We start from the raw sequence: 115,343 nt of genomic DNA, 5'->3' as shown, positions 1-115,343 counted from the left end.
ATTCTGATTCTCTATTATGCTCTCTTTCTGTTGAGGGTGCTATTTACTTTCTTAGGACAGTATTCTTTTGCCCGTGTGGCATATAGCATTGTTCGCGATCTGCGTCAGGAGAGTTTTGAAAATATTGAGCGGTTACGTATGGCTTATTTTGATCAAACGGCTGCAGGAGCGATTGTCTCCCGTTTGACGAATGATACACAAGCGGTAGCAGATATGTTTAGTAGCATCTTCTCAAGCTTTATAAGTTCCATTTTTATTCTTGTTGTAACAGTAGTGACGATGTGCACCTTGAATTGGCGCTTGACAGGACTTATTGTACTCTTTTTACCAGTCATGCTGGGCTCCATTTTACTTTATCAACGCTTATCTAATCGTCTCCTCAAACTTGTCCGAAGCAAACTGAGCGATTTGAATGTCAAACTTTCTGAAAGTATTGAGGGGATGCGAATTATTCAGGCGTTTGGTCAGGAAAAACGCCTAATAAATGAATTTGAAACGATTAACGGCGAGCATTTGGAGTATACAGTTCGCTATCTCAATATCAATAGCCTTTTTCTGCGTCCAGCTATGTCTTTGCTGAAAATTTTAGCTTATGCGGTTATTTTAGCCTACTTTGGCTTTACTTGGCAGGTTGCAGGAGTGACAGCAGGTGTCATGTATGCTTTTATCCAATATGTCAATCAACTTTTCAATCCTCTGATTGATTTGATGCAAAATTACTCTGTTTTGCAGACATCTATGGTGGCTGCAGACCGTGTTTTTGCAATCATAGACCGTAGAGACTATGAGCCCAATCAAGCTAATCTTCCATTGGAAATTACAGCTGGGAATATTGAATTTCGTCATGTTTCCTTTTCATACGACGGCAAGCGTGATGTTCTGAAAAATATTTCATTTTCAGTCAAGCAGGGGGAAACAATCGCCTTTGTCGGTTCGACTGGCTCAGGCAAGTCTTCAATCATCAATCTTTTTCTGCGATTTTATGAATTTGAAAGAGGAGAAATTTTAATTGATGATAAAAATATTAAGAATTACAGCCAAGCTGAACTGCGCCGGAATATTGGTTTAGTTCTTCAAGATCCTTTCCTCTATCACGGTACCATTGCTTCTAATATCCAAATGTATCAGGAAAATATGAGTCGAGAGGATATTGTAGAAGCTGCGAAGTTTGTGGATGCTCACGATTTTATTAGTCAGCTTCCTACAGGATATGACAGTCCAGTAACCGAGCGAGGAGCGACTTTTTCAAGTGGACAAAGGCAATTGCTAGCTTTTGCTCGAACAATCGCTACCAAGCCTAAAATCTTGATTTTGGACGAAGCAACTGCTAATATCGACTCAGAGACCGAAGAACTTATCCAAACTTCGCTGAAAAAAATGCGCCAAGGACGAACAACGATTGCCATTGCTCACCGGCTGTCCACCATTCAGGACGCTAACTGCATTTATGTCATGGAGCAGGGGCGTATTGTCGAATCCGGCACACACGAAGAGCTTCTAGCGCTTAAGGGTACTTATTATAAAATGTATCAGTTGCAGGCTGGAATGATGGAAAAAGCGTAAAGTCTTAAAAAAGGAGTTTCGGCTCCTTTTTATAAATATTCATTTAAGTGTTCTAAGGTTTTTTCTAGATCCCCGTATTTAATTTTTGCATATTGATAAGGACAATCCTGTATATAGCTTGCTTCAAAAAAATCCAATGGCAGATTGCTATGTTTGAGGGAACTGATAGATTTAAGTCCACGTAGATCTAGTAAGATACCATCTCTATTGAGAAAGTAGGAAAGTTTGAGCTGATTTTGGCTTAAAAGTTTTCTAGCTCTCGTCAATTCTTTTTCTTGTTGATTGAGCAGAGAAAGACGATTTTTTTCAAACATGAGATTGTCAATATAAAGGGATAGAGCTTTCTGCATGATGAGATTGCTGTCGTAATCTACTGCTTTTTTGTAGGTAATAAAAGTAGATTGAATAGCTGGAGGAAATAGCAGAGCTGTTATCCGAAGGGCGGGGAAGAGACTAGTAGAAAATGACTTGATATAGATGACATGCTGGCTGTCGTCCAAGTAATGAAAGGTCAGTTCGCGTTTGCTGTCAAAGTCAGCCAAATAATCATCTTCTATGATATAAACATCATAAAGCCGAGCGAGACGAATGATTTCTTCCTTCTCCTTTCGACTGTAAGAATGCCCCAAGGGATAATGAAAACGCGGGATAGTATAGAAGAATTTGATACGACCAGATTGAAAAATCCGCTCCAATTCTTCTAAATCAATCCCTTCTGGAGTTCGCTCAATTGTTTGATAAGGAAGTTGTTGCGCAGTTAGCAAATCATTTATCCGATGATAGGTCGGCTGCTCAACTAGAATTTCATATTTTTTATTTGGAAAGGCAATTTGCGAAAGAATATAAAGAGCTTGCTGGGTACCAGATGTCAGAACGAGCCTGTCAGCAGAGGTGTAGATAGCTGAATCCAGAAGCAGCTGCTGGACAGATTGTCGTAAGTCTTCCAGCCCTTCTTGCTGAGAATAGTAGTTAAAAAGATAATTCTCTCGTCCAATCAGCGTTTCATTAAGACAAAGTCGAAAGTCTTCATAAATTTGGTAGTGGTCATCTCTGACGGTTAATTCTATGTCCTGCTGGTCTTCCAGACTATTTTCCAGCACATAGTAGCCACTTTTAGGAACTGCATAGATATACTTCTGATATTTCAACTCTATCAGTGCCTTCTGGGCTGTGTCTTTGCTACAGCGATAGTCGTCTGCCAGCTGACGGACAGAAGGAATCTTTTGTCCCTTGGACAATTTCCCACTTTTAATATCTTGGCTAATCTGATCTATGATACATTGATACTTAGGTTTTATCATCTTAACTGTCCCCATACAGAAGAATTTTTTCTCTATTGTAACGTATTTTGAAATCTTTTACAATCAGGAAATGATAAGTTGTATTGTGTAGGATTCCCCCATAGATTTCTCCCTACCAATAATTGATGTAAAAGAATTGTAATCTAATAGTTATCTGAGTAATACATTAGCGGAATTGTAATTTAGGCTGAAATGGTTTATAATGAAAAGTAGCAAGTATATTAGGAGGCCGTCTAATGGAGAGAAAAATTAAAAAATCGGTAGTTGCGACCGGTTTAGCTGCAACCACTATTATTTCAGGCAGTTTATCACATCAAGTAAATGCCGAAGAAGTAAAAACACAATCTACTGAGCCAAAGACATCTGAAAAAATCACCAAACCAGTTACAGAAACAGATGTTCAATCAGCAAAGATGCAAGCCGATGCTGCAAAGGTTCAGACAGATGCTCAGCAAAAAGTTGTAGAGCAAGTTAAAGGGGATGTAAATACTTCAAAGGACGCGGTAGCAGATAGCGAAAAAGCTGTTGCAAATGCTGAGGCAGAAAAGAAAGAAGCAACTCCAGAAGTTATTGAAACCGCAAAAGAAGAAGTGGCGACATCAGAGAAGGCGGTTACAACAGAGGAAAATAAGGTTCAAGAAGCAGAACAGTCTGAAACAAAGGCAAAAGAAGCTGTTAAAAATCAAGAAAATGTTGTTGCAGGGCAACAATCACTTGTTGATGTAGCACAACGTGAATTAGATACAGCAAAAGCTCCGGTTGCAAATGAGCAGCAAGAGCTCAACCAAGCACAAGATGCAGAAAAACAAGCAGAAAAAGATTTAGCAGAAAAGCAAAAAGAGCTTGCTAAGGTGAAAGAAGAAATCGCTAATCTTCCTAAAGAAATCAATTCAGCGACTGAGCAAGTCAAGCAAAGTGAGCAAAAAGTTGCAGAAAATCAAGCAGCTATTGATCAAAAAGCCAGTGAAGTAGCTCGTGCCGAACAGTCAGCTGCTAATAGAAGAAACGTTGATTTAAGCAAAGCAACCTACGGTGAATTTTTACAACACGCTAAAACAAATGGAGCCAACCAAGCGATTCGTAATGCAGCTGCTGAAGCTCTAACAACTTATGAAAGAGCTAAACGTGAAGACGGTATTACAGTTGGTTCTGACGCAACAAGCCCAGCAACTTTAGAAAATAATTTAAAAGCAATTGAGTTAGTTAGAGCGATCAATGCTTATCGTAGACAAGCTGGATTAAAAGAATTATTGATTGATCCTTACAAAAATCCAGCCAGCCAAGTCCAAACTCTTTATTTTGAAAGAGCAGATTGGCATATGGGTAAATATTTGAGAAATGAAAATGTGGCGATTAGTTTTACTCCAAAAGGAGCCGTTGACTTCTGGCATAAGGAAAAATCTATCTATATGGCTGAGGCAGCTAAGTATGGCTTAACAACCAATGAGCGAGACATTGATTCCAATCAAATTTATACCACCTTACGTAATCGTGGTCAACTTGCTTTCTTCTATAGAGTTGGTCACTATCTTCAAATGATGGATAAAAACTTTAATACCATTTCAGCTGCATATGATCAAGTTCCAAATCAATACAGCAATATATATGGAACGTCTGAAGTTGGATTCTATAACGATCATAATTTTAATGCGCGTGTTAATAATGGCACTCTTCTTAGCGCAGACGCGTATGAGCAAGCAATCCGTAATTTTGCTGGTGCTGCAAAAGCTGCAAATGCACAAGCAACAGTAGCCAAGAATCAATTAGCTATGTTGCGAGCTCAAAGAACAGGCTATGTATCTACTTTAAATATCCAAAAGGCAAAATTAGCAGACCTTCAAAAATTGGCCGCAAATCGTTCAGGAGCCCTTGCTACTGCAAACGCTGAGTTGATTACAGCAGAAGCAGCTTTGAAAAAAGCAAAGCAAAATGTTGTGACAAAAGAAGCTGCTTTGAAGCGCGCAACTGCAACTATTGCATCCAAGTTGGCGCCAAAACAAGCAGCATTAGCAAAAGAACAAGGATTACTAGAAACTGCTAAAAATAAATTAGCAGAACTCAAGAAAGTCTTAATTACAGCAGAATTAAATGTTGCCAAGGCAAAAGACGCTTTGCAAACTAGTAAAGCCAAGCTAAAAGAAGCACAAGATAACTTGGAAAAATTACAAAATGCACCACAAGCACTTGAAGCAGCTCAAAAGGCTCTTCAAGCTGCACAAGCTGACTATGCCTCTAAGGTTAAAACGTTAAAAGATGAAGAAGCAAAACTAGAGATTTCTCGTTCAATTTATACCAAGTTACAAGAAAACTATGAGCAATTGAGAAGTCAACTTCCTCCGAAGGCTCAAAAAGAACCAGATGGAGAAGTACAAAAGTTACACTTATCCAGAACTTACCAACCAAAACCATTGTTAGTTAGACAACAAAATACTGACCAAAAAGCTTTGCCTGCTACAGGTACTAAAGCAGATCAGGTTGCTACATTAGGATTGCTACTTGGTTTAGGAACTCTAGCTAGTGCTCGCCGTCGTAAAAGAAATAACGAAGATTAAATAATTGAAGATTTTAGAAAAAATCTAATCTTTCTTCCCAAAGGCAAACAACTCTGTTTTCGAGTGTTTGTCTTTTTGATTGAGATAATTAAAATCAACAGTGAAGAAATGATAATAAAATAGAATTTAAATAAAATGCAACTTCTACCTGATAGATATTTAAAGTATCTATCATTTTGAGAATCAGCACAAAAATAGTATAATAAACTGTATTCTCTTAACGAAACGAATAAAACTAAAGGAGTTTTCTATGCAAGTCATCAAACGTAATGGAGAAATTACTGATTTTAATCCAGATAAAATTTATCAAGCTATTTTGAAAGCAGCACAAACGGTTTATGTCTTGACAGACGATCTACGTCAAAATTTAGCGCTTGTAACTAAAAAAGTAGTGTTAGATCTGGAGGAGGCTGGTGTTGAACGAGCTACTATCAGTATGATTCAATCTATGGTAGAAAATCGTCTGCTAGGTGCTGGTTATATCACTATTGCCGAGCATTATATTTCCTACCGCTTGCAACGAGATTTGGAGCGCAATGGTTATGGCGATCATATTGCAGTCCATTTGCATTTTGAACAAATTCGATAAATTTGCAGTCTAGATTACAGGATGAAGTATAGCTGTCAGATTTTTTGAAAAATTTGCTAAAAATCAACTTCCTTTTAAGTTAATAATAATGCTTGTTCTAGAAAAGTTTACACATTCCCTTAATTTCTGGGACTTGACAAGTGTATTTTAATATGATAAAATTTAAAAGATTTTAAGCTTGAAGGGAGTGAAAAAAATGTCAAAAACAGTAGTACGTAAAAATGAATCCCTTGACGATGCTCTTCGTCGTTTCAAACGTGCGGTTACTAAAGCTGGTACTCTTCAAGAAACACGCAAACGTGAATTCTATGAAAAACCTTCTGTAAAACGGAAACGTAAATCAGAAGCAGCTCGTAAACGTAAAAAATTCTAATTGAGCAAAATGACAGACTTAGGTCTGTTTTTTGTTTCTATTTAGATAAAATTGAACTCGTACTCAATAAAAATCATTAGTTTTAGCAGGTTTACCGTATGGACGTTATCTGCCATCTCAAAACTCCACCGCAAGTTTAATAGAAGTAGCAGCTAGAGGGGCAGGTTAAGGCAAACAGATTATCAAGAAACCGTGAGAGTAAACAAAAACACTGATTTTCATCAGTGAATTTTTTTCATAATTATTTGCTTTCGAGCAATGCTTTGATTTCTTGAAGAACTTCTAATTCAGTTGGTCCTGCAGCTTCTTCAGCAGTGTCTTCTTCTTTTTTAGTAAGACTTTGCGCTTTTTCAACAGACTTGACGATGAAGAAGAGAACTGTTCCGATGACGAGGAAATTGATAACAGCGCTTAAGAAACTACCGTATGCAATCCCATTCCATTTTAAACCAGCAATTTGTTCTACACCAGCAGCTTTTAAAGCTGGATTGAGAAAGAGTGGAGTAATAACATCTCCAATAAGCGAAGTCACAATAGCTCCAAAAGCATTGGCAATGATAACACCGACTGCTAAATCAATTACATTGCCGCGAAGCAAAAACTCTTTAAGCTCCTTTAACATTTTCTTTTTCCTTTCAAAATACTAAAACATATTATATCTTAAAAAAGGGAAAAGTTCAATAAAATGTCTAAAAAGCATAGTGAATATTTTACTTTTTGACAAATTTGTTATAAAATGTAAGTTGTTATTCTATGATAAATTGGGGGTATTGTCTATTGATTGATAAAGAAATCATTTCTGATATTAAAAATAGCGTCAATATCATCGAAATCATAGGAGAAGTCGTTGCTTTAACGAAAGCTGGAAGGAATTATCTAGGGCTTTGTCCTTTTCATGGTGAAAAAACTCCGTCATTCAACGTGGTAGAAGAAAAGCAATTTTATCACTGTTTTGGCTGTGGAAAGTCAGGTGATGTCTTTAAATTTATTGAAGATTATCGTGGTGTTTCTTTTATGGACGCTGTACAAATTGTTGCAGATCGTGCAGGGATTCCATTAGAAATAGAGCATAGTAGAAAAGATCAGTCAATACATACACATCGTCATCAGGCACTTTATGACATTCATGCGGAAGCTGCAAGGTTTTACCATGCAGTATTGATGACAACAAAGATAGGAGAAGAAGCACGTTCTTATCTTTATGAACGTGGTTTAACAGATGAGGTTATCAAGCATTTTCAAATTGGTTTAGCGCCCAATGAAAATAACTATCTTTATAAAAGTGTTAGTGGAAAGTTTGATGAGCAAGTCATTATAAATTCTGGTTTGTTTAACTTAGCTGATAACAATCTGGTTTATGATGCCTTTCAAAATCGGATTATGTTTCCATTGACAAATGATAAAGGACAAATCATTGCTTTTTCAGGTCGTATTTGGCAAGCAAGCGATATAGATCAGAAAGTTGCTAAGTATAAGAATAGCCGAGGTACACCGATTTTCAATAAAAGTTATGAGTTGTATCATCTGGACAAAGCCAAACCGACTATTAAGAAAAGTCACGAAATTTACTTAATGGAAGGCTTTATGGATGTTATAGCCGCTTATCGTGCTGGAATTGAAAATGCTGTGGCCTCTATGGGGACTGCTTTGACGCATGAGCATGTGGAGCATCTTCGTAAATTCGCAAAGAAAGTCATTTTAACGTACGATGGTGACAAAGCAGGACAAGCAGCGACAGCAAAAGCTCTGAATGAATTGCACAATTTGTCAGTTGAAATTGTCAGGATTCCTGATAATATGGATCCAGATGAATTTATCAAAAAGAATTCTGCTGATGATTTACAAAATTTACTGACTAAAACACGAATTAGTGATATAGAGTTTCTTTTGAACTATTTGAAACCAGATAATATCGAAAACTTGCAAGCTCAAATTGAATTTGTTGAACAAATGTCTCAGCTGATTGCGCAGGTTCAATCAATCACTGCACAAAATTCCTATATTTATATGTTAGCTGAATTGTTACCTGATTTTGACTACCAGCAAGTGGAGCAAGCTGTTAATAATCATCGTTTAGTAAATAGAAGAGAGCAACAACAGCAATCTCATCAACAAGTGTCAAGACTTGACATTCCGGTAACACAGCAAGTATCGCGGCTAATTAAGGCAGAGAGTCATCTTCTGCAGCGGATGATTGATAATCCTGTGATTTTAAATGATTATCGTTTGAGGAAAGATTTTCATTTCGCAACAGTAGAATTGCAGACTTTGTACGATATTTTAAAAACAAATGGCGAGGTAACGCCACAAGATTTGTCTGAGCAAAATGATTCGGTACAGCAAGCTTGGTATCGGGTCTTAGAAGAAAATCTACCAGAGGAAGTTTCTGAGCAGGAACTGATTGAAGTGGAGCAAACGCGAGATAAGGAATTGCTTCGCAAAGAAAATCAATTGATTGGTAAAAAAGTCCGTGAAGCATCTCATAGTGGAGATGCAGATACGGCATTAGAAGAGCTAGAGCGATTTATTGCTCAAAAAAGGAGAATGGAGTAGGAATGGCTACAAAACAAAAAGAAGTAACAACTTTTGATGTTCAAGTTGCAGAATTTATTCGCAACCATAAAAAAACTGGTACAGCAACCGATGATGAGATCAATGATCAATTAGTCATTCCATTTACTTTGGAAGCTGATGGTATTGAAGATCTTCTTCAACGGATTCAGGACGCAGGGATTGCTATTACGGATAAAGAGGGCAACCCAAGTGAACGGGTTTTAAATACAGAGGAAGAAGAAGCTGAATTAACAGATGAGGAGTTGCTTGGTAGCAATTCTGCTAAAGTGAACGACCCTGTCCGTATGTATTTAAAGGAAATTGGTGTTGTTCCGTTATTGACCAATGAAGAAGAGCAAGAATTAGCTGTTCTTGTGGAGCAAGGCGACTTAGAAGCGAAACAACGTTTGGCAGAAGCTAATTTGCGGTTGGTTGTCTCTATTGCTAAGCGCTATGTTGGACGCGGCATGCAGTTTCTTGACTTGATTCAAGAAGGCAATATGGGATTGATGAAAGCCGTTGACAAGTTTGACTATACCAAAGGTTTCAAATTTTCAACCTATGCTACTTGGTGGATTCGTCAAGCAATTACTCGTGCGATTGCTGACCAAGCTCGTACGATTCGGATTCCGGTTCACATGGTTGAGACAATCAATAAATTAGTGCGGGAACAACGAAATCTTTTGCAAGAATTGGGGCAAGATCCAACGCCAGAGCAAATTGCGGAGCGCATGGATATGACACCAGACAAAGTTCGTGAAATTTTGAAGATTGCTCAAGAGCCGGTCTCTCTTGAAACACCAATTGGAGAAGAAGATGATAGTCATCTTGGCGATTTCATTGAGGATGAAGTGATTGAAAATCCAGTTGATTATACAACACGTATCGTTCTGCGTGAGCAATTAGACGAGGTTCTTGACACATTAACAGACCGTGAAGAAAATGTACTACGTCTGCGTTTCGGTCTAGATGATGGGAAAATGCGTACGCTGGAAGATGTTGGAAAAGTCTTTAACGTAACTCGTGAACGGATTCGACAAATTGAGGCCAAAGCCCTACGCAAATTGCGTCATCCAAGTCGTAGCAAGCCACTTCGTGACTTTATTGAGGATTAGTAGACAAAAGGAGGCACCATGGCATACACAAATGAACAAATTGATGATATTAAAAATCGTATCTTGGAAAGTTTGGAACAAGTTATTGACCCTGAATTAGGAATTGATATTGTAAATCTTGGTTTGATTTATGAAATTCGGTTCAATGGTGAAAATGGTGAGACACAAATTGATATGACTTTAACAACAATGGGCTGTCCACTGGCTGACTTATTAACTGATCAGATTCATGATGCAATGACAGATGTGCCCGAAGTGAGCAAAGTGGAAGTGAGATTGGTGTGGTATCCTGCCTGGACTGTTGATAAAATGAGTCGCTACGCTCGTATTGCTCTAGGGATTAAATAAGAATATAGCAGCATGACTTGATTATGCTGCTTTTGTTTTGCTCAAACATTCAGAATTTGTGCAATATTTTAACTTTATACTTTATATCACTTGAAGTATTGTAAGAATCTGTTATAATGGTTGAACATACTGAATTTTAGAAAAGGGAGAGAAGATGATTAAAAAAGGAGCACTGACAGGATTACTCTTGTTTGGAATATTTTTCGGCGCAGGGAATTTAATCTTTCCGCCAACTTTAGGAGCTTTGTCTGGCGAACACTTCTGGTCAGCGATTGCAGGATTCGTACTTTCAGGAGTTGGAATTGCTATTTTAACATTGATTATCGGTACTTTAAATCCCAAAGGCTATGTTTACGAAATTTCTAAAAAGGTTTCTCCTTGGTTTGCGACCAGTTACTTGGTAGTTCTATATCTAGCGATTGGTCCATTTTTTGCCATTCCTCGGACGGCAACGACTTCTTATGAAGTTGGGATTGCACCATTGCTTTCGAGTAATATGACAGGATTAGGACTTATTATTTTTACAATCTTGTATTTTGTGGCTGCTTACTTGATTTCATTAAATCCTTCCAAAATTTTGGATCGGATTGGTCGGATTTTGACTCCTGTGTTTGCCATTTTGATTGTCATTCTAGTCATTTTAGGGGCGATAAAATATGGAGCAGCTGCACCGCAAGCTGCTAGCACGGAATACGCAAAAGCAGCTTTTGGAACTGGCTTTCTTGAAGGGTATAATACGCTTGATGCACTTGCCTCTGTTGCTTTTAGCGTTATCGCTGTGCAAACATTGAACCAACTCGGCTTTGCTAATAAAAAAGAATATATCTCAACGATTTGGATTGTTGGAATTGTTGTTGCATTGGGATTTAGTGCGCTTTATATCGGATTGGGATTTCTTGGAAATCATTTCCCAATTCCGGCTGATGTAATGGCTTCTGATGCCAATAAAGGAGTTTATGTCTTATCTCAAGCTACACAAGCTATTTTTGGTCCGACAGCACAGATTTTCCTTACAGCCATGGTAACAGTGACCTGCTTTACGACTACGGTTGGTTTGATTGTTTCAACATCAGAATTTTTCAATAAAACCTTTCCTAAAATCAGCTACAAAATTTATGCAACAGTCTTTACATTGATTGGATTTGCAATTGCAAATCTTGGTTTGGGAGCGATCATTCAGTATTCAGTTCCTGTCTTGCAAATTTTGTACCCGATTACCATTGCGATTGTAATGATTGTGATTGTTAATAAGTTTGTTGCCTTATCTAAGATTGGAATGCAACTAACGGTCGCAGTTGTAACAATTATTGCCTTTGCGAATATCATTGGCTCGCAATTTAAATTGACTAGTGTGAGCAATTTAATCAATGCTTTGCCATTTACGCAAGCTTCAATTCCTTGGCTGGTACCAACGATTGTCGGGATTGTGTTGTCATTGTTTTTGCCAAATAAACAAAAGAGTGACACATTTGAAATGGAATAATTAAAAACATCTATCACGAAAAGTGATAGTTTTTTTATGACCATATCAAATTCAAGTTTTTACAAATCGTATCCTCTATTTTTAGATAGTGAACCAGTGTATACTTTTCTTAGAAAGAAAATGAGGAGGAAAAGATAATGATATCTATTGTGTTTTTGATTTCTGTATTTCTAGCGGGAATTTTATCATTTTTCTCGCCTTGTATATTGCCATTGCTTCCTGTATATGTTGGTATTTTATTGGATACAGATGAACCAAGAACAATCACTATTTTTGGAAAGAAGATTGCTTGGTACGGAATTATAAAAACACTATTTTTCATTGCAGGATTGTCCGTAGTCTTTTTAATTCTTGGATATGGCGCTGGCTTTTTGGGAAAAGTTCTCTATACAGAGTGGTTCCGCTATGTATTAGGAGCAATTGTTATTTTGCTCGGTGTTCATCAAATGGAACTGATCAATTTTAAGCTACTACAACGACAGAAAAGTGTTCAATTAAAAAAAGATAAAAATAGAAATGATTTTTACAATGCTTTCTTGCTAGGTGTGACCTTTAGCTTTGGTTGGACACCTTGTGTAGGTCCTGTTTTGAGTTCTGTTCTCGCAATTGCAGCTTCTGGTGGTAATGGAGCAGTACAAGGTGGCTTCCTCATGTTAGTTTATACCCTTGGTCTTGCTATCCCATTTCTCATTTTGGCGCTTGCCTCTTCTATTGTTTTACGCCATTTTGGGAAAATAAAACCTTATATGGGACTACTAAAGAAAATTGGCGGGTTACTTATCATCTTGATGGGAATTTTACTTATGCTGGGAAATCTTAATGTTCTAGCTTCAATATTTGGTGGATAAAAGGAGGAATCTCATGAAAAAAACAATGTTAGTCATCACAGGTCTTGTTTGTGTTGCTCTGTTGGGTGCCTGTGGAAATCAAAAATCAGCTAGTGGAACTAAGTCTGGACACGGACAATTTACAAATAAAACGACAGCTACAAAGTTGAATCAAGGCGAAGCAGCTCCTGATTTTGAACTAAAAGGAGTTGACGGGAAAACTTATAAATTGTCAGATTTCAAAGGAAAGAAAGTTTATCTCAAATTTTGGGCATCTTGGTGTTCTATCTGCTTATCTACATTAAAGGATACTGATGAGTTAGCTAAAAATGCTGGGAAAGACTATGTAGTTTTGACGGTTGTTTCACCTGGGCATGTTGGTGAAAAATCTGAAGCAGATTTTAAAAACTGGTATGAGAAATTAAATTATAAACATTTACCTGTTTTACTAGATCCTAGTGGTAAACTATTGGAACAATATGGTGTTCGTTCCTATCCGACAGCTGCATTTATTGGAAGCGATGGAAAATTGGTAAAAACTCGTCCTGGACTTATTAAAAAAGCAGAAATTGAATCAACTCTTAAAAGCATTAAATAGGAGGGGAGGATGATGGATCATAAAATGAAATGGTTATTATTTGGTGGAGCAGTCCTGCTGGTTTTAGGTTTATTTGTGCTGGGAAGTCGCATGATGCCAACCCTTAAAAATCAATCTGCTATTAATCAGATTAAAGAAGCAGCTGTTAGCCAGGCTGAACCGGTCAAGCAAAAGAAAGCGGACTTGAAAAATGCAAATTTAAAGCATATCTATTTGGCAGGAGGTTGCTTCTGGGGGGTAGAAGAATATTTCTCACGAGTAGATGGGGTGGTTGATGCAGTCTCTGGTTATGCTAATGGCACTAGCGAAACCACGAAATACGAACTAATCTCGCAGACAAAACATGCAGAAACGGTTCATGTAACCTATGATGCCAATAAAATCTCTTTAAGAGAAGTCTTGCTACATTATTTTAGAATCATTGATCCACTCAGCAAAAATAAGCAAGGCAATGATCATGGAGTGCAATATCGTACAGGTGTGTATTATAAAGATCAGGCTGATGTAGAAACAATTAACAAAGTCTTTGACGAGCAGAAAGAAAAATTTAAAGAGTCGTTGGCGGTTGAAAAACAACCATTAAAACATTTTATTAAGGCTGAAGAGTACCACCAAGATTATTTAAAGAAAAATCCAAATGGCTATTGCCATATCAATGTTAAGCAGGCTTCTTATCCAGTTATTGATGCTTCCAAATATAAAAAGCCTAGTGATGCAGAGATTAAAAAGAAACTATCCGATGAAGAATATGCTGTAACACAAAAAAATGATACTGAGCGTGCTTTTTCTAATCGCTATTGGGATAAGTTTGATGCAGGTATTTATGTAGATGTTGTAACAGGTGAGCCACTTTTCTCTTCCAAAGATAAATTTGAGTCTGGTTGTGGTTGGCCTAGCTTCACACGTCCAATCAGTCCAGATGTAGCGACTTATAAAGAAGATAAGAGCTTTAATATGACACGGACGGAAGTTAGAAGCCGTATTGGAAATTCACATCTTGGTCATGTCTTTACGGACGGACCAAAAGATAAGGGCGGACTTCGCTACTGTATTAACAGTTTAGCCATTCGTTTTATTCCGAAAGACCAAATGGAAAGTAAAGGTTATGGATATTTATTAGACTATGTGTAACAGCAATTTTCACAGAAATTTGCTATAATGAGTTTAGTAAATAGTAGGAGTGCGCTAGTGTATTCAATTATGATTGTAGAAGATGAATACCTTGTTCGGCAAGGTATTTCGTCTTTAGTAGATTTTGAAACATTTGATATGGAAGTCATGGGCGAGGCTGAAAACGGCTTGGATGCTTGGGAAAAGATACAGCTTGCACAGCCTGATATTGTCTTGACAGACATCAATATGCCACATATAAACGGGATTAAACTAGCTCAATTAGTCAAGGAACAATATCCTTCTGTTCATATTATCTTTTTAACGGGTTATGACGACTTCGACTATGCTTTGTCAGCAGTTAAATTAGGTGCTGACGATTATTTACTAAAGCCGTTTTCGCGGGAAGATGTGGAAACGATGTTGTTTAAAGTCAAAGAGAAATTGGACAAGGAGCGAAAGCAGCAGCAAGTTCATGAACTGGTTGAACAAGCAGAATTTTCTGATTTAGAACAAGCAATTCATGATCGTTTAACCGATACAGAATTATCTCTTAAATCACTCGCTTTTCAACTCGGGTTTAGTTCGTCTTATTTGAGTGTTCTCATCAAAAAAGAGCTGGGCTTGCCATTTCAGGATTACTTAATTCAAGAACGGATGAAGAAAGCAAAATTACTACTTTTGACAACTGACTTGAAGGTTTATGAAATTGCAGAGCAGGTCGGCTTTGAAGATATGAACTATTTTTCTCAACGCTTCAAACAAGTCGTTGGAGTGACACCGCGGCAATTTAAACGAGGAGAAGGGAAATGAAACGTTATTCGCTTCTGATTCAGTTAGTGATTTATGTTTTTATCATGATATTAGCTCTTTTGGGAATTGTCGGTGGGATTTATTATCAGACTAGTTCGGTTGCTATTCGCCAGACAACTGAGCAAAATACACGCAAGACCATTCAGCAAAGTGGTCAGTTTATCACTTCTTATTTACAAAAAGTTAAACAGACAACGAGTAGTTTGGCTGAAAATGAGAAAATAAAGACATACGCACAAACACCAAGCCAAGAAAACGCTGAACAACTTCGGCAATTATTCGCAACGATTTTAAAAACAGATTCGGATTTGGTATCTGCTATTTTGGTAACAAAAGACGGAAATCTCATATCAACGGATCCTGAATTAACCATGAAGACATCCGCTGATATGATGAAAGAAAAATGGTATCAGGATGCTATCCATAAAGGTGCTATGCCCGTACTGACACCAGCACGAAAAACCGTCAGCCATACAATTGGTGAAAAATGGGTTATTTCTATTACACAAGAAGTAGTAGATAAAGACGGGAAGAATTTGGGCGTTATTCGGCTTGACATTGGTTATAAGACATTGGAAGCTTACCTGGACCGATTACAATTAGGAAAAGAGGGGTTTACCTTCATTGTGAATGACAAACATGATTTTGTCTATCACCCAAAGAAAACAGTTTATTCATCCGCCACTGAAATGAAAGCGATGGCGCCCTATCTTTCTGTCAAAAATGGCTATGTCAAATCAAAACAAGCTTATGTATCTCAATATCAAATTCCAAATAGTGGTTGGACATTGATTGGGGTTTCTTCAATGGAACAATTGCATGCAGTTCAAACGCAGATTTTGTGGTCTTTTATTGGAACAGGTCTGTTTGCTTTGGGTGTTTGTCTAATAGGGATCTGGTTTGTGCTTCGGCTTTGGATTAAGCCATTGCGAGATTTGCAAGCGACCATTTTAAAGGTTGGAAGTGGGCATTCAGATTTGAGGGCTAATGAAACCGGCTCTCCTGAATTAGTTGATTTGGCAAGACAATTTAATATTATGTTAGACCGGATTGATCAATTGATGATTGCAGTCAAAGAAGAGGAACAGAATGTCAGAAAATATGAATTGCAGGCGCTTTCCAGCCAAATCAACCCGCATTTTTTGTACAATACGTTGGATACAATTGTATGGATGGCAGAATTTAATGACAGCAAGCGTGTGGTAGAAGTAACAAAATCACTAGCTAAGTATTTCCGTTTAGCTTTGAACCAAGGACATGAACAAATTTCTCTTAAAGATGAAATTGACCACGTGCGTCAGTATCTCTTTATTCAAAAACAGCGCTATGGTGAGAAATTGCAATATGAGATTAAAGAGTTGAAGCAATATGATGACTACAAAATTCCAAAATTAATTTTGCAGCCTTTGGTTGAGAACGCCATTTACCATGGTATCAAAGAAATGAATCGTCAAGGGAGGATTCGAGTTAGCGTTTCTGAAAATGACACGCAGCTCATCGTTTCAATTTATGACAATGGTCGTGGCTTTGTCGCCAGCGAAACTACAAATGCTACACTCGTTCGCTTGGGTGGTGTAGGTCTGAAAAATGTTGACCAACGTTTGCAATTACAATTTGGTAAATCCTATCACATGGAAATTAAATCTGAAGAAAATACTTATACGGAGATTCGTCTCTATTTTCCAAGGGCAAATAAAACCAACTGATGAAAGATTTCAGTTGGTTTTTAATATTTAATTCCCAACACTGGAGAATTTTTTCATGCCGTATTTGAATAGAGCGTAGTTGATAGTAAAAATAACAAGTAGGACTAAAGGAAGTAGCAAACCAATCCAGCTTAGATTTAAAAAATAAAGAGCTGGAAAAAAAGAAGTAAAAGCATAAGGAAATACAAAAATTAGTATCAATTGGATAAAGGTTGGGTAAATTTTGATAGGGTATTGTGCCATTTGATTGAGGGAGAAAATCCCCATTGTGATAGGGAAAGATTCGACAATCCAAAAAGCAAGAGCAGTAGGTCCTAATTGAATAGCGGCATAGAGTAAACCAATACAAATACAGATAAAGACAAAGAGAAGTAGATGAAAAATATTCCAATGCAGTCCGAGTAAATGATAGGATTGATAAGTTGCAATAGCTCCCATCAGTGTTGTGCCAAAGCCTTGTAGCTGCACGCGTTCACAAATTAGCTGAAAAAGAGGATTGATGGGCATGATAAGCAGGCGTTCAAACTCACCTTTGCGAATATAGCGGCTTCCAAACATCCAAAGATTGTCAAAGAAAATCAGGTGAACTGAACGTCCGATAGTTGCCATTCCATAAATAAATAGCATTTGTCCATAGTTGAATCCGGCAATTTCCTTGATATTTGCAAATAATACATTTAAAAAGATTAAATAAACAATCTGTTCAATCAAAGAAGAAATAAGTCCAATAAAGAAGTCCAACCTATAAGACATACTAGCAATCAAGTAAGCTTTTAAATTATAAAAATAAATATTGATGTATTTCATCTTCAACCTCCTAAAATGACTAAACGACGTTTAGCTTGATACCAAAGAAAAGCAATGAAAGCTGAAAGTATCGGAATCCAAGCCAACTGAATCCAGAAGAGTTCAGTATTAACAGGTCTTTTCAAAAGGATATTGACTGGAAAATTAACAGCAAAGCTGTAAGGTAACAGTTTCAAAATATTTGCGATATTTTCTGGATAAAAACTCAGTGGCAAAAGCGATCCAGACGCAAGTGAAAAAAGCCCATTTCTGAGAATCAAAATTCCCCATGTATTCGTCGTGAAAAAGGCTGTTAAGCTAAACCCTAAATCTAGCAAGAGGACAATAAATATTCCTAATAAACTGGAAAATAGGAAAAGCAAGCCTGTTTGCCAATTTGGAAGATAGAGCTGCCCTTGAATGAAAGGAATCATCAGTAAAATTGGAATGAATTTAACAATTTCAACAATTTTGACAGCAAAGTCTTGGAAAAAGAGCGAAGTAATTAAAGAGTAAGGATAAAGTAGCTCGCCAGTAATATTCCCATCTACAATCATCAGAGATAGATCCCGTCCAATACTAAAACTATTTAGATTTCCTAGTAGATTTGCGAAGATAATATAGGTAGTGAACGTTTCTAAAGTATAACCATTAACGTGAGATTGAGTGAAAAAAATGGTTTTCCAAACAAAAATAGAGACAAGAACTTGTATGAAAGTACGAATCAGGGTTGCAACAAAGAAAGATTTATATTGAAGTTGCGTAATAAGAGCTAATCGTGTGATATGGATATATTTACTCATCAAGCCCCTCCTCATAAATTTGTTTGACGATATTTTCAATTGTCAATTCTTTGATAGCTAGGTCTTCGATTGAATAATGATCAAAAATCTGATTAATAACTTGGGCATTAGTATAAATATCTGTCTGATAATGAATATTGAAATGATAAGAGTCAATTTTCTCAAAACGAAAACCATTGATTTGGAATAGCTCTTCTATTGGCGTTTGCGTTTTGAAAGAAATGGTTTTAACTGTTGAAAACTTTTCTCTTAATTTCGTCAGACTTCCATCATAAACCTTTTTGCCCTTATCAATGATAAAAATTCGTCCACAGAGTGATTCAATATCTTGCATATCATGAGACGTAATGAGGAAAGTTGTCTGGTGTTCTTTATTCATAAAGCGAATGAAGGAGCGGATTGTTTCTTTTACGCTGGCATCAAGACCAATTGTAGGCTCATCTAAGAAAACAACGGCAGGCTGATGAATGAAAATAGCAGCAAATTCGCAGCGAACTCGTTGCCCGAGCGAAAGATTACGAACAGGCTGGTGAATAAAATCTCCTAGCTGCAACAGGTCAATTAATTGCTCCAAGCGTTCCTCAAAAACTTTATCAGGAACGTCATAGATTTTCGCATGCAAAATAAAAGATTCCAGCACAGGAATATCCCAACGTAAATGTGATTTTTGTCCGAACAAAACGCCAATTTGCTTATTGACTGCTGTGCGATGTTTCTGTGGGGTAAGTCCATTAATTTTAACACTGCCTTGATCTGGATAAAGAACACCCGTCAGCATTTTTATAGTCGTGGATTTTCCGCTTCCATTCGAACCAATATAACCAATAATTTCACCTTTTTGAACCGTTAATGAAATATTCTGTACAGCGTGAATTTGTTTTTTCTTGGGGTGAAAAAAGGCTTTGATAGAACCCTTAAGACCTAATTCTTTCTCGACAATACTATATGTCTTATATAATTGATTTGCTTCAATCATCATTATCTCCTTATGATAGAAAACGTTTGCAGACAACAATCATTATAACAGGTGCACGGTTTATATGCAAGAGGATTTTCTGAAAATACTTTTTATTTCATATAGAAAAAGACTAAGATAAAGTTCTCAATCTTTCAAAGTTCTTTTATCAATGACTGGAAGCGCCAGAAGTGGCATCTGCTTCGCCTGCGCTATTATCGCTGTGACTGCCTGCATCAGAAGCACCGGAAGTAGCATCAGCTTTAGCCTGTCCTCCTGCAGGAGCGAATGGACCGCTTCCGCCAACTAGCTGCTGACCAGTTGTTTCCAAGTACCATTCCAGCCATGGTCTGAAATTAAAGACAATTTCATTGATACCAGCGTAAGAGCCGTCTGGATAGTACATGGCCTGATAATTGTGTGTATTTAAAACTGGTGAATGCGGATTTGGAATCAGGGTGCGGACATATTCTTGATTGCCGTTACGCAAGGTTCCGACCACCCACTCTACATTTTTCATTCTGCCAGCCGGAAGTGAATTGTGAACCGTTGATAAGCGGTTTCCTGACTGAGATGGTACACGTTTTGCCAGCATGGTATCAGGGTCTTGATGTGCATTGTTGTAGTAGAGGAATTGGTTGTTGTCATCGGCGTAAGTCAGTTCAAAAGGCATGGATTTCAAGAACATATTAATCTGATCCACCGTTAAAATACCGTGGTCTAGTTTTACATAGGTATCTCCTGAGACAGCGCCCACCATGGCAGCGGCCTTTTCAACCCATTCGGGATCATCTGGGTCAATGCCTTGAATCGTTGTTGCGATAGGTTTGGTCACATCTAAATCTTCTGGTTCAATTGGTTTTGGTTTTTTCAATTTTGAAACGACCTCTACATATTTCATAAAATTATCCAAGCAGGTTTCAAGGAATTTGACGGTTCCCTCGTTGATAATATTGCCCTCATCGTCGAAGGCTTCTTTGGCTTTTCCAAGCAGAAATTCATTTCCGGGAAGAGTATAAGCATTGACACCTGGTGCGTCAAGAATTTTGCGTAAATGGACCTGTGCGCGTGAAGTTCCTTGATCGTAGTAAGAAGCGCCCACAATCATGACAGGCTTATTTTCAAATGGATGAACTTCAAATGACAGCCATTCAAGCACGCTTTTCAGAGCGGCAGTAATGGTATGGTTGTGCTCAGGTGTTGCGATAATGACGCCGTCTGCACGGGTGATTTTGTTGTATAGGAGGCAAAGTTGGAAAGATTCGTCCCATTTTTCGTCTTGATTAAACATCGGAACTTCATCAATTTCCAAGACTTCCAATTCAAATTTTAGTTTAAAATGTCTTCTGATAAATTCCAGTAATTTACGATTATACGATTGCTCTGCATTTGAGCCTACAATTCCTACAAATTTCATTGCGTCATTCTCCTTTACTTACAAGTTTTCCCAGTCAAAGTTTTCAGCTTCTTTGTGCAATAATTCCTGCGCGCTGGATAGCTTCTCGGTAATTTTCACAAAAAGGCGGAAATCATCAAAAAGTGCATCTAATTTTTGGATAATTTCAAGGTCAATAAGATTGCCATCTTTATCAAATGCTTGCAGAGAGTGTGACAGCAAAAACTCAGATCCGGGCATGACGGAAGCTTTTAACTCAGGGGCATCCAAAATCTGGCGAAGCTGTAACTGTGCACGAGACGAACCCAAGGTCCCAAAGGAAGCGCCTGTAATCATCACGGGTTTATTGAGCATTGGATAAATACCGTAAGATAACCAAGCCAGAGCACTCATGAGTGAAGCTGGGATAGAGTGGTCGTACTCGGGCGTTCCTATAATGACCCCGTCAGCGGCTTCTATTTTTTCAGCAATTTCCGTTACAATAGCTGGAAGTTTTTTGTCTGCGGGTTTATTGAAAATGGGAATGTCTTTGATTTCCACCAGTTCAATTTCTGCTTTATCCGCAAAATGTTTTTGCATATATTGTAATAGTTGGCGATTGGTGGAACGTTTTGAATTTGTACCAACTAAACCGATGAGTTTTAACATAATTATTTCCTTTCCGATATTAAAATAGCAGTTCTGGCTTTAAACCAGAAGAATAGAATAATTGACCATCTTTTGTAATCCCTAACGCTTCAATCTGTTCTTCTTTTTCAACTTGTTCTAGAATAGACGATGGGCTTTCACCAAATAATCGTGTTGTCCAAATTTCACCATCTACAGAGCGATTAGACACAATCGTTAAACTAGCGACATTTGTCTCCACAGGATAGCCTGTCTTGCTATCAAGAATATGGTGATAGGAATGTCCTTGTTTTTCAAGGGTTCGCTCATAAATTCCTGAAGTCACAACGGATTGATTCACGATAGGAAGAATGGCGAGGTTATTTCCGCGTGTTAATTTTGGATGCTGAATCCCAATCCGCCAAGGACGCTTGGAAACTTGGTTGATTCCTAGTGTTAATACATTCCCGCCTAGATTGATGAGAGCAGAAGTCACGCCTTTATTTTTTAAGAACTCCATCACTTTATCAGCAATATAGCCTTTTGCAAGTGCTCCAAGATCAATTTTCATTCCTTCTTTTGCCAAAAAAACACTAGAAGAAGTAGAATCGAGTTTAATAAAAGTAGGTTCTATTAAAGAAAGGCAATATTTGATTTCTTCCGGCTGAGGCACTTTAGCGTCTGAAAAACCAATTCGCCATGTTTGTACAAGTGGTCCGATAGTAATATTTAAGTGACTATTTTGAGCTAAACTATGCTGTTTTCCTAGCTCAATTAGCTCAAACAAATCAGGATGCACCTGAACCCATTGCTTTCCAGCTTGATGATTGATTTTCATCAACTCCGAAGCATCATCATTTGCACTAAAGCGTTTCTCATACAGAAAAAGTAGCTGAATAACTTCGTCAAGTAGCAAACCTGCTTGCGGATGCAGAATTGAAATCGTAATCGTCGTTCCCATTAAGTGAATGGAACGAGAGCTGAAGTCCACCATATCACATCCTTTCTACAAATAAAAAATACATACCTATTATAACAGATAGATAACGTTTTCACAAACTTTTTTATAATTTTCTGACAATTTCAACAAAGCTGTCTGTCTACAAGATGAGATAAAAACTACATTGATATTAGAAATGAAAGCATTCATGAAAAGTTCTCTTAAATTGATAGAAAATGTAATATTTTTCAGTTTTATGAGCAAATATATTGTAAACGCTAACACGTAATGTTATAATGTTTTAGTAAATTAAAAATTAAGGTAGGAATTGCTCTATGAGTAAAATTGTTGTTATCGGTGCCAACCATGCTGGTACAGCTTGTATCAATACGATGTTAGACAACTTCGGAAATGAAAACGAAGTTGTGGTATTTGACCAAAATTCGAACATTTCTTTTTTAGGATGTGGAATGGCGCTTTGGATTGGTAAGCAAATTGACGGTCCAGAAGGATTGTTCTATTCAGATAAGGAAAAACTTGAAGCAAAAGGTGCTAAAGTTTACATGGAAAGCCCTGTTTTATCAGTTGATTATGATAAAAAAGAAGTGACCGCACTTGTAAACGGTCAAGAACATCTTGAATCTTATGACAAATTGATTTTTGCGACTGGTTCACAACCAATCATTCCGCCGATTAAAGGTGTTGAAATTGTAGAAGGGAATCGCGAATTTAAAGCGACTCTGGAAAACGTTCAATTTGTAAAATTATATCAAAACTCGGCTGAAGTGATTGAAAAACTGAAAAACAATAAAGGAATCAATCGAGTTGCTGTTGTTGGAGCCGGCTACATTGGTGTTGAACTCGCAGAAGCTTTTGAACGCCTTGGAAAAGAAGTAATCTTGATTGACGTTGCAGATACTTGTCTTGCTGGTTACTACGATCGTGAATTATCTGACTTGATGAGTAAAAACTTAGCAGATCACGGCATTAAACTTGCCTACGGTCAAACTGTGCAAGCAGTTGAAGGCGAAGGCAAAGTTGAACGTATTGTAACAGATAAAGAAACGTTTGACGTAGATATGGTCATTATGGCTGTTGGCTTCCGACCAAACACAGCTCTCGGCGCTGGCAAGATTGAACTTTTCCGTAATGGTGCATTCCTTGTTGATAAGAAACAAGAAACAAGCATCCCAGGAGTTTATGCGGTTGGTGACTGTGCGACGATTTATGACAACGCCCTTGATGAAATGAGTTATATTGCACTTGCTTCAAATGCGGTTCGTTCAGGTATTGTTGGAGCTTACAACGCAACTGGTCATGTATTAGAAGGCATTGGTGTGCAAGGCTCAAACGGTATCAACATCTACGACCTTAAAATGGTTTCAACTGGCTTGACATTGGAAAAAGCAAAATCTGCTGGCTACAATGCGGTTGAAACTGGCTTTAACGACCTTCAAAAGCCAGAATTTATCAAACACGATAACCATGAAGTAGCCATTCGTATCGTTTTTGATAAAGATACACGTGTCATCCTTGGAGCACAACTGGCTTCACACGAAGATATTTCAATGGGCATTCATCTCTTCTCACTTGCAATCCAAGAAAAAGTGACCATTGATAAACTAGCTTTGACAGATATTTTCTTCCTGCCACACTTTAATAAACCTTATAACTACATTACAATGGCAGCATTGACGGCTGAAAAATAAAGATAAGATATTGAGTTTATAAAGCGTTTTTAGTGTAATTCGTATATAGTTGTTGACAAAACATTTTAACAGTAAAAGAGTGCAACTTTATTTGTTCACTCTTTTTTTGCGTATAACAGAAAAATTTTTGATAAATAGAATAGTATTGCTACTTATTTATCAAAAATTTACGATGATTAGACGAAAGAATACTTTGCCCCAAAAATAGCATTTAGAAATATTTAGAAGATAAATAATGTGTTGCGATGCTCCAAATGGTTAGTTTTCTGAGTGTAAGCTTGTTCTTAGGTAGGTCATCAGTCCTTTACTAAAGGTAAAGAAATGATGACTTTTAAGCCTGGCTGATTGTCTAAAAAAACAATTTCACCTTGATGTAATTTAATAATTTGTTTAGTGATAACCGTTCCCATACCATGTGATTCATAATTAGTCGATTTTTGATTTAGCTCAGTAATTTTTTGAGCTGTAATATCTCCTTGATCCGCAATGATGATGAGCACTTTATTATCAGATAATTGATAAGTCAGATCAATCTGGTTAGAACCGCTGTGTATGATACTATTAAGCAAGAGATTTCTAAAAGCTCTTTCTAGTAAAGTTACCTCTCCTTTTACCAACACTGCCTCGGTAGGCAAATCAAAATGAAGTGTAATTGTTTCATAATTATTCAATATATCGGCAATTACTGTTCGTAGGACTGCAACCAAATCAAGACTCGAAAATTCGGAGTGATGCTTTTGATTATCCAATAAGTAGCTCATATTGAGATTAGAAATCATTTCTTTCATACTTTGAATCTGATTGTCAATTTCCTCCGTCTGCTTTCCTTTACCATATTGCTGCTCTAGCTGACTGTTATAACCTGATATGAGCATAAGAGGATTGCGTAAATCATGACTGACCCCTCTAATCCATTGCTCTTTCATCGTGTTGCTTTCTTCCAAAATATGAGATGTTTCATTAAGGGCTGTCTTAATTTCTGAGAAATTTCCCTTTTCATTAAGAGCAATATTTTGACCCTGAGACAAAGAAGTGACAGCAGTAATAATCGGATCCATTTCCTTTTTAATGCGTAGCTTTGATCGGCTCAAAAGAATAAAAATAAGTAAAAGAATAATACCCAAGAAAACAAGTCCCAAACTGAGAAAATTCCTAATAAATTGTGTATTAGCATAGAAATTAAATTTTGCTAAGGAATGCTTTTTAGGATAGCCCAAAACTAAAATTTGCTGACCTCGTACATAGGAGAAAACAGGGTAATCTTCTAAATACCAACGTGAAAATTTAACCATATCAGCATTGGTATAATGTCTTTTGAGCTGTTGAGGTAAATGATAAGATTGGACAATATTGCCATCTTGATTCAGTACCATAGCCCAAGTATTTTGTTTATCCATTTCAATTTTGCTGCTTTTATCAAAATTAAAATTATTCTGTTGACTCGATTGAGCGATTTTAGTGTAAAGTAGTTCCGGTTTTTCCTTTCCATAGAAACTAAAATAGGATGAGAAAACCAAACCATAAACAAAAACAAGTCCTATGATTAAAGCCAAGAGTAATAGAACATACCTGGTTAATAACTTAGTAAAAAATTTAACGGTATCCATTTAATTCACCTTTAGTTTGTAACCCAAACCTTTAACCGTTATTAAGCTTTCTGGTTTAGATGGATTGGCTTCGATCTTTTGTCGAATCTTACGAATATGAGCCATTAGGGTATTATCATAGCCTTGGTATTGTAAGCCCCAGACTTTTTCTAAGAGTTGGTCAAAAGTAACAATGCGATTCTTATTATCATATAAGACCTTAAGAATACTGTATTCCTTAGCTGTCAGCTGAATCTCTAGTTTTCCTTTGGTAATCAAGGCTTGGCTAAAATGCACCTGGCAAGCAGGCAAAACAAGGGTATCTTCCTTTTCGGGATAGGCTCTTTTTAAGATGGAAAGAATACGCAACTCCAAATCTCTTGGGCGGAAAGGCTTGATAATATAGTCATCTGCCCCTAACTCAAAGCCCTGATATTGTTTTTCTATATCGGAGATTGCCGACAAAAACAAAACAGGAACCGTTGAAGTCTTACGGATACCTTTTAAAACTTCAAATCCTGATCCTTCAGGCAGCATAATGTCTAAAATAACTAAATCAAAAGATTTTTCTTCAAATTGCTCCAAAGCTTCTTTTTGTGATTGTACACTTGTTAGATTGCTAAAACCAGCAATGTTCAATGATTCTTGCACCATTTCTAAAATTTCTGGGTTATCGTCTAAAATTAAGATCTTCTTTTCTTTATAATTCATACTATTACCTCAATAAGACTAGTATAACACATTGCTTCCTTGGTCAAGGACTTTAAAGTAAAAATTAAGGAAGAATTAAGGTAATGAATAGGTTAAAATAAAGGAGTTTCATTATAATAAAAATAGCGAAAGGATATAACATCACTCTAAGATTTTTAAAGGAGAAAACAAATGAACAATTATATCGTTGAAACCAACCAATTAAGTAAGGATTTTTCAGGTGAAGTAGCCGTTAATCAGCTCTCTATTCATATTAGAAAAAATGAAATTTATGGTTTTTTAGGACCAAATGGTGCTGGTAAGAGCACTGCTATGAAAATGCTTTTGGGATTGTTGCAACCAACCCATGGTTCCATTAAGCTCTTTGGCAAAACCTTTAATAGCAATCAAATATCACTCCTCTCAAATGTAGGTTCCCTTATTGAGGAGCCCTCTTACTATGCTAATTTGACCGGCTATGAAAATCTTGAAATTATCCAAAAATTACTTAAATTACCAAAAAGAAATATTGATGAAGTCTTAAAGATTGTCAAACTTTTCGATCAAAAAGACAAGCTAGTTAAAAACTATTCACTAGGCATGAAACAACGTCTAGGAATTGCGCTAGCCATTGTTAAATTTCCTAAATTACTGATTCTGGATGAGCCAACTAATGGTTTAGATCCTGCTGGTATTCAAGAAATTCGTGAGCTCATCAAGTCATTACCACAAAAATACGATATGACTATCATCGTTTCTAGCCATATTCTTTCAGAAATTGAACAGATGGCTACGACTGTCGGTATTATTAATCATGGTCAATTACTTTTTGAAGGTCACCTATCTGACCTTAAAGAAGATGAAAAATATCTGTTTGAGACCAGTGATGATGTAACTGCTAAAAGAATACTAATGTTCAATGGTTTTAATTTGGATGATGACAAAAAATTGATTGTCAACGATAACGATAAAGTTAATATAGCCACTGCTATTCGACTCTTAGTTGAAAATGATGTTGATATTTATCAAGTTCGTATGATTCGTCGATCGCTGGAAGATGTTTTCCTTGATATGACAGGACGGGAAGGAAGTGTTTTGTAATGCTAAATTTACAATTAGAATTTATCAAATTAAAAAGACGTTCTTTCTTGCTATCTTTGATTGCTATTGTAGCAGTGGGCTTGATTTGGAGTGGCGTTGTTATCAAATATGAATTACCTAAAACGCATGAGGCCTATAATGCCATTTATACCATGACTTACTTGAATGATTGTATTTTGCCACTTTTCATTGCAGTTTTAGCGTCTAGACTACTGGAATTGGAACATCTAGGCAAAACTTTTAAACTCTTGCAAACCAGTAACGAAAGTCCTTGGCAACTTTTTAAGGCTAAATTGACTGTGATGGCTATTTTTGCCTTTGTTGTCAGTTTGATTCAAACGCTTTTTCTGAAATTTATTATTCAAGGCATGCAGGTCAGTGTGACACCTGTTTCATTGAGTCTCTTTTTGTTCACAACTTTTTTGGTTTGTCTCTTTCTGTCTTGTTTACATCTTTGCTTAGCTTTTATCTATCCAAAGCCAAGTGTGACAGTGGTAACAGGCTTAATTGGTTCCTTCCTGTCATTTGTAGGTATCGGTGCGTTACCATTTCCTATTCGTATTTTCATTCCTTGGCAATATTTCTCTATGATGGGAATCGCTAAACGGGTGGCTGGAACTAACACTTATCTTTTTCAATATGATAATGCTTATCCCTTTAAATTAGTCACATTATTGCTTATCATTTTTTTAAGCATCTTTGTCAGTAAAAAACTCATTGGAAAGGCGGATCTATTATGATTATTTTTGAATTTAAAAAAATCAAAAAAAGTGCTATTCCGATAACGCTAATCTTCTTTAACCTTGTTGGGTCCTTATTGGGAGCAATGATTTACGCTCTCAATCGAAAGGTGCTCCTAGATGGTACACAAGCTCGCGTCCTTTGGGGACAAACAGTTTTCTATTCCTCGCAGATATTTACTCCTATTCTGATCGGGATTATCTGTTCCATCAGTTGTCAATTCGAGGAAAGTAATAAAAACTGGCAGCGCTTATTAAGTATTCCGGTTAAAGCCAATCGTATCATTTTATCAAAAATCACCAGCTTATCACTAGTCATGGCTATTAGTCAACTGATAGTTCTTCTCTTTTATATTATCAGCGCTTTGGTTTTGAAGGTACCTTTTGCAAATTATCTACTGGACTTTTTGCTTTGGTCTATCACAGGTTGGATAGCAACCATTACTATTGTCACCATTCAAATTTTTCTTAGTATTCGCTTAAAAAATTTCGCAGTGCCTATTCTTATATCAGCTATTTTGGCTATAGCAGGGCTTATGACCCTATTTATTGGACAAGGTCTTTTTAGCATTTTCCCTTATGCTCAGATTGCTGTTGGTGATCGAGCTCGTTCTTTAGTCCCTTTTACCTTATCTGAATTTATCCTTTTCTTAGTTGTCAATGGTGCTTATATTTTTGTCTTCTATACCTTAGCAGTTAGACAGCTTAAAAAGAGATTTATTTAATCTCATTTATAGTAAAAAACAAGAAGAAAGCGAAGATTTATCGTAATTGTTATACAATTAATGATCAGCAAATAAATAGTGTAGAGATTTAATAAGGATATTATCATAAACCAGTTTCGCATGAAGCTGGTTTGATTTTTTCTCTAGACTTCATTTTCTAAAATAATTTCTATAAGCAATAAGAAAAATTATGCTAAAATAGAAGGAGAACATATTGGGAGGTAATGATGTCTGTTCAGACAGAAAAGAGAACATCAAATACCAAGAAAGAATTTGCGTTTACATCTAGCTCGATTATTCTGCAAGTTTCAAGAGGAATTTTAGTCGGGATTATCGTGGGTGCAATTGTTGGTTCTTTTCGTTTTTTGATTGAAAAGGGATTTTATATCATTCAATATTTCTATCAGCAAGGTCATGATAGTATGATTTGGTTTGCTTTTATTTTGTTATTTTATGCTTGCGTGATTTGGATTAGTGCAAAATTAACGCTTTCAGAAAAGAATATTAAAGGTTCTGGAATTCCGCAAGTGGAAGCAGAGCTGAAAGGACTGATGAGCTTGTCATGGTGGAGTGTCCTCTGGAAAAAGTATATTCTAGGTGTTTTAGCCATTGCAAGTGGCTTAATGTTAGGACGTGAAGGTCCAAGTATCCAGCTGGGAGCAATGGGTGGAAAAGGAATTGCCAAACATCTTCATTTAAGCCCTGTGGAAGAGCGTTCTTTGATTGCTAGTGGAGCGGCAGCAGGGCTGGCAGCAGCTTTTAATGCTCCGATTGCGGGTTTACTGTTTGTTATTGAGGAAGTCTATCATCATTTTTCGCGTTTCTTTTGGGTCTCGTCTTTGGCGGCAAGTTTAACGGCGAATTTTGTTTCGCTTATAATTTTTGGAATGACCCCTGTATTAAATATGCCAGATAATATTCCTCTGATGGGGCTAGGGCAATACTGGCTTTATTTGTTGTTAGGAATTTTTCTTGGTTTTTCAGGATTTTTATATGAAAAAGTTGTTCTAGCTATGCCTCGTATTTATGATATGATTGGTGAAATGTTGCATCTTTCTCCGCAATATTATCCTATTATAGCCTTTATTTTCATTTTACCAGTAGGATATTTCCTTCCACAGCTTTTAGGCGGTGGCAATCAACTGGTTCTCTCTTTAACCAGTCAACATTATCTGCTATTAACATTAGTGATGTTTTTTGTTATTCGCTTTATCTGGAGTATGATTAGTTATGGTAGTGGGCTTCCTGGTGGTGTTTTTCTCCCCATTTTAGCTCTCGGCTCTCTTTTAGGGGCAATTGCTGGTGTCGTTTGTGTGCGATTAGGCTTTGCAACTCAAGAGCAATTTCCCATTTTTATTATTTTAGGTATGAGTGGCTACTTTGGTGCCATTTCAAAGGCTCCGCTAACTGGCATCATTTTGGTGACTGAGATGGTTGGTGATATACGAAACCTCATGCCTCTTGGTCTAGTGACTTTAGTGGCATACGTTGTAATGGATTTACTGGGTGGAGCACCTGTGTATGAGGCTATGCTAGAGCGATTGCTTCCAGATAGCATGGCAGATGATAGTGAGACAACGCTTATCGAAATTCCTGTTTCTGAGAAAATAGCCGGCAAGCAAGTGCACGAATTAGAACTACCAAAAGATATTCTAATTACCATGCAACATCACAATGGAAGAAATCAAACAGTGAATGGTAGCACGCGCCTTTATCTGGGAGATATGATTTATGTAGTCTTGAAAAAATCAGATATTGGACGCATTAAAGATTTGCTATTGTAAAAGAGGGAAACCTCTTTTTTAGAACCTAAAAGAACAATCTATAATTTCCGAACGATAAAAAATATTATACGTCATTATATTGTGATTTCTGTACCTTATGTTATAATACTAAAGGAAACGTCAGGAAAGACGTAGCGATGTGAAAGCATAGGTAGGTCATTTTTGCATACAATTTACTATTTAAGGAGAGTGACATGCTGAACGAATTTCCTATTTTTGATTATGAAGACATTCAATTGATTCCTAATAAATGTATCCTCAAAAGTCGGTCAGAAGCTGATACGACAGTTACTTTTGGAAATCACACCTTCAAACTTCCTGTTGTTCCAGCTAATATGCAAACAATTCTGGATGAAGATGTAGCAGAAAAATTGGCGAAAAGTGGCTATTTCTACATCATGCACCGTTTTGACGAATCTGACCGTATTCCTTTCATCAAGCGCATGCATGAGCAAGGACTGATTGCTTCCATTTCGGTTGGTGTGAAAGATTATGAATATAATTTCGTTAGCCAGTTGAAAGAAGATGCACCAGAATATATCACGATTGATATTGCGCATGGACATTCAGATAGTGTGATTGATATGATTCAGCACATCAAAAAAGAACTCCCTGATACTTTCGTGATCGCAGGAAATGTCGGGACACCAGAAGCTGTTCGTGAGCTGGAAAACGCTGGAGCAGATGCAACAAAAGTTGGCATTGGACCAGGAAAAGTTTGTATCACAAAAGTAAAAACTGGCTTTGGTACAGGAGGTTGGCAATTAGCTGCTCTTCGTTGGTGTGCAAAAGCTGCACGCAAACCGATTATTGCGGACGGTGGCATTCGTACGCACGGCGACATTGCCAAATCCATTCGCTTTGGTGCTACTATGGTGATGATTGGTTCCCTATTTGCAGGTCATATCGAAAGCCCAGGTCAAACGGTCGAAGTAGATGGTGAACAATTTAAAGAGTATTATGGTTCAGCTTCAGAGTACCAAAAGGGTGCTTATAAGAATGTGGAAGGAAAGAAAATTCTTTTACCAGTTAAAGGACATTTAGCTGACACTTTAGTTGAAATGGAGCAGGACTTGCAAAGTGCTATTTCCTATGCCGGCGGAAGAGATTTAGCTGGTCTTAAGCACGTAGATTACGTCATTGTGAAAAATTCCATTTGGAATGGTGACGCTCATTAACAATAAAATAATTACTTATTTATATTACGAATTTGGCGTAATGTTTCTACAAGGCACCTAATGTCTAACAATAAGTAAGTCTTCAACTTTCCTGCTATGTTTTTTAGCAAGGAATTTTGTATTCAGTTGGTTAACCAATTGTTTTAGGCTTGCTTTTGGCAAGTCTTTTGTTTTTTCTAAAAGGAGATTTTATGAAATTATTAGAAGAATGCATCCTAAAAGACGGAAATGTTTTAGGAGAAAATATTTTAAAAGTGGATTCATTTCTGACTCACCAAGTCGATTTCAACTTGATGAAAGAAATTGGTAAAGTGTTTGCAACATATTTTCGCTCGGCTGGTATTACAAAAGTTGTGACAATTGAAGCATCTGGCATCGCACCTGCTATTTATACAGCAGAAGCATTGGGCGTTCCAATGATTTTTGCGAAAAAGTCAAAAAACATCACTATGACGGAAGGTATTTTAACGACCGAGGTCTATTCTTTTACCAAACAAGTGACAAGTACGGTCTCAATTGCAGGGAAATTTTTAAATCATTATGATAAAGTACTTATTGTCGATGATTTTCTAGCAAATGGGCAAGCAGCTAAAGGGCTGGTTAATATCATTGAACAATCAGGTGCCCATGTGGAAGCGATTGGCATTGTGATTGAAAAATCATTCCAAGAAGGAAGAAAGTTACTAGAAGAAGATAAGCGAAAAGTCGTTTCTTTGGCTCGTATTCAAAAATTTGAAAATGGAAAAGTTGTATTTATGGAGGCTGATGCATAATGGAACTGAAAGAAGAAAAACATTCACAGGCGGCTGTCTTAGGTTTGCAGCACTTATTAGCAATGTACTCAGGGTCAATCCTTGTACCCATTATGATTGCTGGTGCGCTAGGTTATTCGAGCCAACAGCTGACCTATCTCATCTCTACAGATATTTTTATGTGTGGTGTGGCAACATTTTTGCAATTGCAACTCAATAAATATTTCGGAATTGGCTTGCCAGTCGTACTTGGCGTTGCTTTTCAATCGGTTGCACCTCTGATTATGATTGGTCAAAAACATGGAAGTGGAGCTATGTTTGGAGCGCTCATCATTTCCGGTATCTACGTTCTTTTGATTGCAGGAATTTTTTCTAAAATTGCTAATTTCTTCCCACCGATTGTGACGGGCTCAGTCATTACAACCATTGGTTTGACACTTATTCCTGTTGCGATTGGCAATATGGGAAATAATAGTGAAAAGCCCACTGCACAAAGTTTGCTGTTAGCTACTGTCACGATTTTGATTATACTGTTAGTAAATATCTTTGCGAAAGGCTTTCTTAAATCCATTTCCATTCTGATTGGCTTAATTATTGGAACGATTATTGCTAGCTTTATGGGCTTAGTAGATTTTGCGCCAGTAACTCAAGCCCCTCTTGTACATGTTCCAACACCGTTTTATTTTGGAATACCTAAGTTTGAACTTTCATCCATCATCATGATGTGTATTATTGCAACAGTTTCTTTGGTAGAATCAACAGGTGTTTATTTTGCACTTTCAGATATTACAAACGAAAAGTTAGACAGCATTCGTCTGCGAAATGGTTATCGTGCAGAAGGACTTGCAGTGCTTCTTGGCGGTATTTTTAACACTTTCCCTTATACAGGATTTTCACAAAATGTTGGTTTAGTCAAACTTTCTGGAATTAAAACACGTCTACCAATCTATTATGCAGCAGGATTCTTAGTCTTGTTAGGATTATTACCAAAATTCGGAGCTTTGGCACAAATTATTCCAAGTCCTGTACTCGGTGGTGCCATGCTTGTCATGTTTGGTTTTGTTTCTGTTCAGGGAATGCAAATGCTAGCACGAGTTGATTTTGAACACAATGAGCACCATTTCTTGATTGCCGCTGTATCTATTTCCGCAGGAGTCGGCCTAAATGGAAGCAATCTTTTTAACAGCCTACCAACTGGCTTGCAAATGTTTTTCTCAAACGGGATTGTTATGGCGAGTGTCATTGCGATTGTATTGAATCTTATTTTAAATCGTGAGAAGAAATAGAGTTTGAAAAGAGGCTGGGAGGATTTCCTCCTAGCTTTTTTGACTATTCTGAGTGCTTATAGTATAGTTAAGAGAGAAGGAATAATTTTAGGAGATTTTATGTACCAAGCTCGCAATTTAAAAGAACGAATGACCCTATTTATCTCGATTTTTTTGCCAATTTTGATTTATCAACTGGCTAATTTTTCGGCCTCTTTTGTGGACACAACCATGACAGGGCAATACCATACTTTGCATTTAGCGGGAGTGTCAATGGCGACTAGCTTATGGAGTCCGTTTTTTACTTTTTTGACTGGTATTGTCTCAGCCTTGGTTCCGATTATTGGACACCATCTGGGACGAAAACAAGAAGAAAAAATCGCTTCTGATTTTTATCAGTTTATTTATTTATCTCTCGTTTTGTCTCTTCTCTTGTTTGGACTCGTTTTTTTAGGTGCACCGCTTGTTTTGTCCAATATTGGCTTAGAACCACTAGTAGCAGAAGTCTCTATACATTATCTCTGGTATTTGGCACTTGGAATTATCCCCTTGCTTTTATTTAGTGTTGTACGCTCTTTATTAGACGCATTAGGATTGACAAGATTATCCATGTACCTTATGTTGCTCTTACTACCGTTGAATGCCAGCTTTAATTACATTTTAATTTATGGGGCATTTAGTTTCCCAGAAATGGGCGGAGCAGGAGCGGGGCTGGGGACTTCGTTGGCTTACTGGGTGCTGTTAATCCTTTCGGTAGTAGTTGCCAAAAGACATCCTAGAATTAAAAAATATCAATTATGGAAAATTCGACCTTTGGACAAAGAAGGATTGCAGGAAGGGATTCGTCTCGGTTTTCCTATTGGTGGGACTGTCTTTGCAGAAGTTGTGATATTTTCAGTCGTAGGTTTGCTCATGGCTAAGTTTTCTTCGTTAATCATTGCCAGTCACCAGTCGGCTATCAGCTTTTCCAATCTTATGTATGCTTTTCCTATGAGCATTTCTAATGCTATGGCGATTATCGTTTCTTACGAAATTGGCGCAAAGCGTCTAGACTATGTCAGAAAATATTGTGTTTTGGGAAGATTAACTGCGCTTGGGTTCGCTGTTTTCACGCTGACATTTTTATATCTTTTCCGTTATCAAGTCGCTTCATTATATGGAACGAACAAAGAATTCATTCGTCTGACATCGGTTTTCTTAACTTACAGTTTATTTTTTCAATTAGCAGATACTTTCGCAGCACCACTTCAAGGGATTTTACGCGGATACAAGGATACAAAAGTTCCATTTTATTTAGGCTTGATTGGCTATTGGGGGGTGTCGCTACCAGTTGGATTACTATTGGATCACACGACAAATTTAGGCCCCTTCGCTTATTGGATTGGTTTAATTTCTAGTCTGGTTGTTAGTGGCATTTTATACCAACTTCGTCTTAATCATATTCAAAAAAAGAAATTAGCTTAAATGTTGCATCTACATCATTTATCATTCTGAATTAAAAAAGAATCTCAGATTTTTATCCAAGATTCTTTTTTTGTTATTTTGTACGCATTTCACCTTGTGGGAAATAAGTCCCTTCTGGCATGTCGTTGATGATGACATGAACAGCAGATTGTGGCGCGCCAGTATTTTTTACGACAGCGGCAGTAACTTCTTTTGCAAGAGCTTTCTTTTGTTCTAACGTGCGTCCTTCAAATAAATCAATTCTGACAAATGGCATAGTGTTTCTCCTTTTTATCTTTGATATTTTTATTTTATCATAAATTAGGTTTTAAAGCGTGTCAGAATATGGTAAAATAAGAAGTATTAAAAATTGGAGAATTTGGAACGAATTAAAGAAAATGGCTCAGTTGTATTATAAATATGGCACGATGAATTCGGGCAAAACAATCGAAATTTTAAAAGTAGCACACAACTACGAAGAACAGGGCAAAGGTGTTGTCATTATGACGAGCGCCCTTGATACACGTGACGGTTTCGGCGTTGTTTCTAGTCGTATCGGAATGAAGCGAAAAGCAATTGCAATAGCAGAAGATACTGATATTTTCCGCTTTATTCAAGAAATGCCCGAAAAACCTTATTGTGTATTGATTGATGAAGCGCAGTTTCTATCTCGTCATCATGTCTATGATTTGGCAAGAGTAGTTGATGAATTAAATGTACCAGTTATGGCTTTTGGTTTGAAAAATGATTTTCGCAATGAGTTATTTGAAGGCTCGAAATATCTCCTGCTTCTAGCAGATAAAATTGATGAGATTAAAACGATTTGTCAATTTTGCTCCAAAAAAGCAACCATGGTATTAAGAACAACGAATGGTAAGCCGGTCTATGAAGGGGAGCAGATTCAAATCGGTGGGAATGAAACCTATATTCCTGTCTGTCGGAAGCATTATTTTAAGCCAGAAATTGACGAAATGAAGAGTTAAGGAGAAGTGTAGCAAACGATGAATATTTATGAACAACTACAAGCCGTTGAAGATCGTTACGAAGAGCTGGGGGAACTTCTGAGTGACCCAGATGTTGTTAGTGACACCAAGCGTTTTATGGAATTGTCCAAAGAAGAAGCAAGTACACGCGATATGGTAGCAACTTATCGTGAATATAAAAGGGTGCTCCAAAACATCACAGACGCTGAAGAAATGATTAAAGACGCTTCAGGCGATGTTGATTTGGAAGAAATGGCAAAGCAAGAGCTCAAAGATGCAAAAGCTGAAAAAGAAGAATACGAGGAAAAATTAAAAATCCTTCTTTTACCAAAAGATCCAAATGATGATAAAAACATCATCTTAGAAATCCGTGGTGCAGCAGGAGGTGATGAAGCCTCGCTCTTTGCCGGTGATCTTCTGACAATGTATCAAAAATACGCTGAATCGCAAGGTTGGAAATTCGAGGTTATGGAAGCTTCTATGAATGGAGTCGGTGGCTTCAAAGAAGTAGTAGCGATGGTTTCTGGTCAATCCGTGTATTCCAAATTAAAATACGAATCAGGTGCTCATCGCGTACAACGTGTCCCAGTAACAGAAAGTCAAGGACGAGTTCACACTTCGACAGCCACAGTCTTAGTCATGCCTGAAGTTGAAGAAGTGGAATACGATATTGATCCAAAAGATCTTCGGATTGACATTTATCACGCTTCTGGTGCTGGCGGTCAGAATGTCAACAAAGTTGCAACAGCCGTTCGGATTGTTCACTTGCCGACAAATATCAAGGTTGAAATGCAGGAAGAACGAACCCAGCAAAAAAATCGTGACAAAGCTATGAAGATCATCCGTGCGCGTGTAGCGGATCATTTTGCGCAAATTGCGCAAGACGAGCAAGATGCTGAGCGAAAATCAACTATTGGTACTGGAGATCGCTCAGAGCGAATTCGTACCTATAATTTCCCACAAAATCGTGTGACAGATCACCGTATTGGTTTAACGCTACAAAAGCTAGATACGATTTTAGCTGGAAAATTAGATGAAATCGTGGACGCCTTGGTATTGTATGACCAAACACAAAAACTAGAAGAATTGAATAAATAATGAAATTAGCTCAAATTCTTGCTGAAATGGAAAAACAGCTTGAAGCAATTGGCGAAGAAGCTGAAAGTCTCTCCTTTACTTTTCGAATTTCGAAAAACTTATCTTTTACCCAATTTGTGTTGAAAATGCAGGCAGAAGCAACAGCAGATGATATAGAATTACTGAAAAAGATTCAATCTCAATTATTAGTTCATAGACCTGCCCAATACATTATTGGGAACGCAGAATTTCATGGACATTCGTTCAAAGTAGATGAACGAGTGCTAATTCCCCGACCAGAAACCGAGGAATTGGTCAACCTTATCTTGTCTGAAAATCAAAATAGCAGTCTGAAAGTTTTAGATATTGGAACTGGAAGCGGAGTAATTGCTCTCTCTTTGGCTGCCGAGCGTGCGAATTGGCAGGTCACGGCTTCCGACATTTCCCAAGATGCTCTGGATTTGGCGCAAGAAAATGCAGAAGCAATTGATGTAGCGATTGATTTTGTTCAGTCTGATTGTTTTCAGGCAATTACAGGAAAGTATGATATTATTGTATCCAATCCGCCCTATATTTCAGAGACGGACAGAGAAGAAGTAGGACTAAATGTCCTTGCTTCAGAACCTCATCTTGCTCTTTTTGCTGAAGAAGACGGGTATGCTGTGTATCGAAAAATTGCTGAGAACGCCCAAAAACATTTGACAGAAAAAGGTAAAATCTATCTCGAAATTGGCTACAAACAAGGGGAACATGTAAAAGAACTATTTCAGTCTGCATTTCCAAAAATGAGAATTCGCGTCTTGCAAGATCAATTCGGAAAAGATAGAATGGTAGTGGTAGATAATGGATAAAATTGAGGAAATGCTGAGCAGCGGAGGAGCAGTCGTGCTGCCAACAGAGACTGTATATGGTTTATTTTGTAAGGCACTGGACGAGCAGGCCGTCAGTCATGTCTATGACTTAAAAGGCAGACCTCGCGAAAAGGCTTTGAATTTAAATGTTTCAAGCTTAGAAGAAATTTATCAATTTTCCAAACATCAGCCTCAGTATTTAAAAAAGCTCTATCAAGCCTTTCTACCCGGTCCTTTGACCATTATTTTACAAGCTAATGAACAAGTTCCCATTTGGGTAAATTCAGGTATGAAAACAATTGGTTTTCGTGTCCCTAGTCATCCTAAAACATTGGACTTGATTAGAAAATTTGGACCTCTCATTGGTCCGTCCGCAAATTTATCTGGAAAGAGTAGCGGAGTAAACTTCCAGCAAATTATGACCGATTTCAATCACGAAGTTCTTGGTATAGAAGATGATGCTTTTCTAACAGGACAGGATTCAACTATTTTGGATTTATCTGGTGAAACAGCATATATTCTACGCCAAGGTGCTGTCACTTGCGAAGAAATTCTCGCTAAAATTCCAGAAATTCACTTCTAAACCTTGACTAAATAGGTTTTAGACCCGCTTTAAGAGAAGGGAGACTCTTATGATTTTTGACCATAAAGACTATAAAGAATATGACGCTGAGCTTTGGGAAGCCATTGCTGCAGAAGAAAAACGTCAGCAAAACAATATTGAATTGATTGCTTCAGAAAATGTTGTTTCAAAAGCTGTTATGGCAGCACAAGGTTCTATTTTAACCAATAAATATGCCGAAGGTTATCCAGGCCGTCGCTATTATGGTGGTACGGACGTTGTGGATGTGATTGAAACTTTAGCGATTGAACGTGCTAAAGAAATCTTTGGAGCAAAATTTGCTAATGTTCAACCCCACTCAGGCAGTCAGGCGAATTGTGCGGCTTATATGGCCTTAATTGAGCCAGGCGACACAGTAATGGGAATGGATCTTGCAGCAGGCGGACATTTGACACATGGCGCAGCTGTTAGCTTCTCTGGAAAAACCTATAACTTTGTGCCTTATAATGTCGATCCTGAAACGGAACTTTTAGATTTTGATGCTATTTTGGCGCAGGCTAAAGAAGTCAAACCTAAATTGATTGTTGCAGGTGCTTCTGCCTATTCACATATTATTGATTTTGCTAAATTCCGTGAAATTGCAGATACTGTCGGAGCCAAACTCATGGTAGACATGGCTCATATTGCCGGTTTAGTTGCCGCTGGTTTGCATCCAAGTCCAGTACCGTATGCACATATTACGACAACTACCACTCATAAAACCCTTCGAGGACCTCGTGGTGGCTTAATTTTGACCAATGATGAAGAGTTAGCGAAAAAGATCAATTCCGCAATCTTCCCAGGAATTCAAGGAGGACCGCTAGAGCATGTCGTGGCGGCTAAAGCAGCTGCTTTTAAAGAAGTGTTGGATCCAGATTTCAAAGTTTATGCTCAGCAGATTTTGGATAACGCTAAGGCAATGGTTCAAGTATTCCAACAATATGGGAATTTCCGTGTTATTTCAGGTGGTACGGAGAATCATCTTTTCCTTGTGGATGTGACCAAAGTCGTTGAAAATGGGAAAGTCGCTCAAAACCTTTTGGATGATGTTCATATTACTCTTAATAAAAACTCTATCCCTTATGAAACCTTATCTCCATTTAAAACAAGTGGCATTCGTATTGGAACTGCAGCTATTGCAGCTCGTGGCTTTGGGGTAGCTGAAAGTACTAAAGTAGCAGAATTGATCATCAAGACTTTAGAGAATGCAAACAACGAAGCTGTTTTAGAGCAAGTCCGTGCAGAAGTTAAAGAATTGACCGATGCCTTTCCACTATATGAGGACTGAAATGGACATTTACGTAAAAAAAGCTATTATTCATCAATTTAGTCCATCAGACACCGACCTTCTTTTAGCAGATAAATATCTCAATATTACTCCTAAGATCGAAGAATATCTTCGCAAGAAGATTGAACGTGTCTATTCAGATGAGGCCAAAACAGGTATTTTTACCGAAGATAGTGTCTTTTTATCACATATTACAAAAGACCTTTTAGAAACCTCTGTCAGTATTGCCAATCTCTGGAAAGAGGAGTTTTCGGTGAGCGAAAATCAGAAAACCAATGATTTGATTTTTGTTCAATTTGATAAGGAAGGCGTGGAGCATTTTGCTTTTTTGCGGATTGCTCTGCGAGAAACACTCACTCACTTGGGTGGAGAAGTAGACAATCCTATCAAGATTACCCAGAACAATTTGCCGGGATTTGGTACAGGTGCCGATGAAGCCTTGGTTATCAATCTTCAATCACGTAAATACCATTTGATTGAAAAACGGATTAAATACAATGGTGCTTTTCTCAATTATTTTTCTGATAATCTGTTACAAGTCAATCCTAAAATTTCTCCTAAAAAATCTATCAAAGCCTTAGAAAAAACGGCTCAAAAAGTTGCAGAAAGTTTTAATCAGGATGATTTTCAATTTCAATCCAAGGTTAAATCGTCTATTTTCAAAAATTTAGAAGAAAATGATGAATTATCACCGGAAAAATTAGCAGATGACTTGTTTGATAACAATCTGACAGCTCGTTTGACTTTTATTGATCAGGTTAAGGAAACAATTCCAGAAACTGTTAAATTTGATGAAATTGATAGTAGTCGTCAGAAGAAAAAATTTGAAAACCAAAAGCTCTCTCTTTCAAATGGAATTGAGCTTATTGTCCCCAATAACATCTATCAAGATGCGGAATCCGTAGAATTCATACAAAACGAGAATGGAACCTATTCCATTCTCATCAAAAACATAGAAGATATTCAAAGTAAATAATGTTTAAAATTCTTAGAAAATTGATCCTTCTCATTCTTTTAATCTTTGTTGGTTACAAGCTTGTTCAAGTTCATCATGATGTCAAGCAAGTGATGACCTACCGTAGCTTAGTGAGAGAAGTGCTAGACGAGCAAGATACTGCAGCCAATGAGGAACTAGTCCTTGCTATGATTTATACTGAAACAAAGGGAAAAGTTTCTGATGTCATGCAATCTAGTGAAAGTGCGACGGGTCAGAAAAACTCTATTTTAGATAATAAAGAAAGCATTCGTCAAGGCGTTCAGACCCTATCCACGAATCTAAATGTAGCTCAAGAAAAGAAAGTAGACGTTTGGACCGCTGTACAAGCCTATAACTTTGGTCGCTCCTATATTGACTACATTGCAAAACACGGTGGCGAAAATACCCTTGGTTTGGCAAAAAAATACTCTAAAAATGTTGTTGCACCAAGTTTAGGAAATGTGACCGGCAAAACCTATCCTTATTACCATCCCATCGCCCTCCTTCATGGCTCTAAGCTCTATATCAATGGTGGGAATTATTATTACTCCCGACAAGTTCAGATGAATATGCACATCATGAAAGTGATGAATTGGTTTTAATAAATCAAAAGGTTAGAGAGCTTTGTTTTCTAACCTTTTTAGATTAGTAATAGAAAACAGCAAAAAGATTGTTTTTTCTAAATATTTAAAATATTTCATATTTCTACTTTTATTTTTAAAACGAGAGTGCTATAATAATCACGTAGAATTCTATAATAATCAAAACGGAAGGATTTGAAAATATGAATTTTTCAGGTAAAACAGCAATTGTTACCGGTGGTGCAAACGGAATTGGCAAAGAAGTAGTTCGCGGTATTGTTGAAGGTGGTGGTAATGTCATTATTGCCGACATCAATCAAGGAGCAGCTGAACGAGTGATTGCCGAATTTGGAGCAGAACACACGAGCTTTACTTATATGGATTTAGGAAATCATGAATCTATTGTAGAAGCAATGAACAAAATAATCGCAACAGCTGGTAAAATTGATATCTTAGTCAATTGTGCTGGTGTTATTAGTGCGAAACCATTTGAACAATTAACTTACGATGAATGGGAACGCACCATTCGTATTAACCTATCTGGTTGTTTTTCAACTATTAGTACTATTTTCCCACATTTTATTGAACAAAAGGGGGGAAGAATTGTTAATGTTTCCTCAGTAGCTGCAAAATTAGGCGGTGGTTTGCTTGGAACAGCTGCTTATGCGTCTTCTAAAGCTGGTTTGAACGGTCTTACAAAAGCAGTAGCAAAAGAAGGAGGCAAATATGGTATTGCATGTAATGCGGTTTGTCCTTCTTTTACACGAACGGATATGACTACTGTATTGTCAGAAGACCCTGAAAAGAGTCAGCGTGTCATCAACATGATTCCACTTGGACGTCGTGCAGAACCTGTTGAAATTGCTCAAATGATTCTTTTCTTTGCTAGTGACTTAGCCAGCTTCGTGTCTGGAGAAATCGGTGATTGTGATGGCGGTATCACGCTGGATGGCTAATTTTTTATCGAAAAGATGTATGGCATTCAAGCCTTGTTAAATAAAAACAAGGCTTGAATATATAGAGGAAATATGATTATGAAAATTTTTAATAAGAAAATTAAGATTCCTGGTGATACAATTATTGTTCCCATGTTTATCGGCTGTGTGATAAATACATTTTTCCCTCAAGTGTTGAAAATTGGAGGTTTTACAACCGCTATAGTTCAGGGAGCTGGTCCGCTCGTTGGAGCTTTTCTATTCTTTATAGGAGGAACAATCTCGTTAAAGAACACTCCAAAAGCTGTTGGGCGTGGAGCGGCTATTATCACATCTAAGATTGTCGTTTCAGTTGTTTTAGGTCTGTTGGTAGCAAAAGTCTTCAATGATAATTTTTTAGGTTTAAGTGCTTTGGCGATTATTGGAGCTATGTCTGTCGCTAATAACGCTATGTATGCTGGAATTGTAGAAGTTTACGGAAATGAAATTGATGCAGGTGCTGTTGGTATTACTACCTTAAGTGTTGGACCGATGGTGACAATGGCAGCTCTCAGTAGTGCTGGTCTTGCTAACATTTCTATTTGGAGTTTAGTAGGAACTATTTTACCACTTGTTTTAGGGATTGCATTAGGAAATGCTTTTCCATATATGAAAAAAGTTCTATCAAATGGTGTGACAGCAATTATTATCATTGTTGGATTCTGTTTAGGAGCCAACATGAGCTTTATGCAAATTATTCAAGGTGGTTTACCAGGTATTATACTCGGAATCATTACAACCTTAGTTGGAGGCTTCTTTGCTATTTTTGCAGATAAAGCTACAGGTGGATCAGGAATTGCTGGTGCAGCTATTTCAAGTACAGCAGCTAGTGCCATAGCTACTCCAGCAGCTTTATCGGCTGTAGATGCTTCCTTTAAAGCTGTTGAAGCTACAGCTACCACCCAAATAACAGCATCCGTTATTGTAACAGCGATTTTAACACCAATTTTGACAGCTTGGGTAGCTAAACGTGTAGATACTACAAAACAAGCGAAAACAATGAATTGATTTTAAAAGTTCACTTGTTGTTTGATGATAACGTTTAATAGTTTACTAAAGGGGAGTTTTTGGGACTTTCCTTTTTTACTATTCAACAAATCGCCTTAAATCCAAAACGTCATTTCAAACAAATCAATTGTCATTTATATTGTTACATGTTATACTTAAAAATATATCTCACAGAAAGAAAAGCTAAACATGATGAAGAAAATAGCCCTAATTACAGGAATTTTAACAATTTTGATTGCTATTTCTACTTTTTTATTTTACCGTGTCAATGCTGAAGGGAAATTAGACAGACAGAAGTATGTGCAATCAACTACTCCAACCCTATTCTTTCATGGTTATGGAAGTAGTGCCAATGCTGAGCGACACATGACGAATGCAGCAAAAAAAGCAGGAGTAACAAAAACAGTTATTCGAGCAAATGTTGATAGAAATGGTGCAGTTACGTTGAGGGGAGACATTCCCAAAGGCGCTATCAATCCAATCGTAGAAGTGAATTACGAAGACAATCGCAATCCTATTGATGTTGGACGATATGCAAAAGCTGTCGTCAGCAAGCTACAGGAAAAGTATGGCTTTACAAAAATGAATATGGTAGGTCATTCTTTAGGGAATATGTCGATTTTGTATTATCTTTTAGAACATGCTCAAGATGAGAACTTGCCACAGCTGCAAAAACAAGTGAATATTGCGAATTTTGCTGCCGGTTTAGAAGCTATGGGCTTACCAGCTGATGTAAAAGTAGATAAAACGACAGGGAAACCAAATCAAGTCACACAAACTTTCCAAAGATTATTGCCATTACGTGAAGTTTTTCCACAAAATCAAATTGACGTTTTGAATATCTACGGTGATTACAAAAATGGCTCAGATGGTTCCGTTTTAAATGCTTCATCTCGCAGCTTGAAATACTTGGTTGCCGATAATGCAAAATCTTATCAAGAAAAGAAAATCATAGGTAAATTAGCACAACATAGCCAATTACATGAAAATCCAGAAGTAGATAAAATACTAATTCAATTTTTGTGGGGAAAATAAGCTGATAAATTTAAAAGCCAAACTTCTTATTTCTTGAGGTTTGGCTTTTTTGTTTTTATTCCCACTCAACGACTAAACAGGTGTTTAGAAACGTTGATATAACAATGTTTTTGGCTATATTTGATTATTTTGGAGACAATTTTGGCGACCTTTTCGATAATGATTGGTTGCCATTAAATTGTATCATTGTTTTGTTTGCATGCTTAATTGAAATTAAGCCAGTCATTTCTTCAGCTAGTTCTTTATCAACACCTGACCATAAGTGAGCATAGTGTTTCAATGTAATTTCAGGGGAAGAATGCCCCAAACGTTTAGAGACTATAAGAACAGAAGCGTTCAATTCATTGATAAGATAAGAAGCATGAGAATGTCTTAGTTCTTTTGCTTGTATTTCTGGAACTTTTGCTAATCTTGCATATCTTTTGATAATTCTTGATATGGTTGATTTAAGCATGGGATTTCCGTCATAACTTAAAACAAAATTTACTTTTCCTAGACTAGCTTGCCTATCTTTCCATTCTTTGAGAATAGCGATTGTATCATCATCTAACGAGATTGTCCGTAAACCTGAATCAGTCTTGGTATGATTTTGACGAAGCCATTTTGATTTGTTTGACATAATCAACATATGATTGACAGTAAGCTGTTTTTTCTCAAAGTCAATATTATTCCACCATAGAGCAGTTCCCTCATTTACACGCAATCCTGTACAAAAATATAGCCATAGTAAAACGAAGCATAAATGTTCATAGAAATCATCAATATAGATATTACTGATAACTTTTTCAAAATCTTGCTTAGTCCAATATCGAGAATGTGTTTTACCTTTCGGAATTGCTTTGACTTTCATTGAAACATTGGCATCAATAAATTGCATATTTACAGCAAATTCAAGAGATTTACGAAACATTCCAAAAGTTAAGCTAGCATATGCTTGTGAATAGTTCCCACCTTTTTTAGATAGTAACCATGTTCTAAAACTCTGTACATCTCTAATAGAAATATCCTTGAGTTTCTTTTTCTCGAATCGTTTTATGACTAAATTTAATGTAGGTTGGCGTGTAGAATATGTGTGTTCACATACTTCTGATTGATAATATGGTAAGTATGTCGTATTCATGAACTGCTCGTATGTCATATCATAATTTGAATACCCATGTGATTGTAGGTAATCATTTTTAATCCGAATAGCTTCTGTATATGCTTCTTTTGCAGATAAAAATTTCTTTCCGTTAGCATTTTTTCGAGCTTTTTTCTTAATACGTTTACCTGTAATATTATCTGTTCCTAAACTAACCTCATAATAGTATTGTCCTTTTTCATCGATATAGACATCTTGAAAATTTGTCTTTGCCATAAGTTCCCTCTTTCAATTGTGCAACTTAAAGCCAAGAATTTCTTCAACAGCAGAAACAGGGACTGTTCCTAATCGCCTATTACTGTATAAAGTATATCCTTGTTTTACCAAATTTAATTTGGTTTGTCTAATGATTTGTTTTGCAGTGGCTTTAGGAAAGCCTAGGTCAACTAAAACAATGTAAGAAATTGTTTGCGTATTCATATTGCATACCTCTTGTTTATTTCGTTATATTCTGAGATAATAGCAACAACAGAAGTAGTTATTGGCTATTTTTGTTAAGTATTTGGGTTATCATTGTTGGTTTGGTCGCTTGCATTGATAACCTTTTTTGATTTGTTCCATTGCATATTCTTTATAATCTGTTTTACAAGGATATTGGTTGCATCGTTTTGGTCAAATTGCCCAATATTTGAGAACTTGAAAGAATAATGTCTAGGTTCATACCACGGCACTTCGATTTTTGAAGTTGAAGCTGTATGTTTTACGGGAATAGAAAATAGGAACATATCTTCTATCTGAATCAGATAATCAATCCGTCTAACAAATTGTCCAAGGTCTTCTCCATTGTTTCCTTTCGCTTGCTCAAAGAAAGATAAAGGTTCCTTAGTATTTGTAATAATGATGACTTTAGCTGAACCCATTTTGTTGTGGTATCGTGCGGAAATTGGGCTTATCATATAGGGGTCTAGCAATTTTAACCAGTCGGATACGGTTAAACTGTCTCCTTTAATGTCATCAAGAAATAGAATCTCTTGCCCACTATACTCATCAAAAGCATTAGTAGAAGCAGTAACGCAGTAATCCCACTTTTGACCTTGTTTCAGGGCGATTTTTTGTAACAACGTTATCAATTTTTTGCTATATCGAGTTTTCCCTACTCCGCTCTCAGCAGTGATAAAAAGAATTGTTTTCTTGAAGTTTCCCACTTCTAAATCAGCAATTGTCTGGTAACTTTTGCGTTCTCCAGCAGTATCTAGTGCTTCGTTAATTTTCCTCTTATGTTGTCCGTAGATAGCGTAGTATTCGTTTGTGAGTAGAATATTGCTTTTGGTCACTTCTCCAGAAAGAATCTTTTCAATTAGCCAATCAACACTAAGGGCAGTTTCTTTTGCTTTTTTTGTGGCACGTCCTTTTGTCCATGTTTCCATGCTACGATGATAAATGCTTTTGTAATCCTCTCCTAAGACTGTTGCAACCTCCTCTGGTTTGTATTGATACTTGGTTTCGTCTTTGGCATGGACTAGATAAGCAAGGCAATTATCATAGCCATAGCGACCCGATTTTAGCTTTTCAAGATATTGTGGTTCAACCCCGATAGCTAGAGCTATTCTGTTTAGTGAAGCTCCTTTTTCAAACTTAAAGAGAAAATGGATATGTTCAGCTTTCTTTTTGATTACATTTTTCATCAATTCTTGATTCCAAACGTTTATCTCGTCTTTATCATGTTTGATTCCGTAAGCCTCTTTAACGGTAATATCAGCTTTATTTAGCTTATCAGTGACTGTCTCAAGTAGTGGGCGGATATTACTTTCATCTCTTGCCTGCTTTAAAGCTGTTTTATCTTGCCAAGTTTCCCAGTGTTCATCTTTTAGTTGTTGGACTAGCATGATAGCAGTTAGGGTTGCTTCTTTTTTATTTTTGTTCATTATTAAGAACTCCTTATTTAATTATTCTTCTAACTATTCTCTAGATAAATCAGGAGATTAATTTTTTATAAATCGTTCAAATCCTTGATATTTCTAGGTTTTTGAATATGCACGGCACTTGACAAGCCCAGTGCCGTGCAGGCGTTAGAAATAGTTAGAATTAGTTTTGTTTCATCTTTTCAAGATGACCGACCCTGTGACTCGTCGGATTTGTCATGAATCTAGTTGTTAATTCAACAGACATTGCTAGTTGAATTAACAACCAGATTAGGCATCAAACCATGGTGTTTCGAAGAAATGAGGACTATTTTCCCATTTTCTCCCTGAACCAATTATTCGTGCGACACCTTGCCCTTTGCCGTAACTACGCTTAGGTATATCAGCAAATCCACTCATCAAATATTTACGTTCATCAGCGGAGTCAGCTGCCCCTCCAAGCATAATTACAGCATCTGAACAATTTACACGAGCAAGCGAAGGAAGGAATCCTTCTTTTGTCGCAAATTGGCTAATAGCTATAATATGGATACCAGAAGAGCCACCAGTGGCAGATAGGCGGTTAATAGCAGTAGTCCATCGTGAAGTGATTTTTAGGGTTTTATCTACTTTATCCAATGATTCAAGTGAAGCATTTAGATTCCCTAGTTCGTCAAAAAATAAAGCAATATCAGGCATATCTTTCATTTCTAGATATTTGTCTTTACCCGCTTTATTGATTTTAGTCAGTCGTTCATCCATTATAGAGCACCAATATTCAGCACGCTCGACTATTTTAATAGGGTCTGATTGACCGTTAAATTCTTTTACATATCTGTCATATTTGGCAGAATTATATTCAACAATCCAATCCTGTAACAACATTAGACGAGCCATATAACGACCAGCAAGCACAGATTTCCCTGCTCGAGTGCGAGCAATGACGCTTAAATGTGGTACAATATCGGAATTCCAAACAAGGTCGTTAGACAAACGAATAGCATGTTTATTGTCATTGATAAAATCTTTCAATGAATCGGATTCATCTTTGACATGTAGTCTTTGAGAAGTTAATGTATCTTCAAAATGGAAGATAATATAACTATCTTCAGCGGTTAGTTCGGAGTTGACAACAGCAAAACGTTGGTATTTACCTGATAGTATTCCAGATACTCGCTGTTCAAACTTTTCACGGTCGGCACGTTCCCAGTTAGCAATATTCTCAATAGCGATATAACCCTCATTCAAATCATCGTTAATCCACACATGTAATTCCGGCATTTCATCGCCATAGCGTGTTGAGTTTGAAAGTTTTAGGACATCTGTGATTTGTTTGTCATTGAATAATCGCTTCAATTTTTGGGATAACCTATTGGCTTGATTAGACATGACTGGTATCGAAATAGTTGATACCTCTTCACGTAGCGACCAAGTATACACTAAACATAAGAAGATAATGAAGTCTATAATAGCAAAGAATAGCAACGGCTTAGTCAGATATGGTTTCGATAGTTCTATTGAATAGCTTATGTAGAGTAGCAATCCAGTCATACTAATTGTAACCGTAAAGGCTACCAGAGAGAGTTGATAGCCTTGAGGTTTACAATTAGGAGTAGGTTTGATTCTACGGTATCTACGGTTACGCATTACGTTGAACCACGGCTACTGAGTCAGCAGCATACCACCCAACACCATTAGTCGTTGCACCGCCACGTACGTTCTTGAATTGAAGAATTGTACCGAACTTTACATCAACCTTATTTGATGTTTTGATTGTATATTCTAGGTCGTTGTTTGTATCTACAATTGAATATTTGAACTTCCCATCAATTTCTTCAATTGAACCAATTGATACAACGTTTAGAATAGGGACAACATCAGCTGTGTATTCATTACCAGTTTTTTCGCTAACCATCACTTTAGGTTGCGTTTTTTGTTTGAGAACCTCTTCAAGGCTTCTATTCCAGTTAGTTTTTGCCATAGTAAGTACCTACTTTCTGTGTTTCAAGGTTTGAAAAAACTTTTTCCAAACGAGCGATAAGACACTGTTCGTTATCAATCCAACGAACCAACTCATTGTGTGACATTCGCTCAATGTCTGAGTCATATGCGATAGATAGAGTTATGAAAGAAACGACATCTTGTCCATACCAAAGCTCTCTCAATTCAGTTGGTACATTTTCAAAATGCCAGTCATTACTAATGCGTTGGTAAGCCGTGTTACCGTAATTTATTAAACGATATGCACGTAATTCACGCAAAGTTTGTTTCAAATTTGTAATCATTTTGATTACCTCATTTTTTTCTAATTGGCTAGCACTCCGCCAATAGGAGGATGTTACTAGAAATCGATTCTGATTTCTTTATGATTTAATTATATCGCGTAGTTGTTGAAAAATTCAGGAATTCGTTGTATAATTAAAACTGAAATTATCCGTTTTTTTTGAAAGAGGTATAATATGTTCAATAATTTAATTAAATACTATTTAAAAAGCGCACAGCTAAGGATTAACAATCGTATCGATGTTATAAACGAAGAACGAACCATCTTAAGAGCTTCAGGGGATATTAGATATAAGGAATTAAGAGCTATAAGAAACACTCATTTATATAGTAATAAACCCAGTCTTATTAAAGAAATTAGAGTTGGAGAACCAGAGATTTTAAAAAAAAAATTATCGGTTATAGTTGCTGAATCACTGATAGATAACTTAAAATTAAAACCGAATTTCAATTCATATTCTTCAAATAAAATTGATGAGAGCGATATGAAAAAGAGCAACCTAGAGTTTATTTCACTTCAGGAGTTGCTCTGGGGATTTGATTTTGATTACACAGAAGTGGACAAGTTTAATTTCATTCTGAACTTATTTTTAGATTTAGAGAGAGTTGATGAGTATTCTTCACTTGTCCGCGATGTACTGATAGATTATGTGCCATATGCAAGATATATTGCTTTGGAAAAAGCAGTGAATGAAGACTATGAATTTGGCTCAATGTTTGCTTCTGATTATAAAAATAACAATATAGATGTTTTTGCAGAATCAGTATTTGCTTTTTGCTCATCGAATGCTTCGCATGAAATGATGTCGAGATTTAGTAAATTCTTATTGACTCCATTTACGTATGAGTCTAAAGATGAAAATGGAAGATATCTTAAAAAAACAGTAGTAGTTAATTTTCAAAATTTTGAACAAGCATTTAGTCAAGTTTTAAGTCACATACTTGAACCACTAGATGGTATTGAAACATACCACTCTTTAGGAAAACGTGCATATGATATTATTATAGATGACTTTAAAATTGATTCAGATTTAACATATTATAGAATGAGTAGAAGTCCAGAATCTTATGGTTATCATTTAACTGCATCAGAAAAACCTGATATTGATGTTTTATCGGACTTGTTAGAAGCTAGCGAAATCTATATTGAAAAGTTAATGTCTGCTCAACTGGATTTTTATGGGAATATTGAACAGTTATATTTTGAAAGTGATATGTTTTCGATCAATGCTACTACATACTTTTCAGAAGAAAGATTTTATAAGATGGTAGATAAAAAAAATCAGGAAAAAATTGAAGAGGAGTACAATAAATGGAGAATGATTGAGTTGTACGAAGAAGAGATGCAAAATAAATTGATTGAAGAGTACATTGAAAAACAAAAAATAACTAAAGAATAAATAGTTGTTCATTTTCGAGATATCATTGGTTCTCGTTTTACGGACAAATAGTTGAAAAAAAATATTTTTTTATCAAAAAATGATATAATGGATATATTACGAATAAGGAAGTAGAGAAGAAAATATGCAGGGTGGCACACGCAAGGGAGCGGGAAGAAAACCAGTTTCTGATAAAAAACAGATGAAAAATATTTATCTAACTCAGAGTGAGATTGATGCAATTGATTCACTTGAGCTTGATGACTGTAAGAATTTTAGTCAAAAATGCTCCGAGCTTATTAAAATAGGTATAGAAGTTAAAATGGAAAACAAAACAAAACCAAATGATAAACTCAAATTTATTGATTTATTTGCTGGTATTGGTGGGATTAGAAAAGGGTTTGAAGATAGCAATACGGAATGTGTTTTTAGTTCCGAATGGGATAAATATGCTTCTAAAACTTATGAAGAGAATTATGGCGAAAAACCAAAAGGGGATATTACTCAAATTAATGAGAAAGATATTCCAGACCATGATATACTTTTAGCAGGTTTTCCATGTCAGCCATTCAGCCATATTGGTAAGCGTGAAGGCTTTACTCATGAAACTCAGGGAACTTTGTTCTTTGATGTACTTCGTATCTTAAAAGAGAAAAAACCAAAAGCTTTCTTACTTGAGAATGTAAAAGGCCTTGTAACTCACGATAAAGGAAATACTTTAAAAGTGATTATGAGAGCGTTAGAAGAAGAATTAGGTTATTCAGTTTTTTATGAAATTCTCGATGCTCAACGATTTAGTTTACCGCAGAGAAGAGAAAGAATTATCATTGTTGGATTTAGACCTGACCTGGAAGTGCATGATTTTAAGTTTCCGAAGGGAACTGATAAAAAAGTTCCAGTAGGTTCTATACTAGAAGATAATCCAATCGGTTACAAGATTTCAAAACATTTACAAGACACCTACCTTTTCAAAAAAGATGATGGTAGACCTCAAATTATTGATAAAACAAGTGATATACAGGTAAATACACTTGTTGCTAGCTATCATAAAATCCAACGTTTGACTGGAACATTTGTAAGAGGTGGGGAAACTGGTTTGCGATTATATAGTGAGCTAGAATGTAAACGACTAATGGGATTTCCAGACGACTTCAAAGTTCCCGTCTCAAGAACTCAAATGTATAGGCAGTTTGGTAATTCAGTTGCAGTACCAGTGATTAAAGCAGTTGCAGATGAAATGAAAATATATCTTTAGAATAAAAAATAGCAGAATGTTGTACTGCTATTTTTTATTATTTGTAAATCCTTTGATTTGTATTTTTTGACCTCGTTTTTTACTAGGATATGTCCACTTAAACGGTGTGCCTAATTGTCCTTTAGATGAATATTTCTCAATATATTCATCAACATACAAATCCCTTGAAATAACCTCAAAATTTTTAGTATACAGTATTATATCAGCAACTTGAATAGGATTGTTAACTAATGGGCTGTTGACCCCAAATATAAAGAAGTTAACTAATTCTTTATTGTATTTGTGCATTTCATCAACTAATGTGTTATAGGCAACTTCATTATTTTCTTTCAATCCTTTAGCACTACCATATGCTTGAAATTCTTTGAGTGAATTAGCCAATGACGAAGAAGAATCGAGATTAAGGGCAAGAATAATATCGTCTACAGTTCCCTCATGGACTGTTACGGTATCCGCAGAAGTATTTTTTACACTAATATTTTTAGTTATTTCTTCTTGTTCAGTAGTAATTGTAAAAGATACATCTGTTTTAGGATAACCACGATTATTTAATTTAGGTATTAAATTAGTTGCCACAATGTCTAAAACGGTATCTTGTTCACTAATGCCAGAAACTTTTAAAATTTGACTAAACCAATGATAAGTAGAAGATTTAATTGTTTGGCTATGTTTTGCGTAATCGTTCCATAGAAGGATATTGTTTTTGTCAGTCAGTAAGTCAACAATACTATCCTCAGCATTGTTTCCCAAAATATTAGCACTAATCCCTTGAGATAGATTTTCGGAAGCATGATTTAGTACGTAGTCTTTTAATTCAGAAAAAGTTAGTACATCATCTAAGAAAGATACATAAGTTTCGCTATGTATCTTATTTGAATAGTCATTTTTATTTTTTAGCTCTTTTTCGGTAATAGAATCTGGTACAACGACAAAGATTTTTGTGACATTATTATCAACTAGCTTGATGTTTTGAGCAAAAAATTCATTCCCATAGATTCTATCAGTTCGAATCGAGCTAGTTGGTTTAACTAACCAAGTTTCATTATCAAAATCATTGAAAGTAATTGCATAATTCATTTTAAATTGTTTTTCACAATTTTCATATCCAACTGAATAATCTTTTTTTACAGATACATTCAATTTAGGAATCTCTTGGATTTTTTGAAGCAATTCAGACAAAGTTAAATTTGAAGCAGAACCAGATAAAGATTTTTTCTGATTATCTATATTAAAATCCATAAATACCTCCGAAATTTAATAAAAAGAAGCTCGATTAAGAGCTTCTTTGGAGACACTTTGGAGACAATCCAAATATATTTATCTCATTTTAATACTTCATACAGTTGTTAAAATGCTGTTAAATCAAGGATTCTTAGCCAAAGTTACTCTTATAGTTTATTCCCACTCAACCGTTGCTGGTGGTTTGCTGGTGATATCGTAGACAATGCGGTTGACGTGATCTACTTCATTGACGATACGAACAGAGATTTTTTGTAGTACTTCCCAAGGGACTTTAGCAAAATCTGCTGTCATTCCATCAATAGAAGTAATAGCACGAATAGCAATGGTATAATCATAAGTTCGACCATCACCCATAATACCTACTGAACGAACACCAGTATTTACAGTGAAGTATTGCCAGATATCACGATCGAGTCCAGCTTTCACGATTTCTTCACGGAGAATGGCGTCGGATTCACGTACAGTTGTGAGTTTTTCTTCTGTAATTTCACCCATAATGCGAATAGCAAGTCCTGGACCTGGGAATGGCTGACGCCAAACGATTTCATCCGGCATACCAAGTTCTGTACCAAGTGCACGAACTTCGTCTTTATAAAGTGTATTGAGTGGTTCAATCAGTTTGAACTGCATGTCTTCGGGAAGTCCACCGACGTTATGGTGCGATTTGATTGTTTGGGCAGTATCAGTACCAGACTCAATCACATCAGTATAAAGTGTTCCTTGTGCGAGGAATTTTACATCTTTCAGTTTGCTGGCTTCATCATCAAAGACATAGACAAATTCATTGCCGATGATTTTACGCTTTTGCTCTGGATCAGAAACACCAGCTAATTTATCAAGGAAACGTTTAGCAGCGTCTGCTTTGATGATATTAAGACCGAATTTCCCGCCAAGAGAATCCATGACTTGATCTGCTTCGCCCTTACGGAGCAATCCATGATCTACAAAGATACAGATAAGCTGGTCTCCGATAGCTTTTTGAAGGAGAACGCCAACAACTGATGAATCAACGCCGCCTGAGAGCCCAAGAAGAACACGTTTATCGCCAACTGTTTCTCGAATTCGCTTGATTTGCATTTCAATAAAGTTATCCATTGACCAGTTGCCTTTGGCGCCACAAATATTCAAAGCAAAATTGCGTAGAATGTCATACCCATAAACAGAATGACGTACTTCAGGGTGAAATTGAATGCCATAAATCTGCTTTTCAGGTTGCTCAATAGCTGCAAATGGACAATCAGCAGAAGTTCCAGTTCGTACGAATCCTTGAGGAATTTCGGTAACAGCATCTCCGTGACTCATAAGAACGATTTGTTTTTCAGGAGTGCTTGCAAAAAGCTGTGAATCAGTATGAATAAGCTCTGATTGCCCATACTCACGGTTTCCGGCATTTCCAGCAGGTACAACTTTCCCACCTAATTTGTGAGTCAAAAGCTGCATTCCATAACAAATTCCTAGAATTGGAATACCCAATTCTAAAATTTCAGGGTCAAGATCAAATGAGCCTTCTTCATAGACAGAATTTGGTCCACCAGACAGGATAATTCCGACCGGATTTATCTCACGAACTTCAGCGGCTGTGATTTTATTGCTTTTTAGCTCAGAAAAAACACCAATCTCCCGAATACGGCGTGAGATGAGCTGATTATATTGGCTGCCATAATCCAATACAATGATTCTTTCAATATCTTGCAATTCAGTTGTAGTTGCCATTTCTTTCCTTTCTCAAATGAAACTTCTTTGTTTATTCTAACACAAAATAGAGACTTTTTCCAATAACATTAAGTAGCGATTGACTTTTATTTCAATTGATAATACAATGAAGAGAGGAAACCATTCTTGAAAGGGGTTACTATGCTTCCAGCCTATATTAAAATTCACGATCAAATAAAAAAAGAAATTGACGAGGAAATTTGGAAAATCGGGCAACGTCTGCCAAGCGAGCGCGATTTAGCTGAACAATTTGAAGTTAGTCGCATGACACTTCGTCAGGCAATCACTCTTTTAGTAGAAGAAGGAGTGCTGGAACGTCGTATGGGAAGTGGTACATTTGTAGCCAGTACGCGAGTTCAAGAAAAGATGCGCGGCACAACCAGCTTTACAGAAATCATCAAATCCCAAGGCAAGACACCTTCAAGCCAACTGATTTCTTACCGTCGAACACTGCCAAGTAAAGAAGAGGTCGAAAAATTAGGAATTGAAAAGACGGAAAATGTTGTCCGAATGGAGCGGGTACGGTATGCAGATAATATTCCCGTAGTTTATGAAGTCGCTTCCATTCCAGAGAAATTCATCAAAAACTTTAATAAAGAAGAAATTACGAAGCATTTTTTCCAAACCTTGCAAGAGCACGACTATAAAATCGGAAAATCTCAACAGACCATTTATGCTCGTCTTGCCAAAGAAAAGATTGCACATTATCTAGAAATCCCTAGAGGACATGCCATTCTTGGTTTGACACAGATTTCTTATTTTGACAACGGTACCGCTTTTGAATATGTTAAAAGTCAATATGTGGGAGAACGGTTTGAATTTTATTTGGAAAACAATTGATTTGTTTTACATAATTTTATATACGTAAATACCCTTGCTGATTTAAGAGTGTTTTTTAGTGAGTAAAACTCTTCGCTAGTAGAGTTTATCTGTATTTTTTGATATAATATTTTTTATGGAAATTGAAAAAACCAATCGAATGAATGCTCTTTTTGAGTTTTATGCAGCACTTTTAACAGATAAGCAAATGAATTATATTGAGCTTTATTATGCAGATGATTATAGTCTAGCTGAGATTGCTGAAGAATTTCAAGTTAGTCGTCAGGCTGTTTATGACAATATCAAACGAACAGAAAAGATTCTCGAAGACTACGAAATGAAACTGCACATGTATTCAGATTATATCGTCAGAAGTCAGATTTTTGATCAAATAATGGAAAAGTATGCAGATGACACCTATTTACAAGAGCAAATTTCGATTTTATCCAGTATTGACAATCGAGAATAGTGAATTGTCGACTCAAAAATACCAAAAATCAATAACCAATACATAGAAATTAACTAGGAGAAATAAAATTTATGGCATTTGAAAGTTTAACTGAACGTTTACAGAACGTTTTTAAAAATCTGCGTCGCAAGGGCAAAATTTCAGAGAGTGATGTTCAAGAAGCGACCAAAGAGATTCGTTTGGCACTCTTGGAAGCCGATGTAGCTTTGCCAGTTGTTAAAGACTTTATCAAGAAAGTTCGTGAGCGCGCTGTCGGACACGAAGTCATTGATACACTAAATCCTGCTCAACAAATCATCAAGATTGTTGATGAAGAATTGACCGCTGTATTAGGCTCTGATACGGCAGAAATTATCAAATCTCCAAAAATCCCGACTATTATCATGATGGTCGGTCTTCAAGGTGCTGGTAAGACTACGTTTGCCGGAAAGTTGGCTAATAAACTCAAGAAGGAAGAAGGCGCTCGTCCTTTAATGATAGCTGCTGATATTTATCGTCCGGCGGCCATTGACCAGCTTACAACTCTCGGTCAGCAAATCGATGTACCAGTCTTTTCACTAGGCACAGAAGTACCAGCAGTAGAGATTGTTCGTCAAGGTCTGGAGCAAGCCAAGGCTAATCACAATGACTATGTGCTGATTGATACAGCTGGTCGCCTGCAAATCGATGAAAAGCTCATGAATGAGCTGCGCGATGTCAAAGCACTGGCTCAACCAAATGAAATCCTCTTGGTTGTAGATGCTATGATTGGTCAAGAAGCCGCCAATGTAGCTCGCGAATTCAACGCTCAGTTGGAAGTGACTGGGGTTATTCTGACTAAGATTGATGGCGATACACGTGGCGGTGCAGCTTTATCTGTCCGTCAAATTACTGGTAAACCAATCAAGTTCACTGGTACTGGTGAAAAGATTACCGATATTGAAACTTTCCACCCAGATCGGATGTCTAGCCGTATTTTGGGCATGGGAGATATGTTGACCTTGATTGAAAAAGCTTCTCAGGAGTATGATGAGCAAAAATCGCTTGAGATGGCTGAAAAAATGCGAGAAAACACCTTTGATTTCAACGATTTCATTGACCAGCTGGATCAAGTACAAAATATGGGACCAATGGAAGATTTGTTAAAGATGATTCCTGGCATGGCTAACAATCCTGCTATGAAGAATTTTAAGGTAGATGAAAACGAAATCGCCCGCAAACGTGCCATTGTTTCATCTATGACACCTATCGAACGGGAAAATCCCGACCTCCTTAATCCAAGTCGTCGCCGTCGGATTGCTGCAGGATCTGGTAATAGCTTTGTCGAAGTCAACAAATTTATCAAAGACTTTAACCAAGCGAAACAAGTCATGCAAGGTGTCATGTCTGGTGATATGAATAAAATGATGAAGCAAATGGGACTCAATCCTAACAATTTACCAAAAAATATGCCAAATATGAACGGTATGGATATGTCAGCCCTTCAAAATATGGACATGTCTGCTCTAGGAGGTGCTGGAAATCCTGACATGAGCCAGATGTTTGGTGGCGGACTTAAAGGAAAAATTGGTGAATTTGCAACCAAACAAGCCATGAAACGCATGGCAAATAAAATGAAAAAGGCCAAGAAAAAGCGGAAATAAACAAACGCAAAAAACAAGTCGCTTAATTTAAAGGAACGGCTTGTTTTTTTGTATAATTGCAATCATTGAATAGGAGATATTGTATAAAACTTTCTCTAACATCTTTCCGAAAAACTATAATTTTCTTGAAAAAAATACAGGAGTGTGCTATACTTCTATTATAGAAAATGATGGAGAATATCTTAATGAAACGTGAAATACTGTTAGAAAGAATTGAAAAACTAAAAGCTATCATGCCTTGGTACATTTTGGAATACTATCAGTCTAAATTGACTGTTCCATACAGTTTTACAACCTTATATGAATACCTCAAAGAATATAATCGTTTTTTTCATTGGATTTTAGACTCTGGAATTGCTGATGGGTCACAGATTGCAGAAATTCCTCTGTTAGTATTGGAAAATATGACTAAAAAAGACATGGAAGCGTTTATTCTTTACTTACGGGAGCGTCCATTGCTTAACGCTAATACCACGCAAAACGGAGTATCTCAAACCACTATTAATCGCACTCTTTCTGCTCTCTCTAGCCTTTATAAATATTTAACTGAAGAGGTGGAAAATGAGAATGGGGAACCTTATTTCTATCGTAATGTCATGAAAAAAGTGTCTACTAAGAAAAAGAGAGAGACTTTAGCTGCGCGCGCTGAAAACATCAAACAAAAACTCTTTTTGGGCGAAGAAACTGAACAATTTTTGAATTATATTGATGATGAATACCCTAAAAATTTATCAAATCGGGCTCTCTCCTCTTTTGACAAAAATAAAGAGCGAGATTTGGCAATCATAGCACTGCTTCTTGCATCTGGTGTTCGTCTATCCGAGGCAGTAAATCTTGATTTGAAAGACCTAAATCTCAAAATGATGGTCATTGAAGTTACTCGTAAGGGCGGGAAAAGAGATTCTGTCAATGTTGCAGCTTTTGCCAAAGCTTATTTGGAAAGGTACCTGGAGGTTCGCTCTAAACGTTATAAAGCTGAAAAATCAGACACTGCCCTATTTTTGACAGAATATAGAGGTGCTCCTAACCGGATTGATGCTTCTAGTGTAGAAAAGATGGTTGCTAAGTATTCTGAAGATTTCAAAGTTCGAGTGACACCTCACAAACTCCGCCATACGCTGGCTACTCGACTTTATGATGCTACTAAATCTCAAGTTTTGGTCAGTCATCAGCTAGGACATGCCAGTACTCAAGTTACAGACCTCTACACCCATATTGTTAATGACGAACAAAAAAATGCATTGGATAATTTATGATTTTTACATATTTAAACTTATGTAAAATATTCTCCTTGAAAATAAACCAAAAACAACTGACTCTAATTAATAATGTAAGAGAGTCAGTTGTTTTTTTATCCCACAATCGCTTCTGCAATTTCTTCTTGGCTAATTCCAGCGAAATAGCGAGCAATATCCAGGTTTTCAAGAGCTTTTAAAACGTCCTCGCGCTCATACTTGACGCCTTTCAAAGCTTTTTCTACTGCTACTACGTCCTCGATACCAAAGAAGTCGCCGTAAATTTTAATATTTTCAATCTTCGACTCAACAACATTGGCAAAGATTTCGACCTTACCACTAGTAAACTTGGTACCACGATGAACATTGTACTCTGGCGATTTGCCATAATTCCAATCCCAAGTAGCAAATTTAGTTTCCTTGATATGGTTGATTTCATCTAGTTCATCATCGGAGAAGACATATTCTGTCATTTCTGGATATTCTTTCTTCATATAGTCTAGCAGGAGATCACGAAATTGCTCGACGGTAATCTTTTCAGGCAATTCATCAACGATATTGGTTACACGAGCGCGAACAGATTTGACTCCTTTGGACTCAAACTTATCTTTGGAAACTTTTAAGGCATTCACCAAGACAGATAACTCTACGTCAAACAGCAAGCAACCGTGATGCATGATTCGACCATTGATATAAGCCTGAGCATTGCCACAGAATTTTTTTCCGTCAATTTCCAAATCGTTGCGCCCTGTAAATTCTGCTTTTACACCTAATTCTTCCAAAGTCTTGATGACCGGAATAGAGAAGCTCTTAAAATCAAAGGCTTTGTTCTCAGTTTCTTTGGAAATGATGGTGTAGTTGAGATTGTTATAGTCATGATAGACAGCTCCGCCTCCACTGATACGACGAACAACCTCAATGCCATGCTCTCGGACATAGTCACGATTGATTTCTTCAATGGTATTCTGATGACGTCCGACAATGATAGAGGGTTTATTAATCCAAAGCAAGAAAATCATATCTTCATCAAGGAGATGCTTGAAGGCATACTCCTCAAGAGCAATGTTGAAAGCTGTATCGTAACTATTATTGATAATGTATTTCATAGTGCCTCTTATCTTTTCTTAGGAGCATGAATTGCCATGCCGAGTACGTCTGCAAATGCTTCGTACATAACTTCTGAAAATGTCGGATGACCGTGAATGGTTTTGAGCATTTCTTCTACCGTGATTTCCATTTCAATGATAGTAGAAGCTTCATTGATTAACTCAGCTGCTGCAGGGCCGATAATGTGAACACCGAGAACTTCTCCGTATTTCTTATCAGCAATCACTTTGACAAATCCTTGAGCAGCATCAGATGCAATTGCTCGTCCGTTTGCTGCGAAGTTGAATTTGCCGATAGCTATATCGTATTTTTCGCGAGCTTGTTCTTCAGTCAGACCGACTGCCGCAACTTCTGGCAAAGTGTAAATAGCTGCTGGAGTTAGATTTAATTTAGCAACTACGTGATTGCCTTTGAGAGCATTCTCTGCAGCTACTTCCCCCATACGAAAAGCTGCATGCGCCAACATCTTGGTACCGTTAATGTCTCCGGGCGCGTAAATTCCTGAAACAGAAGTTTCCATATATTCATTGACCTTGATACGACCGCGGTCTAGTTCAAAGTCAACCTCGCCAATGCCTTCCAAATCAGGCACGCGTCCGATAGAAAGCAAAGCTTTATCAGCTATGATATCTTCCTTTCCTGCAACTTTGATGCAGAGCTTGCCATTTTCTTCGACAATTTCTTCCAGCTTGGTCTCTGTCAAAATGGTCATGCCCTTGCGCTCCAAGATCAAGCGAAGGTTCTTAGATACTTCCGTATCCATAGCTGGAACAATCCGATTCATCATCTCAATGACCGTTACTTTGGAGCCAAAGGTCATGAAAGCCTGTCCTAGCTCAATACCAACAACGCCACCACCAATGATTACTAAACTTTCTGGAACTTCCTTCATATCCAGGATATCATCGCTAGTCATAACAAGTGGTGATTCCATACCTGGAACGTTAATCTTGCTGACTTTTGATCCACCAGCTAAGATAATCTTCTTGGTCTCAAGAAGTTCAGCACCATTCACCAAGACATTCTTATCTTTGGTAATGGTACCAATTCCTTTGTGAACATCAACACCGTAGCTGCGAAGCAGACCTGCAACGCCTCCGACAAGTGTATTGACAACCTTGTTTTTGGTTTCCAGGACTTTATCCATATTGACGGTAAAGTTTGGATTTTCAATGATAATACCGCGGTTTGCCGCATGGCTTAGGCTTTCAATAATTTCTGCATTGTGAAGATAGGTCTTAGTCGGGATACAGCCACGGTTGAGGCAGGTTCCACCTAGTTCAGATTTTTCAACAAGAGCAATCTTGCCTCCTAATTGAGCTGCTTTAATCGCTGCTACATAGCCAGCTGGTCCGCCACCAATAACCACAATATCATAAGCGTCATCACTCTTATTATCGTCGTTAGAAGTTATGGCTGCAGTTGGTGTTGAACTAGCATCTGAAGCAGCCACAGCAGTCGGAATATTTTCTCCTTCTTCGCCCAGATAACCGATAACTTCCGTTACAGGAACAGTCTCACCGTCCCCTTTTAAGATAGCAATCAGATAGCCGTCTTCTTCTGCTTCTAATTCCATACTGACTTTATCTGTCATGATTTCCAGAAGGATTTCTCCTTCTTTTACAAATTCGCCAACTTTTTTATTCCATTGAACAATCTGTCCTTCTGTCATATCAACGCCGGCTTTTGGCATAATTACTTCTAAGGCCATATTTTTATTTTCCTCTCATTTAAACTTTCTCTTATACCAACATTGAAATCGGGTCTTCAATTAGTGTTTTCAGGTCTTTCATGAATTTAGCACCTGCCATGCCGTCCACGACTCGGTGGTCAATGGTTAATCCAAGACTCATGATTGGTCGAATCACAATTTCTCCGTTTACTACGACTGGTTTTTCAATGGTTGAGCTAACTCCCAAAATCGCAGAATTGGGCTGATTGATAATTGGTCCGAAAGATTGAACACCAAACATTCCTAGATTGCTAATCGTAAAAGTTGAGTTTTGCAATTCGCTTGGCGCTAATTTCCCGTCTAAAGTTCGACCAATCACATCCTTGAAGGCAACGACTAACTCAGACAGACTCATTTTTTCGGCATTGTAAACCACCGGTGTCATAAGCCCGTTGTCCATACCAACAGCCATAGCCAGATTGACATAATTGTGCATGATAATGGTTTGCCCATCTTCTGTCAGAGACGAATTGAGATAAGGGTGCTTCATCAAAGTTTTGACAACAGCCATAGAAAGTAAATCCGTGACCGTGATTTTCTTTCCTGTCGCTTCCATGATTGGCTCTAAAACCTTTTTGCGTAGTGCCAACAATTCTGTCATATCTACATCATAGTTGAGAGTAAAAGTTGGCGCTGTCAGATAAGAATCCACCATTCGTTTTGCAATGACCTTCCGCATTGGCGTCATTGGAAGGCGTTCAATTTCTCCATAAGGAGTGATGTTGTCAGGTATTTCTTCCGCTTTCTCAATCTGAGCAGGTGACTTGATGCTGTCTGAGTCAACATTTTCAGGAAGCAAAGTCAGAACGTCCTTCTTCATAATCTTGCCGCGAACACCTGTCCCTTGGATTTCCTGCCAAGCGATATTATTTTCTTCTGCAATACGTTTTGCAAGGGGCGTAATTTTCACAATATTGAATTCTCGATAACTTTCGATATCTTCTTTATGAACTCGTCCCTTTGCGCCAGTACCAGATACGTCATAGAGATTGATACCCAAGTCATCTGCTAATTTTCTAGCAGCAGGGGTCGCTCTTAACTTATCATCAGTCATAGCTTCTCCTATTTCTTTTTTTATTGATTGTTCTTTAATCTTGAGCTATTTTTGTTTTTGCATAATTTTAGTTATGTGAAATATTGTAATCAATATCAATTTCAGTTTTATTCTTTATTGTAAGTCTTACGAATAGCATCTTTGATACTTTCAACTGTCGGAATCATGGCGTTTTCAAGATTCTGGGCGTAAGGCATGGGGACATCTTCACCAGCACAGCGGCGAATTGGTGCATCCAAATAGTCAAATGCCTCTGATTCGGAAATGATAGCAGAAATTTCACCGATATAACCACTAGTTTTGTGGGCATCATTAACCAGAACGACTTTTCCTGTTTTCTTGACTGAGTTGATAATGATATCCTTGTCCAGAGGCACCAAAGTACGTGGATCCACCACTTCTACCGAAATGCCTTCTTCTGTCAATTCTTCAGCTGCTTGCATAACCCTGCGGAGCATTTTTCCATAGGTCACAACTGTCACATCCGTCCCCTCTTTTTTGATGTCACCAACACCGAGAGGGATTGTATAATCAGGATCAAGCGGAACTTCGCCTTTTTGGTTGAATTCTGACTTGTACTCAAGAATAATAACAGGATTGTTGTCGCGGATTGAGGATTTCAACAAGCCTTTCATATCTGCAGGAGTTCCAGGTGCAACAACCTTTAAACCCGGAATGTGTGTGAACCAAGATTCCAAAGATTGTGAGTGTTGAGCAGCTGATCCGACACCATTTCCAGCTGCGCAGCGAATTGTCATCGGAACTTGACCTTTGCCACCAAACATATAACGAGTCTTAGCGGCTTGGTTGACAATTGCATCCATGGCAATGACAGAAAAATCCATAAAAGTCATATCTACAATTGGGCGTAGCCCAGTCATGGCCGCTCCTGCTGCGGCTCCTGAAATAGCTGCTTCAGAAATTGGACAATCACGTACTCGTTCTGGACCGAATTCTTCTAACATTCCGACGGATGTTCCGAAATCTCCTCCGAAAATACCGACATCTTCTCCCATTAACAACACATTTTCATCAAGACGCATTTCCTCAGACATGGCAAGGATAATGGTGTCACGGAAGGACATTGTTTTTGTTTCCATTATTGTTCAATCTCCTCTCTTAGTCCGCGTAAATATCTTCAAAAGCTGATTCAAGCGGTGGAAATGGACTTTCCTCTGCAAATTTTACAGATGCTTCCACTGCTTCTTTAACCTCTGCTTGGATAGCTTCTAACTCTTCATCGCTTGCAATCTGATTTGCTAGCAAGTATTTACGAAGATTTTCAATTGGGTCTTTTTTCTTCCATTCTTCTACCTCTTCGCGCGTCCGATATTTACCTGGGTCAGAAGATGAATGTCCCAACCAACGATAGGTTACGCTCTCAATCAAGACAGGTCCTTTACCACTGCGAACATATTTAATAGCTTTTTGAAAGCCCTCATAGACCTCAATAACGTTGTTCCCGTCTGGGATAAACATGCCAGGAATACCATAAGCGGCACTCCGCTCGTGAATGTGCTCTATATTGGTCATTTTCTTAATATCCGCAGAAATACCATAGCCATTATTGATACAATAAAAAATCACTGGTAACTTCCAAATAGAAGCCATATTAACCGCTTCATGAAAAACACCTTCGTTCGTTGCTCCGTCACCAAAGAAACAGACAACAATCTTTCCCGTATGATGCATTTGCTGAGTAAGGGCGGCACCTACCGCAATCCCCATGCCTCCGCCAACGATACCATTTGCTCCTAAGTTTCCAGCATCCAAATCAGCAATGTGCATGGAGCCACCTTTTCCTTTGCAGGTGCCGTTGTATTTGCCCATGATTTCTGCCATCATGCCGTTCAGGTCAATTCCTTTGGCAATCGCCTGACCATGACCACGGTGGTTAGAAGTAATCAAATCATCAGGATTGAGGGCCAGCATAGCTCCAACGCTAGCTGCTTCTTCTCCGACAGAAAAGTGAGTCATGCCTGGCACTTTCCCCTTTTTTACGAGTTGAGCAATTTTTAAGTCCATCCGACGGATCTCTTCCATCTTACGAAACATCTCTAGTAAAAGATTTTTATCTAAAGTTGACATAGTCAAGCCTTTCTATGAGTGTAATTCTATAATTTCATTCTATACAAACTAAAAAATACTGTCAAAATTTATGCTTGAACAATTTCACAAAGAAAAATCAGCTAACCTTGCTGGCAAGCTGATTTGAATTGACTAAATAAAAATTTCACAAATGGGTATTTCTACTTTTTCCCAAAATCCTCTATCATTTGATCGATTTCCGAACGACTTGATGTTGTCAAAATATAATGAACATCTCCTTGTAAGTCTGCAAATGCCTTTGGCATGATTTTGACTGCTTTTAATTTATCGCCGTACTTTGTACGCAATTCTTCTTCTGAATACACATAATTTGATGTTGAACGGCGTGAAGTAACCAAGCCATATTGTGCTTCGACTTGAGGTTGTGGGAAGGGGTCCCCATTCACAATATCTGCATATCCACGATAAAGGTCAATGGAGTGAGCAAAGTTATACAAATCAATCGTAAAAGCACCTGCTGGACGATTATTGTATTCTATGGCAATATAATCATCTCCGTCACGGAATAATTCAATATGGAAGAAACGTTCTTTCATGCCAAACGCTTTAATAATAGCTTCCCCATATTGACGTAATTTTGGATCCATATCTTTTATAATATAATATGAGTTTTCATAATGATTCAAAACTAAGTCTAAAGGGGTATAAGCATAGTCAAAAGTCGTTGAAAATACAATATTTCCGTTTGAATCGAGTAATCCGTCAAACGTGCAAATTTGTCCAGAATCAACGAATTTTTCAAAGAAATAAACGGTTTGCTTATCCCACTCTTGTTTAAATTGTTCAACATCTTCAGTGGTTTCCAATTTATAAGTTCCGGCTGCGCCAACTCCATTATCTGGCTTCGCAATCAATGGAAGTCCAATTTTACTGACAGCCATGTCAACTGCCTGCAAGGTTTTTACAATTTGACCAGGAACGACAGGAACACCAGCTTTTTTAAAGAGCTTCTTCATTTCGGACTTAAATTTTGTCTTTTTCAAGTCTTTTGGTTTTGGTCCTACAACATTAAATTGTTCACGCAATTTTGCGTCTTGATCCAACCAATATTCATTGTGTGACTCAATGCGGTCAATTGGTCCGTGCTTGTAAAAAAGGAAAGCTACAGCACGTTTAACTTCATCGAGATTTTCTAGATTTTCCACACGAAAATATTCTGTTAAAGCATTTTTCAAAGGTTGATCTAATTGATCATAAGGCTCTTGCCCAATCCCTAAAACAGTAATTCCTTTGTTAGCAAGTTCAACGGTAAATTGTTGAAAATTTTGTGGATAATAAGGTGAAATAACGATATAATTCATAATATTGTTTCCTTTCTAATCATAGATTTAATTGACTTAGAAAATACGGCATTTGCTTGCGCCACCAAATCCAGTCATGCGAAACATCATATCCCCATTCAGCAAACCATGCAGGAATGTTCTTATGCTCGAAGGCTTCTTTTAAGGTGTAGAAAGAAGGTAGTCCATCCTGCTCCCATGCACCAAGTCCTGTACAGACAATGATATCAGCATTGCGATAGTGGTCAATAAACCAGCCATCGTTTTGATTCCAAATATAATCTGCTGGTGAATTTTGATAAATTGCTTCATCATCCAAACAATCACCAACAAAGAAGCGAGCATCGTAAACCCCGCTCAGTGCAATGACTTTATTGAAGACATCGGGGTGCTGGAGAAAGAAATTAACAGCGTGATAGGCTCCCATAGAGCAACCTGTTGTCATCATCGGATCAAACCAACCTGTTTTATGCTTGATAAAAGGAATAGCTTCCTCAATGACATAGTGCTCATAAGCTCGGTGCATTTCTGCGCGGTCGTGAGGAGCTTTCCAATCAGCCAACCAGCTTTCACTATCTACACTACTCAAAGTAAAAAATTGAATTTTTCCTGTTTCGATAAACCATGAACAAGCCTCAATCATACCAAAATCTGCATATTCATTGTGACTGCCACCAGACGAAGCAAAAACGACTACAGGCATTCCAGCGTGCCCATAACGATTCACATACATTTCACGGTTTAAATGACCGCTCCAATGACTTAAAAACTCAACATGCATATAAATTCTCTCCTCATATTCTTAATTAATTTATTTACCATTTTTCGCTAAAGAAGCGAAGGCAATCAGGTAAATGCTCAGCCCAAGCCATTTCATTGTGTTCTGCCCCAGCTTGGATATGAAACAACAGATTTTCCAAATCCAAACCGCCCGCTATTAACTGACGGAAGTAGGTTACTGACGAATCAATATAAGCTTGCTTGATATTACCAGCCATCAAGGTTTTATCCGTATCATCGGCTTCTTCCGTTCCGACATAAATATAAATCCGCTGATCTGCTAATAAGTTATGGCGTTCTATATAACGATTGAACGCTTCCTGATGCAGCCAGTTTGCAGATGAGAAAACACCCAAGCAGCCAATTTGCTCTTGGTATTCAATTCCCATAAACTGCGTAATGTTTCCGCCTAAAGAAGAACCAACCATAGCCGTGTGCGCTCGGTCTGATTTGGTACGATAATGCTCGTCAACAAAGGGTTTAACAACTTCCATGACAAACTCCGCATACTCTGTCCCCTTGCCGCCAAATTGCATACCTGGAATAGTTGATTCTTGATATTTCCATGCAGAATACTCATTCATTCGATTAAAACCGTCATTGTCAATCGCCACCACAATCATTTTTTCAATGTCGGGATTTCTCTTAATCGTTGGAATGATTTTCCAAGAATGACCACTAAAAGACTCTTTGCTATAAAGGACATTTTGACCGTCATGAAAATAAACTACAGGATAGGATTTCTGAGTATCTTGCTCATAATTTCTAGGGAGTAGCACTCGAACACGGCGCTTTTGTTTGCTATAAGGCACTTCTAATGCATGTTCTCTTACTTCAAGGTAAAAATAGGATTGATTCATTATCAGAAAACTTTCTATTTTCAAAATTTTTATCTATTATATCATAAAATATGCAAAAAAGTTAGGGAATTCCTAACTTTTTTAATACTTTTATAACAAATTATCATTATTTCTATCCTTTCCAAAAGAAAACTAGAGATTTTGATAATTTTCGATAGCTTGTAGCGCTCGTTTTGCTATTTTTTCATATCGTTCTTTTTTGTCTCTAATGCGTGGACCGTCCAACTCCTTGATAATTCCAAAATTGACATTCATTGGCTGGAAATGCTTGCTATCAGCATGCGTGATATAATGAGGTAAGCTTCCAATAGCAGTTGTTTCTGGAAAGACCAGGGCTTCTTCTCCATTGAAAAGTCTAGCTGCATTGATACCGGCTACCAGCCCGGACGCGGCAGATTCTACATACCCTTCTACACCGGTCATTTGACCTGCAAAAAAGATATTCTCTTGTTTTTTAGACTGGAACGTCTGCGTCAGGAGATTTGGTGAATCCATGTAAGAATTGCGGTGCATAACTCCATAGCGGACAAATTCTGCATTTTCCAATCCCGGAATCATTCGAAAAACGCGCTTCTGTTCACCCCATTTTAGGTGTGTTTGGAAACCAACAATATTATAAAGGCTTCCAGCTGCATTGTCTTGACGAAGCTGAACGACTGCATAGGGTGTCTTAAATTCACCATCACGAGGTCCTTTATAGTCATCTGGGTATTCCAAACCAACTGGCTTCATAGGACCGTAGAGCATGGTTTTTATTCCTCTTTTTGCCATCACCTCAATCGGCATACAGCCTTCAAAGTATTTTTCTTTTTCAAAGCTATTTAACGGTGCTTCCTCGGCATTTACCAAAGCGTCATGAAAAGCCATAAACTCACTCTTAGTCATAGGAGCATTGAGATAAGCAGCTTCTCCCTTGTCATAGCGAGATTTGAGGTAAACTTTCTCCATGTCAATTGTATTGACATCTACAATCGGTGCTGCTGCATCATAAAAGTAAAATCCAGCTCCACCATTTAGCGCGTGAATCTTTTCAGCGAGTGTATCACTTGTCAAAGGTCCCGTCGCAATAACAGTAATCGTATCATCAGGAATTTTGGTGATTTCCTCACGAATAACTTCGATTAAAGGGTGGTTTGTCACCTCATCAGTCACCATTTGTGAAAAACCGTCACGGTCAACTGCTAATGCTCCTCCAGCAGGAACACGCATAGCTTCTGCTGCTCGCATAATGATGGAATCCAAACGGCGCATTTCTTCTTTTAACAAACCAACTGCATTCGTTAGCGAATCCCCCCGTAGAGAATTCGAGCAGACTAGCTCTGCAAAATCACTAGTCTTATGTTGCGGAGTAGATTTCACTCCTCGCATTTCATACAGCTTAACAGGAATACCGCGTTTAGCAATTTGATAAGCTGCCTCGCTACCTGCAAGACCAGCTCCAATAACATTAATATAAGATTGAGACAATAGACCAATACCTCTTCGGGAGTAAACTCCCACAAATCTTTCTAATTATTCTTTACCATTATAACAGAAAAAGCCCCTACTGACGAGCGAGACTTTCTGCAATGATTATGCTAGTCACTAGATAAAAACAGTTTTATCAACTGATAGTTCTTAATCAAAGAACACTTCTTCTATCTATTGATTTAAAAAATTTTCTAAATAGGCAATTTTAGCAAAATCTTTATCATTATTTTGTTCATTTCGATAAGAATCTTGCGAAGAAGCCTGATAAATCTTGAGATACTGCTCTGCATTTGGCAAAAAATAAATTGCTCCTACCGTTTGATGTTTCTCTAATTCATCTAAAGGAATCCCAGCAAAGTCTTCCAAAGTATTCATCCCACCGAATTCGACTGATAAATCATCCTTTTGAAATTCATGCTCGTGCAGATCTACTAAGTGATAACCCAATCGGTTCATAATCATTTCAATCTTTTCAAAATCATAAATTCGCTCCTCATCAGGAGCCCCCCAACCTCTTGGGTCTCCCGGCACATGAATATCAATATCTCGCGCTTGCCAATCTCGACCAGTTACCTGTTCAAGTCCTAATGAGCCCATAAGAAGAGGAGTGATTTCGATTTTGTTCAACTCTCTTGTAATTTTTAAAAATTCATCAAATTTCTCTTTCATACAGTTCCCTTTGCTATATGTAAAGAAAGTTTACATAAAATAAATTATGCAAACACCTTTAATTTATTTTACTTTTTCTTCTTCATAGTCGCCATTACTGCAGACAACTTGTTTGCCACCACCGCGAACCTTCTTTTCTACAAGATACTGACCACATTTCGGACAAGAGCGACCGACTGGTTTATCCCAAGAAGTAAAGTCACAATCTGGGTAGCGATTACAGCCATAGAAAAGGCGATTGCGTTTGGTTTTGCGTTCAATGATTTGCCCTTTGTGACACTTAGGACACTCTACACCGATTTCTTTGACAATCGCTTGAGTATGACGACAGTCAGGAAAATTGCTACATGCATAGAATTTACCATAGCGGCCCAATTTGATAACCATAGGACTTCCACAGACTTCACAGTCAAATCCAGCAGGTTCATCTTTGATTTGAATTTTTTCCATTTCAGTTTCTGCTTTTGCAACTTCTTTTTCAAACGGCTTATAAAATTCATCAATGACCTTTTGCCATTGCTCTTTTCCTACTTCGACATCATCTAGCTTAGCTTCCATATCAGCGGTAAATTTCACATTGACAATATCTGGGAAAAATTCAACAATCAGAGAGTTCACGATTTCTCCCAGTTCAGTTGGCTCAAAGCGCTTAGAAACTAATTTGACATAGTAGCGTTTTTGAATAGTTTCGATTGTTGGTGCATAAGTTGATGGACGTCCGACACCATTTTCTTCCAATGTCTTAATCAAGGTCGCTTCAGAATAACGAGCAGGTGGTTGTGTGAAATGCTGTTCAGGATTGGTGTTGACCCGTTTCACTGTATCACCCTTTTCCATATCAGGCAACATTTTATTTTTATCAGAATCGTTGTAAATAGCTAGATAACCGTCAAATTTAACTTGACTACCATTTGCAGCAAATTGAACACCGTTTTGCTCCAATTTCACACTCATAGTGTCAAATACTGCTGCAGTCATTTGACTAGCTACAAAACGATTCCAAATCAGCGTGTATAGCTTTAATTGATCTTTATCTAGATATTTCGCGATATTTTCAGGTGTGTTGAACACACTTGACGGACGAATCGCTTCATGGGCGTCTTGTGCGCCAGAAGCATTTCGGACTCTACTGCCGTGTTTAGAATATTTCTCACCAAAACGATCTGTAATGAAGGTTGCAGCTTCGTTTTGAGCTACCGGACTAATACGAGTGGAGTCTGTACGCATATAGGTAATCAAACCTTGCACACCAGATCCGATATTAATTCCTTCATAAAGTTGCTGAGCGACCATCATCGTCTTACGAGTTCGGAAATTAATTTTATTGGCAGCGTCCTGCTGCATAGATGATGTGGTATAAGGTAGCGGAGCATTGCGCTTGCGTTCCTTTTTCTCAACGCTTTCGACAGTAAATTCATCACCTTCGATATGAGAAAGAACGTTTTTTACATCATCGTTGGTAGCAAGCTTCATTTTCTTGCCATTCATGCCGTAAAAGCTTGCTTGAAATTGACGAGGTCCTTTTTTGAAAGTTCCGTCAATCGTCCAATACTCTTCTGGTTTAAAAGCATTGATTTCATTTTCACGGTCAATGATAAGCTTCAAGGCAACAGATTGCACACGTCCAGCTGACAATCCCTTTTTGACTTTTTTCCAGAGAATTGGAGAGATAGAGTACCCCACAATACGGTCAAGGACACGACGCGCTTGTTGAGCATCTACCAAATCCATGTCAATCTGGCGCGGTTCTTTAAAAGCATTTTTAACTGCATCTTTCGTGATTTCGTTGAAAACAACACGGTTTTTATCTGTCTCGTCCAAATTTAGAATATGTGCCAAATGCCAAGAAATGGCTTCTCCTTCACGGTCCGGGTCACTTGCAAGATAGACTTGTTTCGCTTTTTTAGCTTCTTTTTTCAAATCATTGATAAGAGGCCCTTTTCCGCGAATATTGATATATTCTGGCTCATAGTTGTTTTCAAAATCGATGGACATGGTAGACTTTTTCAAATCGCGAATATGTCCAACGCTGGCTAAAACCTTGTAGTTCCGCCCTAAATATTTTTCGATTGTTTTTGCTTTAGCTGGCGACTCTACAATCACCAGATTTTTTTTCATTGCTGTTTTTTTCTTTGTTTTTGTTACCAATGTAAACACCTTCTAAAAGTAATAAACCTCATAGAGTTTAAACTATTTTTTTTAAGATGTCAACTAGTAACATTCTCTTATAGGAGAACTTGTTTTAAAATTGGAATTCAGAAAGTACGTCAGCGCCTGTTGTGACGCACTTTGCACCCTCTTGAATCAAATGATGACAGCCATCACTTCTGCCGTCTAAAATTGACCCTGGAATAGCAAACACATCTCGTCCTTCTTCCATTGCGCGCTCACAAGTAATTAGACTTCCTGAGCGCATTTTGGCTTCAGCTACAATAACGCCTCTACACAAACCTGCAATAATGCGATTCCGCTCTGGAAAATGAAATTTCAATGGCTCTGATTCGGGACCATATTCACTAAGCACAAGGTGATGTTCTCCCAAATAAGATTGAAGTTTTTTATTTGCTCTTGGATAAAAAACATCTAAACCGGTTCCAATAACGGCAATCGTTCGACCGCCATTTTGCAACGCTGCCATGTGAGCTGATGTATCAATTCCGCGCGCTAAGCCGCTTACGATAACTAGCTCATTGTTTAGCTCTTTAACAATTTTTTGAACAGATTGACTGCCTGTTCGGCTACTATTGCGGCTTCCCACAACAGCTACTTTCGGTAATTTTAACAAATCCAAGTTTCCTTTATAGAAAAGTAGAACGGGTGGATTGTAAATTTCGCTCAAATCCCAAGGATACACATCATCCAAGATAGAAAAAGACGGAAATTTTTCAAATTCTTGACATAATAAATCATCATCTAGCTGCAGATATTTTTCAATGAAAAGAGCAGGATTGCGGCATTCCGAAACAACTGCCATATCTTTTACCGATAATTCTTTGTCTTGTATTTCAGCATACGAAAGAACATTGATGACCTGTTGGTTGGTCAAGCCGGCTTTTTTTAATTTATAAATATCAAAATTATCCATTTTATCATTCCTTTTACTTTCATTAATATCTTTCAAAGATACTATTCGTAAAAGAAATGAAAAAACGAGAAATTCTCGTTTTTTACATTTTATCTAATTCTTTAATAATCCGAGCTGGGTTTCCTGCTAAAACAACATTATCACCATAAGATTTGGTAACAACCGAGCCTGCTCCAACGACGACATTGTCTCCCAATGTTACTCCAGGCAAAATCGTTACGCCGCCACCTGCCCAGAAATTATCGCCAATGGTAATTAGTGCACCGTATTCTATACCTGATATGCGTTCTTGTGCATCTAAAGGGTGGAGAGGGGTCAGAAGTTGACAATTTGGCCCAAACAATGCATTTTTTCCAATAGTAATCGGACAAACATCAAGCATGGTCATGTTCCAATTAGAATAAAAATTTTCTCCTAAGTGAATGTTGATACCATAATCGCAGACAAAGTTTGGTTTCATCGAAATGTTCTCACCAGTTGAACCGAACCATTCTTTTACGAGTTTACTTCTTTTTTTACCGTCCTGTTCTGCATTAAATACGTATTGAAATTGACGAGAACGTGTTACCAATTTTCGTAATTCGGAATCTTGCGGATTGTATAATTCTCCCGCAATCATTTTTTCATATTCAGTTTTCATTGACTTTCCTTTTCATTCTTGATAAGTGAATGGTTAGATACATTTGTTCGTCATCAGACGTCTGATAATTGCGCGTTTGCTTAAGATATTGGGTAATCTTTGTTGTCGTTTCATAAGCCGACGGATACTTGATTTTCAGTAAATCAAACATGTCATTGTCGTCTAACTCCTGATGTCCGGTGTCCGTTAAAACACGTTCGCAAAAAATTTCAGATGCGTAATAAAGCGCTGAACATAAATATCCTCGTCATCTAATGAGATCTCTAAGCTGTATTTGACGATTGTCATGATTTCTTCCATTAGCTGTGTCAAATCTTGAGCGGCTACATTGCCATTATCTAATTCAGCATTGACAATGGTCAAAGCCATAAAGCCTGCTTCATCCAAAGGTAAATCTTGTCCTAAATAGTCACCCAACAATTGATTGGCATACTTGCCAACTTCAAATTCGTCAGGGAAAAATCGCTTAATATCCCACATGAGGAAATTTTTCATAAAGAAATGATCTTGGACACGTAAAACCACACCATACAGGTGATCAGCCATCGCTAAAAAGGCACCATCTTGCAATTTTTTATTTATTTTTGCATGTGCGTAAGTGATAATTTTATCAGCCATTTCTATGATGTCAGCAGGTAATTCTAATAATAATTCACGCTTGTTTTCTGACAAGACATACTTTTTCTCAATCAGATTATCCCGAACATCCTCTCCTGCTTTACATCCAAAAGCCAGTCCGCATCCCATCAACACTACTTCTTGGTGATTTTCTTCAGAAATGACCACATTATTATTTAAAACTTTAGAAATAATCATCCCTTGTCCTCGACTTCTTCAAGCATGGATTTAATTGGTTCAAAAGTTTTGCGATGAATAGGAGTGATTCCTTTTCGTTTCAATCCATCTAAATGATGCTGGGTTCCATAACCAACATTGTGTGCAAAGTCATAGCCTGGATAAGTTAGCTCATAATCAGTCATCATGCGATCTCTCGTCACCTTGGCTACGATCGAAGCGGCCGAAATAGACAGTGAATTAGCATCTCCTTTGATGATAGACGTTTGCGAAACTTGAACATCTAACTGCATGGCATCAATCAAGAGATGTTGCGGAGAGATTTCAAGATTTCCCACAGCTTCTAACATGGCTAATTTCGTCGCTTCATAGATATTCACCTTATCAATCACTTGATTATCCTTGACACCAATACCAACTGCAACGGCTTGTTTTAGCACTTCTTGATAGATTTCTTCGTGCTTTTTCTTGGGAATTTTCTTGCTATCGTTGAGACCTTTGATTTTACAGTTTTTAGGTAAAATAACTGCTGCTGCCACAACAGGACCTGCTAAGGGACCACGCCCAACCTCATCAATCCCAGCGATGTATTGGCAACCAGTAGCATAAAGCTCCTTTTCATATCGTAGCATTTGCTCCAAACGACGGTCTTCGTCCAATTCAGCTTGGATTTGTTTTTTACGCTTCATAATGAGCTTGTGGACACCAGCCCGACTATCATCTCGAAATTGCTCAAAAACTGGACTCTCTATGTCTGTTATTTCAGATAAGATTTCTTGAATCTCTTTAATTGTCGCCATGTATCTCACCTAAAGTATCCAAAGTATAACGTCCTAACTTGCCATCGCGAATATCTTTTATGAAAAGACGATAAAAGCGGTCATAGTCATCTCGAAATCCTAATTTTTGTGTCATATCCATAATGATTTCAGGTGCTTCTTCTTCCAAGTTCATTTGCTTGAACCGTTCTTGAAGCTCCTTTGGATAATGTTCTTTGAAATAATTGATTCCAAAAATAGTAACCTCATCCATTGGAAGCAAATCGTCTTTAATCGCTCCTGTTAAAGCGAGTTTCAAAGCAACTTTCTCATCTTCAAACTTAGGCCAGAGAATCCCTGGAGTATCTAAAATTTCCAAGTCCTTATTCGACTTGAGCCACTGCTGCCCTTTGGTAACACCTGGTTTATTTCCAGTCACAGCAATTTTTTTTCCGGCTAAACGATTCATCAGTGTGGATTTTCCGGCATTAGGAATCCCGATAATCATGGTTCGCAATGTTTCAATTTGGATTCCGCGCTCTTTTTGCCGAGCGATTTTCTCTTTCATCAAAGACTGAGCTGCTTCCGTGACTTTTTTTACAGTTGATTGCTCCTTAGAATTGATTGGCAAAGCCTTGACGCCTTGCTTTTCAAAATAATTTCTCCACTCCTTCGTCAAAGTCGGGTCAGCCAAATCTGCTTTATTCAAAATGAGGAGCTTAGGCTTCTCTCCCACGATTTTAGTCAGCATGGGATTTTGACTGGACAATGGTAAACGCGCGTCTACTAAAATTGTCACAAAATCCACAAATTTGATATTTTCTTGTACTTGTCTCCGAGCCTTGGACATGTGTCCCGGAAACCATTGAATAGTAGCCATGAAAACCTCTTTCTTACACTAGTTTAACATCTTCATTATACCAGAATTTTAGCTAATCCGCATTGATAAATCATGCAACAAAAAATCACCTTTCAAAAACAAAAGGCAATTTTTGAATCTTAATGATACAAAACAGGCTTTCTATCCTGCTTATCGGTAAACGGAAGTCTTGGTTCGCGAATCCGTTTCACATAATCAACAATTTCCTTTCCTTCATGGTCAAATTCCACAACAGCAAAAAATTGATCGTGGTAAAAGAAAAATTTATAATGATTTTCAAATGCTTCCTTGAGCCATTTTTCTTTTGCAATAATGGAACGCATGGGGTAATCATCTACAGCAGCGACCCATACAGGCTTGCGATGCGCGTGAGTTAAGAGCAAGTCTGCCATATGAATCATGGTTTCATTTCCTTGTTTCAGCAAAATGATACTATGACCATTGCTATGACCACCAGTATGAACCATTTGAATTTCTGGTATGACATTCAAGTATTCCGTAAATGTCTCCACTTGATGTTGAATAGGTTCCCAATTTTCTCTGAGATAAGTCCCTTTAGTCCGATTATTTGGGTTCATCATCTCGTACCATTCAATATCATTTACAAAAATCTTAGCATTGGGAAAAGTTGAAACCAACTGATGATTTTCATTTAATTTTGTCAATCCACCAGAGTGATCGTGATGCATGTGAGTCATTAACACATAAGAAATATCTTCAGGAGTCAAACCTAAAAGTTCCAAGCTCTCTTCAATTCTGCTTTCAGATAAAATCCCTAAATTTCGTCTTTGTTTATCAGATAGTTTCGCAGTGTTAAAACTTGCATCAATTAAATAATTTTTATTTTTGTATTGAATCAATATTGGATCGGTTAATTCAACCATCATATTTTCTTCAGTTGTTGGATAATAGCGTGACCAAACAACTTTTGGTACAGGACCAAATAAAGTGCCTGCATCTGTCATTTTGTCAACTCCACGTAACCAAGTTAATTTCATATCTCCAAATTGATACTCTTGTAGAGCGAGTTCTGTCATTTCTTACTCCTTTAGCCACCTTTCGGCAATTTCTCTTCTGATAGAATTTCCAGATCTTCCATAGTTTTCAATAGTTTCTGCATCCTTTAAATAACGTTTGATATTAACCTTGTCGAATTTTTGTAAAGGACCAATTAGTCGAAGGATTTCATCGGATATCTCAATGGCAACTTTCGTCGTGTACAGTTTTATGCGAGAAACAAATTTTGCATCTTCTTCAATTTGACTAGGATAAGATGCAAAATAAGCTTCTGCAGAGCATAATTTATTATATAAATCAGCAAATTTATTTTGATGAATTTCCACATCAATCAAACGCTTTCCAAATCCTCTCCTCACTTTTGCAAATTCAATACCTTTATTGAAAGCCCCCTCAGCAACACCTAACGCAATAGCACTTAAGCCAAGTTGCATATTTTTAATGATGTTAGCAAATTGGACATCCCCAGCTAATTCGTCTCCCAATAAGGCGTTTTCCGGGAGCAAGACATTTTTTAGCGTGACTGAACTCAAAGGAAGACCTATCAAGCCCGGTTTTTCAATCTGTTCACCAATTAGCACATCCGAATCTTTTGGATCAACAATAAAGAGTCCGTACTTCTCCACCTTACCTTGTTCTTTTACTTTTGCCAAAACCAGTAGTATATCTGCAACGCTGCTATTGGAAATCATCGCCTTTTTCCCTGAGAGACACCATCCCTGCTCAGTCTTTGTTGCATACGTTTCAAGATCTTCTAGCCCCTTTAGATGTTTATACTCGCAAAATCCTAATCCTCCTATGTACTGACCTTTTAGTAACTTTTCAAGATATAATTCCTTTTGCTCTGCTGTCCCAAAATTCAAAATAGAATAAATTCCATAGCAACCTTGTGTTAATAAAATAGCTGAAAGAGCAGCAAATTCATTAGCAATTTTTCGGATAAATGTGATGAAATCAGAACTTAAGGTGTGATTCTCTTCAGATAAAATGGGCAAAAATATATCCATTTCGTTCGTCAATTCATCCCACATTTCCTTTGGAAAATAAGTTGATTCATCATGTGATTTTACATAGTTTTTGATTGCTGTATTCGTATATGAATCAATCATAGCTGCTGTAGTGCTAATTTTTGACATCAATTTGCTCCTTTATTAGGTATCAAGGCTCGAAATAGGCTGATAGTAACCTTTCAAAAGTTCTTCATAAACGTATGCTTCAACTTCATTATAATTTGCTTTATATGGTCTGCAGAACCAGATATTAAATGGAACCGGATCTTTAAAACGAACAGCTTTAAACTTATTTTTATCCACAAAATATTCTACTGGACGAGGTAAAATAGCAATCATATCATTCTTATACGTAGACTCTGTTAAAAAATCCCATGCTGATGATAAATATGTAAAATTTGTCTCTATCTTCTTATTTTTTAATTTTTCAGCTACTAATTCATAAGTGGTAAATGATTTATTAAATGTTGCTAAATCATAAGCGGCGATGTCTTTCCATTCAAGAAGTTCTTTATCTGCTAAAGGATGATTTTTATCCATATAAGCTGCATATTCATCGGCTTGTATAATATATTGCTCGTACTTTTTAGCATCTAAATTAGTCGGCTCAATCAATAAAACAAAATTTAAATCACCTTCAAGAAATTTTTGACGTAAATCCTTGCTTCCTCCCTCCACAACTTGAATATTAATGTGCGGATTATCCTTTAAAAATTTAGGAAGAGCACTGGCAAAATAAACACGCAAAATCAGAGAAGGAATGCCTAAATTAATGGTTCCTTTTTGTTTTTGCGCTTCCATATGAATCATGGATTGCATTTCTTCATGGCGATTGACAATTTCCGTAGCAAAACGATAAATTTTCCCACCAGCTTCTGTCAGACTTTCTAATCTTCCATTTCTACGATTAAAAAGCTGCAGTCCTTCAGTCACTTCAAAATTTGTGACAAATTGACTCAAAGCAGATTGACTAATATGAATTTTTTTAGCAGCAATCGAAAGATTACATCCGCATTCGACGATATTGATAAAGTAAGTCATTTGAATAATATCCATGTTCATCGTCTCCTATCTTTCAATATTTGTAATATAATTTGTCAGGAATAAAATAGCAACTGATCTTTTTAATATAGATGATCAGTTGCTAATAGGTTGATTAAAAACTTATCATCGATAAAGTTCGTTATAAGCATATAGTAACACACTTTATGGCAAACAGTAGCTATATTTGCTTGATAATTTAACTAGATAGACATTGTTTTTAAGTCATCTGACACGATTACTTCTCCCTCTGTCTTTTCAAGAACTTCTTCCAAAGAGACACCGGGAGCTAATTCTTTCAAAAGGAATTTCCCATCTTGAAAGCCAAATACCGCTAGCTCTGTGATGACCAAATCTAAAACTCCTTTAGCTGATAGAGGCAATGTGCACTCTTTCAGCAGTTTTGACTGTCCATCAACAGTAGTATGTTGGATAGCAGCGATAACCCTTTTGGCACCAACCAGAAGGTCCATAGCTCCTCCCATCCCTGGAGCAAACTTGTCTGGGATAATCCAATTCGCAATACTGCCATCTTGACTAACTTCTAACGCTCCTAAAACCGTAGCATCAACGTGACCTCCACGAATAATGGCAAACGAAGTTTGTAGGTCAAACAACGATGCTCCTGGTAAAAGAGTAATGGGTGCTCCTCCAGAATTTGCCAGATTTGCATCATAATTTTCTTTTGTTGGTGTCTCACCAAAACGAAGAGCACCATTTTCTGCTTGAAGGATCACATTTACGCCTTCAGGAATATAGTCAGCAGAGGCATTCGGAATACCAAATCCAAGGTTGATGACATCTCCATCTTTAAATTCAAGGGCCACACGTCTTGCAATAATTTCTTTTGATTTCATATTAATTTACCCCTGCCAATTTTTTAGTTTCTATCCAGAGGTCGCCCATCATTTTATGATGTTCTTTAGAAGTCAAGCTTTCAACAACATAGTCTACAAGAATTCCGGGAATATATACATCGTTAGGATCAATTTCACCAACTTCAACAATTTCATTGGCTTCAACAATCACTGTATCAGCTGCAAGAGCCAGCTGCAATGAAATATTTTTAGTTGTCCCATCAATGTATAAATTGCCATATTTATCTGACTTGGTAGCCTTAATCAAAGCAACATCAATTTTCAAAGGGTCATAAACAAGATATTCTCTGCCGTTGCGAGCTACTTTTTCATAATCTTTTTCCAAAATAGTCCCAACGCCAGTCGGAGTCAAAACAGCTCCCAAACCAGCACCCGCAGCATGAAGTCGTTCAACCACGGTTCCCATTGGTGTGAATTCAACTTCCATATCACCGCTAAAATATTCATGTTGTGCGGCAGCGGAAGTACCCACGTGAGCTGCAATATATTTTTTAACTTGGTGATTTTCACACAAGCGACCAACGCCAATCTCTTTACCCGGTTGTGAGGTAACAACAGATACTATTGTTAAGTTCTGTTGATTTTGTCGAACCAATTCTTCAATGAGTTCAAATGGCTCACCCACTCCAAGAAAACCTGAGATACCTACAATATCTTCAGATTTAATGTTAGAAATTGCTTCTGATAATGTTACAATTTGCATGCCAATATCTCCACTTATTACTTACGATTAAAAACCGCCTTGCGTTTTTCTACAAAAGCACGCATCCCTTCTACTTTGTCCTCTGTAGAGAACAACAATGCTTCAGCTTCCGTTTCAAGTCTGATAGCATTTTTTAGTGGGAGTTCCGAACCAACTTGAATGACATGCTTAGCTTTTTCCACAGCTAACGGTGCATTCTTTATCATGGCTGCAGCCAATTCTTCAGCTGAGCTTAATAGTTCTTCGACGGAAACCAGCTTGTTAAGAATGCCTAGTTCATAGGCTTCTTGACCTTTCACCGTACGAGCAGTGAAAATCAATTCTTTCGTACGGCTTGTTCCAATTAAACGAGACATACGTTGAGTACCAGCGAATCCTGGGATAATGCCCAAGCCGACTTCTGGAAAGCCTACAACTGTTTTTTCATATCCAATACGAATATCCGTTGAAAGTGCCAGTTCCATTCCACCTCCGAGTGCATAGCCATTGAGTACCGCAATCGTTGGCTGACGTAAATCTGAAAGGCGAGTAAAGGTATTGTTTGCAAATGTCATGTATTCAAAAGCTTGAATCGGTGACATTAAGTCCATTTCCTTAATATCAGCCCCAGCTACAAATGCTTTTTCTCCTGATCCTGTCACAATGACAACACGAATGTCTTCACTGTTTTCAACTTGATCAAGAACTTCATTCAAATCAGCCAAAACCTGAGAACTCAAAGCATTTAAAGCTTCAGGACGGTTGATCGTGATGTAGCCGATTCTGTTTTTAACTTCTAATAAAACAGTTTTACTCATTTTACTGCTCCTACTTATAAAATTTGAGTTATAAAGTATATAGTGTCAACAAATACTTGAACCAAAAATGTAAGAGCTTACAATGCTATGATATCCCATTTTTCCATTCTCGTCTACTTAATCTTAATTTATAACTCTATAAGTTTAACTTATAGAGTTATAAAAAATACTAAGACTTTTTGATTTTCAAAATAAAAAAACAAATTCTACTAAGAATCATTTAAGATAAACATCTTAGATAGAATTTATTTTACAGAGTAAAAAAATCAAATGGTAAATTAAATTTAGTAGGTAATTATTTTTAACGTTCTACAATGACTGCTGTGCCCATTCCTCCTCCGATACAAAGAGTTGCAAGACCACGTTTAGCATCGCGTTTTTCCATTTCATGCAACAAAGTAACCAGAATACGGCAGCCTGATGCTCCAATTGGATGACCAAGTGCAATGGCACCACCATTTACGTTTACTTTTTCCGGATCAAGATTTAACTCCTTACCAACAGCACATGCTTGCGATGCAAATGCTTCATTGGATTCAATCAAATCAAGGTCTTCAACTGTAAAACCACCTTTTTCAAGTGCTTTACGAGAGGCATAAATTGGTCCGCAACCCATGATTTTTGGATCTAAGCCCGCACTAGCATATGATTTAATAGTTGCTAAAACGGGGATGCCTAATTCTTTTGCTTTTTCTGAACTCATGACAACAACTGCTGCTGCTCCGTCATTGATACCAGAAGCATTACCAGCCGTGACAGTTCCACCTTCTTTAAAGACAGGACGCAATTTAGCCAAACCTTCTAATGAGGCATCTTTTCTTGGAAATTCATCCGTATCAAAAATAATTGGCTCACCTTTTCTTTGTGGAATAACCACTGGAACAATTTCTTCTTTGAAACGTCCAGCTTCAATAGCTGCCACAGCACGTTGTTGAGATTGCACAGCAAAAGCATCTTGAACTTCACGAGAAATATCATACTGCTCTGCTACATTTTCAGCAGTAATTCCCATATGGAAATCACCAAAAGCGTCAGTCAGACCGTCGCGCAACATAGTATCAACAACTTTAGAGTCTCCCATACGAGAGCCCCAACGTTGATTTTGCAGCACGTATGGTGCTTGGCTCATATTTTCTGCACCACCCGCTACGATGATATCAGCATCTCCACAAAGGATAGCTTGTGCGGCCAACTGAACAGTTTTAAGCCCTGAACCACATACTTTATTGACTGTGAATGCTGGAGAAGATATAGGGATACCTGCATTGACACTCATTTGACGTGCCACATTCTGACCAAGTCCTGCCCCTAAAACATTTCCCATAATCACTTCATCAACTTGTTCAGCCTTCAAATTTGCTCGTTCCAGCGCGCTTTTGATAACCAAGCTTCCCAAATCAACAGCTGAAATATTTTTCAAACTTCCACCAAAAGAACCTAATGGTGTACGAACTGCTGATACAATAACTGCTTCTTTCATTTCTTGCTCCTTACCTTAGTATTTAAAGAAACCTTCCTTGGTCTTACGACCAAGTTTATTAGCTTCAACCATTTTTTTCAACAATGGAGCAGGACGATATTTTGGATCACCAAACCCATTATTCAATACGCCCATAATAGCCAAGCAAACATCCAAACCAATTAAATCTGCTAAAGCCAAAGGACCAATTGGATGATTAGCTCCTAGCTTCATCGCTTCATCAATTTCTTCAGCTGATGCTACTCCTTCTCCGAGAATGAAAATTGCTTCATTAATCATCGGAATCAACACTCGATTTACAACAAAACCATAAGAATCTCTAACATCAACTGCTGTTTTACCGATTTTGTCAGTCAATTCACGAACAGTTTTGACTACTTCTTCTGATGTTTGAAGTGCTTTGATCACTTCGACCAATTTCATAACAGGAGCAGGATTAAAGAAATGCATACCAATAACTCGTTCTTGATGCACTATTGCTGCTGCAATGTCAGTAATTGACAAAGATGATGTATTGGACGCTAAAATTGTTTCTGGTGTTGTTAATTCATCTAATTGTTTAAAAATACTCAACTTAATGTCTCGGTTTTCAGTAGCAGCTTCAATAACTAACTGAACATTTTTTGCATCTTCGTATGAGGTTGAGGGAATCAACTTACTCAAAATACTATTTTTATCAGTTTCTGACAGACGACCTTTCTCTACAGAACGTGTCAATTGCTTGGTAATATTCCCGATTCCTCTTTCAACGAATTCGTCTTTAATATCATTCAAATACACTGTAAAGCCTGATTGGGCAAAGACTTGTGCAATACCACTTCCCATCTGACCTGACCCAATGATCATCACTTTTGAAATATTCAATTTTCTCTCCTATCTAATATTAACATTATAAAGTTTAAAATGAAAGAATAGGAACGATTGAATGATGAATACTCTTCAACCGTTCCTGCTTTGTCATTATACAAATGCACCTAAGCCAGTAATTTCACGACCAACAATCAAAGCGTTGACTTCATGAGAACCTTCATAAGTATAAACAGCCTCAGCGTCTGCAAAGAAACGGGCAACATCTGTTTCAAGAGTGATTCCATCCCCTCCGCCTACTTCACGAGCAAGGGCAACAGTTTCTCGCATAACGAGTGAATTATGCATTTTAGCAAGGGCAGAATTTAACATTAATTCATTGCCAGCTTCTTGCATTTCAGCAAGACGAACTGAGTAAGCAATAACTGCCACAGCATTCGCTTGCATTCTAGCCAATTTTTCTTGAATGATTTGGAATTTAGCAACTGGACGTTTAAATTGTTGACGGTTTGTAGTATATTTTAATGCTGCAACAAATGAACCACAAGTTATTCCCATAGCAATATGAGCCACATCAGCACGAGTAAATGTAAGAATGCGAGCTACATCTTCAAAACCATTGATGTTTACCAAACGGTCTGAGTCTGGAACTTCAACATTTGTCATTGTGATATGACCATTTCGAACACAACGAAGTGCAATTTTATGTTGAATAACTTCTACATCGTAACCAGGAGCTCCTTTGCGAACGATAAAGCATTTAATTTTGCCATCTGCAACGTCACGAGCAAATACTGGAATAACATCAGCTGTATCTGAACCACCAATCCAACGTTTTTCACCGTTAATAATCCACTTGTCTCCTACACGTTCAGCAGTTGTTGCAAGCCCACCTGCGATGTCTGAACCAGAAAGTGGTTCTGTCAAAGCAAAACATCCCTGCCAATCAAACGCTGCTAATTTAGGAAGAAATTCTTTTTGTTGGCGTTCGTCTCCACCGAGTAAAATTGTGTTATAGCAAAGTCCACCATGCACAGTATAGAATGTAGCCATTGATGTATCAAAACGAGCCAATTCCAAATAAAGGAATGCAATATAAAGTTCTGACGGTTTATAACTGCCTTCACGTCCTTCGAACAATTTAGGATTGTTCATAATTTGAGCGCCTTTGGCAACTGCGTAAAATTGTTCAAATGGAAAATCAGGTTTTTCCCAATGTTCATTGATCACAGGACGAAGATGTTTTTCAATCAAACGACGAGTTTCTTGCAAAACTTCTGCTTCTCCCAGTGTTAAATCGTCTGCATAGTGAAAGAGATCTTCAGGATATAATTCACGTAAAATTTCTTCTTTGGTTGCCATAATATGGACTCCTTTATAATAATGTTATAAGAGCGCTTTCATTTCAAGGCTCAGTATTTGTTGACGCTTACATTTTATATCAGATATGATCTTGTGTCTACTTAAGAAAAATTAATCGTCCCATAAGTTTCTATTATACATATTGATTTTACTGACCTTTCAAAGGATAAAGGCAAGATTTTACAAATAAAATTTTTCCAAAAGTTAAAAATTTATTTGTAAAAATAATTGAATTTCTAAAAATATTTCTCTAATTTCAAAGAAATTCTTTTCCCCAATCCTTTACCAATCCTCCAGAGCAAAATGCGAGCATTTGCAAAATGAATATGTTACAATGCTTATAAAAACGGAGGAAAAATCATGTTAACATACGATTTAATTGTTATTGGTTTTGGTAAAGCTGGTAAAACATTGGCAGCAAAAATGGCAACACAAGGAAAAAATGTTGCCTTAATTGAACGTAGCAAAGCCATGTACGGTGGAGCTTGTATCAATATCGCTTGTATTCCAACCAAAACTTTATTAGTCGCCGCAGAAAAAGGACTATCATTTGAAGAAGTAATGGCTGAGAAAAATGAGGTTACTAGCAGACTTAATGGGAAAAATTACGCAGCCATTAGTAGTGCTGGAGTAGATATTATTGATGCAGAAGCTCATTTTCTGTCTAACAAAATAATTGAAATTGTAGCAGGCGACGAAAAGCAAGAGCTAACAGCCGAAAATATCGTCATCAATACGGGCGCTATCTCAAATGTTTTACCAATTCCAGGACTTACTACAACAAAAAATGTTTATGATTCAACAGGCATTCAAAATCTTTCTACATTACCTAAACGTCTTGGCATCCTTGGTGGTGGAAATATCGGTCTTGAATTTGCAGGACTTTTCAATAAGCTAGGAAGCAAGGTTACTGTCCTTGATGCTGCTGATACTTTTTTGCCACGTGTAGAGCCTTCAATTGCCACTTTGGCTAAACAATATATGACGGAAGATGGCATTGAAATTCTTCAAAATATTTACACTCAAGAAGTGAAAAATGACGGTGAAGAGGTGCTTGTCATTGCTAAAAACGAAATATTTCGCTTTGACGCTTTGCTTTATGCTACCGGTCGTAAACCAAATATCGAACCATTAAAACTTGAAAATACAGACATCCAAGTTATAGACCGCGGTGCTATCCAAGTGGATAAGCATTGCCAAACAACTGTTCCTGGTGTCTTTGCTGTTGGTGATGTCAACGGTGGACTACAATTTACTTATGTTTCGCTAGATGATTTTCGTGTCGTTTTCCATTACTTAGCCGGTGATGGCTCCTACACACTTGAAAATCGCAAATATGTACCGACTACCATGTTTATCACTCCCCCACTTGCACAAATTGGTTTGACAGAAACCCAAGCTAAAGAACAAGGCCTGCCCTATGCTACCAAAGAAATTCCAGTTGCAGCCATGCCACGTGGACATGTTAATGCAGATCTTAGGGGAGCGTTTAAAGTTGTTGTTAATACAGAAACTAAGGAAATTTTAGGGGCTACTATCTTCTCGAAAGGTGCTCAAGAAATCATTAACATTCTAACTGTAGCTATGGATAATAAGATTCCTTATACTTATTTCACAAAACAAATCTTTACTCATCCAACTTTGGCTGAAAATCTTAATGATTTATTTGCGATTTAGTCACGACTTCTGTACTTCGACAAACATGTTGTCATAAACCACTTTGATTTCATTCGACAAAAAAGCAAAAGTGGGATAGGGCTGAGAACTAAAAATTTTTAGCCCGTTCTCTCACTCTTGCAAAGCTTGCTCAAGTATCGCGTGACTATTTATTTCCATCATAAAAACGAGGCTGAGATATTATCGTCCCAACCTCGTTTTTATTATAGTTGCATTTGATTATATGTTTTACTAAATGCATTTAAAATTTCTTTTGGCGCGTCTTTATAAGAAGTTTCTCCTTCTAGCGTTCCTTTAACAATCGTTCGTGACGTAGCCGCAGCATCTTCACAAGTCACCAAAGTCACTTCATTGACACCTTCGCGGTCATTAATCACATCTACTCTATCAGGTGCCACATTCTCAACTGAAGTAATGGAATAAGTATAAATTTTTTCCTTATCTGTCAGATAAATTTTCATTCCGGCTTTAGCACGATCTAAAGGAGAAAAGAGCATATTGCTTGCACCTGTAATCCCAAATACATGGTGACTAGCCAATGCATAATTCCCTTTCCCCATTTGCTGTGTTTCTTTCATCGTACCTGCGCCATAATAAAGACCCACATTGCCCAAGCCTTTAAAAATTGGCAAATTCATCGAAAGTTCAGGAATAGCAATTCCACCAATAACTGGTAATTGCTGTGCTTTCCATTGCGCATTAATCACATCTTCGGTAGACAGCGATTTAACTTTATCGAAATTAAAGCTAGTTTTGGCTTTTTTATTTTGAGTGATTTTATCTTTTGAAACATTGCTCACTTGATATCGATTGGTATGCCAAACCATGATCATATTCCGAATAGAAGAGTTGAAAATAAGTGCAAGTGCAACAATGATTAACAATGTCGCAATAATATTAATCAGAATATTTTTTCTTTTATTATGTTTTTTTCTTGTTGATGACATAACATTTCCTTTTATTTAGTTTATTCTTCATCCACTTCTTTTTCATTCTCTGCTGCAACGCTTGTAAAAGTAACAATCTGCGCTCCCTTATCTAGTCGCATTACTTTAACACCCAAAGTTGCACGTCCTGTTTGAGAAATATTAGCAACATTTGTCCGAATAATAACCCCTGTATTTGTGATAATCATCAAATCTTCATCACCATTCACAGCCATAAGCCCCGCTAATGGACCATTTTTCTCAGTAATATTAGCTGTTTTCATTCCTTTTCCGCCACGACCTTTCGTAGCGTATTCACTAGCTAAAGTACGCTTGCCATATCCTTTTTCAGTGATAACTAACACTTCTTGATCATTCGAAATGACACTTGCTCCTACAACATGGTCATCCGCACGCAAATTCACTCCACGCACACCAGTCGCAGCTCGTCCCATATTTCGAACTTGATTTTCGTTAAATCGTACAGCATATCCCATTTTGGTTCCGATAATGATATCTGCGTGACCATTTGTCAAAAAGACGTTGATGAGTTCATCCTCATCTTTTAAATTCAAAGCTTTCAGACCATTTTGACGAATATTAGCAAACTCTGTTACGCTTGTCCGCTTCACAACACCATAGCGCGTTGTGAAGAAAAGGTAGGAATGATCATCATGCTCGGCTTGAACATTGATAATCGTCTGAATTGTTTCACCTTCGTCTAATTTCAACAAATTAACAATTGGCAAACCTTTCGCTGTACGGCCGTATTCAGGAATTTCATAACCTTTCAAGCGATAAACGCGACCTTTATTGGTAAAGAAGAGTAAGCGATCATGTGTGCTGGTAGAAACTAATTCACGGACAAAATCGTCATCCTTTACACCTGTTCCTTGAATACCACGACCACCACGTCTTTGCGCAGTGAATTCATCTTGGTTCAACCGTTTGATATAGCCTTTATTGGAAAGTGTAATCAAAACATCTGCTTCTTCGATGAGATCTTCATCTTCCAAAGACAGTACTTCACCAACCATTAGTTCTGTACGACGTTCGTCAGAAAACTTACGTTTAATCTCTTCTAATTCTTCCTTGATAATCGCAACAACTCGTTCTGGTTTAGCTAAAATATCTGCTAAATCTGCTATCAATTTCATCAAGTCGTCATATTCAGATTGAATCTTATCCCGTTCCAATCCCGTTAAACGGCGAAGACGCATATCCAGAATCGCCTGACTTTGACGTTCGGATAATTCATAGCGTGCCATTAACTCTGCTTGCGCTTCTGCATCTGTCTCACTGTTTCGGATGATGCGAATCACTTCATCAATGTGATCAAGTGCAATCAGCAAACCAGCTAAAATATGTGCACGAGCTTCCGCCTTTTCCTTATCAAAAACCGTCCGACGTGTCACCACTTCTTTTTGGTGTTCAATATAAGCAAACAAAATTTCGCGTAAAGACAGAATCTTTGGCACTCCATTTTGGATCGCCAACATATTGAAACTAAAATTCGTCTGCATTTGCGTTAATTTAAATAAATTGTTCAAAATAACATGCGCACTTGCATCCCGCTTCACATCAATGATAAAACGAACCCCTTCACGGTTAGATTCGTCACGAACCGCTGTAATTCCGTCAATACGTTTTTCTTGAACCAGTCGCACAATATGCTCATGAACTTTGGTTTTATTGACCATATACGGAAATTCAGTGACGACAATTCGTTCACGACCAGATTTAGTTTCTTCGATTTCTGTCCGAGCACGTAAAACAATGGAACCCTTCCCAGTTTCATAAGCGCGATGAATGCCTGATTTCCCCATAACCAAAGCGCCTGTCGGGAAGTCTGGACCAGGCAACACTTCCATAAGGTCACGTGTGGTCACATCTGGATTATCCATGACTAATTTTACAGCATCAATGGTCTCACCAAGATTGTGAGGAGGAATGTTTGTTGCCATTCCCACAGCAATACCTGTCGCCCCATTGACCAGCAAATTAGGAAAACGTGACGGTAAAACTAATGGCTCACGCTCACTGCTATCATAGTTATCTGCAAAATCAACTGTATTTTTGTTAATATCACGTAACATTTCAAGCGATATTTTGCTCATCCGAGCTTCTGTATACCGTTGTGCCGCAGGACCGTCTCCGTCCATAGAACCAAAGTTTCCGTGACCATCTACTAACATGTGACGGTAAGACCACCATTGCGCCATCCGCACCATTGCTTCATAGATAGAAGAATCTCCATGTGGGTGATATTTACCCATAACATCACCCGTGATACGAGCAGATTTCTTATGTGGTTTGTCAGGAGTCACCCCCAGCTCATTCATCCCATACAATATTCTTCGGTGAACAGGCTTTAAACCGTCTCGAACATCCGGAAGAGCACGAGCAACAATGACACTCATGGCATAATCGATGAAACTCGTCTTCATTTCGCTCGTTAAATTCACATTTACTAAATTATTATCCTGCATTAAAAAATGCCTCTCTTCAATTTATATGACCATATCATTATAACATAAATTGGGATTTTTTTCAGTAAACACCCTTTGTTGTAAAAACGTTTACATAAGATGATATGTATTATATTCGTGACAAAATGTTACAAAAGTGATAGAATAGATGTGTAAAGGGAAAACGTTCCCCAATAAAATAAAGGAGATGTTTAGCAAAATGACTCTTACTAAACAACATAAAAAAGTCATCCTTGTTGGTGACGGTGCTGTAGGTTCTTCTTACGCATTTGCTCTTGTCAACCAAGGAATCGCCCAAGAACTTGGTATTGTTGATATTTTCAAAGAAAAAACAGAAGGGGATGCTGAAGACCTCAGCCATGCCTTGGCTTTCACTTCACCTAAGAAAATTTATTCAGCAGAATATGCTGATGCACACGATGCAGATCTTGTCGTTTTGACTGCTGGTGCACCACAAAAACCAGGTGAAACTCGTCTTCAATTGGTTGAAAAAAACCTTCGTATCAACAAAGATGTTGTTACTAAAATTGTTGCTTCAGGATTCAACGGTATCTTCCTCGTAGCTGCTAACCCTGTTGACATTTTGACTTACTCAACTTGGAAATTCTCTGGATTCCCTAAAGAACGTGTCATTGGTTCAGGTACTTCTCTTGACTCAGCACGTTTCCGTCAAGCACTTGCTGAAAAATTAGATGTAGATGCTCGTTCTGTCCATGCTTACATCATGGGAGAACATGGTGATTCAGAATTCGCTGTTTGGTCACATGCCAACGTTGCAGGTGTCAACCTTGAAAATTATCTTCAAGACGTAGAAAACTTCAATGCTGCTGAATTAGTTGACCTGTTTGAAGGTGTCCGTGATGCTGCATACTCAATCATCAATAAAAAAGGTGCGACTTTCTATGGTATCGCAGTTGCCTTAGCTCGTATCACAAAAGCTATCCTTGATGACGAAAATTCAGTTCTTCCACTTTCAGTATTCCAAGAAGGCCAATATCCTGGCGTTACAGACTGCTACATTGGACAACCAGCTATTGTCGGCGCACATGGTATCGTACGTCCAGTAAATATCCCGTTGAATGATGCTGAAAAACAAAAAATGCAAGCTTCTGCTAAACAATTAAAAGACATCATCAATGATGCCTTCTCCAAAGAAGAATTTGCTTCAGCAGCTAAAAACTAAAGAATTTCCTTTCTTACTCCTTGTTTTATCAAGGAGTTTTTTCATATCTAAAATGGATACGATAAAGTTGATTTGCACGGCATCATGACTTTATCGTATCCATTATTTTATATAATCTCACCTTATCAATTTATTTCAATATATCTTTTAAATAAGGAACAGTCTTCTCACCTTTCATATCTGACAGCACCCGAATCCAGCGAAATGCTGTATGCTCTTCCAAATCAAGTTTAATCTCTCTATATTCCAGCAATTTTGCCTTATACACTAGACGCGTAAAAACGATGCCCTTTGTATCATCATAACAGCTATCCTCATGAAGAATCGAACTTAATTGTACTTTTTGGTTGACTTCTTCCATCGCTTCTCGTACAGCACCTTCTCGCGGCAATTCGTCTTCTTCCACACTACCTCCTGGAATATCCCAATATTCTGGATACATGTTTGGAGAACCACGTTTTATTTTACTTCGTTTAATAAGCAAATATTTTCCATCTTTTTCAATTAGAACATGAGCAATCAATTTTATAGGCATTCGCAATCTCCTTTGTAAAAATAAAAAATCTTGCATAAAACAAGACTTTCAAGTAATAAACACAATCCACCCTGAGAGAATCGAACTCCCATCTCAAGAACCGGAATCTTACGTGATATCCATTACACTAAGGGTGGCAACTATTTTATTATATAAAAATTTTATAAAAATAACAAGTAAAAAAGGACTGAAATGATAAATTCCAATCCTTTTATTTGATTATAATTCAATATCACCAAACAAGTCAGCCATTGAAAATCCAGTTTGAGTTTCTGGAAGCTCAAAGTCACGTTTTTCTTGACGTTTTTGACGACGAGGACGTGATTGACGTTTTTCTTTTTGATCATCTTCTTGTACTGGACGTTCTTCAAGAGCTTTGATAGAAAGTGATACACGTTCTGCATCAGCATTTACATCAAGAACTTTCACAGTTACTTCTTGACCAACTTTAAGCACATCTTTCGGATTTTCAACACGTTTATGTGAAATTTGTGAAATATGGACAAGTCCGTCAATACCTGGCAATACTTCAACAAAAGCACCGAAATCTGTCAAACGTTTAACTGTGCCTTCAATCACATCACCAGCAGCTAATTTTTGTTCAACACCGTCCCATGGTCCAGGTGTTGTAGCTTTAAGAGAAAGTGATACGCGTCCTTCTTCTTCGTTCAAATCAAGAACTTTTACTTCAATTTCATCGCCAACTGATACAACAGATTTTGGTGAAACGTTGCGTTCGTGTGACAATTCAGTTAAGTGAACAAGTCCGTCAACACCACCAAGGTCAATAAAGGCACCAAAGCTTGTGATACGTGCAACTTTACCAGTCACGATGTCACCAACAGCCAATTTACCAAACACTTCAGCACGTGCTGCTGCAGCTTTTTCTTCTACTACTTCACGGCGTGAAAGAATGAAACGATTTTCTTTTGGATCCACTTCTTTAATTTTTGCTTCAAATTCTTGACCTACAAAACGTTCAGTATTACGAACGAAACGAGTATCTAGCATTGAAGCAGGAATAAATCCACGAAGTCCTTCAAATTCTACTGAAAGACCACCTTTAACTGCACGAGTACCTTTTACAGTAACAACTTCTTCTTCACGTCCAACCAACTTGTCCCATGCCTTGCGAGCTTCTAAACGTTTTTTAGATACAAGGTAAGTAACTGTATCAGTATCTTTACCAACTACTTGACGAAGAACAAGCAATTCAAGTGTTTCACCTGGTTTTACAAGATCGTTAATGTCAGCTTCACGATCATTTGTCAATTCACGAAGGGTCAACACACCTTCTACACCAGTTCCAGCGATTGCAACATTAGCTTGGTTCGCATCAACAGTCAATACTTCAGCAGTAACGACGTCGCCTGGCTCAACTTGGCTAACACTATTTAGCAAATCTTCAAATTCATTCATCTAAAAAAATCCTCCAACAATCAAGCATTTCTTGCTTGACATACTTATAATATTTTTCCTAAGCACCGCAATGACATGAACTATCTTTAACGTTTCCCACCCTATAAAGAAATAAAATACCCTAAGATATTTTACCATTTATCTGATATATTACCTAAGAACTGGGGTAGCTGGATTCGAACCAACGCATGAGGGAGTCAAAGTCCCTTGCCTTACCGCTTGGCTATACCCCAAAAAGAACGCGGACAAAATCCTTTAAACGCTGAGTGCGCTCATGGAGAGGGAGGGATTCGAACCCCCGAACCCGAAGGAGCGGATTTACAGTCCGCCGCGTTTAGCCTCTTCGCTACCTCTCCTGTATAATCAACAGTATTTATTATACCATTGATGAAAAGAAAACACAAGCATTTATTTCCCCAAATTATAGGTTTCAATCAATTTTTCCACGGCATTTTCAAGTTTTTTATAAAAACTATCAACATTTTCATTTTTTATGATAGCAAATTGCCCGTCTAACTCAGCAATTTGACCAATGACTTTTTTACCAATAGATAAAGCATAACCTTCGTATTGTTCAGACCCTACTTTTACTTGGCTATCTGCTAATTGGATTTCAATCTTTTTGTCTTTTTTACTCATCATATACCTCTTTCAAGTCTCTATTTTACAAAAAAATAGAAAAACTAGCAAGCAATATGCGAAACTAAAGCTACCCCAACGGTGAGATAGCTTCAAAAATTTCTAAACTTTGACAATCCAGCCTTCTGGTGCTTCAACATCACCAAATTGAATACCGGTTAATTCATCATAAAGTTTTCGAGTGACAGGTCCAACTTCTGTTTCACTGTAAAAGACATGGAAATCGTCACCGTGCTGAATACCACCAATTGGAGAGATGACCGCTGCTGTACCGCAAGCCCCTGCTTCAGCAAAACGATCCAAATCATCAATTGGTACATCTCCTTCGATAGCTTTCAAGCCCAAACGATGTTCTGCTAAATATAGAAGAGAATATTTTGTGATAGAAGGCAGGATAGATGGGCTATATGGTGTTACAAATTCGTTGTCTTTGGTAATTCCAAAGAAGTTTGCAGACCCCACTTCTTCAATCTTCGTATGAGTGGCAGGGTCTAGATAAATGACATCAGAAAATTTCTTTTCGTGAGCCATTTGCCCTGGAAGCAAGCTTGCTGCGTAGTTACCGCCGACTTTAGCAGCACCTGTTCCATAAGGAGCAGCACGGTCATACTTGTCAGAAACGATAAAGTTTGTCGGAGTCAAGCCCCCTTTAAAGTAATTTCCAACCGGCATAGCAAACACGGTGAAAATGTATTCATCTGCTGGTTTAACACCGATGATGTCACCAACACCTAACAATAGCGGACGAATATAAAGGGTTCCTCCTGTTCCATACGGTGGAACGTATTCTTCATTGGCACGAACCACTTGCTTCACAGCATCAACAAACATATCAGTCGGAACTTGTGGCATCAAGAGACGGTCTGAGGTGTGTTGCAGACGTTTTGCATTTTGATCTGGACGAAATAGCTGTACGCCGCCGTCTTTCGTGCGATAAGCTTTCATTCCCTCAAAGGCTTGTTGACCGTAATGAAGGCAAGGAGATGATTCAGACATGTGCAGAGTTGCATCTTCAGTCAATCCTCCTTTTTCCCACTGACCATTTTTATAATAAGCAAGATAACGATAAGGCAATTTCATATAGGAAAAACCAAGATTTTCCCAATCAAGATTTACTGACATAACATTCTCCTTTTTAATTTTATGATTTTTATTTTACACTATTTTTAGATATTTTCAATAGTTTTTTGCAAAATTCTGAAAATTTTTTAATTTCAGTTTATAACCGAACAAAAAATCAGCCGCTTGGACTGATTTTCAATTATTTAAGATTCGCAGAGAACACTTCTTCATCTGAAATAGTATCAGAGATAAAGCTACCGTTGCTAGTTCTTTCAGACAAACCGAGGTCAGCAAGATTCACTTGGTAAGTCGTTCCTTTGTTAGAAACAATAGAAAGAATCTGCTCTTCTTCTGCTGTTGGATGATCTGAACTAAAGAGGTCTAGTTCTGCAGGCTGCTCTCCAAAAACAGGACCTGCTTGGAAAACACGATGTGGCTTGGACTTCAGATCGCGCAACACTTGCAAGCCACGATTTGCTCGACTGGTCACAGGAATATCTGCAACTGCCATTCGCTTGAGCGCTCCACGTTGGGTCAAGATATAAAGTGAATCAGTATTGGCAATAAAAGCTGCTGCTAAGACATCATCTTTTTTGAGATTGATAGCTTTGACACCTGCTGCTTTAGCACCCACAACTGGCACTTCTTCAATATTAAACCGCAAGGCATAGCCGTTCTGGGTCACTAGCATAACATCGTCTAGCTTGATTGGAGAAAGTGTGATAATTTGGTCGTCTTCATTTTTTAATTTAGCAAATTTAACAGACTTGGACTTATAGGTGCGCCAAGGGCTGAATTCTTTTCGCTCTACACGCTTGATTTGTCCTAGCTTTGTTACCGCAAAATAAGTTCCCTCATCAAAACTATCAACCAATTCTGTATAAAGTACTTCTTCATTCGTCTCAAAATTGGTAATGGTCTGGCTGAGGTGTTCCCCGATTTCTTTCCAGCGAATGTCTGCCAGTTCATGGATCGGTCGATAGATGACATTTCCAAGATTGGTAAAAATCAAAAGGTGCTGAGTGGTTTTCGCCGAGCTGACAAAAATCAGACGGTCGTCATCTCGCTTGCCGACCTCATCAACCGTTGATGAATTGAAAGAACGTGGACTGGTGCGTTTGAGGTAGCCGCCACGAGTGACGCTGACAAAGGTTTCTTCTTCCACAATCAGACTAGCCGTATCAATTTCAATGGCATTAGCCGTATCTTGCAATTCACTAAGACGAGGATTGCCAAATTTCTTTTTGACCTCGCGGAGTTCGCGCTTCATGAGATTGTACATGGTCCGCTCATCACCGATAATGGCTGAGAGCATGGCAATTTTTTCGCGTAATTCCGCCTGCTCTTCCTCCAGAATTACCACGTCTGTATTGGTCAAGCGGTAGAGTTGGAGAGTGACAATAGCCTCTGCCTGCTCTTCGGTAAAATCATAGCTGACCTTGAGATTTTCCTTGGCATCAGCTTTATTTTCCGATGCACGAATGAGCGCAATCACTTCATCCAAAATCGAAATCACTCGAATCAAGCCTTCTACGATATGCAGGCGCTTCTCTGCTTTGGCCTTGTCAAATCGACTACGCGCCAGAATAATCTCTTTTCGGTGGGCAATGTAACTAGTCAGAATCGGCACAATTCCCACCAAACGAGGCGTGAAATGATTAATCGCCACCATGTTAAAATTGTAATTGACCTGCAAATCCGTATATTTAAAGAGATAATTCAAAATCAGCTCGGTATTGGCATCCTTTTTCAGCTCAATGGCAATACGAAGCCCATCGCGGTCAGACTCATCCCGCACTTCTGCAATACCAGCTACCTTGCTATTGACCCGAACATCATCAATCTTCTTGACCAGAACAGCCTTGTTAATCTCATAAGGAATCTCTGTCACAACGATCTGCTCTTTGCCACCTTTGAGCTTTTCAATCTCCGTCCGAGAACGCACGACAACGCGACCCTTTCCAGTCTCATAGGCTTTCTTAATCTCATCACGCCCTTGCACAATGGCTCCCGTTGGGAAGTCAGGCCCTGGCAGAAACTCCATGAGTTTGTCAACCTTGGCTTTGGGGTGGTCAATCATATAAACCACCGCATCGATGACTTCAGCCAGATTGTGAGGCGGAATGTCCGTCGCATACCCAGCAGAAATCCCCGTCGCCCCATTTACCAAAAGATTTGGAAAGGCAGCAGGCAATACGGTCGGTTCTTTCTCTGTATCGTCAAAGTTCCAAGCAAAAGGCACAGTGTCCTTTTCGATGTCTTGGAGCAAGTAGCCCGCAATCTCAGACAGGCGAGCCTCGGTGTACCGCATAGCGGCTGGCGGATCGCCGTCCATAGAACCGTTATTTCCGTGCATCTCCACTAAAATCTCACGGTTCTTCCAGTCCTGAGACATACGGACCATAGCGTCGTAAATGGAGCTGTCACCATGCGGGTGAAAATTCCCCATGATATTTCCAACAGACTTGGCAGACTTGCGGTAACTCTTGTCAAAGGTGTTACCGTCTTTATTCATCGAATAAAGAATCCGACGCTGCACGGGCTTGAGTCCGTCACGAATGTCGGGCAAAGCCCGCTCTTGAATGATGTATTTGGAGTAGCGTCCAAAACGCTCTCCCATGATGTCCTCCAAGGACATATTTTGAATGTTACTCATAAGATACAAAGGGACGTTTCGGCTTGCCGAAAATTTCTGTAGAAAAATAGGAAATCGATGCAGGGTTCGATGAACTCCAACCGATTTATCTTTTTTTCTAAGTCTTAGTCCCGTGTTCAGTTGCTATACAACCAAACTATCCTTTCTGTAATTTTCTTTTTTAATGCTCCCTGATGTAAGAGGCATCTCTTATGAATGAGCAAAGTGGATTATAACTTTCTTAGATTCAGTTTTTCTTTAGTGTACTGAATCATTTTTTCTGCAGTTTCTTTATCATAAGGAAAACCAGTCTTGAGAGAGAAAACCTGAGCTTCTTTGTGAAAAAATTGCTGCGTAGACAGTAAAGACTGGATGAGGCTTTCTTTATCAGAAAAATCAAGCAAAGTGGCAAATTCTTCTTCCTTCTCAGCGAGCAAATACTGAAACAGATACTTGTAGTTTTTGCCGACATCAATCACTCCCTTTTCTTCTGCCACTTGCCAAGCCAATAATTTCAGCAATTCTTTCTGACAGATACCATAGAGATGATCCACCGCATACACAAATTGCTGACGCTGAATCCCCTTGACAACATAGGCTGAAACCCACCAGAATTCATTGCACGATTTTGCAAAATCATCCGCACTTGCTGGTTTTGTCCAATAGCGTTTGGGAGTGGGGGTATAGGGTCGAAAAAGTTCCTGTGGGTCGTCCAACACCATAAAGTCTGCTTCGCTATCCACCCATTCTTTGATATGCTCCTTAGGGCAAAGGGTCAAATCTATCCGATTACCATCTTCAAAGAGCATCAAGTAGAGCCGGCGATGCGCAAGTACATTATGCTGCTCAATAATGCGCTCGCCAAACTGCTCCAACCAAGCAAGGTCAGCTACCAGTCTATCCAAATTATCCACAATGTAGACCACATCATAGTCTTGAAACTCGTCCTTGGGAGCATCTGGATTTGTCCGCGAGCCGGACATGGCAACAGCATCGACTTTTAGCACTTTTGCGGTTTGTAAAATCAAATCCAACATTTCACTTTCAGTTCTCATGGAAGTACCTACCTTTTTGCTAGATCGCTTCTTTCACTTTCTTAACCGCTTTGCGTTTTTTGTAGCGGCTGCGAATGGTATTGAGGTGGTCGCGAAGATCTGCATAGTGGCTTCTTTCTGGGTAGGCATAGGTCATAATAGCAGTGAAATCCAGCAGGAAATCGTAGATTTCTTGTAGCTGAATGCGGAGTTGCTTGCTTTGGCTAGGCACTTTGCCTTTCAACTCGGTCAAGCGCTCCTTATAGGCTTCTTCAAACCGCTTTTGCGCAGTCATCAAATTTTCCACATGAGCTTCCAAGTGCAGTTTTGCCAGCGCCGTTTGATAGGTTGATTTCTTCAACTCTTGGAGCAGGTGATTGATGCCCTCTGTCTCTTTTTCATAGTTGGCAGCCGCAATCCCTGCGTAATTTTTCAGCAAGCCTGCCAAGGTGTCGTAGGCTTCTTTGGTCGCAGTCTCCTTGACCCGTGAAAATGCCCGCACCAAAGCAGTTAGCGTCCCCAAGGCATCGTCCCGCTCGTGGTCGGCTTGGTCCAAACTGGTCACCAAGCGACTAGCTTTCGTCTGATGAAGCCCCTCCTGAAACTTAGCCAAATGCTGGCTCATCTCTTCCAGCTTGCTCGTATAAATACTTTCAACCTTGTGCGCCTTGTTAAAAGCAGCAATCGCCTCTTTCGACTCGGTCATGAGCTGGGAAAATTCACTTTTATCCAGAGCTTTCGTGTCCAATGTAGTGATTCCGTATGTCAATTTCATTATTTTCTCCTAATTCTTTTAAATTCTAATCTATTTCATGTCATTTTTACATTATTCAGTTTCGGAAAAGGCTTTTTACTCAAAAACCGTTCGTCCGAAATTAGAACGTTCGTCTTTTGTTCCAAAAACTATTGTCCGAAAAAAGAACAATCGGGATTTACTAAAAAGTCGCTTGTCCGAAAGTTGAATGACTTTACTTTTGCTCTAACGAGCTTGTCCGAATTTCGGACAGTGAGAGCTTCACTTTTCGATACCTTATACCTTCTTAGTAATCTGGATATAAAGGATCCTTTGCTGGAATAACTTTATCTGATAGCTTTCTTCCTAGAGAATTAAAATTATTTCTACTTGGTTTGGCATACTCTGCTATATCTTTATCGGGGTCATATGTCATATCCCACTTAGTCCCTATCAGCGCATAAAATCTTTGTTGGTCTTCTTCTGTTCTAAATCCAGAAAAAAACATCGGAAGCAAATTATTAAATTGGGATTCTAAATATTTAAATGCTGAATCATATACATTCTCATTCCCTTTAACAACGACCTCATTCTCCGGAAAGTGTGCAATATTTCTAGTATAATTTTCTAAATCTAAAAATCTATCATCTGTCAACTTCTCCTTATTCCAAGGTGTCGTAATAAATTTTTCGGTCATAATCTTTTTAGGATTATCTTTATAAGAATATTCTATATAAGTTGCAATTGCCAAAAAGGGATACACCCGCAATTCAAATGCGACATTATCCTTACCCGGTTTCCCATAAATTTTACTTCGTAAATCTCGATTTCCCAACTTCCCATAAAAGTTTTTAGAAAGTACTGAAGTCTCAATTTCATCAATAGTTTTCCCCGTACTTGTTTGCGAAATAACATTTTCGTAGGAAACGGGTAACAGGATTAGACTTGAGTATCGTTTCCCATCCTTAAATATATAGTATAACTTAGCAGGGATATATAGGTAGTAGCTGGGTTGTGGTGGTGAAGTTAACGGTTTTTGTGATTCATTGTATAGTGTGTAACTTGGATGTTCTTGCCAAAAATTTTGAACAATATTAAAGTTTGTGGTCTCAAGATAATCATTTCTTTTATTTGTTTTATAGACACTAAAACCGGAAACTAACAAAGCTACAATGGATAGCCCAATCGTCAATTCAGATTTAATTTTGGACCATAATCCCACCTTATCTTTTTTAATTTCAATTGGATTAGTAAGAGTTACTCTATACTCATTAAGGTTAGTTTTCTCCATCCTCTGAAACTTTTTACTTTCAGACTTCAACAATTCCTGTCGTTGATTCTCTAACGAATTCTTTTTACCTTGCTTTTTTCCCATATTCTCTCCATAATCTAGAACACCGTATTCTCCTCCAGCGTAAACTTGACGTTATCTTCAATCCATTTACGGCGTGGTGGGACTTTGTCGCCCATGAGGACATTGACGCGACGCTCAGCACGGGCCAAGTCGTCAATGGTGACGCGAATGAGGGTGCGGTTTTCAGGATTCATAGTGGTTTCCCAGAGCTGGTCGGCATTCATTTCCCCCAGCCCTTTGTAGCGCTGCAACATGGCACCTTTGCCAAATTTCTTGCGCAGGTCTTCCAGCTCACCATCCGTCCAAGCATACTCGACAACCTCGTTCTTGCCTTTGCCTTTGGACATTTTATAAAGAGGGGGCAGGGCGATATAGACATGCCCCGCTTCTACGAGTGGACGCATGTAGCGGTAAAAGAAGGTCAGCAAGAGCGTCTGGATATGGGCGCCGTCCGTATCCGCATCGGTCATGATGATGATCTTGTCGTAGTTGGCATCTTCGAGGGAGAAGTCCGAACCGACACCTGCACCAATGGTGTAAATCATGGTGTTGATTTCTTCATTTTTGAGAATGTCTGCCATTTTAGCTTTAGCGGTATTGATGACCTTACCGCGCAGGGGCAGAATTGCTTGAAACTTCCGGTCGCGTCCTTGCTTGGCAGAGCCCCCTGCTGAATCTCCTTCGACTAGATAGAGCTCATTCTTTGCTGGATTTTTAGACTGAGCTGGCGTTAGTTTTCCAGATAAAAGTCCCTTGTCTTTCTTGTTTTTCTTGCCACTTCGGCTTTCATCTCTCGCCTTACGGGCTGCCTCGCGCGCATCTCTTGCCTTAATCGCCTTGCGGATGAGATTAGACGCCAATTCCCCATTTTCCAAGAGGAAGAAAGTCAACTTGTCTGACACAATCGAATCCACCGCAGGACGAGCAAGCGGACTGCCCAACTTGTCCTTGGTCTGCCCTTCAAACTGCAAATGCTCTTCTGGCACTAAGATAGAAAGAACAGCCGCTAAGCCCTCGCGGTAGTCAGAACCTTCCAGATTTTTATCCTTTTCTTTCAGCAAACCAGTCTTTCTCGCATAGTCATTCATGACCTTGGTAATAGCAGATTTAAGCCCCGTTTCGTGCGTTCCACCGTCCTTAGTGCGGACGTTATTGACAAAAGAAAGGATATTGTCCGAGTAGCCGTCATTGTACTGGAGAGCCACTTCCACTTGAAAACCGCCCTCTTCTCCTTCAAAATAAAGGACCGGCGTCAAGGTTTCCTTGTCTTCGTTCAAGTAGCTGACAAAGTCCTGCACCCCATTTTCATAGTGAAAATCAACAAACTCACCCGTTCGCTCATCTGTCAGAGAAAGGTGAACATTTTTCAAGAGAAAGGCTGATTCATTGAGCCGCTCCGAAATGGTATTGTATTTGAAATCTGTCGTTGAGAAAATCGTGTCGTCAGGCATAAAGGTCACTTTTGTGCCCGTTTTTGATTTGGGAGCTTTGCCAATCTTTTCCAGACTGGTAACAGGTTTCCCACCTTGCTCAAATCGTTGCCGATAAATCGTTCCGTCACGTGTGATTTCAACTTCCAGCCAACTAGACAGCGCATTGACCACAGAAGAACCAACACCGTGGAGACCCCCAGAGGTCTTGTAACCGCCCTGACCGAACTTACCTCCAGCGTGAAGCACCGTAAAGATAACTTCTACTGTTGGGATTCCCATAGCGTGCATACCGACTGGCATTCCCCGACCGTGGTCTGCCACAGTCAAACTCCCGTCTTTGTGAATGGTCACGTCAATCTTGTCGCCAAAGCCAGACAGAGCCTCATCGACTGCATTGTCAACAATTTCCCAGACCAAATGGTGAAGCCCAGTTGCATCTGTTGATCCGATATACATACCAGGACGCTTCCGAACTGCATCCAACCCTTCTAATACTTGAATGGCATCATCATTGTAATTGTTAATATTGATTTCCTTTTTTACCACAAGGAACCTCCTGAATCATTCATCCTTTCTATCTTACAAGTTTTTAGTGAATTTTGCAAAGATTTTTAGAAAATAGTGTATTCTTTCTGCTTCTTACCACCATTTTTTCAGCCTAGACAAATTTTATAAAATATTTCTGGTCGTTCAACTATCAAAATCAAAATTCATGGTATAATAAAAACATGATAAAGATAGTTTTTACATTGATAGTAGCTTATTTGATTGGTTCAATCCCTGCTGGGCTTTGGATTGGACAAGTATTTTACAAGAAAAATCTCCGCGAATACGGCAGCGGAAATACAGGGACGACCAATACCTTTCGTGTCCTTGGAAAAAAAGCAGGCATCATCACCTTTATTTTTGACTTTTTTAAAGGAACATTTGCGACGCTATTGCCTCTTTTCCTTCATATCAACGGTATTTCTCCTCTCGTTTTTGGACTTTTAGCCGTTCTTGGGCATACTTTCCCCATTTTTGCAGAATTTAAAGGTGGTAAAGCCGTAGCAACTAGCGCAGGCGTCATTCTTGGATTTTCACCTACTTTCTTCACTTATTTAGCTATCATCTTTTTCAGTTGCTTATATCTGACCAGTATGATTTCCTTTTCGAGTGTGACAGCTGCTACCTCTGCCATTTTGGGAGTTGTCTTTTTTCCACTATTTGGCTTTCTATTGCCGCATTACGATGTGCTTTTTACCATGATTGTGCTCGTACTAGCGCTCATCATTATCATTCGGCACAAAGATAATATTCATCGGATTCGGATGAAACAAGAAAACCTTATTCCTTTCGGATTGAATATCACAAAACAACAACCTAAACAGAAATAAAAGAAGCTAGGATAAAAAATCTTAGCTTCCTTTTATTCTATTCTTTGTGAGCTTTTTTAAATCTGGATAATCCTAAAAGTCCAACAACAAAGCCAAGTAAACTGATAAAGGTAGTATCTGTTGTACCTGTTTCTGGCAAGCTCTTTTGACCTGAAGTCACAAATTGTTTGTGTACATTGACTGGAATAGTCGCCGTTCTTTGAGCTGTATTTGTTTGAACTGCTGGCACAAGTTCTTTTTGTCCAGTTTCATTTGGCTTCACTTGATTAGCAGCTTGCTCTTGAAGTTTCTTGTATTGTGCAGTCGAGATTGAAATAGTCCGTGAATTAGGATTGACAACCGCATAAGCTGTTAAGTCTGTTTTTGTCAAATAGTCTGCAAAAGCAACGTCCATTGAAGGACCTTCTTCGCGAGCCCCGCCCAACATACTATAACCATCACCACCTGCAGCTAAGAAATCATTGGTTGTAAGATAATAAGTTTTTGTGAGATTTAATTTTTCATATTTTCCTGTTTCAGGATTTTTAATTTCAATGCCAAGAATACGCTTATCAGCTGGCAAGGTTGTGTCATAATAAACTTTTGCTCCAGAAACTTGAAGGAAGCCACCACTTGGTTCAAGTAGCGGTTGACCATTTTCATCTAGGACTGGTTTGCCGTCTTTTTCTTGTAAAATAGAGCCTAAAGACTTAGCAAACATGTCTGCGATGTTTTGCCCAGTTACTTTTATTTGAGTAATCGTATTGCCAAATGGTATAACAGCAATGATATCTCCTTTGGTGATTGGTTTTCCTTTCGCAATTGTTTCACGAAGTCCGCCGCCGTTAGTTACAGCAAGGTCTGTCTTATGACTGAATCCTGTTTGTCCGTACTCATAGAGCGCATCTGCTACGACATTTCCAAGATTGGTTTCCCGCACACGGACATTTTCTCGATTACCATTTAACTCAACCGGGCTATTAGCAACGACCACTTTTGCGTTTTCTTGGTCATATTTCTCTTTGATTTTATTGACCAATTGCTGAATAGCTGGATCTGGAGTAATTCCTTTCACTGAATCAGCTGATATTTGCTGTGGGTTTCCTAGGATTTGACCAGATTTGTATGTTACCTTTCCGATATTATGCAAGTAACTACCTGTTTGATTATAAGTAACATTGTCTCCATAGGTTACTGATTCTACAGTATGTGAATGCCCGTCAATCACCGTCACACGTTTCCCTTTGAGCAAAGGATTTTTTGATAATGCTTCTGCCAAGGTAGAACCACGCCATTCAACTGGTGTCGTCGTATCTACACCCAAATGCGCCAAAATGACATAATGTTTGTAAGTTTTACCTTCCGCTTTCGCACGAGATTCCACTTCTTCAATGACTTTATTGACTTCTGAAATTGGATCTGTAAACGTAACCCCTTGAACATTGCGTGGGTGTGTTTTTGTTGCAGTTTCTGGCGTTGTCACCCCAATAACCACAAATTCATCTCCCACAACATTCTTGTCTTTATCAACAATCGTAGAAGCTTGGAAAAGACGCGCTCCATTGACATAAGTATTGGCACTAAGAAGAGGAAATTTCAAAATTTCTTTGTATTTTTTCACCTCATCCAAACCAAAGTCAAATTCATGATTTCCGACCGCCATTGCGTCATAGCCAATCTTATTTAAAATATTCGCGCGCTCTTCTCATTTTGAGCTATTGGAAATCGGAAGCCCTTGAAAAGCGTCGCCTGCATCCACAACAAGTGTTGTTTGATTGATCTTTGCACGTTCTTGCTCAATGACAGCTGCTAATTTAGCATCGCCAATGACACCTTTTTCCTCTACAATACGACCGTGTACATCATTTGTATGAAGAATAACTGTATCCTTTTCGGATTGAGCTGTGGGCGAAACAACAGCTTGATTTGCCGGAGTTGTAGAATCTGCTGGAGTTACAGAAGTTTCAACTTGTTTGTTCTCGCTCTTTTCTGTTACTTTCTCTGTGGAAACTTCAGTAGCAGACGAAACTGCTGAATCTCCTTGAGCGGTCGTAGGTGCAACCGACTGATTTTCTTTAGGAGCTTCTACTTGCTCTACAGGTGCTGTTGAAGTAGCTGGATCTACAGCATCAGCAGAAACCTGATGTGCTAAAATTGCTGGAGCAATTAGCAATGTTGACAAAATTGGGATAATGAATTTGTTCTTCTTCATAATCAATCATCTTTTATTATTTTTTGATTCTATTATACAAGATTGTCTGGTAAAATAAAACCTTATTTAGCAAGCTTTATCTCATCGTTCGCTAAAATTATCATAAAAAGAAAAATATTCTAACTTTTACATTAGAATATCTTATTTCACAAACATTATCTACAACCTTCTATCTTGTGAGTTTATCTGTGTCATTAAGTCCTTCAGTCCTGCTGCTCCAACGGTATCACCTGCTTTTTCAAAACACGCCAGTGCTTTTTGAGCATAAGATTTAGCCATTTTTATATCTCCCTTAGCTAGCATTACCTCAGCCAAGCCACGATAAGCACAAGCATGATTGACGAAGTCATCTGTCTGCAATGCTAAATTTAATGTTTCTTGTAAAAGTTTCTCTGCAAGATGAATATTTCCAAGTTTGAATTGTAAATACCCCTGTTCGTACAAATTGACTGATGTCTTTAAGACATCATCAGGGAAATGCTTTGCAATAATTGCAGCTTCTGTCATTATCAAGTCATAAGCTTTTTGAAAATGTTCTTCTTCTCGTTCGACCATAGCTAATTGATGCAAGCCTATATGTTGTTCTTCTAGATTCTTTTCAGACATAGCCTGAGCATAGTAGTCTTTTAAAAACTGACGAGCCAACTGAAAATCCTTTTCTTCTAAAGCAATATAAGCTTTTAAATTCAGCGTACTATAACTATCTTGGTCTATTTGATAAACAAATTGCTTGGCAAGCTGATATTGCCCGTCAAACAATGCTTGCCAGGCTTTTTGAAGTTGTTCTTCTATCATAATTTCTTTCCTTTTATTCATAGAAAACAAAAGTCACACTTTAAAAGTTATATTAAATCAGTCTCCGAGATTGCCTCTTTCACTTTTTCGATTGGCAGATGTACTAGCTCAACTTTCTTTTCGCTATATAAATAACGCGCATAATCATCTATACGATATTGATTGATATAAACCACTCGCTTGCAACCAACTTGTAAAAGCTGTTTCGTACAATTGAGACAAGGAAAATGCGTGACATAAACAGTAAATCCTTTCGGGATCCCGCGCTCTGCACCTTGCAAAATCGCATTTACTTCTGCATGTAAAGTCCTCACACAATGCCCATCGACTATCAGGCATTCGTGATCGATGCAGTGCTCCGTTCCTGAAACGGATCCATTATATCCTGTTGAAATAACTTTATTATCCTTTACAATAACCGCACCAACGCTTGCTCGTTTGCAGGTTGAGCGATTTGCAATCAAGAGCGCTTGTGCTGCAAAATATTCGTCCCAAGCCAATCTTTTTGTAACCATGTTGTCACCTTCTTTTTTATTTATCACTCATTTTATCATTTTTTCGATGTGGAAAAAGCGGAAGTCCGAGCGATGCGATCTTTTCTGCCGGAACCCTCATGCCGTCTTTTGTCCATTTGATTAAGACAGAAACCACCGCCGAACTCCAAAAGGAATTCATGTAAGTCGAAGCCTCTTTTCTAGAGCTATTTTGTTTTTCCAAGAAATCAAACACAGCACTTGTCAACAGTTTTTCTAAATTGTAATCCACTGCTAAACTAAGGATTCGTGCCTCTTTTTTGACTTCTTTAAACAAGAACAGCCACACTTGATAAAGCTCGGTTCTCATATTGAATTGTTCCAATTTATTGGTAATCTTTTGTACTGTTCGTTGGAAAATCTCTTGTAAAATTTCTTCTTTTGAATCATAATTTCGATAAAAAGCTGCACGTGAAACGCCTGCCCTCTCTACTAATTCAGAAATAGTAATTTTGGTCAACTCTTTCTTTTCCAATAATTGCAATAGCGAAATTTCTAAGGATTCTTTTGTAATGCGATTGGATTCCTGATTTGATATTTTTAGATTTTCTAAAGATTTTTTCGATATTTTACGTTCCGACATAACATTTTCTTTCTACGTGTAACAACCGACTGTAAAGGCTTTCTAAAGCAGAAGTTTCATGATATAATTGTAAAAAAAGACAAAACTTTTGTCAATGTCTAACTAGTTTACTACTCAACTAAAGGAGAATGCAATGACTTGGAAAATTGTAGCTGATTCAGGCTGTGATTATAGAACTATCGAAAACCTTGCTGTTGACACCTTGTTTGAAAGTGTTCCTTTGACCATTCAAGTAGGTGATGAAATCTTTATAGATAATGCTCAGCTCAATATTGATGATATGATGGAAAAAATGTATGCCACTTCTTCGGCTTCAAAGTCTGCCTGTCCTAGTCCAGATGATTATATGAAAGCTTTTGATGGAGCTTCAAATATTTTTGTGGTCACTATTACAGGAACCTTATCAGGAAGCCATAATAGCGCACAAGTGGCTAAAAAACTCTATATTGAAGAACATCCTAACGTGAATATCCATATTATTGATACTCTTTCTGCTGGCGGTGAAAATGATTTGATTATCAAAAATCTTAATCTTCTCATCGGTCAAGGGCTAAGTTATGAAGAGGTTGTAACAGAAATTACAGCCTATCAAGCAAAGACGAAGTTACTTTTCGTTCTTGCAAAAGTTGACAATCTAGTCAAAAATGGACGACTGAGCAAGTTGCTTGGAGCCGTTGTAGGATTACTGAATATTCGTATGGTAGGCGAAGCCAGTCAAGACGGCAAGTTGGAGTTGCTTCAAAAGGCGCGTGGTGCTAAAAAGTCACTAATCGCAGCTTTTGATGAACTCATCAAGGCAGGCTATGCCGGTGGACAAATCATTATTGCTCATCGAAATAATCTTAAGTTTTGCCAGCAATTTTCCGAAATGGTTCGTGAAAGATTCCCACAAGCTGTTATTGAAGTCATCCCGACTTCTGGCTTGTGCAGTTTTTACGCTGAAGAAAATGGTCTCCTCATGGGCTATGAGATTCAATAATATAACGAAACTGTAGTCAATCACTAAACTACAGTTTTTATATTACAAATATAGCAAACCAAAAACAACTAGCACACTAATCATGCTAAAAAGTGAGCCGATAAGATAGTATTCTGCAAAGGACTGACTTTCTGAAATCTTATTATATCGTGCGATTGACTTAGCAGTAAAGACTAAGCCAACGGAAGCAAACTGCCCAAATATAAGAGACAAAGCCATAATAAAACGCTCTAAAATCCCAATCATCGCCCCTGCACCTGCTATAGTGTCTTGGTTATCTCCCTTTGACTGATACCTACTGAAGAAAAGCTTAAATAAAATATTAACAGGCTTGCCAACGATTGCTAAGAAAAGAAGGGTTTGAGCAACTGACGCTCCATTTTTCAGCCATTGTGGATTGATTTTGCTGGCCAATAAAGCATAAAATAGAAAAATGCAAATAAAATGAAGGACTTGGTCAATGATGAAAACTTGCTTTGTGAGTCTCTTTATTTCTATAAACGTATTGAGCCTGTATTTCAAGAAATCAATAACTACATGACTAATCCAAACAGCAGCAAAGTAAATAATATTTTTCGGGAAAAAGATACTCAAAATCAGCAACGGCAGAAAAACAATGGCTAAATGCAGCAATAAATAAGGTAACTTTCGACATTTTAAATCTGCCATTTTTTGACTTTGCCATTGGAAATCAGCTAAAACATGTGCCAATAAGGTTAACAACAAGATTGGATGTTGTACAAAATAGTCTGAAAATCCCCACAAATTAGACATGTTTCGCCTCCTTCTCTATCGCATTTAACATCAAGTTCATCGCAACTCGTTTATTTCTGAGATAAATTTTTAACCCACTCGCCTTGATACGTTTGTTGAAAGCACTCGGAGTGATACCAAGTAGTTTTGCCATTTCTTTATGCGAAAATGTTTCATCGTATATATTTTCAGCTAGTAATTGTTTGAGGACATCATATTGGATATCTGTCCACTTGGACTGAATAAAAGAGCATGCAGCTAAAATAGCATTGATTGTCTGACCGACTTCTTCGTCTGCCAAAGAAACCGAAATGTGATTGATGCCATAGTCATTCTTGTCATGAACATAGTTAATCGCTTCTCTCGCCAGCCAATACGCCGGACCGTCAGAACCAATGCTTTGTTCTTTGTTAATTTCTGTAATCATATCTCCAGCACCAATCCCAAATCGAATTTCATAAGGAGCAAATGACATAGAAAGTTGCTCCATGATTTGAAACATATCCGAATTTGGTAAAAACAAAGCTTGAAATTCATCGCCAGCTGTGACCGTAAAGGGAGAAATTAAATATTTCTGATATTGCTGATTCAACTCTTTCATCAATTGCAACAATTGCTGTTGTGCCTGCGCTCGATCTTGTATTTTTTTTGATTTAATAATGTCTCCAATAAGAGCAATGTACATCATCTTTTCACCTCTTTTTGTCTATTATAATGGAAATTTTTAAAAATTTCCATTATAAAGGACATTTTCTAAAATTTCCATTATAAAGGACATTTTCTAATCTACCATCTCTAAAAAATACAGCTAAGCACATGATTGAAACCATCATTTGATCTGATAATGACTATCCTTTTACTTTCCATACCTTACCCAGCACTTCTCCAATCTTGCCCTTGATAACTAAGTCAGCTTGACTATCTTGTATTATATTGTTTTTATTGATTACAACTAAGTGCCGTCCTTGAAAATAATGAACCAAATTAGCGGCTGGATAAACAACTAGCGATGTTCCGCCAATGATAAGTAGGTCAGCTTGATTGATAGCCTGAATAGCTTGAGAAAAAACTTCCATATTTAACGGTTCCTCATAAAGAGTCACATCTGGCTTAACTACACAACCACAAGTCTCGCAATAAGGAATGATTCCAGGCAATTTCAAAAAATCCTCTAAGTCATAAAAACGATGACAATTGGTACAAAAATTTCGGTCCACACTACCATGAATTTTTAATACGTTCTTGCTTCCTGCCCTCTCGTGTAAACTATCAATATTCTGTGTAACAATTGCTTTTAATTTCCCTAACTTTTCTAGATAAACTAAATATTTATGGGCTACATTTGGCTTAGCATTAGGATAAATAAGATATTTCTTGTAAAACTCAAAAAACTGTTCTGGATAACGTTCAAACATCGTATGTGAAACTAATTGCTCTGCTGTAAAATGCTGGTTTAACTCAATATTGTAAATCCCATTAGAACTTCGAAAATCCGGAATACCAGATTCAGTTGAAACACCCGCACCACCAAAAAATACAATATTTTGGCTACTTTGAATGATCTGAGCCAGTTCTTCAATCTTGTCCATATCGCCCTCCTAAAAGTTACCAATATTATTAAAGAAAAAATCGGCTAGCAGAACTAGCCGATTCATATTATAACTGAATTATTTTGACAAGTTATAGAAAGATTTCAAACCACGGTATTCAGCAACTTCACTAAGTTGGTCTTCGATACGAAGTAATTGGTTGTATTTAGCAATACGGTCAGTACGTGACAATGAACCAGTCTTAATTTGTCCAGCGTTAGTTGCAACTGCGATGTCAGCAATTGTTGAATCTTCAGTTTCACCTGAACGGTGTGATACAACGGCAGTGTAACCAGCTTCTTTTGCCATTTCGATAGCATCAAATGTTTCAGTAAGAGTACCGATTTGGTTAACTTTAATAAGGATTGAGTTAGCACATCCTTCGTTAATACCTCTTTCAAGATAAGAAGTGTTTGTTACGAAGAAGTCATCACCAACAAGTTGTACTTTCTTACCAAGGCGTTCAGTAAGTTTCTTCCAACCTTCCCAGTCATTTTCATCCATACCATCTTCGATAGTGATGATTGGGTATTTATCAACTAACTGTTCAAGGTATTCGATTTGTTCGTCAGCTGTACGAACTGCAGCTCCTTCACCTTCGAATTTAGTGTAATCATAAACTTTACGTTCTTTATCGTAGAATTCTGATGATGCACAGTCAAATCCAAGGAATACATCTTTACCAGGAACATAACCAGCAGCTTCGATAGCAGCAAGGATAGTTTCTACACCATCTTCAGTTCCGTCAAAATGAGGAGCAAATCCACCTTCGTCACCAACAGCTGTTTCAAGACCACGAGATTTAAGGATTTTCTTAAGAGCATGGAAAATTTCAGCGCCCCAACGAAGAGCTTCTTTGAATGTAGGGGCACCAGCAGGAACAATCATAAATTCTTGGAAAGCGATTGGAGCATCTGAGTGAGAACCACCGTTGACGATGTTCATCATTGGAGTTGGAAGAACTTTAGTATTGAATCCACCAAGGTAGCTGTAAAGTGGGATTTCAAGGTAATCAGCAGCAGCACGTGCTACAGCAATAGATACACCAAGAATTGCGTTTGCACCCAATTTACCTTTATTTGGAGTACCGTCAAGTGCAATCATTGCACGGTCAATAGCTTGTTGATCACGAACGTCATAACCAATAACTGCTTCAGCAATAATATTGTTTACGTTGTCAACAGCTTTTTGTGTACCAAGACCGCCGTAACGAGATTTGTCACCATCACGAAGTTCAACTGCTTCGTGTTCACCAGTAGAAGCTCCAGATGGAACCATACCACGTCCGAAAGCACCTGATTCAGTATAAACTTCTACTTCAAGTGTTGGGTTACCGCGTGAGTCTAGGACTTCGCGAGCGTAAACATCAGTAATAATTGACATTTTTTACTCTCCTTTGAGTTATTTTATTTACATTCCTATCATACCTTAAAAATCGGTTTTTTTCAAGGAAAAATCGTGTCTTTCTATGAAATTTACGATAATTTTCCGTGTAAGCGTTTTATATTTCCGAATATTTCTTGGATAAATTTCAAAAAAGTATGTTATACTAACTTTATGACAGATATAAATAAAGCAATAATGGAAAAATCTCAAGGGGGATTAAAATTAAATCCCGATGAGCAAAGAAAATTTTTAGAAACATTTGAAGAACGGGTCATTGCAGAATGTAGTATTGATGAAGCTAACAGCGCTCCCATCCACGACCACTTTAAAGAGATTTTACAAAAGATTATCTTGGACTATCAGCCTGTAACTGTGAAAATATCACCTGAGGTTCATAGTCAATATCAAATTTTTTACTTAAAAATAGCAAAAGATCTGGGTTGCAAAGCAACAATCGTGTCTAGTAACTGCAAGAATTCTCCATTTGGTTTAGTCATTCATAGTGATCATCCAGTAGAAATAGATGAAAAAGAAATTGCTAACCAATTTTCTGAATTTTTCCAAGCAGATTCATCTCAAAAAGTAGAAAAGAGGCCTTCTTTTTGGGAAAAGTTGTTTCATTAAAGGGGCGATTGATGCCAAATTTAGAAAAACTAACCTTATTCTTTCAAGCAGAAAATCAAAGAGACTGGGAAACGTACCAAAGTTTTTTACATTCTGATATTACCTGGGAATTGCATGGGCAAGAAGTTTCAACCATTCATGGAATAGACGATTATCTTCTGAAGATTCAGCAAGCCTATCATCATAGCAACGTTCAATTTTCCTGCTTGCATACTTTTTCAACTAACGAAAATCGGATTGTCACCATTCTCCAAAATGATTTTGGTCAACTATCCTGTGATATTTTTGAGTTCGAAAATGGTTTAATTATCAGAGAATATGAATATTTGTTATGATATTTCCATGTCTGAGAACTACTACACCTTGTAATCTAAAACAAATATAATGGGAGGTTAAGAACTTTTTGTTCTAACCCCTTTTTTATAGCAACATCCCTTCGTCTATGTCAAATTCTGTTAGGATTTGCTTAATGCGGTCAAAATTCAAGCGAAAATGTTCTAACGTATGGGCATCAGAGCCAACAGAATACTTTGTTCCGCCCAATTCTTTCACCAAAGACAGGGCATAAATATAAATATCTTCATGGTCATAGAGATACATTGACTTGCAATTCAGTTCAAAAGCTAAGCTGTAATCTATCATTTTTTGAAAGAGGGCACGAAGTTGAGCTTCAAAGTTTTTTAGTTCTTCAACTGTCACATTAAACTTGCGAAAACCATAGTCAAAATGAGCCAAAACATGAGCTGAAATACTCTCAATAGCTTCTTCCATTTCTTTTAGATACGTTGGAATAAACTTCATTTTATCAAATTGCAAAACAGGCTTTTCTAAATAATCGAATTTCCCATTATGATGAACAGATAAAAGTTTCAAATCATAATCTTTATTCTCCAAAAAAGCTAAAATATCTTTCTTTCGTGGTCTGTAATAGCCAATCTCAATTCCTTTTTTGATTCGATTTCCATATTTCCGATTGAGAGCAGCTATTTTTCTAGAATAAGACTCATAATCAGGAATATCATCGTGAGGAGAGCCTGCATCATACGGATAGGGATTAGATAAATCCAGATGTTCAGTCGTCACGATTTCACCATCGTAATGTTCCAAATAATCTCTGAAATCAGCATCTGAATCGTAAGAAAAGTAAGTATGAAGATGATTATCACGCATAATATTTTTCCTCCTATCATCCTATAACACTAAGGAATTATATAGCAGTTTATACTAACTATAATATATTGTATTCTTAAACAAGATTTTCCTAAATTTGATAATTATATTTTGTAGTTGTGTAAAAAATAAGTATTCCCAATTGTCAAGTCAAGTGCAACAAAGTTG

The 115,343-nt window shown here is 37.8% G+C and carries 105 protein-coding genes, 3 tRNA genes, 3 pseudogenes and 1 riboswitch (1 of these 112 running past the window's edge); of the genes and pseudogenes, 44 read left to right on the top strand and 67 right to left on the bottom strand.

Annotation, left to right across the window (positions count from 1 at the left end):
* Positions 1 to 1,563, top strand: the 3' portion of a protein-coding gene (locus tag HMPREF2984_RS03555) for an ABC transporter ATP-binding protein (RefSeq protein ID WP_070670514.1). 180 nt of this gene lie to the left of the window's left edge; the window shows 1,563 of its 1,743 coding nt (coding positions 181–1,743); its start codon lies off the left edge, out of view; the stop codon is at positions 1,561 to 1,563.
* Positions 1,564 to 1,592: 29 nt separating this feature from the next.
* On the opposite strand, the gene HMPREF2984_RS03550 is transcribed toward HMPREF2984_RS03555, so the two are convergent.
* Positions 1,593 to 2,879 (bottom strand): aminotransferase-like domain-containing protein, encoded by a 1,287-nt coding sequence (locus HMPREF2984_RS03550; protein WP_003029791.1) that lies wholly within the window; start codon positions 2,877 to 2,879, stop codon positions 1,593 to 1,595.
* Between the two features lie 221 nt (positions 2,880 to 3,100).
* Between HMPREF2984_RS03550 and HMPREF2984_RS03545 the strand changes: the two genes are divergently transcribed.
* From HMPREF2984_RS03545 to rpsU, 3 genes are all read left to right on the top strand, one after another.
* A complete protein-coding gene (locus tag HMPREF2984_RS03545) occupies positions 3,101 to 5,416 on the top strand; it encodes a CAP domain-containing protein (RefSeq protein WP_070670511.1) in 2,316 nt (771 codons plus the stop codon).
* A 250-nt stretch (positions 5,417 to 5,666) separates the two neighbouring features.
* Positions 5,667 to 6,005 carry an ATP cone domain-containing protein gene (locus tag HMPREF2984_RS03540; RefSeq protein WP_003042152.1) on the top strand — a complete coding sequence of 113 codons (339 nt, stop codon included), beginning with the start codon at positions 5,667 to 5,669 and terminating at the stop codon, positions 6,003 to 6,005.
* Between the two features lie 196 nt (positions 6,006 to 6,201).
* Positions 6,202 to 6,378 carry a 30S ribosomal protein S21 gene (rpsU, locus tag HMPREF2984_RS03535; RefSeq protein WP_000048054.1) on the top strand — a complete coding sequence of 59 codons (177 nt, stop codon included), beginning with the start codon at positions 6,202 to 6,204 and terminating at the stop codon, positions 6,376 to 6,378.
* A gap of 241 nt (positions 6,379 to 6,619) precedes the next feature.
* On the opposite strand, the gene mscL is transcribed toward rpsU, so the two are convergent.
* Complete coding sequence (mscL, locus tag HMPREF2984_RS03530; protein ID WP_003042243.1) at positions 6,620 to 7,000, bottom strand: large conductance mechanosensitive channel protein MscL; 381 nt, start codon at positions 6,998 to 7,000, stop codon at positions 6,620 to 6,622.
* Positions 7,001 to 7,155: 155 nt separating this feature from the next.
* Between mscL and dnaG the strand changes: the two genes are divergently transcribed.
* From dnaG to HMPREF2984_RS03485, 9 genes and pseudogenes are all read left to right on the top strand, one after another.
* Positions 7,156 to 8,931 carry a DNA primase gene (gene dnaG / locus HMPREF2984_RS03525; protein WP_003042701.1) on the top strand — a complete coding sequence of 592 codons (1,776 nt, stop codon included), beginning with the start codon at positions 7,156 to 7,158 and terminating at the stop codon, positions 8,929 to 8,931.
* Positions 8,932 to 8,933: 2 nt separating this feature from the next.
* Positions 8,934 to 10,046, top strand: coding sequence for an RNA polymerase sigma factor RpoD (rpoD, locus tag HMPREF2984_RS03520; protein WP_003042522.1), 1,113 nt, complete (start codon positions 8,934 to 8,936; stop codon positions 10,044 to 10,046).
* 18 nt (positions 10,047 to 10,064) lie between these two features.
* Positions 10,065 to 10,394: a metal-sulfur cluster assembly factor gene (locus tag HMPREF2984_RS03515; protein WP_003029776.1), complete on the top strand. Its 330-nt coding sequence runs from the start codon at positions 10,065 to 10,067 to the stop codon at positions 10,392 to 10,394.
* Positions 10,395 to 10,548: 154 nt separating this feature from the next.
* Positions 10,549 to 11,877, top strand: a complete 1,329-nt coding sequence (gene brnQ / locus HMPREF2984_RS03510; RefSeq protein WP_003042933.1) for a branched-chain amino acid transport system II carrier protein — start codon at positions 10,549 to 10,551, stop codon at positions 11,875 to 11,877.
* A gap of 134 nt (positions 11,878 to 12,011) precedes the next feature.
* Positions 12,012 to 12,725: a thiol-disulfide oxidoreductase-associated membrane protein CcdA2 gene (ccdA2, locus tag HMPREF2984_RS03505; protein ID WP_100207874.1), complete on the top strand. Its 714-nt coding sequence runs from the start codon at positions 12,012 to 12,014 to the stop codon at positions 12,723 to 12,725.
* Between the two features lie 127 nt (positions 12,726 to 12,852).
* Positions 12,853 to 13,302, top strand: a pseudogene (locus HMPREF2984_RS03500) (redoxin domain-containing protein); the annotation flags it as partial.
* Between the two features lie 12 nt (positions 13,303 to 13,314).
* Entirely contained in the window at positions 13,315 to 14,433 is a 1,119-nt protein-coding gene (msrB, locus tag HMPREF2984_RS03495; RefSeq protein WP_037567359.1) for a peptide-methionine (R)-S-oxide reductase MsrB, read from the top strand.
* Between the two features lie 57 nt (positions 14,434 to 14,490).
* Entirely contained in the window at positions 14,491 to 15,225 is a 735-nt protein-coding gene (locus tag HMPREF2984_RS03490) for a response regulator transcription factor (RefSeq protein ID WP_070670508.1), read from the top strand.
* The gene (locus tag HMPREF2984_RS03485) at positions 15,222 to 16,931 is read left to right on the top strand and encodes a cache domain-containing sensor histidine kinase (protein ID WP_070670506.1); all 1,710 of its coding nucleotides are present in this window, start codon (positions 15,222 to 15,224) and stop codon (positions 16,929 to 16,931) included. Before HMPREF2984_RS03490 ends, HMPREF2984_RS03485 begins: the two co-directional genes overlap by 4 nt.
* A gap of 27 nt (positions 16,932 to 16,958) precedes the next feature.
* Here HMPREF2984_RS03485 and HMPREF2984_RS03480 read toward each other — a convergent pair whose 3' ends face one another.
* From HMPREF2984_RS03480 to HMPREF2984_RS03455, 6 genes are all read right to left on the bottom strand, one after another.
* The gene (locus HMPREF2984_RS03480; protein WP_003042640.1) at positions 16,959 to 17,738 is read right to left on the bottom strand and encodes an ABC transporter permease; all 780 of its coding nucleotides are present in this window, start codon (positions 17,736 to 17,738) and stop codon (positions 16,959 to 16,961) included.
* Between the two features lie 2 nt (positions 17,739 to 17,740).
* Complete coding sequence (locus tag HMPREF2984_RS03475; RefSeq protein WP_003042534.1) at positions 17,741 to 18,520, bottom strand: ABC transporter permease; 780 nt, start codon at positions 18,518 to 18,520, stop codon at positions 17,741 to 17,743.
* Positions 18,513 to 19,496 (bottom strand): ABC transporter ATP-binding protein, encoded by a 984-nt coding sequence (locus tag HMPREF2984_RS03470; RefSeq protein WP_003042931.1) that lies wholly within the window; start codon positions 19,494 to 19,496, stop codon positions 18,513 to 18,515. The genes HMPREF2984_RS03475 and HMPREF2984_RS03470 overlap by 8 nt, the downstream gene beginning before the upstream one ends.
* 148 nt (positions 19,497 to 19,644) lie before the next feature.
* Positions 19,645 to 20,892, bottom strand: coding sequence for an NAD(P)H-dependent oxidoreductase (locus HMPREF2984_RS03465; protein WP_070670504.1), 1,248 nt, complete (start codon positions 20,890 to 20,892; stop codon positions 19,645 to 19,647).
* Positions 20,893 to 20,910: 18 nt separating this feature from the next.
* Positions 20,911 to 21,519, bottom strand: coding sequence for an NADPH-dependent FMN reductase (locus HMPREF2984_RS03460; protein WP_003042854.1), 609 nt, complete (start codon positions 21,517 to 21,519; stop codon positions 20,911 to 20,913).
* A 19-nt stretch (positions 21,520 to 21,538) separates the two neighbouring features.
* Positions 21,539 to 22,468: an FAD:protein FMN transferase gene (locus HMPREF2984_RS03455; RefSeq protein ID WP_306806813.1), complete on the bottom strand. Its 930-nt coding sequence runs from the start codon at positions 22,466 to 22,468 to the stop codon at positions 21,539 to 21,541.
* A 284-nt stretch (positions 22,469 to 22,752) separates the two neighbouring features.
* Here HMPREF2984_RS03455 and nox point away from each other — a divergent pair, with 284 nt between their 5' ends.
* A complete protein-coding gene (nox, locus tag HMPREF2984_RS03450; protein WP_003042972.1) occupies positions 22,753 to 24,126 on the top strand; it encodes a H2O-forming NADH oxidase in 1,374 nt (457 codons plus the stop codon).
* A gap of 296 nt (positions 24,127 to 24,422) precedes the next feature.
* Here the strand turns inward: nox and HMPREF2984_RS03445 are convergent, their stop codons facing one another.
* Both HMPREF2984_RS03445 and HMPREF2984_RS03440 read right to left on the bottom strand, forming a co-directional pair.
* Complete coding sequence (locus HMPREF2984_RS03445; protein WP_070670498.1) at positions 24,423 to 25,733, bottom strand: sensor histidine kinase; 1,311 nt, start codon at positions 25,731 to 25,733, stop codon at positions 24,423 to 24,425.
* On the bottom strand, positions 25,734 to 26,423 hold the full coding sequence (locus HMPREF2984_RS03440; RefSeq protein ID WP_003024592.1) for a response regulator transcription factor: 690 nt from the start codon (positions 26,421 to 26,423) through the stop codon (positions 25,734 to 25,736).
* Positions 26,424 to 26,594: 171 nt separating this feature from the next.
* Between HMPREF2984_RS03440 and HMPREF2984_RS03435 the strand changes: the two genes are divergently transcribed.
* The 8 genes from HMPREF2984_RS03435 to HMPREF2984_RS03400 all read left to right on the top strand — a co-directional run bounded on the left by HMPREF2984_RS03435 (position 26,595) and on the right by HMPREF2984_RS03400 (position 35,411).
* Positions 26,595 to 27,503: an ABC transporter ATP-binding protein gene (locus HMPREF2984_RS03435; RefSeq protein WP_059220735.1), complete on the top strand. Its 909-nt coding sequence runs from the start codon at positions 26,595 to 26,597 to the stop codon at positions 27,501 to 27,503.
* Complete coding sequence (locus HMPREF2984_RS03430) at positions 27,503 to 28,243, top strand: ABC transporter permease (RefSeq protein ID WP_003024586.1); 741 nt, start codon at positions 27,503 to 27,505, stop codon at positions 28,241 to 28,243. Before HMPREF2984_RS03435 ends, HMPREF2984_RS03430 begins: the two co-directional genes overlap by 1 nt.
* Complete coding sequence (locus HMPREF2984_RS03425) at positions 28,240 to 28,968, top strand: ABC transporter permease (protein ID WP_003024584.1); 729 nt, start codon at positions 28,240 to 28,242, stop codon at positions 28,966 to 28,968. Before HMPREF2984_RS03430 ends, HMPREF2984_RS03425 begins: the two co-directional genes overlap by 4 nt.
* 227 nt (positions 28,969 to 29,195) lie before the next feature.
* Complete coding sequence (locus HMPREF2984_RS03420; protein ID WP_070670495.1) at positions 29,196 to 30,752, top strand: ClC family H(+)/Cl(-) exchange transporter; 1,557 nt, start codon at positions 29,196 to 29,198, stop codon at positions 30,750 to 30,752.
* Between the two features lie 194 nt (positions 30,753 to 30,946).
* A complete protein-coding gene (gene guaC / locus HMPREF2984_RS03415; protein WP_003029743.1) occupies positions 30,947 to 31,930 on the top strand; it encodes a GMP reductase in 984 nt (327 codons plus the stop codon).
* A riboswitch (purine riboswitch) is annotated at positions 31,926 to 32,021 on the top strand. (Overlaps the previous gene by 5 nt.)
* Positions 32,022 to 32,121: 100 nt before the next feature.
* Positions 32,122 to 32,703, top strand: a complete 582-nt coding sequence (locus HMPREF2984_RS03410; RefSeq protein WP_003042438.1) for a xanthine phosphoribosyltransferase — start codon at positions 32,122 to 32,124, stop codon at positions 32,701 to 32,703.
* Entirely contained in the window at positions 32,703 to 33,968 is a 1,266-nt protein-coding gene (locus HMPREF2984_RS03405; RefSeq protein ID WP_003042613.1) for a nucleobase:cation symporter-2 family protein, read from the top strand. The genes HMPREF2984_RS03410 and HMPREF2984_RS03405 overlap by 1 nt, the downstream gene beginning before the upstream one ends.
* A gap of 99 nt (positions 33,969 to 34,067) precedes the next feature.
* Positions 34,068 to 35,411, top strand: coding sequence for an MATE family efflux transporter (locus HMPREF2984_RS03400; RefSeq protein ID WP_003042723.1), 1,344 nt, complete (start codon positions 34,068 to 34,070; stop codon positions 35,409 to 35,411).
* A 73-nt stretch (positions 35,412 to 35,484) separates the two neighbouring features.
* Here HMPREF2984_RS03400 and HMPREF2984_RS03395 read toward each other — a convergent pair whose 3' ends face one another.
* The gene (locus HMPREF2984_RS03395) at positions 35,485 to 35,685 is read right to left on the bottom strand and encodes a 4-oxalocrotonate tautomerase (protein WP_224785091.1); all 201 of its coding nucleotides are present in this window, start codon (positions 35,683 to 35,685) and stop codon (positions 35,485 to 35,487) included.
* A 103-nt stretch (positions 35,686 to 35,788) separates the two neighbouring features.
* On the opposite strand from HMPREF2984_RS03395, the gene HMPREF2984_RS03390 reads away from it, so the two are divergent.
* The 10 genes from HMPREF2984_RS03390 to HMPREF2984_RS03345 all read left to right on the top strand — a co-directional run bounded on the left by HMPREF2984_RS03390 (position 35,789) and on the right by HMPREF2984_RS03345 (position 44,764).
* The gene (locus tag HMPREF2984_RS03390) at positions 35,789 to 36,373 is read left to right on the top strand and encodes a thymidine kinase (RefSeq protein ID WP_037567302.1); all 585 of its coding nucleotides are present in this window, start codon (positions 35,789 to 35,791) and stop codon (positions 36,371 to 36,373) included.
* A gap of 18 nt (positions 36,374 to 36,391) precedes the next feature.
* Positions 36,392 to 37,471: a peptide chain release factor 1 gene (gene prfA, locus HMPREF2984_RS03385; protein WP_003042323.1), complete on the top strand. Its 1,080-nt coding sequence runs from the start codon at positions 36,392 to 36,394 to the stop codon at positions 37,469 to 37,471.
* Positions 37,471 to 38,301 (top strand): peptide chain release factor N(5)-glutamine methyltransferase, encoded by an 831-nt coding sequence (gene prmC / locus HMPREF2984_RS03380; protein WP_059220738.1) that lies wholly within the window; start codon positions 37,471 to 37,473, stop codon positions 38,299 to 38,301. The genes prfA and prmC overlap by 1 nt, the downstream gene beginning before the upstream one ends.
* The gene (locus HMPREF2984_RS03375) at positions 38,294 to 38,884 is read left to right on the top strand and encodes an L-threonylcarbamoyladenylate synthase (RefSeq protein ID WP_059220740.1); all 591 of its coding nucleotides are present in this window, start codon (positions 38,294 to 38,296) and stop codon (positions 38,882 to 38,884) included. The genes prmC and HMPREF2984_RS03375 overlap by 8 nt, the downstream gene beginning before the upstream one ends.
* Before the next feature lie 49 nt (positions 38,885 to 38,933).
* On the top strand, positions 38,934 to 40,190 hold the full coding sequence (gene glyA, locus HMPREF2984_RS03370) for a serine hydroxymethyltransferase (RefSeq protein ID WP_059220742.1): 1,257 nt from the start codon (positions 38,934 to 38,936) through the stop codon (positions 40,188 to 40,190).
* A 1-nt stretch (position 40,191) separates the two neighbouring features.
* Positions 40,192 to 41,166: a nucleoid-associated protein gene (locus tag HMPREF2984_RS03365; RefSeq protein WP_003042638.1), complete on the top strand. Its 975-nt coding sequence runs from the start codon at positions 40,192 to 40,194 to the stop codon at positions 41,164 to 41,166.
* Positions 41,166 to 41,768 (top strand): lysozyme family protein, encoded by a 603-nt coding sequence (locus HMPREF2984_RS03360; RefSeq protein ID WP_003029715.1) that lies wholly within the window; start codon positions 41,166 to 41,168, stop codon positions 41,766 to 41,768. The genes HMPREF2984_RS03365 and HMPREF2984_RS03360 overlap by 1 nt, the downstream gene beginning before the upstream one ends.
* A gap of 182 nt (positions 41,769 to 41,950) precedes the next feature.
* Complete coding sequence (locus tag HMPREF2984_RS03355; protein ID WP_003029712.1) at positions 41,951 to 42,703, top strand: SDR family NAD(P)-dependent oxidoreductase; 753 nt, start codon at positions 41,951 to 41,953, stop codon at positions 42,701 to 42,703.
* Positions 42,704 to 42,781: 78 nt separating this feature from the next.
* Positions 42,782 to 43,729: a 2-keto-3-deoxygluconate permease gene (locus HMPREF2984_RS03350; RefSeq protein WP_080554330.1), complete on the top strand. Its 948-nt coding sequence runs from the start codon at positions 42,782 to 42,784 to the stop codon at positions 43,727 to 43,729.
* A gap of 189 nt (positions 43,730 to 43,918) precedes the next feature.
* A complete protein-coding gene (locus HMPREF2984_RS03345) occupies positions 43,919 to 44,764 on the top strand; it encodes an alpha/beta hydrolase (RefSeq protein ID WP_003029707.1) in 846 nt (281 codons plus the stop codon).
* 124 nt (positions 44,765 to 44,888) lie between these two features.
* On the opposite strand, the gene HMPREF2984_RS03340 is transcribed toward HMPREF2984_RS03345, so the two are convergent.
* The 6 genes from HMPREF2984_RS03340 to HMPREF2984_RS03315 all read right to left on the bottom strand — a co-directional run bounded on the left by HMPREF2984_RS03340 (position 44,889) and on the right by HMPREF2984_RS03315 (position 50,031).
* Complete coding sequence (locus HMPREF2984_RS03340) at positions 44,889 to 46,121, bottom strand: tyrosine-type recombinase/integrase (RefSeq protein WP_070670492.1); 1,233 nt, start codon at positions 46,119 to 46,121, stop codon at positions 44,889 to 44,891.
* Positions 46,122 to 46,133: 12 nt separating this feature from the next.
* Positions 46,134 to 46,325 (bottom strand): DUF3173 domain-containing protein, encoded by a 192-nt coding sequence (locus tag HMPREF2984_RS03335; RefSeq protein ID WP_070670489.1) that lies wholly within the window; start codon positions 46,323 to 46,325, stop codon positions 46,134 to 46,136.
* Between the two features lie 74 nt (positions 46,326 to 46,399).
* The gene (locus HMPREF2984_RS03330) at positions 46,400 to 47,770 is read right to left on the bottom strand and encodes a Rep family protein (RefSeq protein WP_257362387.1); all 1,371 of its coding nucleotides are present in this window, start codon (positions 47,768 to 47,770) and stop codon (positions 46,400 to 46,402) included.
* Positions 47,771 to 48,037: 267 nt separating this feature from the next.
* The gene (locus tag HMPREF2984_RS03325; RefSeq protein WP_257362386.1) at positions 48,038 to 49,135 is read right to left on the bottom strand and encodes a cell division protein FtsK; all 1,098 of its coding nucleotides are present in this window, start codon (positions 49,133 to 49,135) and stop codon (positions 48,038 to 48,040) included.
* A 250-nt stretch (positions 49,136 to 49,385) separates the two neighbouring features.
* Positions 49,386 to 49,727, bottom strand: coding sequence for a hypothetical protein (locus HMPREF2984_RS03320; RefSeq protein WP_049504947.1), 342 nt, complete (start codon positions 49,725 to 49,727; stop codon positions 49,386 to 49,388).
* Entirely contained in the window at positions 49,714 to 50,031 is a 318-nt protein-coding gene (locus HMPREF2984_RS03315; protein WP_070670483.1) for a hypothetical protein, read from the bottom strand. The genes HMPREF2984_RS03320 and HMPREF2984_RS03315 overlap by 14 nt, the downstream gene beginning before the upstream one ends.
* Positions 50,032 to 50,205: 174 nt before the next feature.
* Between HMPREF2984_RS03315 and HMPREF2984_RS03310 the strand changes: the two genes are divergently transcribed.
* Both HMPREF2984_RS03310 and HMPREF2984_RS03305 read left to right on the top strand, forming a co-directional pair.
* On the top strand, positions 50,206 to 51,429 hold the full coding sequence (locus HMPREF2984_RS03310; protein WP_070670480.1) for a hypothetical protein: 1,224 nt from the start codon (positions 50,206 to 50,208) through the stop codon (positions 51,427 to 51,429).
* Positions 51,430 to 51,553: 124 nt separating this feature from the next.
* Positions 51,554 to 52,663, top strand: a complete 1,110-nt coding sequence (locus HMPREF2984_RS03305) for a DNA cytosine methyltransferase (RefSeq protein ID WP_070670477.1) — start codon at positions 51,554 to 51,556, stop codon at positions 52,661 to 52,663.
* A 27-nt stretch (positions 52,664 to 52,690) separates the two neighbouring features.
* Here the strand turns inward: HMPREF2984_RS03305 and HMPREF2984_RS03300 are convergent, their stop codons facing one another.
* Complete coding sequence (locus HMPREF2984_RS03300) at positions 52,691 to 53,902, bottom strand: MspI family type II restriction endonuclease (RefSeq protein ID WP_070670474.1); 1,212 nt, start codon at positions 53,900 to 53,902, stop codon at positions 52,691 to 52,693.
* A 156-nt stretch (positions 53,903 to 54,058) separates the two neighbouring features.
* A complete protein-coding gene (guaA, locus tag HMPREF2984_RS03295; RefSeq protein ID WP_070670470.1) occupies positions 54,059 to 55,618 on the bottom strand; it encodes a glutamine-hydrolyzing GMP synthase in 1,560 nt (519 codons plus the stop codon).
* A 141-nt stretch (positions 55,619 to 55,759) separates the two neighbouring features.
* Here guaA and HMPREF2984_RS03290 point away from each other — a divergent pair, with 141 nt between their 5' ends.
* From HMPREF2984_RS03290 to xerS, 4 genes are all read left to right on the top strand, one after another.
* The gene (locus tag HMPREF2984_RS03290) at positions 55,760 to 56,458 is read left to right on the top strand and encodes a GntR family transcriptional regulator (protein WP_003029701.1); all 699 of its coding nucleotides are present in this window, start codon (positions 55,760 to 55,762) and stop codon (positions 56,456 to 56,458) included.
* A gap of 115 nt (positions 56,459 to 56,573) precedes the next feature.
* A complete protein-coding gene (locus HMPREF2984_RS03285; RefSeq protein WP_003024506.1) occupies positions 56,574 to 56,906 on the top strand; it encodes a putative DNA-binding protein in 333 nt (110 codons plus the stop codon).
* 71 nt (positions 56,907 to 56,977) lie between these two features.
* Positions 56,978 to 58,528 (top strand): signal recognition particle protein, encoded by a 1,551-nt coding sequence (ffh, locus tag HMPREF2984_RS03280; protein ID WP_070670467.1) that lies wholly within the window; start codon positions 56,978 to 56,980, stop codon positions 58,526 to 58,528.
* Positions 58,529 to 58,713: 185 nt separating this feature from the next.
* Entirely contained in the window at positions 58,714 to 59,784 is a 1,071-nt protein-coding gene (gene xerS / locus HMPREF2984_RS03275; protein ID WP_022525126.1) for a tyrosine recombinase XerS, read from the top strand.
* A gap of 95 nt (positions 59,785 to 59,879) precedes the next feature.
* Here xerS and HMPREF2984_RS03270 read toward each other — a convergent pair whose 3' ends face one another.
* The 25 genes and pseudogenes from HMPREF2984_RS03270 to HMPREF2984_RS03150 form a co-directional block, all read right to left on the bottom strand.
* Positions 59,880 to 60,869: a lipoate--protein ligase gene (locus HMPREF2984_RS03270; RefSeq protein WP_003029695.1), complete on the bottom strand. Its 990-nt coding sequence runs from the start codon at positions 60,867 to 60,869 to the stop codon at positions 59,880 to 59,882.
* An 8-nt stretch (positions 60,870 to 60,877) separates the two neighbouring features.
* Positions 60,878 to 62,581 carry a dihydrolipoyl dehydrogenase gene (gene lpdA / locus HMPREF2984_RS03265; RefSeq protein ID WP_049534046.1) on the bottom strand — a complete coding sequence of 568 codons (1,704 nt, stop codon included), beginning with the start codon at positions 62,579 to 62,581 and terminating at the stop codon, positions 60,878 to 60,880.
* A 31-nt stretch (positions 62,582 to 62,612) separates the two neighbouring features.
* Positions 62,613 to 63,656, bottom strand: a complete 1,044-nt coding sequence (locus HMPREF2984_RS03260) for a dihydrolipoamide acetyltransferase (RefSeq protein WP_049534048.1) — start codon at positions 63,654 to 63,656, stop codon at positions 62,613 to 62,615.
* Between the two features lie 107 nt (positions 63,657 to 63,763).
* Complete coding sequence (locus HMPREF2984_RS03255; RefSeq protein WP_003029690.1) at positions 63,764 to 64,756, bottom strand: alpha-ketoacid dehydrogenase subunit beta; 993 nt, start codon at positions 64,754 to 64,756, stop codon at positions 63,764 to 63,766.
* A gap of 19 nt (positions 64,757 to 64,775) precedes the next feature.
* Positions 64,776 to 65,744 (bottom strand): thiamine pyrophosphate-dependent dehydrogenase E1 component subunit alpha, encoded by a 969-nt coding sequence (locus HMPREF2984_RS03250; protein ID WP_049534051.1) that lies wholly within the window; start codon positions 65,742 to 65,744, stop codon positions 64,776 to 64,778.
* Between the two features lie 161 nt (positions 65,745 to 65,905).
* Positions 65,906 to 67,066 (bottom strand): ATP-grasp domain-containing protein, encoded by a 1,161-nt coding sequence (locus HMPREF2984_RS03245; protein WP_003029688.1) that lies wholly within the window; start codon positions 67,064 to 67,066, stop codon positions 65,906 to 65,908.
* A 19-nt stretch (positions 67,067 to 67,085) separates the two neighbouring features.
* Complete coding sequence (locus tag HMPREF2984_RS03240) at positions 67,086 to 67,826, bottom strand: esterase family protein (RefSeq protein WP_003029686.1); 741 nt, start codon at positions 67,824 to 67,826, stop codon at positions 67,086 to 67,088.
* 34 nt (positions 67,827 to 67,860) lie between these two features.
* Entirely contained in the window at positions 67,861 to 68,685 is an 825-nt protein-coding gene (locus HMPREF2984_RS03235) for an alpha/beta hydrolase (RefSeq protein ID WP_070670464.1), read from the bottom strand.
* Positions 68,686 to 68,817: 132 nt separating this feature from the next.
* Positions 68,818 to 70,152 (bottom strand): methylenetetrahydrofolate--tRNA-(uracil(54)-C(5))-methyltransferase (FADH(2)-oxidizing) TrmFO, encoded by a 1,335-nt coding sequence (gene trmFO, locus HMPREF2984_RS03230; RefSeq protein WP_070670461.1) that lies wholly within the window; start codon positions 70,150 to 70,152, stop codon positions 68,818 to 68,820.
* Between the two features lie 174 nt (positions 70,153 to 70,326).
* On the bottom strand, positions 70,327 to 70,824 hold the full coding sequence (locus HMPREF2984_RS03225; protein ID WP_070670458.1) for a phosphoribosylanthranilate isomerase: 498 nt from the start codon (positions 70,822 to 70,824) through the stop codon (positions 70,327 to 70,329).
* A gap of 63 nt (positions 70,825 to 70,887) precedes the next feature.
* The gene (topA, locus tag HMPREF2984_RS03220) at positions 70,888 to 72,981 is read right to left on the bottom strand and encodes a type I DNA topoisomerase (protein ID WP_106083555.1); all 2,094 of its coding nucleotides are present in this window, start codon (positions 72,979 to 72,981) and stop codon (positions 70,888 to 70,890) included.
* 85 nt (positions 72,982 to 73,066) lie between these two features.
* A complete protein-coding gene (gene dprA, locus HMPREF2984_RS03215) occupies positions 73,067 to 73,909 on the bottom strand; it encodes a DNA-processing protein DprA (protein ID WP_003042009.1) in 843 nt (280 codons plus the stop codon).
* Positions 73,910 to 73,991: 82 nt separating this feature from the next.
* Entirely contained in the window at positions 73,992 to 74,549 is a 558-nt protein-coding gene (locus HMPREF2984_RS03210) for a sugar O-acetyltransferase (protein ID WP_070670452.1), read from the bottom strand.
* Positions 74,539 to 75,365 (bottom strand): annotated as a pseudogene (locus HMPREF2984_RS03205) (PRD domain-containing protein). Before HMPREF2984_RS03205 ends, HMPREF2984_RS03210 begins: the two are co-directional and overlap by 11 nt.
* Complete coding sequence (locus HMPREF2984_RS03200; protein ID WP_070670448.1) at positions 75,362 to 76,144, bottom strand: ribonuclease HII; 783 nt, start codon at positions 76,142 to 76,144, stop codon at positions 75,362 to 75,364. The pseudogene HMPREF2984_RS03205 and the gene HMPREF2984_RS03200 overlap by 4 nt, the downstream one beginning before the upstream one ends.
* Positions 76,131 to 76,982 carry a ribosome biogenesis GTPase YlqF gene (gene ylqF, locus HMPREF2984_RS03195; protein ID WP_003029675.1) on the bottom strand — a complete coding sequence of 284 codons (852 nt, stop codon included), beginning with the start codon at positions 76,980 to 76,982 and terminating at the stop codon, positions 76,131 to 76,133. Before ylqF ends, HMPREF2984_RS03200 begins: the two co-directional genes overlap by 14 nt.
* A 119-nt stretch (positions 76,983 to 77,101) precedes the next feature.
* Positions 77,102 to 78,019: an MBL fold metallo-hydrolase gene (locus HMPREF2984_RS03190; protein ID WP_003042474.1), complete on the bottom strand. Its 918-nt coding sequence runs from the start codon at positions 78,017 to 78,019 to the stop codon at positions 77,102 to 77,104.
* Positions 78,020 to 78,022: 3 nt separating this feature from the next.
* Positions 78,023 to 79,135 carry an acyl-CoA dehydrogenase family protein gene (locus HMPREF2984_RS03185; protein ID WP_049534057.1) on the bottom strand — a complete coding sequence of 371 codons (1,113 nt, stop codon included), beginning with the start codon at positions 79,133 to 79,135 and terminating at the stop codon, positions 78,023 to 78,025.
* 15 nt (positions 79,136 to 79,150) lie between these two features.
* Entirely contained in the window at positions 79,151 to 80,065 is a 915-nt protein-coding gene (locus HMPREF2984_RS03180) for a LysR family transcriptional regulator (protein ID WP_003043021.1), read from the bottom strand.
* 188 nt (positions 80,066 to 80,253) lie between these two features.
* Complete coding sequence (locus HMPREF2984_RS03175) at positions 80,254 to 80,907, bottom strand: 3-oxoacid CoA-transferase subunit B (protein ID WP_070670445.1); 654 nt, start codon at positions 80,905 to 80,907, stop codon at positions 80,254 to 80,256.
* A 1-nt stretch (position 80,908) separates the two neighbouring features.
* Entirely contained in the window at positions 80,909 to 81,631 is a 723-nt protein-coding gene (locus HMPREF2984_RS03170) for a CoA transferase subunit A (RefSeq protein ID WP_003042516.1), read from the bottom strand.
* A 17-nt stretch (positions 81,632 to 81,648) separates the two neighbouring features.
* Positions 81,649 to 82,428, bottom strand: a complete 780-nt coding sequence (locus HMPREF2984_RS03165) for an enoyl-CoA hydratase/isomerase family protein (RefSeq protein ID WP_003042664.1) — start codon at positions 82,426 to 82,428, stop codon at positions 81,649 to 81,651.
* Positions 82,429 to 82,729: 301 nt separating this feature from the next.
* Positions 82,730 to 83,908 carry an acetyl-CoA C-acetyltransferase gene (locus HMPREF2984_RS03160; protein WP_049534061.1) on the bottom strand — a complete coding sequence of 393 codons (1,179 nt, stop codon included), beginning with the start codon at positions 83,906 to 83,908 and terminating at the stop codon, positions 82,730 to 82,732.
* A 15-nt stretch (positions 83,909 to 83,923) separates the two neighbouring features.
* Positions 83,924 to 84,772, bottom strand: coding sequence for a 3-hydroxybutyryl-CoA dehydrogenase (locus tag HMPREF2984_RS03155; RefSeq protein WP_049534063.1), 849 nt, complete (start codon positions 84,770 to 84,772; stop codon positions 83,924 to 83,926).
* A gap of 96 nt (positions 84,773 to 84,868) precedes the next feature.
* Positions 84,869 to 86,077, bottom strand: a complete 1,209-nt coding sequence (locus HMPREF2984_RS03150; RefSeq protein ID WP_049534065.1) for an acyl-CoA dehydrogenase FadE — start codon at positions 86,075 to 86,077, stop codon at positions 84,869 to 84,871.
* A 360-nt stretch (positions 86,078 to 86,437) separates the two neighbouring features.
* Here HMPREF2984_RS03150 and HMPREF2984_RS03145 point away from each other — a divergent pair, with 360 nt between their 5' ends.
* Complete coding sequence (locus tag HMPREF2984_RS03145) at positions 86,438 to 87,754, top strand: FAD-containing oxidoreductase (protein WP_070670441.1); 1,317 nt, start codon at positions 86,438 to 86,440, stop codon at positions 87,752 to 87,754.
* Between the two features lie 203 nt (positions 87,755 to 87,957).
* Here the strand turns inward: HMPREF2984_RS03145 and HMPREF2984_RS03140 are convergent, their stop codons facing one another.
* Positions 87,958 to 88,701: a class A sortase gene (locus tag HMPREF2984_RS03140; RefSeq protein ID WP_049534067.1), complete on the bottom strand. Its 744-nt coding sequence runs from the start codon at positions 88,699 to 88,701 to the stop codon at positions 87,958 to 87,960.
* Between the two features lie 20 nt (positions 88,702 to 88,721).
* The gene (gene gyrA / locus HMPREF2984_RS03135) at positions 88,722 to 91,169 is read right to left on the bottom strand and encodes a DNA gyrase subunit A (protein WP_070670439.1); all 2,448 of its coding nucleotides are present in this window, start codon (positions 91,167 to 91,169) and stop codon (positions 88,722 to 88,724) included.
* A 199-nt stretch (positions 91,170 to 91,368) separates the two neighbouring features.
* On the opposite strand from gyrA, the gene HMPREF2984_RS03130 reads away from it, so the two are divergent.
* Positions 91,369 to 92,352, top strand: coding sequence for an L-lactate dehydrogenase (locus tag HMPREF2984_RS03130; protein WP_003024429.1), 984 nt, complete (start codon positions 91,369 to 91,371; stop codon positions 92,350 to 92,352).
* Between the two features lie 130 nt (positions 92,353 to 92,482).
* Here HMPREF2984_RS03130 and HMPREF2984_RS03125 read toward each other — a convergent pair whose 3' ends face one another.
* From HMPREF2984_RS03125 to parE, 12 genes are all read right to left on the bottom strand, one after another.
* Positions 92,483 to 92,887: an NUDIX hydrolase gene (locus tag HMPREF2984_RS03125; protein WP_022525130.1), complete on the bottom strand. Its 405-nt coding sequence runs from the start codon at positions 92,885 to 92,887 to the stop codon at positions 92,483 to 92,485.
* 65 nt (positions 92,888 to 92,952) lie between these two features.
* A tRNA-Arg gene (locus HMPREF2984_RS03120) sits at positions 92,953 to 93,024 on the bottom strand.
* Positions 93,025 to 93,106: 82 nt separating this feature from the next.
* Positions 93,107 to 94,306, bottom strand: coding sequence for a 30S ribosomal protein S1 (rpsA, locus tag HMPREF2984_RS03115; RefSeq protein WP_003029657.1), 1,200 nt, complete (start codon positions 94,304 to 94,306; stop codon positions 93,107 to 93,109).
* A 161-nt stretch (positions 94,307 to 94,467) separates the two neighbouring features.
* A tRNA-Gln gene (locus HMPREF2984_RS03110) sits at positions 94,468 to 94,539 on the bottom strand.
* 42 nt (positions 94,540 to 94,581) lie between these two features.
* Positions 94,582 to 94,662, bottom strand: a tRNA-Tyr gene (locus HMPREF2984_RS03105).
* A gap of 52 nt (positions 94,663 to 94,714) precedes the next feature.
* The gene (locus tag HMPREF2984_RS03100) at positions 94,715 to 94,945 is read right to left on the bottom strand and encodes a DUF2969 domain-containing protein (RefSeq protein ID WP_049533369.1); all 231 of its coding nucleotides are present in this window, start codon (positions 94,943 to 94,945) and stop codon (positions 94,715 to 94,717) included.
* Positions 94,946 to 95,047: 102 nt separating this feature from the next.
* A complete protein-coding gene (locus HMPREF2984_RS03095; RefSeq protein WP_083312541.1) occupies positions 95,048 to 96,085 on the bottom strand; it encodes a branched-chain amino acid aminotransferase in 1,038 nt (345 codons plus the stop codon).
* Between the two features lie 121 nt (positions 96,086 to 96,206).
* Positions 96,207 to 98,663 carry a DNA topoisomerase IV subunit A gene (parC, locus tag HMPREF2984_RS03090; protein ID WP_070670433.1) on the bottom strand — a complete coding sequence of 819 codons (2,457 nt, stop codon included), beginning with the start codon at positions 98,661 to 98,663 and terminating at the stop codon, positions 96,207 to 96,209.
* Between the two features lie 209 nt (positions 98,664 to 98,872).
* A complete protein-coding gene (locus HMPREF2984_RS03085) occupies positions 98,873 to 99,697 on the bottom strand; it encodes an aminoglycoside 6-adenylyltransferase (protein WP_070670430.1) in 825 nt (274 codons plus the stop codon).
* Between the two features lie 19 nt (positions 99,698 to 99,716).
* Positions 99,717 to 100,451, bottom strand: coding sequence for a DUF6261 family protein (locus HMPREF2984_RS03080; protein WP_070670428.1), 735 nt, complete (start codon positions 100,449 to 100,451; stop codon positions 99,717 to 99,719).
* 265 nt (positions 100,452 to 100,716) lie between these two features.
* Positions 100,717 to 101,784 carry a hypothetical protein gene (locus HMPREF2984_RS09710; protein WP_070670423.1) on the bottom strand — a complete coding sequence of 356 codons (1,068 nt, stop codon included), beginning with the start codon at positions 101,782 to 101,784 and terminating at the stop codon, positions 100,717 to 100,719.
* Positions 101,785 to 101,798: 14 nt separating this feature from the next.
* Positions 101,799 to 103,742 carry a DNA topoisomerase IV subunit B gene (parE, locus tag HMPREF2984_RS03070; RefSeq protein WP_070670420.1) on the bottom strand — a complete coding sequence of 648 codons (1,944 nt, stop codon included), beginning with the start codon at positions 103,740 to 103,742 and terminating at the stop codon, positions 101,799 to 101,801.
* Between the two features lie 182 nt (positions 103,743 to 103,924).
* Between parE and plsY the strand changes: the two genes are divergently transcribed.
* On the top strand, positions 103,925 to 104,572 hold the full coding sequence (gene plsY / locus HMPREF2984_RS03065) for a glycerol-3-phosphate 1-O-acyltransferase PlsY (RefSeq protein WP_070670417.1): 648 nt from the start codon (positions 103,925 to 103,927) through the stop codon (positions 104,570 to 104,572).
* A gap of 37 nt (positions 104,573 to 104,609) precedes the next feature.
* Here plsY and nt5e read toward each other — a convergent pair.
* From nt5e to HMPREF2984_RS03045, 4 genes and pseudogenes are all read right to left on the bottom strand, one after another.
* A pseudogene (nt5e, locus tag HMPREF2984_RS03060) lies at positions 104,610 to 106,763 on the bottom strand (cell surface ecto-5'-nucleotidase Nt5e).
* A gap of 159 nt (positions 106,764 to 106,922) precedes the next feature.
* A complete protein-coding gene (locus HMPREF2984_RS03055) occupies positions 106,923 to 107,558 on the bottom strand; it encodes a tetratricopeptide repeat protein (RefSeq protein WP_070670413.1) in 636 nt (211 codons plus the stop codon).
* Between the two features lie 47 nt (positions 107,559 to 107,605).
* Positions 107,606 to 108,073, bottom strand: a complete 468-nt coding sequence (locus HMPREF2984_RS03050; RefSeq protein WP_003042919.1) for a deoxycytidylate deaminase — start codon at positions 108,071 to 108,073, stop codon at positions 107,606 to 107,608.
* A 16-nt stretch (positions 108,074 to 108,089) separates the two neighbouring features.
* Positions 108,090 to 108,674 (bottom strand): TetR/AcrR family transcriptional regulator, encoded by a 585-nt coding sequence (locus HMPREF2984_RS03045; protein ID WP_049533376.1) that lies wholly within the window; start codon positions 108,672 to 108,674, stop codon positions 108,090 to 108,092.
* Positions 108,675 to 108,807: 133 nt separating this feature from the next.
* Here HMPREF2984_RS03045 and HMPREF2984_RS03040 point away from each other — a divergent pair, with 133 nt between their 5' ends.
* On the top strand, positions 108,808 to 109,653 hold the full coding sequence (locus HMPREF2984_RS03040; protein ID WP_059220766.1) for a DegV family protein: 846 nt from the start codon (positions 108,808 to 108,810) through the stop codon (positions 109,651 to 109,653).
* 42 nt (positions 109,654 to 109,695) lie between these two features.
* On the opposite strand, the gene HMPREF2984_RS03035 is transcribed toward HMPREF2984_RS03040, so the two are convergent.
* From HMPREF2984_RS03035 to eno, 4 genes are all read right to left on the bottom strand, one after another.
* Positions 109,696 to 110,427, bottom strand: coding sequence for a DUF3307 domain-containing protein (locus tag HMPREF2984_RS03035; RefSeq protein ID WP_003042928.1), 732 nt, complete (start codon positions 110,425 to 110,427; stop codon positions 109,696 to 109,698).
* Positions 110,420 to 111,094, bottom strand: a complete 675-nt coding sequence (locus HMPREF2984_RS03030) for a SatD family protein (RefSeq protein WP_049533379.1) — start codon at positions 111,092 to 111,094, stop codon at positions 110,420 to 110,422. The genes HMPREF2984_RS03035 and HMPREF2984_RS03030 overlap by 8 nt, the downstream gene beginning before the upstream one ends.
* Positions 111,095 to 111,254: 160 nt before the next feature.
* Positions 111,255 to 111,995 carry an NAD-dependent protein deacylase gene (locus HMPREF2984_RS03025; protein WP_059220768.1) on the bottom strand — a complete coding sequence of 247 codons (741 nt, stop codon included), beginning with the start codon at positions 111,993 to 111,995 and terminating at the stop codon, positions 111,255 to 111,257.
* Between the two features lie 78 nt (positions 111,996 to 112,073).
* Entirely contained in the window at positions 112,074 to 113,378 is a 1,305-nt protein-coding gene (eno, locus tag HMPREF2984_RS03020) for a surface-displayed alpha-enolase (protein WP_059220770.1), read from the bottom strand.
* Between the two features lie 174 nt (positions 113,379 to 113,552).
* Here eno and HMPREF2984_RS03015 point away from each other — a divergent pair, with 174 nt between their 5' ends.
* Together HMPREF2984_RS03015 and HMPREF2984_RS03010 are read left to right on the top strand one after the other, a co-directional pair.
* A complete protein-coding gene (locus tag HMPREF2984_RS03015; protein WP_049533382.1) occupies positions 113,553 to 114,005 on the top strand; it encodes a DUF1694 domain-containing protein in 453 nt (150 codons plus the stop codon).
* Positions 114,006 to 114,016: 11 nt separating this feature from the next.
* Positions 114,017 to 114,340 (top strand): nuclear transport factor 2 family protein, encoded by a 324-nt coding sequence (locus HMPREF2984_RS03010; protein WP_049533383.1) that lies wholly within the window; start codon positions 114,017 to 114,019, stop codon positions 114,338 to 114,340.
* 85 nt (positions 114,341 to 114,425) lie between these two features.
* On the opposite strand, the gene HMPREF2984_RS03005 is transcribed toward HMPREF2984_RS03010, so the two are convergent.
* Entirely contained in the window at positions 114,426 to 115,175 is a 750-nt protein-coding gene (locus HMPREF2984_RS03005; protein ID WP_049533381.1) for a PHP domain-containing protein, read from the bottom strand.
* Positions 115,176 to 115,343 lie beyond the last annotated feature (168 nt).

Source organism: Streptococcus sp. HMSC066E07 (assembly GCF_001814695.1).
Classification (GTDB): domain Bacteria; phylum Bacillota; class Bacilli; order Lactobacillales; family Streptococcaceae; genus Streptococcus; species Streptococcus hominis.
Note: the sequence above shows the minus strand (reverse complement) of the source record. Positions and strands in the feature narration are given on the sequence as shown.

Excerpts from the sequence above, each read along its gene's own strand:
- HMPREF2984_RS03550 (WP_003029791.1), bottom strand. The coding sequence starts at position 2,879 with ATGGGGACAGTTAAGATGATAAAACCTAAGTATCAATGTATCATAGAT.
- HMPREF2984_RS03545 (WP_070670511.1), top strand. The coding sequence starts at position 3,101 with ATGGAGAGAAAAATTAAAAAATCGGTAGTTGCGACCGGTTTAGCTGCA.
- HMPREF2984_RS03540 (WP_003042152.1), top strand. The coding sequence starts at position 5,667 with ATGCAAGTCATCAAACGTAATGGAGAAATTACTGATTTTAATCCAGAT.
- rpsU (WP_000048054.1), top strand. The coding sequence starts at position 6,202 with ATGTCAAAAACAGTAGTACGTAAAAATGAATCCCTTGACGATGCTCTT.
- mscL (WP_003042243.1), bottom strand. The coding sequence starts at position 7,000 with ATGTTAAAGGAGCTTAAAGAGTTTTTGCTTCGCGGCAATGTAATTGAT.
- rpoD (WP_003042522.1), top strand. The coding sequence starts at position 8,934 with ATGGCTACAAAACAAAAAGAAGTAACAACTTTTGATGTTCAAGTTGCA.
- HMPREF2984_RS03515 (WP_003029776.1), top strand. The coding sequence starts at position 10,065 with ATGGCATACACAAATGAACAAATTGATGATATTAAAAATCGTATCTTG.
- brnQ (WP_003042933.1), top strand. The coding sequence starts at position 10,549 with ATGATTAAAAAAGGAGCACTGACAGGATTACTCTTGTTTGGAATATTT.
- msrB (WP_037567359.1), top strand. The coding sequence starts at position 13,315 with ATGGATCATAAAATGAAATGGTTATTATTTGGTGGAGCAGTCCTGCTG.
- HMPREF2984_RS03485 (WP_070670506.1), top strand. The coding sequence starts at position 15,222 with ATGAAACGTTATTCGCTTCTGATTCAGTTAGTGATTTATGTTTTTATC.
- HMPREF2984_RS03480 (WP_003042640.1), bottom strand. The coding sequence starts at position 17,738 with ATGAAATACATCAATATTTATTTTTATAATTTAAAAGCTTACTTGATT.
- HMPREF2984_RS03475 (WP_003042534.1), bottom strand. The coding sequence starts at position 18,520 with ATGAGTAAATATATCCATATCACACGATTAGCTCTTATTACGCAACTT.
- HMPREF2984_RS03470 (WP_003042931.1), bottom strand. The coding sequence starts at position 19,496 with ATGATTGAAGCAAATCAATTATATAAGACATATAGTATTGTCGAGAAA.
- HMPREF2984_RS03465 (WP_070670504.1), bottom strand. The coding sequence starts at position 20,892 with ATGAAATTTGTAGGAATTGTAGGCTCAAATGCAGAGCAATCGTATAAT.
- HMPREF2984_RS03460 (WP_003042854.1), bottom strand. The coding sequence starts at position 21,519 with ATGTTAAAACTCATCGGTTTAGTTGGTACAAATTCAAAACGTTCCACC.
- nox (WP_003042972.1), top strand. The coding sequence starts at position 22,753 with ATGAGTAAAATTGTTGTTATCGGTGCCAACCATGCTGGTACAGCTTGT.
- HMPREF2984_RS03445 (WP_070670498.1), bottom strand. The coding sequence starts at position 25,733 with ATGGATACCGTTAAATTTTTTACTAAGTTATTAACCAGGTATGTTCTA.
- HMPREF2984_RS03440 (WP_003024592.1), bottom strand. The coding sequence starts at position 26,423 with ATGAATTATAAAGAAAAGAAGATCTTAATTTTAGACGATAACCCAGAA.
- HMPREF2984_RS03435 (WP_059220735.1), top strand. The coding sequence starts at position 26,595 with ATGAACAATTATATCGTTGAAACCAACCAATTAAGTAAGGATTTTTCA.
- HMPREF2984_RS03430 (WP_003024586.1), top strand. The coding sequence starts at position 27,503 with ATGCTAAATTTACAATTAGAATTTATCAAATTAAAAAGACGTTCTTTC.
- HMPREF2984_RS03425 (WP_003024584.1), top strand. The coding sequence starts at position 28,240 with ATGATTATTTTTGAATTTAAAAAAATCAAAAAAAGTGCTATTCCGATA.
- HMPREF2984_RS03420 (WP_070670495.1), top strand. The coding sequence starts at position 29,196 with ATGTCTGTTCAGACAGAAAAGAGAACATCAAATACCAAGAAAGAATTT.
- guaC (WP_003029743.1), top strand. The coding sequence starts at position 30,947 with ATGCTGAACGAATTTCCTATTTTTGATTATGAAGACATTCAATTGATT.
- HMPREF2984_RS03410 (WP_003042438.1), top strand. The coding sequence starts at position 32,122 with ATGAAATTATTAGAAGAATGCATCCTAAAAGACGGAAATGTTTTAGGA.
- HMPREF2984_RS03405 (WP_003042613.1), top strand. The coding sequence starts at position 32,703 with ATGGAACTGAAAGAAGAAAAACATTCACAGGCGGCTGTCTTAGGTTTG.
- HMPREF2984_RS03400 (WP_003042723.1), top strand. The coding sequence starts at position 34,068 with ATGTACCAAGCTCGCAATTTAAAAGAACGAATGACCCTATTTATCTCG.
- HMPREF2984_RS03390 (WP_037567302.1), top strand. The coding sequence starts at position 35,789 with ATGGCTCAGTTGTATTATAAATATGGCACGATGAATTCGGGCAAAACA.
- prfA (WP_003042323.1), top strand. The coding sequence starts at position 36,392 with ATGAATATTTATGAACAACTACAAGCCGTTGAAGATCGTTACGAAGAG.
- prmC (WP_059220738.1), top strand. The coding sequence starts at position 37,471 with ATGAAATTAGCTCAAATTCTTGCTGAAATGGAAAAACAGCTTGAAGCA.
- HMPREF2984_RS03375 (WP_059220740.1), top strand. The coding sequence starts at position 38,294 with ATGGATAAAATTGAGGAAATGCTGAGCAGCGGAGGAGCAGTCGTGCTG.
- glyA (WP_059220742.1), top strand. The coding sequence starts at position 38,934 with ATGATTTTTGACCATAAAGACTATAAAGAATATGACGCTGAGCTTTGG.
- HMPREF2984_RS03365 (WP_003042638.1), top strand. The coding sequence starts at position 40,192 with ATGGACATTTACGTAAAAAAAGCTATTATTCATCAATTTAGTCCATCA.
- HMPREF2984_RS03360 (WP_003029715.1), top strand. The coding sequence starts at position 41,166 with ATGTTTAAAATTCTTAGAAAATTGATCCTTCTCATTCTTTTAATCTTT.
- HMPREF2984_RS03355 (WP_003029712.1), top strand. The coding sequence starts at position 41,951 with ATGAATTTTTCAGGTAAAACAGCAATTGTTACCGGTGGTGCAAACGGA.
- HMPREF2984_RS03350 (WP_080554330.1), top strand. The coding sequence starts at position 42,782 with ATGAAAATTTTTAATAAGAAAATTAAGATTCCTGGTGATACAATTATT.
- HMPREF2984_RS03345 (WP_003029707.1), top strand. The coding sequence starts at position 43,919 with ATGATGAAGAAAATAGCCCTAATTACAGGAATTTTAACAATTTTGATT.
- HMPREF2984_RS03340 (WP_070670492.1), bottom strand. The coding sequence starts at position 46,121 with ATGGCAAAGACAAATTTTCAAGATGTCTATATCGATGAAAAAGGACAA.
- HMPREF2984_RS03335 (WP_070670489.1), bottom strand. The coding sequence starts at position 46,325 with ATGAATACGCAAACAATTTCTTACATTGTTTTAGTTGACCTAGGCTTT.
- HMPREF2984_RS03330 (WP_257362387.1), bottom strand. The coding sequence starts at position 47,770 with ATGAACAAAAATAAAAAAGAAGCAACCCTAACTGCTATCATGCTAGTC.
- HMPREF2984_RS03325 (WP_257362386.1), bottom strand. The coding sequence starts at position 49,135 with ATGTCTAATCAAGCCAATAGGTTATCCCAAAAATTGAAGCGATTATTC.
- HMPREF2984_RS03320 (WP_049504947.1), bottom strand. The coding sequence starts at position 49,727 with ATGGCAAAAACTAACTGGAATAGAAGCCTTGAAGAGGTTCTCAAACAA.
- HMPREF2984_RS03315 (WP_070670483.1), bottom strand. The coding sequence starts at position 50,031 with ATGATTACAAATTTGAAACAAACTTTGCGTGAATTACGTGCATATCGT.
- HMPREF2984_RS03310 (WP_070670480.1), top strand. The coding sequence starts at position 50,206 with ATGTTCAATAATTTAATTAAATACTATTTAAAAAGCGCACAGCTAAGG.
- HMPREF2984_RS03305 (WP_070670477.1), top strand. The coding sequence starts at position 51,554 with ATGCAGGGTGGCACACGCAAGGGAGCGGGAAGAAAACCAGTTTCTGAT.
- HMPREF2984_RS03300 (WP_070670474.1), bottom strand. The coding sequence starts at position 53,902 with ATGGATTTTAATATAGATAATCAGAAAAAATCTTTATCTGGTTCTGCT.
- guaA (WP_070670470.1), bottom strand. The coding sequence starts at position 55,618 with ATGGCAACTACAACTGAATTGCAAGATATTGAAAGAATCATTGTATTG.
- HMPREF2984_RS03290 (WP_003029701.1), top strand. The coding sequence starts at position 55,760 with ATGCTTCCAGCCTATATTAAAATTCACGATCAAATAAAAAAAGAAATT.
- HMPREF2984_RS03285 (WP_003024506.1), top strand. The coding sequence starts at position 56,574 with ATGGAAATTGAAAAAACCAATCGAATGAATGCTCTTTTTGAGTTTTAT.
- ffh (WP_070670467.1), top strand. The coding sequence starts at position 56,978 with ATGGCATTTGAAAGTTTAACTGAACGTTTACAGAACGTTTTTAAAAAT.
- xerS (WP_022525126.1), top strand. The coding sequence starts at position 58,714 with ATGAAACGTGAAATACTGTTAGAAAGAATTGAAAAACTAAAAGCTATC.
- HMPREF2984_RS03270 (WP_003029695.1), bottom strand. The coding sequence starts at position 60,869 with ATGAAATACATTATCAATAATAGTTACGATACAGCTTTCAACATTGCT.
- lpdA (WP_049534046.1), bottom strand. The coding sequence starts at position 62,581 with ATGGCCTTAGAAGTAATTATGCCAAAAGCCGGCGTTGATATGACAGAA.
- HMPREF2984_RS03260 (WP_049534048.1), bottom strand. The coding sequence starts at position 63,656 with ATGACTGATGATAAGTTAAGAGCGACCCCTGCTGCTAGAAAATTAGCA.
- HMPREF2984_RS03255 (WP_003029690.1), bottom strand. The coding sequence starts at position 64,756 with ATGGAAACAAAAACAATGTCCTTCCGTGACACCATTATCCTTGCCATG.
- HMPREF2984_RS03250 (WP_049534051.1), bottom strand. The coding sequence starts at position 65,744 with ATGTCAACTTTAGATAAAAATCTTTTACTAGAGATGTTTCGTAAGATG.
- HMPREF2984_RS03245 (WP_003029688.1), bottom strand. The coding sequence starts at position 67,066 with ATGAATTATATCGTTATTTCACCTTATTATCCACAAAATTTTCAACAA.
- HMPREF2984_RS03240 (WP_003029686.1), bottom strand. The coding sequence starts at position 67,826 with ATGCATGTTGAGTTTTTAAGTCATTGGAGCGGTCATTTAAACCGTGAA.
- HMPREF2984_RS03235 (WP_070670464.1), bottom strand. The coding sequence starts at position 68,685 with ATGAATCAATCCTATTTTTACCTTGAAGTAAGAGAACATGCATTAGAA.
- HMPREF2984_RS03225 (WP_070670458.1), bottom strand. The coding sequence starts at position 70,824 with ATGAAAGAGAAATTTGATGAATTTTTAAAAATTACAAGAGAGTTGAAC.
- dprA (WP_003042009.1), bottom strand. The coding sequence starts at position 73,909 with ATGGATAATTTTGATATTTATAAATTAAAAAAAGCCGGCTTGACCAAC.
- HMPREF2984_RS03210 (WP_070670452.1), bottom strand. The coding sequence starts at position 74,549 with ATGAAAACTGAATATGAAAAAATGATTGCGGGAGAATTATACAATCCG.
- HMPREF2984_RS03200 (WP_070670448.1), bottom strand. The coding sequence starts at position 76,144 with ATGGCGACAATTAAAGAGATTCAAGAAATCTTATCTGAAATAACAGAC.
- ylqF (WP_003029675.1), bottom strand. The coding sequence starts at position 76,982 with ATGGCTACTATTCAATGGTTTCCGGGACACATGTCCAAGGCTCGGAGA.
- HMPREF2984_RS03190 (WP_003042474.1), bottom strand. The coding sequence starts at position 78,019 with ATGACAGAACTCGCTCTACAAGAGTATCAATTTGGAGATATGAAATTA.
- HMPREF2984_RS03185 (WP_049534057.1), bottom strand. The coding sequence starts at position 79,135 with ATGTCAAAAATTAGCACTACAGCAGCTATGATTGATTCATATACGAAT.
- HMPREF2984_RS03180 (WP_003043021.1), bottom strand. The coding sequence starts at position 80,065 with ATGGATATTATTCAAATGACTTACTTTATCAATATCGTCGAATGCGGA.
- HMPREF2984_RS03175 (WP_070670445.1), bottom strand. The coding sequence starts at position 80,907 with ATGAAATCAAAAGAAATTATTGCAAGACGTGTGGCCCTTGAATTTAAA.
- HMPREF2984_RS03170 (WP_003042516.1), bottom strand. The coding sequence starts at position 81,631 with ATGCAAATTGTAACATTATCAGAAGCAATTTCTAACATTAAATCTGAA.
- HMPREF2984_RS03165 (WP_003042664.1), bottom strand. The coding sequence starts at position 82,428 with ATGAGTAAAACTGTTTTATTAGAAGTTAAAAACAGAATCGGCTACATC.
- HMPREF2984_RS03160 (WP_049534061.1), bottom strand. The coding sequence starts at position 83,908 with ATGAAAGAAGCAGTTATTGTATCAGCAGTTCGTACACCATTAGGTTCT.
- HMPREF2984_RS03150 (WP_049534065.1), bottom strand. The coding sequence starts at position 86,077 with ATGGCAACCAAAGAAGAAATTTTACGTGAATTATATCCTGAAGATCTC.
- HMPREF2984_RS03145 (WP_070670441.1), top strand. The coding sequence starts at position 86,438 with ATGTTAACATACGATTTAATTGTTATTGGTTTTGGTAAAGCTGGTAAA.
- HMPREF2984_RS03140 (WP_049534067.1), bottom strand. The coding sequence starts at position 88,701 with ATGTCATCAACAAGAAAAAAACATAATAAAAGAAAAAATATTCTGATT.
- gyrA (WP_070670439.1), bottom strand. The coding sequence starts at position 91,169 with ATGCAGGATAATAATTTAGTAAATGTGAATTTAACGAGCGAAATGAAG.
- HMPREF2984_RS03130 (WP_003024429.1), top strand. The coding sequence starts at position 91,369 with ATGACTCTTACTAAACAACATAAAAAAGTCATCCTTGTTGGTGACGGT.
- HMPREF2984_RS03125 (WP_022525130.1), bottom strand. The coding sequence starts at position 92,887 with ATGCCTATAAAATTGATTGCTCATGTTCTAATTGAAAAAGATGGAAAA.
- rpsA (WP_003029657.1), bottom strand. The coding sequence starts at position 94,306 with ATGAATGAATTTGAAGATTTGCTAAATAGTGTTAGCCAAGTTGAGCCA.
- HMPREF2984_RS03100 (WP_049533369.1), bottom strand. The coding sequence starts at position 94,945 with ATGAGTAAAAAAGACAAAAAGATTGAAATCCAATTAGCAGATAGCCAA.
- parC (WP_070670433.1), bottom strand. The coding sequence starts at position 98,663 with ATGAGTAACATTCAAAATATGTCCTTGGAGGACATCATGGGAGAGCGT.
- HMPREF2984_RS03085 (WP_070670430.1), bottom strand. The coding sequence starts at position 99,697 with ATGAGAACTGAAAGTGAAATGTTGGATTTGATTTTACAAACCGCAAAA.
- HMPREF2984_RS03080 (WP_070670428.1), bottom strand. The coding sequence starts at position 100,451 with ATGAAATTGACATACGGAATCACTACATTGGACACGAAAGCTCTGGAT.
- HMPREF2984_RS09710 (WP_070670423.1), bottom strand. The coding sequence starts at position 101,784 with ATGGGAAAAAAGCAAGGTAAAAAGAATTCGTTAGAGAATCAACGACAG.
- plsY (WP_070670417.1), top strand. The coding sequence starts at position 103,925 with ATGATAAAGATAGTTTTTACATTGATAGTAGCTTATTTGATTGGTTCA.
- HMPREF2984_RS03055 (WP_070670413.1), bottom strand. The coding sequence starts at position 107,558 with ATGATAGAAGAACAACTTCAAAAAGCCTGGCAAGCATTGTTTGACGGG.
- HMPREF2984_RS03050 (WP_003042919.1), bottom strand. The coding sequence starts at position 108,073 with ATGGTTACAAAAAGATTGGCTTGGGACGAATATTTTGCAGCACAAGCG.
- HMPREF2984_RS03045 (WP_049533376.1), bottom strand. The coding sequence starts at position 108,674 with ATGTCGGAACGTAAAATATCGAAAAAATCTTTAGAAAATCTAAAAATA.
- HMPREF2984_RS03040 (WP_059220766.1), top strand. The coding sequence starts at position 108,808 with ATGACTTGGAAAATTGTAGCTGATTCAGGCTGTGATTATAGAACTATC.
- HMPREF2984_RS03035 (WP_003042928.1), bottom strand. The coding sequence starts at position 110,427 with ATGTCTAATTTGTGGGGATTTTCAGACTATTTTGTACAACATCCAATC.
- HMPREF2984_RS03030 (WP_049533379.1), bottom strand. The coding sequence starts at position 111,094 with ATGATGTACATTGCTCTTATTGGAGACATTATTAAATCAAAAAAAATA.
- HMPREF2984_RS03025 (WP_059220768.1), bottom strand. The coding sequence starts at position 111,995 with ATGGACAAGATTGAAGAACTGGCTCAGATCATTCAAAGTAGCCAAAAT.
- eno (WP_059220770.1), bottom strand. The coding sequence starts at position 113,378 with ATGTCAATTATTACTGATGTTTACGCTCGCGAAGTCCTAGACTCACGC.
- HMPREF2984_RS03015 (WP_049533382.1), top strand. The coding sequence starts at position 113,553 with ATGACAGATATAAATAAAGCAATAATGGAAAAATCTCAAGGGGGATTA.
- HMPREF2984_RS03010 (WP_049533383.1), top strand. The coding sequence starts at position 114,017 with ATGCCAAATTTAGAAAAACTAACCTTATTCTTTCAAGCAGAAAATCAA.
- HMPREF2984_RS03005 (WP_049533381.1), bottom strand. The coding sequence starts at position 115,175 with ATGCGTGATAATCATCTTCATACTTACTTTTCTTACGATTCAGATGCT.